Below are 115,343 nucleotides of genomic sequence, written 5' to 3'. Positions count from 1 at the left end.
GCTACTTCACTGGCGATCAGTTTGAAGTCTGGGGCTGGCGCATTCCGTTCCTGCTGTCGATCGTGCTGCTGGGTATTTCCACCTGGATTCGCCTGAGCCTGCACGAGTCGCCGGCGTATCTGAAAATGAAAGAGGAAGGCAAAGCCTCGAAAGCGCCGATCCGCGAGTCCTTCGGCAAATGGGAGAACCTCAAGGTTGTGCTGATCGCGCTGTTCAGCATCAACGCCGGGCAAGCGGTGACCTTTTACGCCGCGCAATTTTACGTGCTGTTCTTTCTCACCCAGTTCCTGAAAATGGACCCGGCAGTTGCCAACAGTCTGCTGATCATCAGCGTGGTGATCGGCGCGCCGTTCTTCATCATTTTCGGCTGGCTGTCGGACAAGGTCGGGCGCAAACCGGTGCTGATGCTCGGGCTGCTGCTGGCCACTGCGCTGTACTTCCCGATCTTCAAATCCCTGGCGCATTACGCCAACCCGGCAATCGATCAGGCCAGCCGTCAGGCGCCGATCACCGTGCTGGCCGATCCGGCGACCTGCACCTTCCAGTTCGACCCGGTGGGCAAGGCCAAATTCGACAGCCCTTGCGACAAGGTCAAGACCTTCCTGGTCAAGCAGGGCCTGCCCTACACCAGCGCCGCCGCGCCCGCCGGCAGCGGCGTGCAGGTGAGTGTCGGCGACGTGAAGATCGACGGTTACGATGAGTCCGCCCTGCGTGGCGCGGTGACCCTCGCCGGCTACCCGCAACAGGCCGACCTGCAACAGATCAACAAACCGATGATCGTCGCCCTGATCGTCGCGCTGATCATCATCTCGGCCATGTGCTACGGCCCGCTGGCGGCGCTGATGGTCGAACTGTTCCCGACGCGCATCCGCTACACCTCGATGTCGCTGCCGTATCACATCGGCAACGGCTGGTTCGGCGGTTTCCTGCCAACGGTGTCGTTCGCGCTGGTGGTGTACACCGGGGATATTTTCTATGGGCTGTGGTACCCGGTGCTGATTACCGGGGTGAGCCTGGTGGTGGGGATGATTTGTCTGCGAGAGACGAAGAATATCGATCTGGACAAGAACTGATTCCAGATCAACTCAGCTTACCTGTGGCGAGGGAGCTTGCTCCCGCTCGGCTGCGAAGCAGTCGCAAAACCTGTAACCGTGGTGTACCTGATGCACTGTAATTGCAGGGTTTAGGGTCGCTTCGCAACCCAGCGGGATGGTGCGACGATTCGACAAGCTCCCTCGCCACAGGTGATTTACTCGGTCACAGACTTGCGTGTCAGGCATCCGCCTTGATCACTTCAAACTTCACCTGATCCGGATAAAACGCCACGTAGTCCTTGATCTGCTCGACCGAGACCTTTGGTTTTTCATACGTCCACACCGCATTCGCCCCCTCATGCCCCGGCACCTGCAGGCTGAAGTAATTGGCATCGCCCTTGTAAGGGCAATAACTGGTGTGGTCGGTGCGGGCGAAGTATTTCTCGTCGATGTCCTCGCGGGGCACGTAGTACACCGGCGGGTAGTTGGCCTCATGGAGGACCAGCACATGCGAGGACGCAGCGACCTGGATGCCGTGGAATTTCACCAGCAGGCAACCGGGGAGTTCTTCGAGGGTGATGACGGGGTTGAGGCCGGTGGTGCTCATTGGGGTTACTCCTGAATACGGCGCAGAGAGACCGGTTCAGGTATAGCCCATAGGTACAGACCAGGGTGATTTTGCAGCCGAACGGCCAAAGCCCCTCGCCCCAGCCCTCTCCCGGAGGTAGAAGGAGCCTGCCGAAGTGTCTTTCGTTCTACACCGACCTGAAAGTGCTTTATCGATTGTGGATTCAGCGAAGTGCTATCAGGTCGGTGCATGTTTTCAGCATCCCCCGATCGGTTCCCTCTCCCACTGGGAGAGGGTTAGGGTGAGGGCTACTCTTCTGGCATCAAACCACGATATCAGTCGCCAGCGCCTGCCCCACCACACCGACGGCAAAGTCAACCTCACCCTGCCCCGTCAGATCAATCAGCAGCCCGGTCTGACCACTCTGCGCGTAATAAGTCAGGATCGCATCGCCCGCATGGCCGGTGAAACTGCTGACGAAGTTCAGCGTGGCCGCACCCGTGGCGAAACCGGCGATGCCCGAGATGTCGATCTTGTCCACGCCGCTTTTGAAATCCATGATCCAGTCCGGCTGGTTGTTGGTCGAATCGCTGGCTGCGCCGAAGACGAAGGTGTCTGCGCCCTCACCGCCCCACAACGTATCACCGCCGCCGCCACCGTAGAGAATGTCGTTGCCGGCACCGCCATGCAGAACGTTGACCGCCGAGTTGCCGATCAGCAGGTCATTGCCCGAACCGCCAACCGCGTTTTCCACGGTCACGCCATAGGCAATCGACACGTTACCGACCAGACCGCCGACGTCAGAGAACGAACCCTCATTGAGGTTGATCTTCTGGTTCTGGGTGAAGCCGGAGAAGTTCAGCGTATCGTTACCGCCACCGTCCCACACTGAGAACACAACTTTCGACGCCGCCGATGTCGCGCTGTAGAAATCGCGGCCGGCGTTGGAGTCGAAACCGTAGATGGTGTCACCGGCGCGCGTCTCATAGTTGGCGCCGTAGAGTTTCTGCACCGCCACGATATCGTCGAGCAACGGCGCCGAGGCGTAGGCGCCGCTGCCGTCCTTGCTGAAGTTCTGGTCGGTATTGGCTTCGCTCCAGTAGCTCATCAGGCTGTAGCCACGGGTGTCTTCCGCATACTTGGCGTCGTTGTAGGTCGGGTTGCCGTTGCCGGCGTTGTAGGCGCCCGGGTGCGACAGGCCGAGGGTATGGCCGATTTCGTGGGTCAGGGTCTGACGCCCGTAGTTGTTGGTGTCCGGGGTCTTGTTGACCTGATATTGATTGTTGATCAGGTACCACGACTGACCGTCGTAGCTGCCGCCGCTCGGCAGATAGGCGAACGCCGCGCCGCCGGTGCTGACGTCGTAGTTGCCGAAGGTCATGTGGCCGTCGCCACCCTTGCCCTCGGTGAAGGTCACCTTGGCCACGTCGCCCCAGGATTGCATGGCCAGCACGGCTTGAGCCTTCTGCTGCGCGCTAAACTGGCTGAAGTTGCCGAGGTTGGGGTTGTAGTTCGCCGGTTTCTCGGTGAGGAAGGTGTAGGTCAGGGAGATTTTGCCGTCACCGTTCTTGTCGTGCCACGACAGGTTTTTGCGCAGGATTTCGTCGGCTGCCTGGTCGGCGGTGAACGACGGTTTGCCGTTCACCAGGCCGACGCCACGGTCATACAGATGGCTGAAGGCGTTCACTTGATCATAGGCGCTGCTGGTTTTCGCTTTGGCTTGAGCCATGGTGGGACTTCCTTGTTTCAGAGTTGGCAGTACGCGTCGAGCACGGCGATCCACTCGAGATCGTCCGCTCACTCGCGTTTCTAAGAAGCCCGGTGAACCTGACACGGGCGTCAACTGCCCTGCCAGTCGATTTCTCGATATCCGCTCGCGACGTCCCGGAAATTCCGGTCATCCCCAGCAACGTTTTTATCTGTATATCCATACAGATAAAAGTTGCTCCGGGGGCCAACTGCGGCCATTCTGTGCACCTCCAGTGAACTGATCGACGACGGTGGTTATGCGGCTGTACCTCTGTGAAAAACCTTCCCAGGCCAAAGACATTGCGGCCGTGCTCGGTGCCAAACGCCGGGGCGACGGCTGTTGGCTGGGAACGGACGTCACGGTGACCTGGTGCATTGGCCATCTGCTGGAAACCGCACCGCCGGATGCCTACGACGCGCGCTACAAGCGCTGGGTTCTTGCGGATCTGCCGATCATTCCCGAAAAGTGGAAAATGACCGTCAAGCCGCGCACCGCCAGCCAGTACAAAGCGGTCAAGCGCCTGCTCGGCGAGGCCAGCGAGCTGATCATCGCCACCGACGCCGACCGTGAGGGCGAGATGATTGCCCGGGAACTGGTCGAGCACTGCCGCTATCGCGGACCGATCCGCCGCTTGTGGCTGTCGGCGCTGGACGAAGCGTCGATTCGCAAGGCTCTGGCCGCGCTGAAGCCGGGGGCGGAAACCTTCAGCCTGTATCACTCGGCGCTGGGGCGCTCGCGGGCCGACTGGCTGATCGGCATGAACATGAGTCGCCTGTTTACGCTATTGGGCCGGCAGTCCGGCTATCAGGGCGTGCTGCCCGTCGGTCGGGTGCAGACGCCGACACTGCGGCTGGTGGTGGATCGCGACCGTAGCATCGCCGATTTTGTGCCGGTGCCATATTGGGCGATCGATGTGCAACTGCTGCACGACGGCACGCCGTTCACTGCGCAATGGCGTGCGCCCTCGGACGTTTGCGACGATCAGGATCGCTGCCTGAATCAAGCACTGGCCCAGCAGGCAGCCGCTGCTCTGAACAGCGCCGCCAGTGCGCGGGTGGTCAAACTGCGCACCGAACGCATGCGTGAAGTGGCACCGCTGCCATTCGATCTGGGCACCCTGCAGGAGGTCTGCTCGAAGAAACTCGGTCTCGGCGCCCAGGAAACCCTCGACATTGCCCAGGCCCTCTACGAAACCTACAAGGTCATCACCTACCCGCGCAGCGATTGCGGCTTTCTGCCGCTGAGCCAGCACAGCGAGGCGCCGGGGATACTGGCGGCATTGCGTCAGGCCGATCCGAGCCTCGACGCGTTGAACGGTCACCTCGACCCGCAGCGCCGCTCGCGGGCGTGGAACGACGCCAAGGTCAGCGCCCACCACGGCATCATCCCCACAGCGGCGGCGAAAAATCTCGAGCGTTTGAGCGGTAAACACCGGGCGGTCTACACCCTGATTCGCGCGCGCTATCTGGCGCAATTTCTGCCCAACCACGAATACGATCGCACCCAGGCCGATTTCGATTGCGCCGGCGAAGCGTTGCGCGCCGTCGGCAAACAGATCATCGAACCGGGCTGGAAGCGCGCCTTGCCCGAAGCCCTCGCCCCGGCCAAGGGCCGTGAAGCGCCAGCCCCGCAAACCTTGCCGACGCTGAACCAGGGTATCGACTGCGCCGTAGCCGGCGTGAACCTCAAGGATCTGTGGACCCAGCCGCCCAAGCCCTACACCGAGGGCGATCTGATCAAGGCGATGAAGAACGTTGCCAAGCTGGTGGAAGATCCGCTGCTCAAACAGAAACTCAAGGACACTACTGGCATCGGCACCGAAGCGACACGCGCCTCGATCATTCAGGGCCTGCTGGACCGTGGTTATCTGGTGAAGAACGGCAAGGCCCTTGCTGCAACTCCGGCGGCCTTCAGCCTGATCGACGCCGTGCCCCGGGCGATTGCCGATCCCGGCACCACCGCCATCTGGGAACAGGCGCTGGACATGGTGCAGAGTGGCGAGATGAGCCTGGAAGAGTTCGTCACCAAACAGGCGGCGTGGATGAGCAAGCAGGTCACCCGCTGTTCTGCGCTGAGCCTGACCATCAGCGGCCCGCCACCGGCCAGCAAGGCTGCTGCGCCGTGGAAGAAGAAACGCAAATCGACCCGAAGCAAAACCGCTGTCACGACCAAACGCGCAGCCAAATAGCACAAGCATTCCCTGTGGCGAGGGAGCTTGCTCCCGCTCGGCTGCGCAGCAGTCGCAAAACCTGCAACTATGGTCTATCTGAAACATCGCGATTGCAGGCTTTAGGGCCGCTTCGCGCCCCAGCGGGAGCAAGCTCCCTCGCCACAGGGTTCTTAAGTCTCCCTTTTGGAGTTCATTGAACATGCCCACCATCGAACTGCACCCCGCCCACCGCGACGAACTGCAAACCATCGAAAACCTCATGCAGTTCTACATGTACGACTTCAGCCAATGGCTACCGCTGAAGCTCGGCGAACACGGTTTCTTCAGCATTCAGCAGAAAGACGATTACTGGCGCAATCCCGCTACCCAACCGTTCCTGATCCGCGTCGACGGTGAACTGGCCGGCTTCGTGACCGTGGATGACGACACCCACATCGACGGCGCCGAACACAACATCGGCTACTTTTTCCTCACCCGACGCTTTCGTGGCCAAGGCGTCGCGCAGTTTGTCGTCTCTGCCCTCTTGAGCCGTCTGCCCGGTCAATGGCAGATTTTCCACATCGACGCCAACCTGCCTGCGCAGCGCTTCTGGGCCAGGTTGATCCCCGAATTGACTGGCGGCGCAGTCACCCGCCAGCAGCGCACCGTGGACGGTTACCCCTGCACCTTCTACGTCCTGCGCGCCCCTGCATCCGTTGCCTGAACGGATCTTTTCTCATTCCAAAACAGCTTTGTCCGACAATATGTAGTGAACAAAAATAATCACTACAAAACCGTTGACGGCACCGTTTTGCTTTTGCATGATGAAGACGTTCCCCGATCGGGAACATCGGTAACACGCTTGAGCAAACTCGTCTGACCGCCGAGTTGTTTTTTCCGGATACACGCTGCCCACAAGGCAGATTGAAGAAGCTGACCTGGCCTGAACGTCCAGTACAAGGACGAGAAGCGCTGGCGAAAATTCTCAAGACGCTTGTGGTCGACCCTGAAAACGTCGTCAAGGAGCCTCCCGGTTTTCGCTGCTTCTCCTCGTTGTGACGCTATTGCGTAGCAGTTATTCAACACGACTACATGCAACAGACGCATGACCCCGTACTTCACACGGGCGACCGCTGACGTCCTGGTTTCGGTGCCAGGGATCAACTAACCGATGGGCTACCTGTATTAGCGAATCAACTTTGAAAGATCACCAGACTGGTCAAGGGGCAAACATCATGAATCTGAACAATCAACCTACTATCGAAGAACTGGCTCGTATGTTCGCTGCGCAAAAAGACAGCCACGACAGCCACATTCTCTGGATCAGCAAGTCGGGTCAGGTGCATATCGACTGCCTGTCGCCCCACGCTGGTGAAGAAGAATTCGACCGCAGCCACCAGAACCTGCTGGCCCGCCTGAAGATGTACCGCCGCGGCCACGGTTATGTCGGCAAGAAAGCTGCGGCCGACAAGGACTTCATTGGCAATGTGCTGCAGACGCTGAAACAGGCGTGGGATTCGATGCAGAACAAGAATGAAGTTCGGGTGATTGACCGGTTCTACTGATTTACAACTTCAATAAATAAAAGGGCCTGCTTCCCATAAGAAGCAGGCCCTTTTTATTGCTCCCTAAAACTCCGTGTAGGAGCTGCCGAAGGCTCGGGCCGCGATCGGACGATCTTTTGATCTTGTTTTTTAAGATCAAGATCAAGATCAAAAGATCGCAGCCTTCGGCAGCTCCTACAGTGAGATGTCAATGGCGTTGCAGTACCAGATTCACAAACGCCACCGCCGCCGCGCTGTGATAATTATTGCGCCGCCGCAACAACGCCGCCCCACGCTGCGGCGCTTCGTTCTCGACGCTCAAGCGACGCAATGCCCGGTCTTCGCTGGCAATCGCTTCGGGCAACATCGTCGCCATTGGCGAATGACGCACCACTTCCAGCAAGGTACTCACCGAGTTCACCTCGATCCGCACCTGTGGCGTGATCCCGTGCTGACGGAAGTATTCATCGATCGATAATCGGGTGATGAAGTCCGGCGCCAGCAAGGCGAAATCCAGTTGCGCAAGATCGCTCGCCGTCAGCACCGCCTGACTCTCGTACAACGGATGCTCGCGCCCGACCATGATCCCCAGGGTTTCGGTAAACGCCGGAATGCATTCGATGTCCGGGTTGCGCACCGGCGTAAAGGCAATCGCAACATCCAGCGAATCGTCAGCCAGCCCCGCCTCGATGTCGTCCATCGACAACTCGAAAATCTGCAGATGAATGCCCGGATAGCGCGCCGTAAAGTCGCGCACCAATGGCCCGACCAGATACGCCATGAACGTCGGGGTCATGGCCAGGCGCAGACTGCCACGGGACAGATCCTTCACGTCATGCAACGCGCGCTTGCCCGCTTCCAGTTCCACCAGCACGCGCCGTGCGCATTCAATGTAGGCCTCGCCGGCATCGGTGGCTCTAACGGTGCGTGAAGTGCGATCAAACAGATTCACCCCGAGGCTTTCTTCCAGTTGGCGGATCTGTTGCGAAAGGGTCGGCTGCGACACATGCAACGCCTCCGCCGCCCGGGTGAAGCCGCCGTGATCGGCCACGGCCAGCAGATATCGCAAATGTCGCAGCAGCATGGGGCTCACCATCTATAGGCAGGACTTATGCGAAGCATTGTATATCGGTCTTGGACGCTATGGATCAATCGGCAGAAGATGGCTCCCACACCGCAAGCCAACCTTGAAAGGAGTGACACCATGCAACAGTCCCACGCCTACAACGATGCCAGCCTGGCCCTGACCACTCGCATTCTCGACATCAAGGCCCGCAAGAATCTGTCATGGCAGGATCTGGCCGATGGCACTGGCCTGAGCCTGGCCTACGTCACCGCTGCCCTGCTCGGCCAGCACCCGTTGCCGCAAGACGCCGCGCAAGTGGTCGGCGACAAACTCGAGCTGGACGCCGACGCCGTCGCCGCCCTGCAGATCATCCCGCTGCGCGGCAGCCTCAGCGGCGTGCCGACTGACCCGACCATCTACCGCTTCCACGAGATGATCCAGATCTACGGCACCACCCTCAAAGCCCTGGTGCACGAGCAGTTCGGCGACGGCATCATCAGCGCCATCAACTTCAAGCTCGACATCAAGAAAGTCGAAGACCCGGAAGGCGGCTCACGCGCCGTGGTCACCCTCGACGGCAAGTTCCTGCCGCTGCGTCCGTTCTGATCCGCCAGGCCCGCACCCCGCGTGCGGGCCGACCGCTCTCTTGTTCAATGAGGACACGCCCATGAAAGCCCTGATCGACGGTTTCCTGAAGTTCCAGAACGAAGCCTTCCCGCAACGCACAGAACTGTTCAAACACCTGGCGACCACTCAACAACCCGGGACCTTGTTCATCACCTGTTCCGACAGCCGTGTGGTACCGGAACTGCTGACCCAGCAAGAACCCGGCGAGCTGTTCGTGATCCGCAACGCCGGCAATATCGTGCCGTCCTACAGCCCGCATCCGGGCGGAGTTTCGGCGACGGTGGAATATGCGGTGGCGGTGCTTGGGGTGACTGACATCGTGATCTGCGGCCATTCGGATTGCGGCGCGATGACCGCGATTGCCCAGTGCAAATGCATGGATCACCTGCCTGCCGTCAGCGGCTGGCTGCAACATGCCGAGTCGGCGAAAGTGGTGAACGAGGCGCGGCCCCATGCCAATGACGCGGCGAAATTAAGTGCGATGGTGCGGGAAAACGTGATCGCGCAACTGGCGAATATTCAGACCCACCCGAGCGTGCGCCTGGCGCAGGAGAAAGGCCTGCTGAACCTGCATGGCTGGGTGTATGACATCGAGACCGGCTCGATCGATGCGCTGGCGGCGGACCGCCGTACGTTTGTACCGCTGGCTGAGCAGCCTGCGACGTGTGCCATTCAGGCAAACACCAGCGCAGCCGCCTGAAGGAGAACAGTGCAACCCTGTGGCGAGGGAGCTTGCTCCCGCTGCGGCGCGCAGCGGCCCTCGCTTTTTTCGGTCCGCTGCGCAGACCAGCGGGAGCAAGCTCCCTCGCCACAAGTTTGGTGTTCAGATCAGCGCTTTACGCTGAGGTCGATCTGGGTCATGCGACTACGCACCGTAAACACCCCATCCCCCGAAAGAATCGCACTGCGCGCAAACAACCGACCGCTCTCCCAGTTCGAAAGCCCCAGCTCCGGCTTGTTCAGCGCGTACTGACCGTCGACCCAGCGGGTAATCCCGTTACCCACAAACGGCGCGTTCACCGCGTTGTAAAAGCGTTCCTGAGCAGCAGCATCCTCGCTGATCAACGACACCGTGAACTGCGGGCTGTAGCGGTTGAACAGCGCGATCGCCTGATCCAGATCGTCGACGATCATCAGGCTGACTTCCGGGGTTTCTTCCCATTCCCACTCGCGGCCCAATTCGGACTCCGCCAGCGCTTCAGCCAGGGCTTCGGTCTGATAACCCTCGGCACGATAGACCTCGACCGTCGCGTTCTGCCACTCGGCCGGCAGGCAGCTTTCGCTGCCGGCGACGATGTGCAATTTGCAGCCCTGCCCGCGTGCGCTGCCCGCCTGCTGCAGTGCATCGAGGAACAGCGGCACCAGTTCGGCGGCACGATCACGTTGAATCAGACAAACGTTCAGCGTGTTGCAGACTTTACGATCCAGCGAATTGCGCACCACGGCGGCGAAACGTGTGGCATCAGCATCACGATCCGCAATCAACCACGCGCCACCGGTGCCATGCAGGCTGACCGCCGTGCCGGCCTGCTGGGCGATGCTGCCCAACTGGCTGACTGCACGCCCCGAACCCCGGGCCACCGCCAGCGACAAACGCCGGTCGGCGAACATCGCCCAACCGGCGGCATGATTGACGCTTTCCACCAGCGACACCGCCCCCGCCGGCAGGCCGGCATCGGCCAGCGCCGGGTTCAGCGCGTGAGTGACGATCGCTTGCGCGGTGCCCAGCGCATCGCTGCCAATGCGCAGCACCGCAGTGTTGCCGGTGCGCAGTACGCCCGCAGCGTCTGCGAACACGTTCGGTCGACCTTCAAACACGAAGGCGACAATGCCCAGCGGCGACACCACTTGTTCGACCTTCCAGCCGTCGTGTTCGACGCTGCTGATGACTTTGCCGCGCGTGGCCGGTGCATCCCGCCAGGCGCGCAGCCCGGCGATCATGTCGCGGCGCATGCGCTCGTCGGCGAGCAGTCGGGTGGTCGAGCGACCACGGGCCTTGGCGCGCTCGATGTCGGTCAGGTTCGCCGCTTCGATCAAGGCCCAGCACTCCGGGGTTTCCAGGCGTTGTGCGAACAGATCGAAGAAATGGCTGATGGCCTCGTCGGACACCGCCGAAAGTGCAGTAAATGCCGCTGCTGCACGCTCGATTGCCACCGCAGCCGCTTGTTGATCGACCACAGGAATCAGCAACAGCTCGCCACTCACCTGCTCGACCAGCAGGTGATCACCGGGCTGAAACCGCGCCGCCAGTTCAGGGCTGACCACGGTCACGCGGTTACCAGCGAAAGGGATCGGCGTGCCAGCGACTAGACGTTCGAGCGCAAGAGACATGAAGCGGATTCACCATAAGAGGGGCGGCCGGAAAATGTAGCGGATTCTGCGCTGAAACACACCTTCTACGAACACCATCAAACCTGTGGGAGCTGGCTTGCCAGCGATGAGGCCGGCAAGCCCAGCATTGATGTTGCTGAACCACCGCTATCGCTGGCAAGCCAGCTCCCACAGGGTTTGGCAGTGTTTGGAAGATTGGGTCAGAACACCGACCAGCCAATCCGCGAACTGAGCATCTCCAGCGCCGCCATCCCCGCCAGCGAGTTGCCGGCAGCGTTGAGTTCCGGCGACCAAACGCACACGCTGAACTGCCCCGGCACTACCGCGACGATCCCGCCGCCGACCCCGCTCTTGCCCGGCAGGCCGACGCGATAGGCGAAGTTGCCGGCCTCGTCGTACAGGCCGCTGGTGGCCATGATCGAGTTGACCTGCTGGGTCTGGCGCCGAGTGAGGATCTGTTCGCCGCTGTGTTTGCAGAAACCGTCGTTGGCAAGGAAGCAGAATGCGCGGGCCAGATCGATGCAGTTCATGCGTAATGCGCAGTGGCTGAAGTAGCTGCGCAGCACCGCTTCGACGTCGTTATGGAAGTTGCCGAACGATTGCATCAGGTACGCCATGGCCGCGTTGCGGGCGCGATGCTGGTACTCGGATTCGGCGACTTTGCCGTCGACGATCACCTGCGGATTGCCCGACAGGCGCCGCACGAAGTCACGCATCGACAAGGCCGGCGCGGCGAAGCGCGATTGATTGATGTCGCAGATCACCAGCGCCCCGGCATTGATGAACGGATTGCGCGGGCGACCGCGTTCGAACTCCAGTTGCACCAGCGAGTTGAACGGCTGGCCGGACGGCTCATGCCCCAGGCGCTCCCAGATCGCCTCACCGGAATGCTCGATCGCCTGCACCAGGCTGAAAACCTTGGAAATACTCTGCACCGAGAACGGCGTCTCGGCGTCGCCGGCGCAATACATTTCGCCGTCGTTGCCATATACGGCGATGCCCAGTTGATTGGCCGGCACGGTGCCGAGGGCGGGAATGTAATCAGCCACTTTGCCCTGCCCGATCAGGGGCCGGACAGCGTCAAGAATCTCGTTCAACAGCGCTTGCATGCCGGGTTCCGAAGTCTCGCCCCATGGGATTGCGGGGACACTGGGGCTAGACGCTGCGCAACCTTGCGGAATCACACAAACCCTGTAGGAGCTGCCGCAGGCTGCGATCTTTTGACCTTGATTTTGAAAGGCAAGATCAAAAGATCGCAGCCTGCGGCAGCTCCTACAGGGTGTCGGTCAGTGGGCGCCGTCGAGGCCGGCGAGCAGTGCGCTGTCGCGGCTGTAGATATCCGGCGCATAACGCACCTGCCCATCCTTGCCGACCTGCGCCGTCCAGTAGGTCATCAGGATCGGCACCGGTGCCGACAGGCGGAATTCGTGGGTGCTGCCGGTGGCGAGCAAGGTGTCGGTGCGCGTACGTTCCGCCGGGGTCAGCAACAGATCGCGCAGTTGCATCGGGTGCTCGACCCGCACGCAGCCGGAGCTGAACGCCCGTGGGCCTTTGTCGAACAGGGCCTTGCTCGGCGTATCGTGCAGGTACACCGCGAACGGGTTGGGAAAGCGGATCACCAGTTGCCCCAGCGGATTACGCGGCCCGGCGTCCTGGCGCAGCATGATGTTGCCGGGGTTGTCCCAGTCGATATCCGCTGCAGCCAATGGTTGGCCATGGGCGTCGAGCACCTGCAGATTCTGCCGGCTGAGGAAGGTCTGGTCCTTGCGGATCGCCGGCAGCTTGTCTTCTTTCCAGATGGTCGGCGGCACGGTCCAGGTCGGGTTCAGCGTCAGACGGGTGACCCGGGATTTCAGCAGCGGGGTTTGCCGTTCGGCGCGACCGACCTGAGTGCGGGTCTGCCAGACCGGCACGCCGCCTTGGTACAGGGTCAGCTCGGCGGCGGCGACGTTGACCAGCAAACCGTCGGGCTCCATGTCCTGGGCCAGCCAGCGGAAGCGTTCGAGATTGACGCGCAATTGTTCGCGGCGCGTCAGCGGGCTGATGTTGAGTTCGGCGATCGTCCCCGGCCCGACAACTCCGTCGGCCTGCAACGAATGGTTGGCCTGGAAGCTCTTCACCGCTTCCACCAGCACACCCTCATAGGCATTGCCGGGCGTGCCGATGGCGTGGGTCAGATAGCCCTCGTTGTACAGGCGCTGGGCCAGTTCCGGCACGCGTTTGTCTTCCATCGCCGGGCGCAGCAACGGGCCGTTGCCCACCGACTGCCAGTGCGGCAAGGCTTGCAGCCGCTGGCTGGCGTAGAGGTGGCGCAGGCTTTGGTACTGCGCCAGACGCGGACGCGCCAGATCGAACGCGGTCTTGATGTCGTGCAGACCGGGTACAGCGATCGCCAGCAATTCAGCCTGACGATCACGCGGGGTGTCATCGGAATGCCACAGCGGCTCGAAATGCGATTGCAGCAGACGACCGTAATGCAGGTCCTGCAGGGCTTGCAGGTAGTAGCGAGTAATGTCGATATCGGCGCACAACTCGCCGTCCTGCGGCGGATTGGCCACCACCGGGTAGCGCTTGGGATTGAGGCCATCATCGGCCAACAGCTGCAACTGCGCGCGCAAGGCCGGCAAACGCCCGGACTCGCTGGCCCACACCGGCAGCCAGTCCTGCTGCTGATAAAACGCCTGCAATTGCGTCAGCGCGGCGCCGCTCAAGTGCGCGGCAATCGCCGGGCACGCCTGGGGCAAACCGATCAGCACCGCTTGCAACGGACTTTGCGGTTCGACCGGCATCTCCGCCGGCGGCGTCGGCAGGGTCTGCAACGGCGGCAACGGCTCATCGGCGCAAGCGACAAACGGCGCAGCGAGCAGACAAATGCTCAAGTAGCATGCGTACTTTTTGAACAACTGCTTTACTCCAATCCGTGGCCGTCTCATTGACGGCAACCTTACATCAGGTGCGCTGAACAGTCAGGCTCGAAACCGGGGTCTGTCGGGTATGACTGGGAGTCAGGAGCCAAAGTGCCAAATAAGTAGCAAGTGAGGACACTTTATAAATGTTGACGTTTTTGCGCCGACTTCTGCTGACCAGCGCGACCCTCGTCGTCGTGAGCAGCCCAGCTTTCGCCGCCGGTAAGCCATCGCCGGTTCTCTTCACCAGCCTCGCCCACGCCGCGCCGGAACTCAATCCCCAAGCGCTGAAAGGTGCCTTGAGCGCCATGCAATGCGCGGTCAACAATGGCGCGAGACCCTCACGCCATCTGGCGATCATCGATTATTCGCAACCCTCCACCGCCCGCCGGCTGTGGATCTTCGACTTGAGCAGACAGAAACTGGTGCTGCGCGATCTGGTCGCCCATGGTTCGAATTCCGGGGAAAACTTCGCCACCCAGTTTTCCAATCGCGAAGGCAGTTACCAGTCCAGCCTCGGTCTGTTCCGCACCCAGGAAAGCTACAAGGGCACCCACGGTTATTCGCTGCGCATGGACGGTCTGGAGCCGGGCTTCAATGACCTGGCCCGCGACCGCGCCATCGTGATCCACGCCGCCGACTACGTGAATCCGTTGTGGAGCAAGCGTCAGGGCCGCATCGGTCGCAGCCAGGGTTGCCCGGCGGTGCGCCCGCAAGTGGCAAAGCAGGTGATCGACAAACTCAAGGACGGCCAGTTCATGTTCTCCTGGTACCCGGACCAGCGCTGGCTGAAATCCTCGCCGTACCTCAACTGCCAGCCACAGCAGGTGGCGAGTATCTTGAGTACCCACGCCAGCTGAGAATCCTGTAGGAGCTGCGGCACGCTGCGATCTTTTGACGTTGCTTTTCAATGGCAAGATCAAAAGATCGCAGCGTGCCGCAGCTCCTACAGGGATTTGTTTCCGTCAGCAGCGCTCTGGCTGGGCTGGCCGCTGCCACGGGTGATCCGGGTTCGGCTGATGATCAGGGCCATGACCATCAGCGCCGCCGCAACCCCGAACGTGCTGTGCAAGCCGCTGCCGATGACTTCGGCCGGGGCTTGCGTCGGGTCGCCCGTAGCGAAGGCAAACACCGCGCCCATGACCGCCGCGCCGGTGATCAGACCGAGATTGCGCGCCAGCCCGAGCAAGGCCGATACCACGCCGCGCTGATCCTGACTGACCGTCGCCATCAACCCGGTATTGTTCGCCGCCTGGAACAACGCGTAACTGCTGGCAACCACAGCCATCGGCAGCAGATACGCCGGCAGACCGAAACTCATCGGCAACAGCGCCAACAAACTGCAACCACCGGCCAACCCGAGCAACGCGCCCGGCACCACTCGCCGTGCGCCGAAGCGGTCCACCAGACGCCCGGCCGGCACCCCGCCGCATGCCGCCAGCAGCGGGCCGACCGACAACGCCAGACCGACCACGGTGCTGCCCAGTCCCAACCCCCGACTCAGGTAAAACGGCCCGACCACCAGCGTGGTCATCATCACCGTCGTCACCAGCAACGTCAGCGCCAGGCTGCTGCTCAGACGCGCGTCGGCAAACAATGACAGACGAATCAGCGGCGCCCTGGCGTTCATCTCGACCGCGACAAACACGCCTGCGCCGCACAGGCTGACCAGCAACAACATCAGGGTGAATCCATCAACTGTCATCGCCAGCGCGTAGGCCGCCAGCGTCAACACCAGTACCCCGCTGCCGAGATAGTCAAACGCGACCCTCGACTTCGCTGGCCGATCCGCCGGCAGATAGCGATAAACCAGCCACGCATTGAGCAGGCCCAATGGCACGTTGAGGACAAAGATCGACGGCCAGCCGACATGCGCGATCAGCAGGCCACCCAGCGACGGCCCGAGGCTGGTGCCGGTGGCCGACATGGTTGCCAGCAAGCCCATCGCACTGCCCGCCCGCGCCTTGGGTACCGCATCCGCCACCAGCGCCACCGTCAAGGCGAACATGATCGCCGCGCCGAGGCCTTGCACTGCGCGTGCGCCGATCAACCAGCCCAACCCCGGAGCCAGCGCACAGCACAGCGACGCACTGGTAAAAATGCCGATGCCGATCAGCAGCAGGCGCCGCCGCCCGAACACATCGCCCAGGCGCCCGACACTGACAATCAACGTGGTGACCGCCAGCAGGTACGCCAGCACGATCCACTGCACCTGTTGAAACGTCGCATTGAACGCTGTGGCCAACGTCGGTAATCCGGCATTGGCGATGCTGGTGTCCAGCGACGGCATCAACATCGACAGCGCCAGACTGGTCAGCGCCCAGCGGGCTTGAGGGGGCAAGGGGGATCCGGGCATCGGGCGCTCCTGGTGCAAAGGTCAGACGGCATAGCCTGCGTCTCGACAAGGCAAGGCGCAAGACGCATGCTTTGCACTTGATACCTGCATGGAACGCCATGTCATGAGCACACCGGATCTGAACCTGTTGATCACCCTCGACGTGTTGTTGCGCGAAGGCAGCGTCGCCCGCGCCGCGCACATTCTGCGGTTGAGCCCGTCAGCGATGAGCCGCGCCCTGGCCCGTCTGCGCGAAACCACTGGCGATCCGTTGCTGGTGCGCGCCGGCCGAGGTCTGGTGCCGACCCCGCGAGCGCTGGAATTGCGCGAACGGGTCAGCGCTCTGGTGCAGGAAGCCGAGGCGCTGTTGCGCCCCGCCGAAGTGCTCGATCCCGGCCAGTTGCAGCGCACCTTCACCCTGCGCAACACCGACGGTTTTGTCGAAACCTTCGCCGCCGCGCTGCTCGCGCGCATCGCTGAAGAAGCACCCGGCGTGCGCCTGCGCTTTGTGCAGAAAGCCGACAAGGACAGTACGCCGCTACGCGAAGGCCGGGTCGATCTGGAGACCGGCGTGGTCGACGACAGCACCGATCCGACGCTGCACAGCCGCATCCTGTTTGAGGATCACTGGATCGGTGTGGTGCGCGAAGGCCATCCGTTGAGCTCGGGCAAGATCAGCAGCAAACGCTTCGCCGGCGGCCAGCACATTCTGATCTCACGGCGCGGGCGCAGCAGTGGCCCGGTCGACGAAGCGTTGCTCGCCACGGGGCTGACGCGAGATATCGTCACGTCATTCGGCGGCTTTTCGGCGGCGTTGACGCTGGTCCGCGAATCGGACCTGATCGCCACGGTTCCGGAGCGTCACACCAGCAAGCTGCGCATGGGCCTGCACAGCTTCGCCCTGCCCTTCAGGATGCCGCCGATCAGCGTGTCGATGCTCTGGCACCCACGGATGGACGCCGACCCGGCGCACCGCTGGCTGCGCAACTGTGTACGGGAAGTCTGCGTCTAACGCGCATCGCCGCCGGCCGGTTTATAGAACAGGAATTTGCCGACCGCGGCGGTCTTTTTGTACTCCTTGGCCCAGCTCGGATGCACCTTGCGATCATGGAAGTACAGTGCGCCATGGGTGCGATCCGGCAACTGGCGGTTGAGGGCCTTGCCGGCGATGTCCTTGGCCAGGGTGTATTCGGCGTCTTCCTTGACCTGATCGGCCTTGCCATCGCACCACCAGGAGAACTGGCAACTCTTGGTTTCCGAACCCTGCTTGACCACTGCACACACGGTGTCGGGGAAGCCGTCATGGCCGAGGCGGTTCATCACCACGTTGGCCACCGCCTCCATTTCCAGCGTGTCGCGGCCCTTGGCTTCCCAGTAGATACTGCGCGCCAGGCAGGTGATCGGATCGTCCAGCGGCGCAGTGCCCGCCGGGTCCACGGCTTGTACTTCAGTGGGGGTGATCGCTTCGGATTTGGGTGCCGGCGCCGCGCTGACCTTGTCGGCGGCCTTCTCTTCCAGCACCTGGGCTTTTTCTTCGGCCTTGGCCTTGATCGGGGCCTGATCGGTGGCCAGTACCACACCGGCCATCAGGGTTAATGCGAAACAGCCAGCCAACCATTTCAATCCCATGTCAGTTCTTCCGGCAGCGCCCGTTCCGGGCAAGGTGTTTCGTGGGGGAGACGCCCGGTTCCCGGGGCCTTCGGAGAGTGTAGACGGCAAATACCGGCGCAACGTTCCGCAGAAAAAGCCGCTCGATGAAGAAAAAGACATTGCACTGACCGGGGGCCTTTCGCGCATCATGAACGCACTCAGCTCAAGGGAGATTTCCATGCGCTTCATGCCATCCGTCTTGCGTTTTGCCACGCTGTCCGTGGGCCTGGCCGTAGCCGCTTCGGCCATGGCTGCCGACGAGTCGCAACTGATCGAGTCGATCAACGCCTACCGTAGCCAACCGCAGCGTTGCGGCAGCCAGGCGTCCAACGAATTGCCACCACTGTCGGCCGATCCGCGGCTGAGACTGCCGGCCAGCGGTGCGGTCGATCTGCAACAGGCCATGGCCAGCGCCAGCTACCCGATGGTCAACGTGCAGGCGATCACCCTCAACGGCCCACGGGATGCAGCGTCGGCGATGAAGGCAATTCAGGAGAGCTTCTGTCAGGTGGTGCTGGATCCGCAGTTCGTCGATGTCGGTGTCAGCCGCGCCGATCGGGACTGGCGCATTGTGCTGGCGCGACCGTTGCTCTCGGCGAAGCTGGGAGATGCGCAGAGCGAAGGCCAGAAGTTGCTCGAACAACTCAACGCCGCCCGCGCCCAGCCGCGCCAATGCGGCGGCCAGGCCTTTGCCGCTGCCGGGCCACTGGCGTGGAACGCGAGCCTGGGCACGATCGCCCAGGATCACAGCCGCGACATGGCCAACAACAACTACTTCGATCACAAGGACCGCGACGGCCGCACACCCGGTGACCGTGCCGAACTGGCCGGCTACAGCGGGCAACTGGTCGGCGAAAACATCGCCGCCGGGCAAGACACTGTGCGCAAGGTCGTCGACGGCTGGCTCGCCAGTCCCGGCCACTGCGCCAACCTGATGAACCCGCAATACAAGGAACTTGGCGCCGCCTACGCGACCGATCCGAAGAGCAGCGCCGGGATCTACTGGACCGCTATGTTTGGTGCACAGTAATCCGCTAGCGGATGCACCACTCCTGCGACAGCGCCTGCAGGCAACAGGCGCTGGTCAGCCCCCGCTGTTGCGACACACACCCGCCACGCTGTACTTGAGCGTATTGAGCTGCCCTCGCGAATCTTCGTAAGTCATGGCCGTAGGCACCACCGAGCACGCTGGCTGCGGCTTCACCACGCTGACGATTTTCACCACATCCAGCTTCATTCCGTATTCGTATTCGGTCACCACCGGCGCCGCTTTGCCGCGTTCAGCCGCGTATTGCTCCATGGCTTTGGCGTTGGCGCTGAACGCACGCTCGAAGGTACGATCACCGCCGCCCTCGGCCAGTGCATTCACGGACATCGCCATGACGCCAGCGAACACCATCGACTTAAGCATTTTCATCTCCATCTCCTTCCCGTCCAGGCTCAAAAAAAGCCCGGCGTCGATGCGCGATGACGGACTTGTTTCAGGTTCAAGCAGCGTTAAAGATCCTGGATTTTCTGCTCTTTCTTTTCATTGACCACCACCGGGTTGGCAGCGGCTTTTTCCTTGGCCACGAACAGCTCCACGGCGCGCTCATTGGCGCTCATCATCCGGTCGAACGTGCGGTCACCACCGCCTTCGGCCATGGCCAGGGACGACAGCATCAGAGCAGTTGCAAAGGCACTCAGTCGGGCGAATTTCATGGTTGATTCCTCGTTTAAGTAACTGACGGAATCAAGGTAACAAGGCGCACCTTTCGTGACGGTGGCGGGGGAATTACAGATTCGTAATGTGCCAGGCGCGGCAGCTACGCCGAGAGTTTCCGGCCAGAGAAATAACCGTGGCGAGGGAGCTTGCTCCCGCCGGGGCGCGCAGCGGCCCTCGCTCTTCCTTTGAAAAAGCGCGGCCTGCTGCGCAGTCCAGCGCGAGCAAGCTCCCTCGCCACAGGGTTTGAGGTTGTTCTATTGGATAGGTGTGTCGTCCTCATCCCGGCGATGGGCGATCTGGTACAGCGCCGGCAAGATCAGCAACGTCATGTCAGGCCCGAGAAATACCTTGTGGCGAGGGAGCTTGCTCCCGCTGGGGCGCGCAGCGGCCCTCGCTCTTCCTTTGAAAAAGCGCGGCCTGCTGCGCAGTCCAGCGCGAGCAAGCTCCCTCGCCACAGGGTTTGGGGTTGTCTATTGGATAGGTGTGACGTCCTCATCCCGGCGATGGGCGATTTGGTACAGCGCCGGCAAGATCAGCAACGTCATGTCAGGCCCGAGAAATACCTTGTGGCGAGGGAGCTTGCTCCCGCCGGGGCGCGCAGCGGCCCTCGCTCTTCCTATGAAAAAGCGCGGCCTGCTGCGCAGTCCAGCGCGAGCAAGCTCCCTCGCCACAGGGTTTGGGGTTGTTCTATCAGGCAGGTGTCGGGTCCTCATCCCGGCGATGGGCGATCTGGTACAGCGCCGGCAAGATCAGCAACGTCATGTCAGGCCCGAGAATACCTTGTGGCGAGGGAGCTTGCTCCCGCTGGGGCGCGCAGCGGCCCTCGCTCTTCTTGAGAAAAAGCGCGGCCTGCTGCGCAGTCCAGCGGGAGCAAGCTCCCTCGCCACAGGGTTTGGGGTTGTTCTATTGGATAGGTGTGATGTCCTCATCCCGGCGATGGGCGATCTGGTACAGCGCCGGCAAGATCAGCAAGGTGAGAATCGTCGAGGACAGAATCCCGCCGATCACCACCGTCGCCAGCGGCCGCTGCACTTCGGCGCCGGTGCCCGTCGCCAGCGCCATCGGAATAAACCCCAGCGACGCCACCAGCGCGGTCATCAACACCGGTCGCAAGCGGGTCAGTGCACCGACGTTGATCGCCTCCGCCAGTGACCGTCCCTCCTCGCGCAAATTGCGAATGAACGCAATCATCACCAACCCATTGAGCACCGCCACCCCGGACAACGCGATAAACCCCACGCCAGCGGAAATCGACAACGGAATGTCCCGCAGCCACAGCGCCATCACCCCGCCGGTCAAGGCAAACGGAATCCCGGTAAACACCAGCAAGCCGTCCTTCAAATTGTTAAACATCATGAACAGCAACCCGAACACCAGCAGCAACGCCACCGGCACCACGATCTGCAAGCGCTTGGCCGCCGATTGCAGTTGCTCGAACTGCCCGCCCCAACTGGTCCAGTAACCGGCCGGCACCTGCACCTCGCGCTCGATCAGCGCACCCGCCTCGCTGACGAACGAACCGATATCGCGCCCGCGCACGTTGGCGCTGACGATCACCAGACGCTTGCCGTTTTCGCGGCTGACCTGGTTCGGCCCGAGCACCAGATCGAGGCTGGCGACGTCCTTCAGTGCGATAAACCCGATCTGGTTCGCCGCGCCACTCAGCGCCGGCACCGGAATCAGCAACGCCGACAAACCGTCGATATCCTTGCGCATGGCATCGGACAAGCGCACCACCATGTCGAAGCGCCGATCACCCTCGTACAAAGTGCCAGCCTGCCGTCCCCCCACTGCGACGGCGATGGTGTCCTGCACATCGCCAACGTTGAGGCCATAACGCGCCGCCTTGTCGCGATCGATATTGATGGTCAGCACCGGCAGCCCGGTGGTCTGCTCGATCTTCACTTCAGAGGCGCCGTTGACCTTCTGCATTGCCGCCGCGATCTTCGCCGCGGTGGCGTTGAGCACGTCCATGTCATCGCCGAACACCTTCACCGCGACATCGCTGCGCACGCCGGAGATCAGTTCGTTGAAGCGCAACTGAATCGGCTGCGACAGTTCATAGTTGCTGCCCGGCAGCGTCGCGGCAGCGGCTTGCAGCTCGGCCATCAGGGTTTCGCGGGACTTGTTCGGGTCCGGCCATTGATCCTTCGGCTTAAGCATCACGTAGCTGTCGGAGATGTTCGGCGGCATCGGATCGGAGGCGATTTCCGCCGTGCCGGTGCGAGCGAACACCCGTTCAACCTCTGGCACTTTGTTGAGTATCAGGGTCTCCAGACGCTGCTGCATGTCCACCGATTGCGTCAGGCTGGTGCCCGGCACGCGCAGTGCTTGCAGGGCAAAATCACCCTCACTGAGGCTCGGCACAAACTCGCTGCCCATACGGCTGGTGAGCACGCCGCTGAATACGATCACAGCCAACGCCGCGCCTACCGCAACCGTGCGATGGGCCATGACCCAGGCCAGCGCCGGCGCATACACCCGACGTGCGCCGCGCATCACCGCGCCCTCTTCTTCCTTGACCTTGCCGGTGACGAACAGCGCAATCGCCGCCGGGACGAAGGTCACCGACAGCAGCATCGCACCGAGCAAAGCGATGACCACAGTGAACGCCATCGGGTGGAACATTTTCCCTTCAACACCGCTCAACGCGAAGATCGGCAGGTACACCACCATGATGATCAACTGGCCGAAAATCAGCGGTCGCCGCGCCTCTTTCGCCGCGGCGAAGACTTCCTTGAAACGCTCGGCACGGGTCAGCAAGCGGCCGTGGTGCTGCTGCGCGTGAGCCAACCGGCGCAGGGTGTTCTCGACGATCACCACCGCGCCGTCGACGATGATCCCGAAGTCCAGCGCGCCGAGGCTCATCAGGTTGGCGCTGACCTTGTTGCTGAACATGCCGGTGAAGGTGAACAGCATCGACAGCGGAATCACCATCGCCGTGATCAACGCGGCGCGGATGTTGCCGAGGAACAGGAACAGAATCGCGATCACCAGAATCGCGCCTTCGATCAGGTTCTTTTTCACCGTGGCGATGGCTTTGTCGACCAGGTGCGTGCGGTCATACACCGGCACGGCGATCACGCCTGGCGGCAGGGATTTGTTGATCTGTTCGAGCTTGCTGGCGACTGCCTGTGAAACGGTGCGGCTGTTCTCGCCAATCAGCATGAACACCGTGCCGAGCACCACTTCACGACCGTTTTCGGTGGCCGCACCGCTGCGCAGTTCGCGGCCGATTTCCACGCTGGCGACGTTCTTCACCCGGATCGGCGTGCCGTCGACATTGGCCATGACGATGTTGGCGATGTCCTCGGTGCTCGCCACTTGCCCCGGCGCGCGGATCAGCAACTGCTCGCCGCTGCGCTCGATGTAGCCGGCGCCGACGTTGGCGTTGTTGCGCTCCAGCGCGGTGATCAGATCGGTGAGGGTGAGCTTGTACGCGGCAAGGCGTTTCGGATCGGGCGCGATCTGATATTCCTTGGCAAACCCGCCGATGGTATTGATCTCCGCCACCCCCGGTACGTTGCGCAATTGCGGCTTGATGATCCAGTCCTGAATCACCCGCAGATCGGTCGGCGTGTAGGCGCTGCCGTCGTCCTTCAACGCGCCCTCCTTCGCCTCGACCGTCCACAGAAAGATCTCGCCGAGACCGGTGGAGATCGGCCCCATCACCGCTTCCGCGCCTTCGGGCAATTGCTCTTTGGCGATCTGCAGACGCTCGTTGACCAGTTGGCGGGCGAAGAACAGGTCGGTGCCGTCCTTGAAGATCACCGTGACCTGCGACAGCCCGGAGCGCGACAGCGAACGGGTCTGCTCCAGCGCCGGCAAGCCGGCCATCGCGGTTTCAATCGGGAAGGTGATGCGCTGCTCGGTTTCCAGCGGCGAGAACCCGGCGGCGCCGGTGTTGATCTGCACCTGGACATTGGTGATGTCGGGCACGGCGTCGATCGGCAGTTTCTGATAACTGGCGATGCCGAGGCCGGCCATGAGCAGAACGGCGAGCAGCACGATGATGCGCTGCTCAATGGCAAACCGGATCAAGCGTTCGAACATGGGGACCTTCCAGAATTAATGACTGTGCTCGGCCGAGGCTTTGCCCAGCTCCGACTTGAGGACGAAGCTGCCGGCGCTGGCGACTTGCACGCCCGGTTCCAGCCCTTGGGTGACTTCGACGTGGCCGGCGGCGCGGCTGCCCAGCTCCACCGCCTGCGCCTTGAAGCCGTCTTCGGTACGCACGAACACCGTGGGTTTGTCCTCGACGGTCTGGATCGCGGTTTCCGGCACGGCGACTTTGGCCAGGCGGCTCTCAGTGGCGACCCGCGCGGTGACGAACAGCCCCGGGCGCCACGAGCCCTGCGGGTTTTCCAGGGTCACGCGTACGGTCGCGGTGCGGGTTTGTTCGCCGAGCAGGCTGCCGACGTACGCCACGCTGCCGGTCACTTCGGCCTTTAACTCAGGCGCGCTGACAGTCACAGGTTTGCCCACCTGCACCTTGGTCAGATCCTTGGGTGAAACGCCGAACGTGACCCACACGCGAGACAAGTCCGAAAGGGTAAACGCCGCCGTGGTTTCATCGACCACCTCGCCCGGCGTCAGGTGTTTTTCCACCACCACGCCGTCGAACGGTGCGCGCAATTCGTAGCGATTGCCGCCGGTGGCGACCACACTGCCGCTGAGCACGCTGATTTTTTGCCGGGCGTTGTTCATGGCGATTTCCGCCTCTTCCAACGCCTGCCTGGCCTGGAGGAAATCCTGCTCGGCGGAGATCTTGTCCTGCCAGAGTTTTTTCTCGCGCTCGTAGGTGGTGCGCGCCAACGCCAAGCGCCGTTGTGCGGCGGCCTGTTCGCTGCGCTGATCGGAAATCTGCTGACTGGCGATCACCGCCAGCAACTGGCCCTTCTTCACCGCTTGCCCGAGGTTGACCGCCACCGACTCGACCACCCCCGGCACACGCGGTACGACGTGCGCCGTGCGGTCCTCGTCGAAGCGTACTTCGCCGGGGAACGACAGGCCCAGACTGATGCTCTGCGCCCGCGCCTCGGCCAGTTGAATGCCCGCTGCCGCGATCTGCTCGGCGTTCAATTCGATGTGGCCTTCTTCGGCATGTTCGCCTTCGGCGCCAGCGCCCTCCTCGGCGTGATCGGCATGTTCGGAAGCCTCATCGGCATGCGCGTCGAGATTTGAATTGGCCGGCCACATCGAACCGATGCCAATGCCCAGCGCCAGGGTCGCCACCGCGACCACCATCAGTTTTTTATCCATGGAAACTCCTCTGCGCCGTGCTTCGCGCAGTTGTCTGAAAATGAAATTCAAGGGCCGACGCTGAGGTCGCCGAAGATCCGTTCGAGGCGCACGCGGGCGTCGGTCGCCTCGCTGACGGCCTGGATGTATTGGCTGCGCGCGGCGATCAGGGTGCGCTGGGCGTCGAGTACGTCGAGGAAGCCGAACTTGCCCATTTCGAAACCACGGGTGGCGCTGTCCACCGCACTTTGCGCAGCCGGCAGGATGGTTTGGTTGAACGCGTTGACCTCGCCGTTGGCGGTCTGCCATTGCTCGAGGCTGGTCTGGACTTCGGTGCGCAAGCGCAGCTCGGTGGCGTTGCGCAGATCCCGCGCCTGATCGGTGCGACGTGCAGCGGCGAGCACGTTGCCCTGATTGCGGTTGAACAGCGGAATCGGCATCGACAGCCCGACCACGTTGACCCGCTCACGCTCGGTTTCGCTGTACTGGCTGCCGATGCTCACGGTCAGGTCGGGAATGCGCTGGGACTTTTCCAGGCCCAACGAGGCTTCGCGCTGATCGATCTGCAGTTTCGCCAGACGCAGTTCGGCGGTCTGGTTCAGACGCTCGAGCAAACGGCCGGGCGGCGGCAGCGTGGCGAGGTTTGGCGTGGCGGCTTGCACGTTGGTCGAGGTCGGCAACGGTGCGCCCATGACTTGCGCCAGTTGCTGATAGGCGTTGGCCTGATCGCGCTCGGCGCGACTCACCTCCAGGCGCACTTCGGAGAGCTGCACCTGTGCTCGCGTGCCTTCGACCGGCGACGATTTACCGGCCTCGATCCGCCCCTGAGCAACGCGCACACCGTGCTCGGCCAGTTGCAGCGACTGACGCGACAACTGCAAGCGCTGCTGCGCGGTTTGCGCACTGTTGAACGCCTGAATCACATCGGCGCGCAAGGCATTGCGCTTGCGCTCCAGTTCGATGCCGGCGGCGTCCTGCGCACGGCTGGCGACATCGATGCGCGCGCCGCGTTTGCCGCCCAGCTCAATCGGCTGGCTGAGCATCAGCGTGGTGGTGCGGGAGTTGCGCCGGGTGTCTTCGGCCTCCCACGACACCTCGGGATTGGGGATCAGTCCAGCCTGTTGGCGGTCGCCCTCGGCAATGCCGATTTCCCACTGCGCGGCGGCGAGATCGGGGTTGCCGGCGAAGGCACTTTGCAGCGCCTGATCAAGGGTCAGGGTCGAGGCGCTCGCAAGGCTGGTGCACGCCAGCAACAAGAGGCCGCTGGCGGTTTTGTTCAGGCGTGATCGCGCCGTCAGTTCAATTACACCGGGCAATGGGGGACTTCCTTTAATTCAGGATTTTTCGATGCCGCCACGTTAGGGTTTTGAACTTATCGACAAGGTGACTGGAACATTACAAATCCGTTATCCACGGTTCAGCAAAGTTGTTTTGTTCTAGGATGCGAAGTGCAAACGGAGTTATCGAAACACATCGAAACAAAAACACGGTAGTTATCTGCTGAACAGCACTTGTCGGAATCAAACTTACGAGAATCCTGTGTTCCGCGCTGCGGCGGACTGTCGCACAGCCCCGGTTTAAAGCATCGGGTTGTTGACCCTGTAGCCGCTACAACCTTTATCGTCACGGACATCCCCTCACCCCAGCCCTCTCCCGGGGGGAGAGGGAGCCGACCGAAGTGTCTCGCGTTATTTATCGACCTGTTACATCAAGTCGATTATGGATTCAGTAAAGTTTTTTCACGTTGGCGTAGCTCTGAAATATCCCGCATTCAGTCCCCTCTCCCTCGGGGAGAGGGTTAGGGTGAGGGGTTGCCTTAATTAAATATCCATTAAATAAAAGTGGTGATAGATCATGCGAATCCTTGTCGTCGAGGACGAGCTTAAAGCTGCCGAATACTTGCATCAGGGTTTGACCGAAAGTGGTTATATCGTTGACCACGCCGCCACCGGTGCCGATGGATTGCATCTGGCGCAACAGCAGGCCTATGACCTGATCATTCTCGACGTGAACTTGCCGGAACTGGACGGCTGGGGCGTGCTGGAACAACTGCGCCGCACCCACTCGACGCGGGTGATGATGCTCACCGCGCGCGGGCGTCTGGCAGACAAGATCCGTGGGCTGGATCTGGGCGCCGATGACTATCTGGTCAAGCCGTTCGAGTTTCCCGAATTGCTGGCGCGGGTCCGCACCTTGATGCGCCGCAGCGAAAACATTCCAGTGCCGCAGGTGTTGAAAGTCGCTGATCTGGAGCTTGATCCGGGCCGGCATCGGGCGTTTCGTGGCGAGCAGCGCATCGACCTGACCACCAAGGAATTCGCCCTGCTGCATTTGCTGATGCGCCAGTCCGGCGAGGTGCTGACCCGTACGCAGATCATCTCGCTGGTATGGGACATGAATTTCGACTGCGACACCAACGTGGTCGAAGTGTCGATCCGGCGCTTGCGGGCGAAAATCGATGACCCGTTCGACAACAAGCTGATCCACACCCTGCGCGGTGTCGGCTACGTGCTGGAGGCGCGGGAATGAAGCCGGCCAGCCTGTCGATGCGCCTCGGTTTGACCGTGAGTATTCTCGGCGCGCTGTTGGTGGTGTTTCTGGCGATCCTCGCCTATTTCGCCCTGACCCATGAGCTGAATGCGCTGTCGCGCGACAGCCTGGAAAAGAAGATGGCGCAGGTGGAACACAGCCTGTCGCTGTACGTCGACGCCAACGAAGTCAGTGGCAAGCCGCACATTCTGCTCGATCAGGTCATGGGCCACGACAACCTGACGCTGACGATTTATGACCGCTCGAACCTGCGTTCGCCGCTGCTCAAATCCGGCTCAGGGCTGAAGGATCCGCGCGCCGAATTGCGTGCGGTGCGAGGCACTACCGAGCAGTTGGCCTATAGCGACAGCAGCGATGACGAGGGCGCGAAGTTCCTTACCGCGTCGAAATTGATTCGGCTCAAGGACGGCAGCAGCGTGCCGGTGCTGCTGTCGATGGACAACGCGCATGATCAAGCCTTGCTCAGCGCCTATCTGCGTTCGACGCTGATCGCCCTGCCGTTGCTGCTGGTATTCATTGGTCTGACAGCGTGGGGCGCAGTGCAGCGCGGACTGGCGCCGCTGCGCGAGTTTCGCAAAGTGGCGGCGAGGGTCTCGACGCAGGATCTGGAGCATCGGCTGTCGGTGGTGAACATGCCGCAGGAGTTGAGCGAACTGGCGCAGGGCATCAACTTCATGCTGCATCGCCTCGATGCCGGGGTGCAGCAGTTGTCGCAGTTCTCCGATGATCTCGCCCATGAGCTGCGCACGCCGATCAACAACCTGATGGGCAAGGCCCAGGTGACGCTGTCTCGCGAACGCACGAGTGAGGAATACCAGGACGTGCTCGTGTCGTGTACCGAGGAGCTGGAACGCGTGGCGCGGATTGTCTCGGACATGCTGTTTCTCGCGCAGGTCAGTCATCCGTCGGCACTGGCGCCGTTTGAAGCGGTGGCGCTGGAGGCGGAAGCGGCGAAGGTCGCGGAGATGTTTTCGCTGGCGGCGCAGGACAAGCAGATTCATTTGAATGTTGTTGGCAGCGCATCGGTGCTGGGCGATCGGCTGATGATTCAGCGGGCGATTTCGAATCTGCTGTCCAACGCGCTGCGCCATTGCCCGAACGGCAAAACCATCACCTTGCTGATCGAGCAAGGCGCAACGCAGGCGTCACTGCTGGTGAGCAATCCCGGCGCCGGCATCGAGGCGCAGCACCTGCCGCACCTGTTCGACCGCTTCTACCGCGTCGACAGCGCCCGTTCGCGCTCGCAGGGCAGCACCGGGCTGGGGCTGGCGATCGTGCGCTCGATCATGAGCCTGCATCAGGGAGTAGCGGAGGTGAAGAGCTTGCCAGGTGTCATGACCGTATTTCGCCTCGGTTTTCCCGCGGCGACACCCATGGCCCCATCGCTTGCAGGCAAGCTCCCACAGTGAATCGCGGTGTACTCGGGCCTGACGCCATGCTTGATACCAAGCATGAAGCTGGCATTGACCGGTGTCCTGTAGGAGCTGCCGCAGGCTGCGATCTTTTGCCTTAGCCTTTGAAGATCAGAATCAAAAGATCGCAGCCTGCGGCAGCTCCTACAGGGATCGGGGTGTTTTTGAGTTTTTTGGACGACACGCAAACTTGTGGGAGCTGGCTTGCCAGCGATGACGGCGGGTCAGTCACATCCTTATTTTTTTGACACACCGCTATCGCTGGCAAGCCAGCTCCCACAGTGGTTCCAGGCGCACTCTGAATTTGTGGACACCACTGAAACCTGTGGGAGCTTGCCTGCAAGCGATTACGGTAGATCAGGCAACAAAAAAAACGGCACCTTTCGGTGCCGTTCGCTTTTCACATTTCAGCTTTTACTTACGCGCATCCGCCCACGATTTCAGCAGTTCGTTGTAGCTCACGGTCTCGCCCTTCGGCTTCTCGTTGGCCAGTTTCGGTTTCGGTGCGCCCGGTTGGTCGAACCAGTATTGCGCGTCGCGTTCCGGGTTCATTTTCGGGGCGCACACCGCTTGGGCCTTGGAGCGTTCGAGGCGGGTCATGATTGCGTCCTGATCCTTGGCCAGGCCGTCCAGCGCCTGTTGCGGAGTCTTCTCGCCGCTGGCCGCTTCGGCGATGTGGCTCCACCACAGCTGCGCCAGGCGCGGATAGTCCGGCACGTTGGTGCCGGTCGGGGTCCATTGTACGCGGGCCGGGCTGCGGTAAAACTCGACCAGACCACCGAGTTTCGGCGCCAGATCGGTCATCGCCTGCGAGTTGATGTCCGACTCGCGGATCGGTGTCAGGCCGACGATGGTTTTCTTCAGCGACACGGTTTTCGAGGTGACGAACTGCGCGTACAGCCACGCCGCGAGCTTCTGTTTCTCAGGCGTGGATTTCATGAACGTCCACGAACCCACATCCTGATAGCCGAGCTTCATGCCCTCCTCCCAATACGGCCCGCGCGGCGACGGCGCCATGCGCCATTTCGGTGTGCCGTCGGCGTTGACCACCGGCAGGCCCGGTTTGGTCATGTCGGCAGTGAACGCGGTGTACCAGAAGATCTGCTGAGCGATGTTGCCCTGCGACGGCACCGGGCCGGACTCGGAGAAGGTCATGCCCGCCGCTTCCGGTGGCGCGTAGGCCTTGAGCCAATCGACGTATTTCTGCGTGGCGAACACTGCCGCCGGGCCGTTGGTGTCGCCGCCGCGGGTCACGCTGGAACCGACCGGATGGCAGTCCTCGACGCGAATCCCCCACTCGTCCACCGGCAAGCCGTTAGGCAAACCCTTGTCGCCGCCCCCGGCCATGGAGAACCAGGCATCGGTGAAACGCCAGCCGAGCGACGGGTCTTTCTTGCCGTAGTCCATGTGGCCGTAGACGCGCTTGCCGTCGATTTCCTTGACGTCTTCGCTGAAGAATTTGGCGATGTCTTCATAGGCCGACCAGTTCACCGGCACGCCCAATTCGTAGCCGTACTTTTCCTTGAACTTGGCTTTCAGATCGGCGCGTTCGAACCAGTCGGCGCGGAACCAGTACAGGTTGGCGAACTGCTGGTCGGGCAACTGATAAATCTTGCCGTCCGGCGCGGTGGTGAACGAGATGCCAATGAAGTCCTTGATGTCGAGGGTCGGTGAGGTAAAGTTCTTGCCTTCGTTGGCCATCAGGTCGGTGATCGATTCGGTCTTGCCGTAGCGAAAGTGCGTGCCGATCAAGTCCGAGTCGTTGACCCAGCCGTCGTAGATGTTCTTGTCCGACTGCATCACCGTCTGCATTTTTTCCACCACGTCGCCTTCTTGCAGCAGGTCGTGGGTGAGCTTGATCCCGGTGATTTCGGTGAAGGCCTTGGCCAGCACTTTCGACTCGTATTCGTGGGTGGTCAGAGTCTCGGAAACCACTTTGATTTCCATGCCACGAAACGGCTCGGCGGCCTTGATGAACCACTTCAGTTCTTCGAGTTGCTGATCGGCCGTCAGGGTCGACGGCTTGAACTCGCTGCCGATCCATTTTTTCGCCGCGTCTTCGTAGGCATCGGCCCAGGCAGATGCGCTCAAACCGCTGAGTGCCAGCATGGCTGCCAATGAAATGCTATGTCGCAGCTTATTGTTTTTGTCGAACATAGAGACCTCCAGTTTGAGTTACGGAGCACGATTGCCGAGCGACTCGACTAGCCCCAGCGCATCACAACCAACAGCCACACCAGAGACAGCGCGGACGCTACCCAGATGCTCCAGTCGGTGACGCCGATTACCAGCAGATGCAGGTAGGCGCTGCCGAGAAGACCGATGAACAAGCGATCGCCACGGGTGGTGGCAATCGGCAGAAAACCGCGCCGCAGGATGCTCGGCGAGCGCAATTCCCAGGTGGTCATGCCCACCAGCAACAGGCCGATGGCGATAAAGAACCCCGCCGTGGGGGTGGTCCAGCTCATCCATTCCATCATGCGTTCCTCAGACCCGACCCAGAGCAAAGCCCTTGGCCACGTGGTTGCGAACAAACCAGATCACCAGCATGCCCGGCAGGATCGTCAACACCCCCGCCGCCGCCAGCACGCCCCAGTCGATGCCCGAAGCGGAAACCGTGCGCGTCATCACCGCGGCAATCGGCTTGGCGTTGACCGAGGTCAGCGTGCGCGCCAGCAGCAGTTCGACCCAGGAAAACATGAAGCAGAAGAACGCCGTGACGCCGATGCCGGAGCCGATCAGCGGGATGAAAATCTTCACGAAGAACTTGGGAAAGCTGTAGCCGTCGATGTAGGCGGTTTCGTCGATTTCCTTGGGCACGCCGGACATGAAGCCTTCAAGAATCCACACCGCCAGCGGCACGTTGAACAGGCAGTGCGCCAGCGCCACGGCGATGTGCGTGTCGAACAGCCCGATCGACGAATAGAGCTGGAAGAACGGCAACAGAAACACCGCCGGCGGCGCCATGCGGTTGGTCAGCAGCCAGAAGAACAGATGCTTGTCGCCGAGGAAGCGATAGCGCGAAAACGCGTACGCCGCCGGCAGCGCCACACTCAGCGAGATCACCGTGTTCAGGCTGACGTAATACAGCGAATTGAGATAACCGGTGTACCAGCTCGGGTCGGTGAAAATCACCTTGTAGTTGTGCCAGGTGAAGTCCTGCGGAAACAGGGTCAGTCCGCCGAGGATTTCGGTGTTGCTCTTGAACGACATGTTCAACAGCCAGTAGATCGGCACCAGCAGGAACAGGATGTACACCAGCAATGGGATAAGCTTTCTTTTGCTCATGGCCGGGCCCTCAGCGGTTGGCGTCGGAATGGGTCATGGCGGTGTAGAACAGCCACGAGACCAGCAGGATGATCAGGAAGTACACCAGCGAGAACGCCGCTGCCGGACCGAGATCGAATTGGCCGACCGCCATCTGGGTCAAGGTCTGACTCAAGAAGGTTGTGGCATTGCCCGGCCCGCCGCCGGTGAGCACGAACGGCTCGGTGTAGATCATGAAACTGTCCATGAAGCGCAACATCACCGCGATCAGCAGCACGCTTTTCAACTTCGGCAACTGGATGTGCCTGAACACTGCCCAGGCCGAGGCGCGGTCGATCCGCGCCGCCTGGTAATACACGTCGGGAATCGCCCGCAGCCCGGAAAAACACAGGAGCGCCACCAGCGAAGTCCAGTGCCAGACGTCCATCACCAGCACCGTCACCCAGGCGTCCATGGTGTTGGCCGCGTAGTTGTAGCTGATGCCCAGCGCATTCAGGCTTGACCCGAGCAGGCCGATATCGGCGCGGCCGAAGATCTGCCAGATGGTGCCGACCACGTTCCACGGGATTAGCAACGGAATCGCAAGAATGATCAGCACCACCGACGACCAGCGGCCCTTGGTCGGCATGGTCAGGGCGACGGCGATACCCAACGGAATTTCGATCAACAGCACGCACGCCGAATAAATGAACTGACGCAGCAACGAGTCATGCAGACGCGGATCGAGCAGCACCTGTTTGTACCAGTCGGCGCCGACGAAGTAGCGGCTGGACTGGTCGAAAATGTCCTGCACCGAATAGTTGACCACGGTCATCATCGGGATCACCGCGCTGAACGCCACCAGCAGAAACACCGGCAACACCAGCCACCAGGCCTTGTTGTTCTGCACCTTGTTCATGGCTGCACCTCATCACCGGCTTCAAGCAGAAACTCATCGGCATAGACCATCAGCCACTGCGCCGGAAAACTGATATACGCCGTGCCCTGCGGCACCGGTTTGTCTTCGGCCAGACGCACCTTCAGCGGCGCGCCGTCGAGGTCGAGGGTGAGGATCTTGTAGGTGCCGAGGTCTTCGACGTGAACCACCCGCGCCTGCATCGCCTCGTCAAACGGCTCGTCCCAGACATGGATGAACTCCGGGCGGATGCCGACCTTCAGATTTTTCCACTGGCCGTGTTCGATATGCCGTTGCAAGGCGTCGGACAGTGGCAGGTGCGTCGAAGCGAAACCGACCCCGCCCGGTTGCGGGACCACGTCGATCAGGTTCATTCCCGGGCTGCCGATGAAGTAGCCGACAAAGGTGTGGCTCGGCCGTTCGAACAGTTCCCGCGGCGTGCCGAACTGCACGATCTGCCCGCCGTACATCACCGCGATCTTGTCGGCGAAGGTCGAGGCTTCGAGCTGATCGTGGGTGACGTAGACCATGGTGATGTTGAACTGCTCGTGGATCTGCTTGAGCTTGCGCCGCAGCTTCCATTTCAGATGCGGGTCGATCACCGTCAGCGGTTCGTCGAAAAGGATCGCCGAGACGTCGTCACGCACCAGACCACGGCCCATGGAGACTTTCTGTTTTTCGTCAGCGGTGAGGTTGCGCGCCTTCTTGCTCAACAGGTTTTGCAGGTCAAGGACTTCAGCGATTTCCTGCACCTTGCTGTGCACTTTCGCCTCGGCCATGCCCTGATTTCTCAAGGGGAAAGCCAGGTTATCGAACACGGTCATGGTGTCGTAGACCACCGGGAACTGGAACACCTGGGCGATGTTGCGCTTCTCCGGGGTCAGGTCGTTGACTGCTTTGCCATCGAACAACACATGCCCTTGCGAAGGGCTGAGCAGGCCGGAAATGATGTTGAGCAAGGTCGATTTGCCGCAGCCTGATGGGCCGAGCAAGGCATAGGCGCCGCCCTGTTCCCAGATGTGGTCCATCTCGCGGATCGCGTAATCGTCAGGCCCGCTCGGGGTTTTGCTGTAGCTGTGGGCGAGGTGCTGCAAACGGATTTCGGCCATCAGGCGACCCTCGCGACACGTTGACCCGGTGCCTGCACCAGACGGCCCTGCGCATCGAACACGAACAGTTTGTGAGTCGGGATGTAGATGCGGATCGGCGCATCGACGTCGTATTCGTGAACCCCCGGCAGGTGCAGCACCAGCAGGAAATGTTCGTTGCGCACGTGCAGGAAGGTTTCCGAGCCGCTGATCTCCGCCACTTCGACGGTGACCGCCAGCTCCAGATCGTCATCGTTGCTCGGCACCAGCGAGATATGGCTGGGGCGCACGCCAAAGCGAAACTCGCCCTCGCCCACCGGGCGCAGATCGACGTTCAGCGGGAAGTGCACGAAATTGGCAAAGCTGACTTCGTTGCCGGCGATGCGCCCCGGCATCAGGTTGATCGGCGGTTCGGAGAACAACTCTGCCGCCAGCACCGTTTGCGGCTGGTGGTAGACCGAGGTCGACGGGCCGCTCTGAATCACCCGGCCCTCGTGCAGAATCGTCGTGGTGCCGCCCAGCGCCAACGCTTCGTTGGGTTCGGTGGTGGCGTAGATCGCGATGGTGTGGCGCAGTTTGAACAGCTCGCGCATTTCCTGACGCAGTTCTTCGCGCAGCTTGTAGTCGAGGTTGACCAGCGGCTCGTCGAACAGGATCAGCTCGGCATCCTTGACCAGCGCCCGGGCCATCGCCGTGCGCTGCTGCTGACCGCCGGAAAGCTCCAGCGGATAGCGCTGCAGGAATTTCTCGATGCGCAGCATCTTCGCGGTTTCCAACACTTTGCTGTGGATGACGTCCTTGGCAACACCGGCCTGCCGCAGCGGCGAGGCGATGTTCTCGAACACGGTCATGGTCGGGTAATTGATGAACTGCTGATAGACCATCGACACGTTGCGCAGGCGCACCGGGCGCTGGGTGACATCGACGCCGTTCATCAGGACGCGGCCGCTGTCGGGCTTGTCCAGACCGGCCATCAGGCGCATCAGGCTGGTCTTGCCGGACAGCGTGCGGCCGAGCAGAACGTTGAAGGATCCGGGTTCGAATGTCAGGCAGGCATCGTCGATCCAGGTCTGGCCCTCGACGGTACGGCTGACGTGCTCCAGGGTGAGTGACATGGCTCGGCCTTTTTTATTATTGGAGTCAAGCGACCTGTGCAGCAGAGCGACATTCGTGCCAGAAATGGCAAGTGGTTGATTTGCCGTGAAAAGGCCTGAAAACGCGAGGAATGAGCGTTCATTGCTGAACACATTTGAACAGTTGGGCGATTGACAATGAACAATAGTGAACAACACTCTATGAACTCATTTCGGTGAACACCGGAGATCCTGTGGGAGCGAGCTTGCTCGCGAATGCGGTGTGTCATTCAGCCGATTCGGTGACTGATACGACGCTTTCGCGAGCAAGCTCGCTCCCACAGTTGATCTGTGTTTTGCTCAGGATTTAGGTCCATAACAACAATAAAAGACGCTGCATCAGAGGCCCACCACCATGGCCGCACCTGCCCCGCCGCTGTCCCACGACGCGATCGTCCAGAATTCCTGGCAACGTTGCCGCGCCTTCGGTCTCAACCATCAGAGCCCCCCGGCCTTCGATCAGTTGCCCGCCGCCGGCATCGCGCAGTTGCTCGACCGGCACCACGCGTTGGTGCAGACCACCCATCAGGAAGTGCTGCCGTATTACGAGAACATCCTGAGCAACTCCAATTGCCTGATCATGCTCGCCGACCATCAGGGCCAGGTGCTGACATCCTGGGGCACCCAGCGTTTTATCGAGCCGAACCTGGCTCGGGGTTTTCGCGCCGGGGCGAGCTGGATGGAACGCTGCAGCGGCACCAATGCGATCGGCACCGCGCTGGCCTGCGAACAAGCGGTGCACATCGAGCACGATGAGCACTTTCTCAAGGCCAACCGCTTCATGACCGGCTCGGCCGCACCGATTTTCGATGCCGAGCGCAAGGTCATCGCGGTGCTCGACGTGTCCAGCGACAGTTACCTGCCGCCCTCGCACACGCTGGGCATGGTCAAGATGATGAGCCAGACCGTGGAGAACCGGCTGATCCTCAACCTGTTCCACGGCCAGCACTTTCAACTGACCTTCAACACCGGGTTGAACAACCTCGACAGTCAGTGGGCGGGGTTGCTGATTTTCGATGAGAGCGGACAAGTGTTGTCGGCCAATCGCCGGGCCGACAATCTGCTCGGCGTGCGCCTGTCGCGGGTCAGTGTCGAAAGCCTGTTCAACGTGTCGTTGCTGGAACTGATGAATCAGCCCGACGGCTTGCCGTTCTCCCTGCAGACCTCGGGGCGCAACCGCTTCCAGTGCTTGTTGAAGCGCCCGCAACAAGCGCCGATTCAGCCAAGGGTATTTGCCGAACCCAAGCCCACCGCAGCGCCGCTCAAAGTGCCGGGTACGATCAGCCTCAACTCCCTGCACTTTGGCGACAGCCGCGTCGAGAAAGCCGTGCGCCAGGCCGAACGCCTGCTGGAAAAAGACATCCCGCTGCTGATCCACGGCGAAACCGGCGTCGGCAAGGAAGTCTTTGTCAAAGCCCTGCATCAGGCCAGTTCGCGCAGCAAACAGGCGTTCATCGCCGTCAACTGCGCGGCGATCCCTGCCGAACTGGTGGAGTCAGAACTGTTCGGCTATGAGAAAGGCGCGTTCACCGGCGCCAACCAGAAAGGCAGCATCGGCCTGATCCGCAAGGCGGACAAAGGCACGCTGTTTCTCGATGAAATCGGCGACATGCCGCTGCCGACTCAGGCGCGGCTGTTGCGGGTGTTGCAGGAGCGCTGTGTGCAACCGGTGGGCAGCAGCGAGTTGTTCCCGGTGGATCTGCGGATCATCTCGGCGACCAACCGCTCTTTACGCGAGCAAGTGCAACTGGGGCGGTTTCGCGAGGATTTGTACTATCGAATTGGAGGGTTGACCCTGGAACTGCCGCCGCTGCGCGAGCGCAGTGACAAAGAAGCGCTGTTCAAACGCCTGTGGGAACAGCATCGCGAACCGACGCAATGGGCCGGGCTCAGCCACGAAGTGCTGGAGCTGTTCGAGCGGCATCCATGGCCGGGAAATCTGCGTCAGGTCAGCAGCGTGATGCAGGTGGCGCTGGCGATGGCCGAGGAACAACCGGTACGGCCGGAGCATTTGCCGGATGATTTTTTTGTCGATCTGGAGATGGAGCCGGTGGAGAGCGTGCAGCCGCTGGGGCTGGATCTGAATGATGTGGAGGCGTTGAACCGGGAGTTGAAAGCAGCCGGGGGCAATATTTCGCATCTGGCGCGGCGGTTGGGGGTTAGCCGAAATACCCTGTACAAGCGCTTGCGCCAGCCTGGCGAATGAGTGCACCGCCTGCCCCTCACCCCAGCCCTCTCCCGAGGGAGAGGGAGCCGACCGTGGTGTCTACCATTGTACTTCGCTCCGATGAACCGAGGCGAATATGGGTTCGGTGACAATCCTTCAGATTGGCGCATTTCCAGAGCATCCCCCGATCAGTCCCCTCTCCCTCCGGGAGAGGGTTAGGGTGAGGGTGAGGGTGAGGGTGCTTTTGCTCTGAGAAACAAAAACCCGCACAAGGCGGGTTTTGTTTTATAGCAAATCAAGCAATCAGTCAGCCAGACGCCAGGTTGTGCCGCCCTTGCCGTCTTCCAGCACCACGCCCATGGCGGTGAGCTGGTCGCGGATGCGGTCGGATTCGGCCCAGTCCTTGCCGGCGCGTGCCGCCAGACGTGCAGCAATCAGCGCATCGACTTCAGCCGCATCGACACGCCCTTCGGCGCCCGCCTGCAGGAAGTCATCGGCTTCCAGCTGCAACACGCCCAGCACGCTTGCCAGTTCTTTCAGACGTGCCGCCAGGCCGGCCGCCGCGTCGAGATCGCTCTCGCGCAGACGGTTGATCTCACGCACCATCTCGAACAGCACCGCGCAGGCTTCCGGCGTGCCGAAGTCGTCGTTCATCACCGTGGTGAAACGCTCGACGAAGGCTTCGCCGCCAGCCGGAGCAACGCTCGGCAGGCCTTTCAACGCATGGTAGAAACGCTCGAGTGCGCCCTTGGCGTCCTTGAGGTTGTCTTCCGAGTAGTTGATCGCGCTGCGGTAGTGACTGGACACCAGCAGGTAACGCACGACTTCCGGGTGGTACTTGTCGAGCACGTCGCGAATGGTGAAGAAGTTGTTCAAGGACTTGGACATCTTCTCGCCATTGATGCGGATCATGCCGCAATGCATCCACGCGTTGGCGTAGGTCTTGCCGGTGGCCGCTTCGCTCTGGGCGATTTCGTTTTCGTGGTGCGGAAACTCGAGGTCGCTGCCGCCGCCATGAATGTCGAAGGTCTCACCGAGGCAGCAGGTGGACATCACCGAGCACTCGATGTGCCAGCCCGGACGCCCGGCGCCCCACGGCGATTCCCAGCTCGGCTCACCCGGTTTGGCGGCTTTCCACAGGACGAAATCCAGCGGGTCTTCTTTCGACTCGTCGACTTCGATGCGTGCACCGATACGCAGGTCTTCGATTTTCTTGCGCGACAGCTTGCCGTAGCCCATGAACTTGGCGACGCGGTAGTACACGTCGCCATTGCCCGGAGCATAAGCGAAGCCCTTGTCGATCAGGGTCTGGATCATCGCGTGCATGCCCGGAATGTGATCCGTGGCACGCGGCTCCATGTCCGGCTTCTTGATGTTCAGGCGCGCTTCGTCTTCGTGCATCGCGGCGATCATGCGCTCGGTCAGCGCTTCGAACGACTCACCGTTCTCGCGCGCACGATTGATGATCTTGTCGTCGATGTCGGTGATGTTGCGCACGTAGGTCAGGTCGTAACCGCTGAACCGCAACCAGCGGGTCACCAGGTCGAACGCGACCATGCTGCGGCCGTGGCCGAGGTGGCAGTAGTCGTACACGGTCATGCCGCACACGTACATGCGCACCTTGTTGCCATCCAGCGGCTTGAAGACTTCTTTGCTCTTGGTGAGCGTGTTGTAGATCGTCAGCACGTTAATTTCCTTGACGCAGAATCACTGGCCCCACGAATCACGCAGGGTCACGGTACGGTTGAATACCGGCTGACCTGGTTTCGAGTCCTTGATGTCGGCAACGAAGTAGCCTTCGCGCTCGAACTGGAAACGGTCTTCCGGATGTGCATTGCCCAACGAAGGCTCAGCACGACAACCGGTCAGCACTTGCAGTGAGTCAGGGTTGATGTTGTCGAGGAAACTCGCGCTGTCTTCGGCCTTCTCCGGGTTCGGAGAACGGAACAGGCGATCGTACAGACGCACTTCGCACTCGATGCTGGCAGCCGCCGTCACCCAGTCGATCACGCCCTTGACCTTGCGGCCTTCAGGGTTCTTGCCCAGGGTGTCCGGGTCGTACGAGCAACGCAGTTCGACGATGTTGCCGTCGGCGTCCTTGATCGCTTCGTCGGCACGGATCACGTAGCTGCCGCGCAGACGCACTTCGCCGTTCGGCTCCAGACGCTTGTAGCCCTTTGGCGGCTCTTCCATGAAGTCATCGCGGTCGATGTAGATTTCACGGGCGAACGGCAGCTGACGCACGCCGAGTTCTTCTTTCTGCGGATGACGCGGCAGTTCGAGGTTCTCGACCTGACCTTCCGGGTAGTTGGTGATCACGACTTTCAACGGACGCAGCACGCACATGGCGCGTGGGGCGTTCGCGTCCAGGTCCTGACGGATGCTGAACTCGAGCATGCCGAAGTCGACCACGCCATCGGAACGGTTGGTGCCGACCATGTCGCAGAAATTGCGGATCGATGCCGGGGTGTAGCCGCGACGGCGGAAACCCGACAGCGTCGACATGCGTGGGTCGTCCCAGCCGTGCACGTGCTTTTCATCCACCAACTGCTTGAGCTTGCGCTTGCTGGTGATGGTGTAGTTCAGGTTCAGGCGGCTGAACTCGTACTGGCGCGGGTTGGCCGGCACCGGCAGGTTGTCCAGGAACCACTCGTACAGCGGACGATGGCTTTCGAATTCCAGGGTGCAGATCGAGTGGGTGATGCCTTCGATGGCGTCCGACTGACCGTGGGTGAAGTCGTAGTTCGGGTAGATGCACCACTTGTCACCGGTCTGGTGGTGATGGGCGTGGCGGATGCGGTACATGATCGGGTCGCGCAGGTTCATGTTCGGCGAAGCCATGTCGATCTTCGCGCGCAGCACGCGGGCGCCGTCCGGGAACTCACCGGCACGCATGCGCGCGAACCAGTCGAGATTCTCTTCCACCGAACGGTCGCGGAACGGGCTGTTCTTGCCCGGCTCGGTCAGACTGCCACGGTATTCCTTGGCCTGCTCCGGGGTCAGGTCGTCGACGTAGGCCTTGCCGGCCTTGATCAGCTCCACCGCCCAGTCGTGCAACTGGTCGAAATACTGCGAGGCGTAGCGCACTTCGCCGGACCACTCGAAGCCCAGCCATTTGACGTCGGATTCGATCGCGTCGATGTATTCCTGGTCTTCCTTGGCCGGGTTGGTGTCGTCGAAACGCAGGTGCGTGACGCCGCCGAACTCCTGGGCCAGGCCGAAGTTCACGCAGATCGACTTGGCGTGGCCGATGTGCAGGTAGCCGTTGGGCTCAGGCGGAAAACGGGTGACGATCTGGGTGTGCTTGCCCGAGTCCAGGTCTGCCTGGATGATCGGCCGCAGGAAATTGACCGGCACGGCAGGGCCGGACTTGGCATTCGAGGTAGGGTCGACAGTGGGCTTGCTCATAGGATCCTTGACTTACATGTGCGCGGCCGCAAAGGGGGCCAGACAAAACAAAGCCGCTATCATAGCCGATGCTGTCAAGGGGCTGACAGAGCACGGCCTATAAAGGAGTGCATTTAATCGAAGGGTTTTGGAAAAACAGCCTCGAAATTCGCGCCTGTCACGCTAAACTGCGCTCCTTGGCCGATGCAGGCTGAACCGGTTTCGGTACTCAGTGTCCGAAAACCACGAATTCCTTATAAAGAGTAGCGATCATGACTCAAGTCAAACTGACCACCAACTACGGCGACATCGTCATCGAACTGGACGCTGAAAAAGCGCCGATCACCGTTGCCAACTTTCTTGAATACGTTAAGGCCGGCCACTACGAAAACGTAGTCTTTCACCGTGTGATCAAGGGCTTCATGATCCAGGGCGGCGGTTTCCAGCCTGGCATGCAAGAAAAGAAAGACAAGCGCGCCAGCATCCAGAACGAAGCCGACAACGGCCTGAAGAACGAGAAGTACACCCTGGCCATGGCCCGCACCATGGACCCGCACTCGGCCTCGGCGCAGTTCTTCATCAACGCCACCAACAACAGCTTCCTCAACCACACCGCCAAGACCGCTCAGGGCTGGGGTTATGCCGTGTTCGGTAAAGTGGTTGCCGGTACCGACGTAGTCGACAAGATCGAAGGCGTGGCCACCACTTCCAAGGCCGGTCACCAGGACGTGCCGAAAGACGACGTGATCATCGAGAAAGCCGAGATCATCGAAGCGTGATATTGCTGATTTCAGACTTGCATCTGGAAGAGGAGCGCCCGGACATTACCCGGGCGTTTCTGGATTTGCTCGCCGGACGCGCCCGCTCGGCGAGTGCGCTCTACATTCTCGGCGACTTCTTCGAGGCGTGGATTGGCGACGATGCCATGACGCCCTTCCAGCGTTCCATCTGCCAGGCCCTGCGCCAATTGAGCGACAGCGGCACGGCGATCTTTCTGATGCACGGCAATCGCGACTTCCTGCTCGGCAAGGCCTTCTGCAAAGAAGCCGGCTGCACGCTGTTGAAGGACCCGAGTGTCGTGCAGTTTTACGGCGAGCCAGTGCTGCTGATGCACGGCGACAGCCTGTGCACCCGCGACGAAGCCTACATGAAGCTGCGCCGCTACCTGCGTAACCCGATCACCCTGTTCATCCTGCGCCACCTGCCGCTGAGCACCCGTCACAAACTGGCGCGCAAGCTGCGCAGTGAAAGCCGCGCGCAGACACGGATGAAGGCCAATGACATCGTCGATGTCACGCCGGAGGAAATTCCGCGGATCATGCAGGAATACGGGGTGAAAACCCTGATTCATGGCCACACCCATCGCCCGGCGATCCATAAGCTGCAGCTCGGTGAGCAGGCGGCGAAGCGGATTGTGCTGGGGGATTGGGATCGTCAGGGTTGGGCGTTGCAGGTGGATGAGAACGGGTTTGCCCTGGCGCCGTTCGACTTTGCTCCGCCACTGGCTTTGCCGCACGGCTGAAGATCGCTACCCCCTCACCCCAGCCCTCTCCCCCAGGGGGGCGAGGGGGAAAGGGAGCCGATCTTCATGCTATTCAAAACCTGAGTTCAACTCGGTGGCTCAGGTCGGCGGACCTCGAAAGAAACCCTCAGTCAGTCCCCTCTCCCTCCGGGAGAGGGTTAGGGTGAGGGGCTTTTGACCTTAGTGTCCTGAAGCAGCAGGCCCGGCCTTCGCCGCAAACGGCGGTTTCGCCAGCCACACAATCAGAATCAGCCCCATGAACCCCCAGCCCAGCAGCGTGAAGTAATCCACCGTGGAGAGCATGTACGCCTGACTGGTGAGGATCTGATCCATCTGCGCATAAGCCGATTGGCTCGCGCCGCCCAAATGATTCAGGGTCTCGCGGGTCGCCGGTTCGAAGGTGCTGATGCTTTCGCTCATGTACGCATGATGCTGATCGGCGCGGCGGATCCAGATCCAAGTGGTCAGCGAGGCGGCGAAGCTGCCGCCCAAGGTGCGCAGGAAGGTCGCAAGGCCTGCGCCGTCGGCAATCTGACTCGGCGGTAAGTCCGACATCAGGATGCTCAGGGTCGGCATGAAGAACAGCGCCACGCCAATCCCCATGAACAGTTGCACCAGGGCGATGTGCTGGAAGTCCACCTCGTTGGTGAACTCGGCGCGCATGAAGCAGCTCAGGCCAATCGCCAGGAACGCCAGCCCTGCCAGCAGGCGCAGATCGAACTTGTTCGCGTACTTGCCGACAAAAGGCGACAGCAGCACCGGCAGGATACCGATCGGCGCCACGGCCAGACCGGCCCAGGTCGCGGTGTAACCCATCTGCGTCTGCAGCCACTGCGGCAGGATCAGGTTGATGCCGAAGAAGCCGGCGTAACCCAATACCAGCACCAGCGTGCCGATGCGGAAGTTGCGGTGGGCAAAAAGCCGCAGGTTGACCACCGGATGCTGGTCGGTCATTTCCCAGATCACAAACACTGCCAGGGCGATCACCGAAATCGCCGCGCCGATGATGATGAAGTTCGATTCGAACCAGTCCAGGTCATTGCCCTTGTCGAGGATCACCTGCAACGCGCCGACGCCGATGATCAACGTGATCAGCCCGACGTAATCCATTGGCTGACGGCTGGTCTCCACCGGACGCTTGGCCAGTTGTGAGCGCACTACCATCACCGCAAAGATGCCGATCGGTACGTTGATGAAGAAGATCCACGGCCAGCTGTAGCTGTCGGTGATCCAGCCACCAAGAATGGGCCCGGCAATCGGCGCGACCACCGTGACCATCGCCAGCAACGCGAGGGCCATGCCGCGCCTCGCGGGGGGATACACGGCAATCAACAGGGTTTGCGTCATCGGGTACAGCGGCCCGGCCACCAGGCCTTGCAGCACGCGGAAGCCGATCAGTTCCGGCATCGACGTGGAGATACCGCAGAGGAACGAGGCCAGCACGAACAGAATGGTCGCCCACAAAAACAGCTTCACCTCGCCGAAACGCCGACTGAGCCAGCCGGTCAGCGGCAGTGCGATGGCGTTGCTCACGGCAAACGAGGTGATCACCCAGGTGCCCTGCTCCGAACTCACCCCGAGGTTGCCGGAAATTGTCGGCAACGCCACGTTGGCGATGGTGGTGTCGAGCACTTGCATGAACGTCGCCAGCGACAGGCCGATGGTGCTGAGCAACAGGCTGGGCGGCGTGAAAGAGGCGTTATTGCTCATTGTGAATCCTATGAAACCGGGTTGACGCTATGGAGCGTGCCTTTGTGGCGAGGGAGCTTGCTCCCGCTCGGCTGCGAAGCAGTCGCAAAGCTATTGGGGCCGCTTCGCGCCCCAGCGGGAGCAAGCTCCCTCGCCACAAAAGCCCGCACCTGAAGAGTGTGATCTCAGCGTTGCGCGGTCTTGCTCACCGCAGCGCTGTTGTCGTGGATCAGCTGCGCAATCATCGCGTCGGCTTCGGCCAGTTGGCGGTCGTAGACGTTGGTGCTGAACGAGGCCTTTTGCGGCGGTTGCTGGGCCAGCACCGGGCCGCTCTGGTCGTGCAGATTCACCTCAACGTTGGTCGACAGACCGACCCGCAGCGGGTGCTTGGCCAGCTCTTCGGCGTTGATGTGAATCCGCACTGGCACACGCTGCACGATCTTGATCCAGTTGCCGGTGGCGTTCTGCGCCGGCAGCAGGGCGAATGCGCTGCCGGTACCGGCGCCGAGGCTGTCGACGGTGCCGCTGTACTTCACGCTGCTGCCGTAGATGTCGGATTCGATGTCCACCGGTTGGCCGATGCGCATGTCACGCAGTTGGGTTTCCTTGAAGTTGGCGTCGATCCACAACTGATCCAGCGGAATCACCGCCATCAGCGCAGTGCCCGGCTGTACGCGCTGACCGAGCTGCACGGTGCGTTTGGCGACGTAACCGGTGACTGGCGCGATAAGGGTGCTACGGGCGTTGGTCAGGTACGCCTGACGCAGATCGGCAGCCGCCGACATCACGTCCGGGTGCGACGACACCACGGTGTCGTCGACCAGCGCGCTGGTGGTTTTCAGTTGCTGCTTGGCGTTGGCCAGGGCGTTTTGCGCCGAGGTCAGATCGTCGCGAGCGTGGGACAGTTCTTCCTGGGAAATCGCCCCGCCAGCGGCGAGGTTTTTCCGGCGATTGTAGTTGTCCTGAGCCTTCTGCACTTCAGCCTGTTGCGCGTTGACCTGGGCTTTCATGCCGTCAACGTTGCTGTACAGGCCGCGCACCTGACGCACAGTGCGCGCGAGTTTCGCCTGGGCACTTTGCAGGCCGACTTCGGCGTCGTTGGGGTCAAAGTTGATCAGCACTTGCCCCTCGTGAACCAGATCGCCATCGTCGGCGCCGATGCTGACCACGGTGCCGGTGACCAACGGGGTGATCTCAACAACGTTGCCGTTGACGTAGGCGTCGTCGGTGCTTTCGTTGAAGCGCCCGATGAATTCGTGATACGCCCAGACGCCGGCACCGGCGAGCAGGACCACGACGGCCAGCACCAGCAGCATGAATTTGCGCTTGCGCGGATTGCCGGTGTCGGGGGTGTTGGCTTGAGTTTGGGTGTTTTCGGCAGTGGCCATGACAAATACCTGAATTAGTTGTGCGGCGTGGCTGGGATGGCGTTGGCTGCGGTCAGGGTTTCACCCTGAAAGCCGCCGCCCAGCGCTTGCATCAGTTGAATCGACAGGTCGATCTGCTCGGCATTGAGGTTGGCCAGCTGACGCTGGGCCTGCAGCAATTGCTGCTCGATGCTGAGCACGTCCAGGTAGTTGCCGATGCCGGAACCGTAACGCTGGACGACGGTGTTGTAAGAATCCTGAGCAATCTCGGTGGCGTGTTGCTGCGCGCCGATCTGCCGGCCGATGTCACGCAACTGGTTGATCGTGTCGCTGACATCGCCCAGTGCCTTCACCAGGTTTTTGTTGTACTGCGCCACCGCCAGATCGTAATCGGCGTCGCGCGCATCGAGGTTGGCGCGCAGGCGCCCGCCGTCGAAGATTGGTACCGAAATGGTCGGGGCGATGCTGAAGAAGCGACTGGCCGACCCGAACATCGCGTCACCCAACAAGGATTCGGCACCGGCCGAGGCCGTGAGGTTCAAGTTGGGATAAAAGCGGGTTTTCGCCGAGTCGATGTCTTTGCTCGCCGCCTCCACGCGCCAGCGCGCCGCGACCAGATCCGGACGCCGACCGAGCAGTTCCGCCGGCAATACCGACGGCACCGCCACGGCACTGGCTTGCAGGACTTTCGGCCGGGCGATTTCGTTGCCGCGATCCGGGCCTTTGCCGAGCAGTACGGCCAGGGCGATTTTCGCGCTGTTCAGACGTTTTTCAGCGTCGATCAGGCTGGCTTCGGAACTGGCCTCAAGGCTTTGGGTTTGCTGGAACTGGTACTGGCTGTCGATCCCGGCACTCAGGCGACGCTGGCTCAAATCGAGCATCTGTTTGGTGCGCTTGAGGTCGTCGTTGGCCAGGTCGTAGACGATGTGCGCCTGACCCAGATCACTGTAGGCCCGGGCCACGTCGGCGGCGAGGGTCAGCTGTGCAGCCTGACGATCGACTTCAGCGGCGCGAGCCTGACCGAGCGCGGCCTCCCAGGCATCACGCTGGCCGCCCCACAGGTCGAAGTTGTAATTGAACCCGGCGCTGACGTTGCGCACGGTGGCGTAGGCATCGCCCTGCCCTCGCGGGTCCTGATCCTTGGCCAGGCGCGAACGGCTGATACCGGCGCTGGCGTCGAGGGTTGGATAACGTTCGGCATCGGCGGCATAGGCTGCGGCGCTGGCCTGATGCGCGCGGGCTTCGGCGATCTGCATGTCCGGGCTGTCGTGCAGCGCTTCGCGGATCAGCCCGTCGAGTTGCGGATCGCCAAGGCTGGTCCACCAGTCGCTCTTCGGCCACGCGGCCGGCGACAGGGTCACGCCGCTGAGGGATTGGCCGACTTTCAGGCTTTTCGCATCGAGATTTTTGCCTTGGGTATCGAGGCCGCTGTAATTGGCGCAACCGGCCAGAATCATCGCCGACAGCACCAGAGTCAGGCTGCTGCGCAAGGTTTTACTGCTCATTGTGTTCACCTAAGCGCTGGATAGTGATCGGGTCACCGGCTGCCAGCAGGATTTTCTTGAGGATGTATTCCAGGGTCTTCAACTCGTCCGTGGTGACGGCACCGGCCAGTTCATTCATGGCATCGGCGCCGATGTGCGGCAGGCGATCGGCCAGTTGCTGGCCCTGCTCGGTGAGCTTGAGCTGCACCTGACGGCGATCGCCTTCGCTGCGTTGGCGAGCCAGGAAACCTTTCTGCTCCAGACGATCGAGCATGCGTGTCATCGAACCGCTGTCCAGCGACAGATGCCGGCACAGCTCAGCCGGGGTGTCGACGCCGTACTGGGCCATGATGATCAACACCTTGAACTGCGCGGCGGTGATGCCGTGGGGTTCCATGTGGGTGTCGATGATCCTGTCCTTGAGCAGCGCAGCACGGCCGAGCAACAGGCCGAGATGGCAATGTTTGAATCCGTCCGGGGTGAAATGCTTCATGTGCTCACCTAATAACTGCCTAGGCAGTGAATGTATGTCGAGATGTTACTGCCTAGGCAGCGAATGTCAACGTAATAGTTAGGTTGCTTTGTAATTAGTTGACCAGTGGACTGGGTTTTGTGTTTGGCGGGCGAACGCTATCGCTGGCAAGCCAGCTCCCACAGGTTTCTATGGCGTACGTGAATTTTGAGTACACCACTGACCCTGTGGGAGCTGGCTTGCCAGCGATTGGGGCAACCCGGTTTAAAGGCGTTCAGACTTCATCGGAAGGACGGGCAGCCGCCGGCGGCTGGAGGGGATGCACTTCGCGCCCGCGCAAGGCCGTGACTGCATAACCGCAGGCGCGTCGGGTCACCGCAAACATGCTGTGCCAGCCCGGCGGTGCCGGCTCGATGGCAGCATGCAGCGCCCGGGCGTAATCGAGCACCAGCCCGGGCGTCCAGGCCATTACTTCGGCGCGCTTGCGCACCTGCGCCGCGACCCAGAATTCGGGGCTGAAGATGATCCGGGCAAAATCGAACATGCTTGAATGCCCGCGATTCATCGAGCCTTCCAGAGCCGCCTCCAGGCTATGGGCCACGGCACTGGAACAGTTGCGGCTGGTGAGGTTGTAGGTGTCGTTCTGTCGATACGCCACCCAGAACGCCTGCAATCGCCGGGCATCATAGTGGGCAAAACTGACCTGAACCGAAGACGGGCACCAGTCCGCCACCTCGCCGGCATAGTCCGGCAGAAACCGCCCGGCGACATCGTTGTTCGGCGTCGCCCGCAGTAACCGCACGAAATCCCCCGCCGAGCGGTCGATGTCGTCCAGCGGGTAATGGCTGATGTAAATATCCGGGCCACATTCCAGTGCCGCGTGGCCGGCGGAAATGACCCCATTGATATCAACCGCCGCGATGTAGCGATTGAGCAGACGGTTGCGCACCAGGGTGTCATCCACAGTGCCGCTGGGGGTCCAGATGTGGATGACCAGAGCGTCGCTGCTGGCCGGCGCACTAACCGCAGCAGGGTCGGTCAGCGGCGGCAGGTGCCTGAAGCGCACGGCTTGGCGCAACAACGCGCAGCCCGAGAGAAACAGGCTCATGCCTATGCAGAACGGCACCGTGCCCTTATACAGTGTCGGATACGGCTCAAGGATAAACACGCCAAAGCCGAGTTCGAACAACCCGGCCAGCAGCGACACTTGCCAGCCGACAAAACGTACCACCACCGCAGCCGCCAGCCTGAAGACCCCATCAACGATGAAAGCCCCGCCAAACAGCACCGCCAGAATCAGCCCGGCAGCATGTTGCCGGTCAACGATCAGAAGCCCCAGCAAGAGAAACGCCAGACCTCGCGCTTTACGCAGGGCCGCAGCGGTCCCGGTTTGCGGGGCTGGCACCAGCAGCAGGATCAGCGCTTCGAGCAACAACAGATAGCCGAAGAGATGCAGCGGAAAATACAGAACGCCATCCAGCGCATCGATGAAGATCGCCACCCCGGCCGCGCCCCAGACAATGCCGGTCAGCGCCAGCGCGGACCAACGCTTGCGGACGAAGTCGTTACCGAGCAGGACCATACTCAAGCGAACCATAGACGCAACCGGCAAGGTTTTCGGGGGTTCGGTGAGTCTAATACATCCTGAAAAAACCGGATCGCAGCGTCACGACCCGGCTATTGGCCACGTTCTCAGAAATCGCGCTTATAGAAGATATCCAGCGAACTGGCGACACCGCTGGCGGCTTCGACATATACCTTCTTGCTCAGCTTGTAACGCAGCGCGATGGTGTTGGCCGGCTCGAACACGCCGACGCCATAACGCAAACTGAGCTTCTCGGAAATGTTGCCGCTGGCGACCACGCTGGTGGTGTTGCCGCTGCCTTGGGTGTCGAGCTGGAAGTCCTGAATCCCCAGGTCCTTGGCCAGGCCGCTGGTGACCCCGGAACTGCCCATCAAGCCCAGACCCAATGCTGCTTGCGCGAGCATGTTGTTGTCTTCGCCGTTGGTGCTCAGCGGACGCCCCAATACCAGGTAGGACAAGGCCTGCTCCTGACTCATGGCCGGTTCGGAGAAGATCTGCGTGGTCGGTTGCTCGGCGCTGCCGCTCAGGCGGATACCGGCGATCACGTCGTCGGTCTGGCGGATCGCTTCGATGTCCAGATACGGCTGATCGATCGGGCCGGCAAACAACAGACGCGCACGGCGCACGTTCAGGCGCTGGCCGTAGGCGCGGTAACGGCCGTCGTTGAGCCACAGCTCGCCACGGGTGTCCATGTTGTCGCCGATGTGCACGTGACCTTGCAGGTTGGCGGTCAGGCCGAACCCGGCGAAGCTCAGTTTGTCTTCGCCGACCACCACGTCGATGTCCATTTTCATCGCCAGCGGTGGTTTGCCCTCTTCGGTCTGCGCCCCGACGATGATCGTGTCGTCGGAAACCTTTACCGTTGACGGCGGCAGTTCACGCACGGTGATTTCGCCTCGCGGCACCTGTACCTTGCCGGCAATTTTCAGCTCATCGCCGGCCATGGAAATCTTCAGGTCTGGCGCCACTTCAAGCTTGGCGTACGGCTCGACGGTGACCGGCAATTGCGTGCCCTTGAGCGCCAGATCGACTATCAGCGCCTGGCCCCAGGCGACATTGCCATTGAGACTACCCTGCCCGGTCTTGCCGCTGTTCCAGCCACCGTCCAGGCGCACCGACTCGCCGGCAATCACCGCTTGCAGCTGCAGGTTCTTGAGTTCCATCGGCAGCTCGGCGCCGGAGATTTCGCCGTCGCTGAGTTTGACCGTACCGTTGACCAGCGGCGCCAGCAGCCCGCCGGAAATCGTCCCGCTACCGTTCAGGCGCCCGGTGAGCTTCTCGACCATCGGCACAAACGGCCGCGCCACCGACAGGTCCAGTCCGCTGAGACGGAACGAACCGCTCAGCGGTTTGTTTTTCGGCAGCGGGTTGAGCTGCGCCTGCACCATCAACTCGCCGAGTTTGCCGCCGACGAAGTTGAGGTCGGTGTCGATGCGCTTGGGTGTGAGTTTGCTGGTGAGCTTCAGGGTCTGGTACGGGAAGTCCAGCCACTGATCTTTTTCTTTCATGCGCAGGGTGCCGCCGCTGGCGTCGATGCTGACCACACCGTTGGGGCCGCTGGCCGGCAGATCCAGTTGCAGGTCGGCGTTGAGCTTGCCTTGCCAGGCAAAGTCTTTCGGCAACCATTGTGCGAGGCTTTCGATCGGGAACTGCTTGAGGTGGTAACGCAGTTTCGGCTCGGGCAGCAGGCGCTGGTCTTCACCGCACAGGCTGGCATTGCCGGACATCCAGCAATGCGCGCCGAAGTTGATCTTGCCGTCGGCGAGGCGTTCGAGTCTGGCCGGGCTCTGCAGTTTCCAGTCCTGACCGCCGGCCTGAATATCGCCGCTGGCCAGACGGCCGCGCCAGTTGCCCTTGTCCAGATTGCCGTCCAGACCGAGGGCCAGTTTCAGCTTCGGCCCGAGCAGGTCGAGGTTGAGTTTCTGGCTCTTGATGTCGCCCTGGGCGCTGGCGGTCAATACGCCGAGGTTGGTGTCGCCGGCCTGAATGCCACTGCCTTTGAGGTCGATCTTCGCCCGTTGCGCACTGTCGAGCGTGGCGTCGAGGTTGAGGCTTTGCAGACGATTGTCCTGGAACGCCAGTTGCGAACCTTGCAGATCAAGTTTGCCTTGCGGTGCTTGCAGCGTGCCGGCAACGTTGACCTGACCCGTGACCTGCCCCCGCAGCTGCGGCCAGAGCTGGGCCAGACGCGTCAGTTTGATGTCGATCTGGCCGGTGAGTTTCTGTTGCAGGCTGCCCTTGCCGCTGATGCTGTTGTCGCCGAGGCGGACTTGCAGGGCGTTGAGGTTCCACTGTTCGCCGGCACCGTCAGCCTTGGCCTGGAGGATCGCCGGTTGGCCGCGCAGTTTGCCCTTGAGGTCGAGGTCGGCGGTGAGGCTCAGGCGTTCGTTCTTCATTTCGCCTTTGCTGCGCAGCGGCCCCGCCAGCGTGCCCGGCAACTCCGCAACCCAGTACGCCGGGTTCAACGCAGAAAGATCCAGCGCCGTGTCCCAGGCGATGCCATCGGCGAACTGCACGTTGACATGCCCTTCAGCCTTGCCCTGCCCCGCTTCCATCTTCAGCTGTGGCAAGGCGATTTGCTTCAGGCTGCCGCTGAACGGACTGCTCAGGCTGAACGCCCCCGCCGGGCCATCGAGGTCGGCGGCGAAGTTACCGAGGTACTGACCGTCGGTGTAGGAGACTTCGCCGGTAAAGGTGCGCAAGGCGACTTGCGGCTCGTCGATCTCGTTATACACCCGATGCCAAGGGAAATCCTGCCAGTTGATGCTGGCCTGAGCCGTGAGGCCCTTGCTCCAGTCAACGCTGCCGGTGAGCTTCAGGCTTTGCTTATCGTTGGCCGTCAGGTCGAGGCCGGCGATCTGCGCGCCGCTGGCATCGACCTTGCCTTTGAGCAGCAGCGCCACCGGGCCTTTATCGGCGGGCAGCGTGGCATTGCCGTTTAACTGGTAACCGTTTTTCAAGTCACCTTCGCCGGTCAACACCAATTGATTGAGTTGCAGAGTGTCCGGCAGATCGGCGCTCGGTTTGAATGCCTCGGAGGTGATACGCACCTTGGCCGGCAGGTTTTCCGCCAGCGGTTGCAGTTCGCCGCTCAACTGGCCGTCGAGGTAGCCACGGCTATCGGCGTGCAGGTTGAGGGTTTTCAGCAGATCGCCGTCGACTTTGAGCGCCAGCGTCCAGGGGCCGGTGCCCGGTGACGGCAAGGTCAGGTCGCCGGCAATGTTCAGCGGCCAGTTGCCGGACGGTTGCAGCAGGCCGGAAAGGTTCAGGCTGAGGTCATCGCGTTGCAGTTTCACGCTGTCGATCTGCATGCCCTGGGCGGTCCAGTGCGCCGCCAGTTGCAGGCCCTTGAGTTGCTCGCTGCCGTTGAACAGCAGGCTGCCGACTTGCACGTCACCGAGTTCGATGGCCACCGGTAGTTGCAGATCCGGCAGTTTGATCGGGCCACTTTCAGTGGTTTCCTCACTCGGCGGGAATTGCAGAATGACCTGATCGGCCTTGAGCTGTTCGATGCACAAAGTCATGCGGGTCAGGCACAACGGCGACCAGGCGAAAATCGGCTTGCTCAGCTCGACCCGGCTGCTGTCCTGTTGCCACAGCAGATGGTCGGCGCTCCATTGGCCGCCGAGGCGACCCTGGAAATTCTCCACGCTCAAACCCGGCACCAGGCTCAGCGCCCAACGGCTGCCGGCCTGCGTCCCGAGTACCGCGCTGATGCTCAGTACAATCAACAGCACCAGCGCCAACAACGCCAGTGCCGTTATTTTCAAACCACGCTTCACAGCTCAGGCCCCATGGAAAAGTGCAGCCGGATGCCGCCGTCGTCGTCCAGCGCGTGGGCCAGGTCGAGGCGGATCGGCCCCACCGGCGAGACCCAGCGCACACCGATACCGACCCCGGTCTTGAGGTTCGGCAGTTCGAGTTTGTTGAAAGAGTTGCCCTGATCGACGAAGGTCGCGATCCGCCATTTCTCGGCAATCGAATATTGGTACTCGACGCTGCCGGCGACCATGTAGCGGCCACCGATGCGGTCGCCCTTGGAGTTTTCCGGGGACAGACTCTGGTAGTCGTAACCGCGCACGCTCTGATCGCCACCGGCGAAGAAACGCAGTGACGGCGGTACCGAATTGTAACCATTGGTGGCGCTGCCGCCGACCTGCACTCGGCCGAGGAAGCGGTGGTTGTCGAATACCGTGGTCAGGCCCTTGATCAACGCCGTGCCATATAAAAGGTTGTTGTCCGAGCCGAGGCCTTCCTTGGCCACTTTGCTTTCGAAGGTCAGGCGATAGCCGTTGTGCGGGTCGATGCGGTTGTCGCTTTTCAGGTACGAGTAACTGATGCCGGGCATCAACAAGGTGCTGAGGCCGGAGTCGTCGCCGAGTTCATATTCTTCGCGCTGCCATTTCAGCGAGATCACTCGCTGCCAGCCGCTGGGCAACTTGCTGTGCCATTCCGGGCCGAAGGTCAGCAGCTTGCTCAGGGTGTCGGAGCCGTCGATGTCTTCATACTGATAACCACCGGCCCAGCGCAGTTTGTCGGTCAGCGGTGGATCGAGCGGGATGTCATAGAACAACCCGACGTTCTGCCGTGGCGCCGACAATTCGGCTTCCCAACCGTAACTGTCGCCCTGCGGGTTGACCCAATGGCGGGTCCAGTTGGCCTTGATCCGCGGGCCGACGTCGGTGGAGTAACCGAGGCCCAGGCCCATGGTGCGTGGTTTGCGCGTGTCGAGTTTGACGTCGACCGGGATCACGTCGTTCTTCGCCGCCGTCGGCGCCGCATCGACGCGCACGCCTTCGAAATAGCCGCTCGATTGTAGGTCGCGGTTGAGTTCGGCGATCAGCTCGGAGTCATACGGATCGCCGGCCTTGAACGGCACCATACGTTGCAGCAGGTCTTCGTCGAACGGCGTATCGCCCTCGAAACTGACTTTGCCCAGCGCATAACGCGGGCCGCTTTCGTAGATCAATTCGACATCGGCCACCCCGGCACGCGGATCGACCAGGAGTTTTTGGCTGGTGAAATGACCACTGAAGAAACCGAAGCGCGAGGCCTGGTTCTGGATCAGGCGTTTGGCGTCTTCATAACGCCCATGGTTGAGCACGGCGCCGGACTTGAGCGTGTCACTGCTCGGCACACGAAAGGATTTGAGGGAGGCGGCAGGCCCGTCGACGCGGATGGTGACGTTGCGCAGACGAATCGGCTCGCCGGGATCGATGTGCAGCACCAGGCGCGGTTTTTCGCCGCCCTTCACGTCACTGTCGATCTGCGGCTGGTAATAACCCAAGGCCTGCGCGGCTTTGCGCGCCTGCTCCTCGGCCCCGCGACTGAAGCGCAGCAAGGCTTGTTCGTCACGATCGCCGAGGCTGCCGATATAACCTTCTATATTGGCCTTGAGTTCGTCGTTGGACGGTTTGATCCGCACGTCCAATTCACTTTGCGCCAGCGCCGCGCAGCTGGTTAACAGCATGAGCACGCCACTGGTAAATCTTCCTGGAAACTTCATAGGCGCGGATGCTATCACGGGCTTGGGAGCGTGATAGAACAGGAAATTTCCGAAGAAGTTCGATCGCTATGCTGTTGCAGTTTGTAACACCTGCGGATTGGCGTGGAAAAACACGTGCTCGCGCACCGGGCCGACGGCCACTTCGCCGATCTCTTCGTAGCCCTGGCGTTTATAGAATTCCAGGTAACGCGGGTTGCCGGTGTCGAGCACCACGCCTTGGGAGGTTTCGTCCACCGCGCACCAGTTGTGCACAGCGGTCAGCAACTGCTCACCGAAGTGTTTGCCCTGAAACTGCGGATGAATCCCCAGCAGCGGCAGCATGTGCACCGAATCACTGGGCACGCAGGCGGCCACGGCATCGTGGTATTCCAGATAGCGCCGGGTGCAGCGAAATCCGGTGCTGAGCACCATGCGCAGACGCCAGGCCCAACTCTCGGTGATGCCCAGGCGACGCTGCGGCGGCGCGATCAGGGCGATGCCGATCAGGCGGTCGTTGACCAACAGGCCGATGGCCGGCTGATCCTGCAGAAAATGCTGTTTGACCAGTTCACGCACCGTGGCCCGCACGCGCTGCTCGTAACCCGGCCGCTCGGCCTCGAACAGGTAACCGAAGGTCGGCTCGTGGCGATAGGCCTGATACAGCAGCGATCGGGCTTCGCGCGAGTAACCGCGGTCGAGCATGTGGATGTCGGCGATGGCGGTCTGGGTTTCAGGCATGACGGTGATTCTCCCCCGGGGCGCGGCTCAAATGACTGCGCTCTTGTTGGTACGAACCTTTTGCGGGTGGCGCAGTTCCCCACAGGTATAGACCAACTCGGGATCTTCATCGACTGGGCGGGCCTCTTCGCGAGCAAGCTCGCTCCCACATTTAAAATGCATACCCCTGTGGGAGCGAGCTTGCTCGCGAAGAGGCCCGCCCGGGCAACCCACATCCCACAGATGAAAATGATTTCTCCCACCCCACACTGGCCCCCATCCCACATGTCAGCTAGCATCGCCCTTTTGCCAGGACTGCCGACCATGAAGATTGTTTCCTTCAACATCAACGGACTGCGCGCCCGTCCGCATCAGCTGGCAGCGCTGATCGAAAAGCATCAGCCGGACGTGATCGGCCTGCAGGAAACCAAGGTCCACGATGACCAGTTCCCGCTCGAAGAAGTGCGTGCGCTGGGCTATCACGTTTATTTCCACGGCCAGAAAGGTCATTACGGCGTCGCCCTGCTCTCGCGCAAAGAACCGATTGCGATTCACAAAGGCTTCGCCAGCGATGAAGAAGACGCCCAGCGTCGCTTCATCTGGGGCACCTTCGCCGACGCCAATGGCGTGCCGGTGACGATAATGAATGGCTACTTCCCACAGGGCGAGAGCCGCGACCACCCGACCAAGTTCCCGGCCAAGCAACGCTTCTACAGCGACCTGCAAACCCTGCTGGAAAGCCAGTTCCACAACGAACAGCCGCTGGTGGTGATGGGCGATGTGAACATTTCCCCGGAAGACTGCGACATCGGCATCGGCCCGGACAACATGAAGCGCTGGCTGAAAACCGGCAAATGCAGCTTCCTGCCGGAAGAACGCGAGTGGATGGCCCGCCTGAAAAACTGGGGCCTGACCGACAGCTATCGTCACCTGAACCCGGACGTGACCGACATGTTCAGCTGGTTCGACTACCGCAGCCGTGGTTTTGAAGACGAACCGAAACGCGGGCTGCGGATCGATGTGATCCTGGCGTCCCATGGTTTGCTGCCGCGGGTGAAGGATGCGGGCGTGGACTATGAGCTGCGCGGGATGGAAAAACCTTCGGATCATGCGCCGATCTGGCTGGAACTGGCCTGATCTAAAAATCGCCTGAAATCCCCCTGTGGGAGCGAGCTTGCTCGCTCCCACATTTGGATCGCTGTCATCTTCAAGTAACTTTTCTGACTTAATCTCCCCGGCAATCCCCTTGGCTTGATTCGGTGCCGGCATGACCCTGCGTGTTCTGTTCGCTTTTCTGTCGAGTGCATGGCTGACGGTCAGTGCCGCCGCCCTGCCCATCCCTGAAAACGGCCCGGCATTGCGCATCCAGGGTTCCAACACCATTGGCGCCGATCTCGGCCCGGCGTTGGTTGAAGGTTTTTTGCAGGATCAGGGGCTGCTGAAGATCCACCGCGAAAACCCCGACACTGCAAACGAACAACACATCGTCGGCCAGACTGCCCAAGGCAAACGGGTGGTGATTGAAGTCGCCGCCCACGGTTCCAGCACCGGTTTCACTGCACTGAAAAGCGCCAGTGCCGACCTCGCCGCCTCCTCCCGCCCGATCAAGGACAGCGAACTGCTCAGCCTGCAAGCGCTCGGCGATCTGAAAAGCGCCGCCGCCGAGCAGGTGATTGCCATCGACGGTCTGGCGATCATCCTTCACCCCGACAACCCACTGCAGCAACTGGACACCGAGCAACTGGCGCGGATCTTCAGCGGTGAGGTGAAAACCTGGGAAGACCTCGGCGGTCGCGGCGGTGCGATTCATTTATATGCGCGGGATGATCAGTCCGGCACGTACGACACGTTCAAGGAATTGGTGCTGGGGCGGCGTGGGAAAAATCTGAGTGCCAGTGCGAAACGTTTCGAATCCAGTGAGCAATTGTCCGACGCGGTGAGCAGCGATCCGCAAGGTATCGGTTTCATCGGTCTGCCGTATGTGCGCCAGGCCAAAGCCGTGGCCATCGCTGACGGCGCGTCGCAATCGATGTTGCCGCTCAACAGCCTGATTGCCACTGAGGACTATCCGCTGTCGCGGCGCCTGTTCTTTTATCTGCCGCCCAATAGCCAGAATCCGTGGGCATTGGCGCTGGTGGCGTTTGCGCAAAGTGCTCAGGGCCAGAAGATTGTCGCGGCCAATGGTTTTATCAGCCAGACCGTTCGCGCCATGACCGTTACGCCGAATGCGCTGATGCCCGAGGGTTATCAATCCCTCAGCCGCCACGCCCAGCGTCTGACGGTGAATTTCCGCTTTGAAGAAGGCAGCGCCAGCCTCGACAACAAGGCGCGGCAGGATCTGGCGCGGGTGCTCGACTATATACAGCGTCACGACAAGACCGAGCGCGCGGTGACGCTGGTGGGGTTTGGTGACGAGAAAGACGATCCGGCCCGCGCCGATCTGCTGTCGAAGCTGCGGGCGATGGCGGTGCGTCGCGAACTGGTGAAGAACGGCGTGGTGATGCGCGAAGTACGCGGGTTTGGCGCGTTGATGCCAGTGGCGACGAACAGTGCGGATGAGGGACGGATCAAGAATCGACGGGTGGAGGTTTGGGTGTACTGAATCATCCAAACTGAACTGCTGTTGTGGCGAGGGAGCTTGCTCCCGCTGGGCTGCGGAGCGGCCCTGAACCAGACAACCCGGTATCGACAGGAATGCCGGGTTGTCTGGGTTTACGACTGCTGCGCAGCCGAGCGGGACGGTGCGACGATTCGACAAGCTCCCTCGCCACAGTCAGCGCTCACAGTAAATCTGTGTGAAATCAGCGCTCGTTACGCAACATTTCCTTCGGCACATACTTGCCGATCTCGAACTTGCCGATCGCCGCGCGGTGCACTTCGTCCGGGCCGTCGGCCAGACGCAGGGTGCGCTGCATGGCGTACATGTAGGCCAACGGGAAATCGTTCGAGACCCCGGCCCCACCGTGAATCTGGATCGCCCGGTCGATCACCCGCAGGGCCACGTTCGGTGCGACGACCTTGATCTGCGCGATCTCGCTCTTGGCCACTTTGTTGCCGACGGTGTCCATCATGTACGCCGCTTTCAGGGTCAGCAGGCGCGCCATGTCAATTTCCATCCGCGAGTCGGCGATCTTGTCGACGTTGCCGCCCAGACGTGCCAGCGGTTTGCCGAACGCGGTACGGCTTACCGAACGTTTGCACATCAATTCCAGTGCGCGTTCAGCCATGCCGATCGAGCGCATGCAGTGGTGAATCCGCCCCGGGCCGAGGCGACCTTGAGCGATTTCGAAGCCGCGACCTTCACCGAGCAGGACGTTTTCGTACGGCACCCGCACGTTGTCGAACAACACTTCGGCATGCCCGTGCGGGGCATCGTCGTAGCCGAACACCGGCAACGGGCGGACGATTTTCACCCCGGGGGTGTCGACCGGCACGAGGATCATCGAGTGCTGCGCATGGCGCGGCGCGTCGGGATTGCTCAGGCCCATGAAGATCAGGATCTTGCAACGCGGATCACAGGCGCCAGAGGTCCACCACTTCTTGCCATTGATCACCCACTCGTCGCCATCACGCACGGCGCGGGCGGCCATGTTGGTGGCGTCGGATGAGGCCACGTCCGGTTCGGTCATGGCGAAGGCCGAGCGGATCTCGCCGCGCAATAGTGGTTCGAGCCAGCGCTGTTTCTGTTCTTCGTTGGCGTAACGCACCAGCACTTCCATGTTGCCGGTGTCCGGCGCCGAGCAGTTGAACGGCTCCGGCCCCAACAGCGAACGGCCCATGATTTCCGCCAATGGCGCGTATTCGAGGTTGGTCAGGCCGGCACCGAGTTCCGATTCCGGCAGGAACAGATTCCACAGGCCTTCGGCTTTGGCCTTGGCCTTGAGCTCTTCCATGATCGCGGTCGGCTGCCAGCGATCACCCTCGGCAACCTGGCGTTCGAACACGGCTTCGGCCGGGTAAACGTAAGCGTCCATGAACGCGGTCACGCGCTCACGCAGTTCTTGCACCTTGGGCGAATAAGCGAAATCCATGAGCAATTACCTTCTTTAGGCAGAGGTTGTTCAGATCATGCAATCGATGCTAGAACAGCGCGGATAATTTACCTAGCCTATTCTCGGCGTGTATAAACATTCATCACCGATATATGATCCGCTGATTGTCAGCCCACAGAACAAGAGAAGCCGCGTTATGAATCTGAGTAAGGTCGACCTCAACCTTTTCATCGTCTTCGACGCGATCTACACCGAAGCCAACCTGACCCGCGCCGGGCAGATTGTCGGGATCACCCAGCCGGCGGTGTCCAACGCGTTGGCGCGGTTGCGCGAGACCTTCAACGATCCGCTGTTCGTGCGCACCGCCCAGGGCATGGTGCCGACACCGATGGCGCAGAACATTATCGGCCCGGTACGCAACGCGCTGTCACTGCTGCGGGTGTCGGTGCAGGAGAGCCGGATCTTCAACCCGGCGCAGGCGGTGAAGACTTACCGCATCAGCATGACCGACCTGACTGAGGCGGTGATCCTGCCGCCGCTGTTCCAGCGTTTGCGGCGTCTGGCGCCGACGGTGATCATCGAAAGCTTTCTGTCCAAACGCCGCGAAACCACCAAGGAGCTGGCCGCCGGACGCCTGGATTTCGCCGTCGATGCACCGCTCAACACCGACCCGCAGGTGCGTCACGTCAAGCTGATGGAAGACCGTTACGTCTGTGCGATGCGCAAGGGTCATCCGCTGGCGGGCAAGGAAAAACTGTCGCTGGATGACTATCTGTCGCTAACCCACATCCATATCTCCAGCCGCCGCAGCGGTCTGGGCTATGTGGATCTGGCGCTGGGCAAAATGGGCATTCAGCGCAAGATCGCCCTGCGCTCGCAGCATTACCTGATGGCATCGCAGGTCATGCAGCAGACCGACATGGTGATGACGGTGCCCGAGCGCTTTGCCCGGCGTAATGACTTGCATGCGTTCAACCTGCCGGTCAGCGACGTGCCGCCGCTGGAGACTCACCTGTATTGGCATGAAAGCACCGATCAGGACCCGGCCAACCGCTGGATGCGCGAGCAGATCATCGAGTTGTGCCAGCAGGTGGCGGCGCAGGAGAAGAAGCTCGATAAGGTGTAAGTCTTTGCATCGAGTCGCTGGCATCGCGAGCAGGCTCACTCCTACATACGACCGCGTTTCAATTGTAGGAGTGAGCCTGCTCGCGATGAGGCCCACAAGAACACCGCAAATCATCCTGCTTGACGTAAACGTCAACTCGCCATTAGCTTAGCGCCAAGACCTTTTTCCGAGCGCTTTCATGAGCAGCCAGACCTACAGCATTTCCGACCTCGCCCGCGAGCTGGACATCACCACCCGGGCGATCCGCTTTTATGAAGAACAAGGCCTGCTCAGCCCCGAGCGCCGTGGCCAGGAACGCATCTACTCGCCGCGCGACAAGGTCAGCCTGAAGCTGATCCTGCGCGGCAAGCGCATCGGTTTCTCGCTGGCCGAATGCCGCGAGTTGATCGAGCTCTATGACCCGTCCAGCGGTAACACCAAACAGCTCAACAGCATGCTGGCGAAAATCAGCGAGCGCCGCGAACAGCTCGAACAGCAGTTGCTCGACATCGAACAGATGAAGCTGGAACTCGACACTGCGGAAGAGCGCTGTGTGCAGGCGTTGGAGCAGACGCTCAAGGGTCAGCAGGCGAGCTAGCAAACAACACCAATCCCTTGTAGGAGTGAGCCTGCTCGCGATAGCGGAGTGTCAGTCGAGCAAATACTATCTGACTCACCGCTATCGCGAGCAGGCTCACTCCTACAAGGGTTCACCTCGAATTCAGAAGAGCAGGTCAATCCCATGTCCCTCCCCTCCCAAGTACGCCTGATCGAAGTCGGCCCGCGCGATGGCCTGCAGAACGAAGCCCAACCGATCAGCGTGGCTGACAAGGTGCGACTGGTCGACGCTCTGAGCGCCGCCGGCCTTGGCTATATCGAAGTCGGCAGTTTCGTCTCACCGAAATGGGTGCCGCAGATGGCCGGTTCCGCCGAGGTGTTCGCGCAGATCCAGCGCAAACCCGGTGTGACCTACGGCGCACTGGCGCCGAACCTGCGCGGCTTTGAAGACGCGCTGGCGGCCGGCGTGAAGGAAGTCGCGGTGTTTGCCGCCGCGTCCGAGGCGTTCTCGCAGCGCAACATCAATTGCTCGATCAGCGAAAGCCTGGCGCGCTTCGCGCCGATCATGGAAGCGGCGAAACAGCATGGCGTTAGCGTGCGTGGCTACGTGTCCTGCGTGCTCGGTTGCCCTTATGAAGGCGAAGTGGCGCCGGAGCAAGTGGCGATGGTCGCGCGTGAGCTGTACGCAATGGGCTGCTACGAAGTGTCCCTCGGCGACACCATCGGCACCGGCACCGCTGGCGCGACCCGGCGGTTGTTCGAAGTGGTGTCGGCGCAAGTGCCACGGGACAAACTCGCCGGGCACTTCCACGACACCTACGGCCAGGCGATGGCCAACATCTATGCCAGCCTGCTGGAAGGCATTGCGGTGTTCGACAGCTCTATTGCCGGCCTCGGCGGCTGTCCGTATGCCAAAGGCGCGAGCGGTAACGTCGCCACCGAAGACGTGGTGTACCTGCTCAATGGCCTGGGTATCGAGACCGGTATCGACCTCGATGCGCTGATTGCCGCCGGCCAGCAGATAAGTGCCGTGCTGGGTCGTCCCACCGGTTCGCGCGTGGCCAAGGCCCGTAACGCCCAGTGAGGGCGAAGGTGTTACCGCTGTGTCCGAAACGTGGGCACAGTCGAGTAACACGGAAACAAATTGTCTGGTTTGCCCTGAAGGAAAAATCCTTCAAAAATTTCAAGCCATTGATTTAAAAGGGTTTTATAAAGTTGGCACGGCTTCTGCTATCTCTATGGCATAACAAGAATAAAAAGCAGCAAACCAATAAAAATAAGACGTACCGACTCTGACATAACAAAAACAACACGGCAGAGACGCAGCTAACAGATTTTTTTGGAGAAGGTGTGCTTTTCAGGGTGCTCTCAGGAGTGACCCGCAACCGGGCAGAGAACAATAAAACTACCTTCAGGTAGCTCCCGAATCGGTTGGATCGTTTAACGAGAAAGCAGATCAGCGCTCAAAAAAATACGTTTGCTCTTGACCCCGGATGGGGGTCGCCAAAAACAGCGGTAAAGGGCCACGGTTGCCAAAAACAACAACAGACCGCCCCTCAATAATAAAAAAGAGCACGCGACGACAAAATTAAAGGGGAGCTTCGGCTCCCCTTTGTGCTTTCTGTGATTCCCGAATTCCCCGCCGATCCCTTGTGGGAGTGAGCCTGCTCGCGATAGCGGTGTGTCAGTCGATGCAAATATAGACTGAGACACCGCTATCGCGAGCAGGCTCACTCCTACATTTGATCGTTGTCAGGCCTGCTTTTCGCGGAGTTCCTCGATACTGATCTCACGCATCCTGAATTTCTGGATCTTGCCCGTCACCGTTATCGGAAACTCTTCGACGAACTTGAAATGCCGCGGCGTCTTGAAATGCGCGATGCGCTCCTTGCACCAAGTTTGCATTTCCAGCTCGGACGCCGTGTGGCCGGGGTGGAATTTGATCCAGGCGACAATCTCCTCGCCATAACGCGAGCACGGGATGCCGATCACCTGCACGTCCGCCACCGCCGGGTGGGTGAAGAAAAACTCTTCCAGCTCGCGGGGGTAAATGTTCTCGCCACCGCGAATGATCATGTCCTTGTTGCGCCCGGCGATGTTCACGTAGCCCTCATCGTTCATGCTCGCCAGGTCGCCAGTGTGCATCCAGCCTGCTTCATCGATGGCTTCGGCAGTGGCTTGCGGGTTGCTCCAGTAACCGAGCATCACGCTGTAACCGCGGGTGCACAGCTCACCGATGGTGCCGCGCGGCACTAGATTGCCCGCCTCGTCGATGATCTTGCTTTCCAGTTGCGGCTGGGTGCGACCGACGGTGGTCACGCGCAGTTCCAGCTCATCATTCGGCCCGGTTTGCAGCGACACCGGGCTGGTTTCGGTCATGCCATAGGCGATCTGCACTTCGCTCATGTGCATCTCGCTGATGACCCGGCGCATGACTTCGATCGGGCAAGTCGCCCCGGCCATGATCCCGGTGCGCAGGCTCGACAGGTCGAACTCGGCGCGCAGTGGTTGGTCGAGCATGGCGATGAACATGGTCGGCACGCCGTACAGGCCGGTGGCTTGTTCTTCGGCGACGGTTTGCAGGGTCAGTAACGGATCGAACGCGTCGTTGGGGTAGATCATGGTGCTGGCGTGGGTGATGCAGCCGAGGTTGCCCATGACCATGCCGAAGCAGTGATACAGCGGCACCGGAATCACCAGCCGGTCGCTCGGGGTCAGGCCGATGCTTTCGCCGACCATGTAACCGTTGTTGAGGATGTTGTAGTGACTGAGGGTCGCGCCCTTGGGGAAACCGGTGGTGCCGGAGGTGTACTGGATGTTCACCGGTTGATCGAAGTGCAGACTGTCGCTGCGTTCACGCAGTTGTTCGGGCGAAACACTGCTCGCCAGATCGGCCAGTTGCGACCACGGCAGGAAGCCCGACGGTGGCTGTGCGTCGAGGCTGATCACTCCGCGCAAATCCGCCAGACGTTCGCTGCACAAATGGCCGATGGATTGCTCTGCGAGCTCCGGTACCAGCCCTTGCAGCATGGCGTGGTAATTGGAGGACTTGAAAGCGCCGGCGCACACCAGCCACTGGCAACCGGACTGCTTGAGCACGTATTCCAGTTCGGAGCTGCGGTAGGCCGGGTTGATGTTGACCAGGATCACGCCGATCTTCGCCGTGGCGATTTGCGTGATGCACCACTGCGCGCAGTTCGGCGCCCAGATGCCGAGCCGATCTCCCGCCTGCAAACCCAGCGCCAGCAAGGCTCTGGCGTGCAGGTCGACGCTATCGGCCAGTTGCTGCCAGGTATAACGCAACTGCTGATGCCTTACGACCAGCGCCTCGCCGTACGGGTGTTGCGCGACAGTCTGATCGAACTTCTGCCCGATGGTCATCGCCAGCAAGGCTTTGTCCTGTGAGCCACGGGTGTAGCTGCGCTGCGGGTTTGCACTGGGTTGATCCATGACGACCCCTATTGTCTTTATTAGTGGGTTTACCGGAGCTCACTTTTTTGCGGATGGCTTTTGTGGTGAGGGGATTCATCCCCTCACCACAAAGGCTACTTCCACAAAAGCCTGTCCGTTTTCAATCCTGAACTGCCCCTACTCTCACCCAAGTTGACGTTAACGTAAAGGGTGATTGACAGCCAACCGTCGCAGGCTTACGTTAACGTAAAGGTGAGAGCCGTTCGACCGCCCTCCCAACCTACAAAAAAGCCAAAAGGTGACCCATGAGCTATCCATCCCTGAACTTCGCCCTCGGTGAAACCATCGACATGCTGCGCGATCAGGTCCAGTCCTTCGTCGCCGATCAGATCGCCCCACGCGCCGCGCAGATCGACCGCGACAACCTGTTCCCGGCCGACATGTGGCGCAAGTTCGGTGACATGGGCCTGCTCGGCATCACCGTGCCAGAAGAGTACGGTGGCGCGGGCCTGGGTTACCTGGCGCACGTGGTGGCGATGGAAGAAATCAGCCGCGGTTCGGCCTCGGTGGCCCTGTCCTACGGCGCGCACTCCAACCTCTGCGTCAACCAGATCAACCGCAACGGCAATCACGAACAGAAAAGCAAATACCTGCCGAAGCTGATCAGCGGCGAACACGTCGGCGCCCTCGCCATGAGCGAACCGAACGCCGGCTCCGACGTGGTTTCGATGAAATTGCGCGCCGACAAACGCGGCGACCGTTTCGTGCTCAACGGCAGCAAGACCTGGATCACCAACGGCCCTGACGCCAACACCTACGTGATCTACGCCAAGACTGATCTGGAAAAAGGCCCGCACGGCATCACCGCGTTCATCGTCGAGCGCGACTGGAAAGGCTTCAGCCGCAGCAACAAGTTCGACAAGCTCGGCATGCGCGGTTCCAACACTTGCGAGCTGTTCTTCGATGACGTCGAAGTGCCGGAAGAAAACATCCTCGGCGTGCTCAACGGCGGCGTGAAAGTGCTGATGAGTGGCCTCGATTACGAGCGCGTCGTACTGTCCGGCGGCCCGACCGGGATCATGCAGTCGTGCATGGACCTGATCGTGCCGTACATCCACGACCGCAAGCAGTTCGGCCAGAGCATCGGCGAATTCCAGCTGATCCAGGGCAAGGTCGCCGACATGTACACCCAGCTCAACGCCAGCCGCGCCTACCTCTACGCCGTGGCCCAGGCCTGCGAGCGCAACGAAACCACGCGCAAGGACGCCGCCGGCGTGATCCTCTACACCGCCGAGCGCGCCACGCAAATGGCCCTCGACGCAATCCAGATTCTTGGCGGTAACGGTTACATCAACGAATTCCCGGCCGGGCGTCTGTTACGTGACGCCAAGCTGTATGAAATCGGCGCGGGTACCAGTGAGATCCGGCGCATGCTGATCGGCCGCGAACTGTTCAACGAAACCCGCTAAACGGAGCTGCACATGGCTATCCTGCATACCCAGCTCAATCCCCGTTCAGCGGAGTTCGCCGCCAACAGCGCGGCGATGCTTGAACAGGTCGACGCCCTGCACACCCTGCTCGCCCAGGTGGCACAGGGTGGCGGCGCGAAAGCCCAGGAACGGCATACCTCGCGCGGCAAACTGCTGCCGCGTGAACGCATCAATCGCCTGCTCGATCCGGGCTCGCCGTTTCTGGAAATCAGTCAGCTCGCCGCCCACGCCGTGTATGGCGAAGAGGTTCCTGCCGCTGGCGTAATTGCCGGGATCGGCCGGGTCGAAGGCGTCGAGTGCATGATCGTCGCCAACGACGCGACGGTGAAGGGCGGCTCGTACTACCCGCTGACCGTGAAAAAACACCTGCGCGCGCAGACCATCGCCCAGCAGAACCGTCTGCCGTGCATCTATCTGGTGGACTCGGGCGGCGCCAACCTGCCGCGTCAGGACGAGGTGTTTCCGGATCGCGAGCACTTCGGCCGGATCTTCTTCAACCAAGCCAACATGAGCGCGATGGGCATCCCGCAGATCGCCGTGGTCATGGGCTCGTGCACCGCGGGCGGCGCCTATGTGCCGGCGATGGCGGACGAAGCGATCATGGTGCGCAATCAGGCGACGATTTTCCTCGCTGGCCCACCGCTGGTGAAAGCCGCGACCGGTGAAGTGGTCAGCGCTGAAGACCTTGGCGGTGCCGATGTGCACTGCAAGATTTCCGGCGTGGCCGACCATTACGCCGAGAGCGATGAACACGCCCTCGCCCTCGCCCGCCGCAGCGTCGCCAACCTCAACTGGCGCAAGCTCGGCGAAGTGCAGCAGCGCACGCCGATTGCGCCGCTGTACGCCAGCGACGAGTTGTATGGCGTGGTGTCGGCCGACGCCAAACAGCCGTTCGACGTGCGCGAAGTGATTGCGCGGCTGGTCGACGGTTCGGTGTTCGATGAGTTCAAGGCGCTGTTCGGCACCACCCTGGTGTGCGGCTTTGCCCATCTGCACGGCTATCCGATCGCGATCCTCGCCAACAACGGCATCCTCTTCGCCGAAGCCGCGCAGAAAGGCGCGCACTTCATCGAGCTGGCCTGCCAGCGCGGCATCCCGCTGCTGTTCCTGCAGAACATCACCGGGTTCATGGTCGGCCAGAAATACGAGGCCGGCGGCATCGCCAAGCACGGCGCGAAACTGGTGACCGCCGTGGCCTGTGCCAAAGTGCCGAAATTCACCGTGATCATCGGTGGCAGTTTCGGCGCCGGTAACTACGGCATGTGTGGCCGCGCCTACGATCCACGTTTCCTGTGGATGTGGCCGAACGCGCGCATCGGCGTGATGGGCGCCGAACAGGCGGCGGGGGTGCTGGTGCAGGTCAAGCGCGAGCAGGCCGAACGCAGCGGCCAGGCCTTCAGCGCCGAGCAGGAAGCCGAGATCAAGCAGCCGATCCTCGACCAGTACGAAGAGCAGGGTCACCCCTACTACTCCAGCGCACGGCTGTGGGACGACGGCGTCATCGACCCGGCGCAGACTCGCGATGTGCTGGCCCTGGCCTTGTCCGCGTCGTTGAACGCGCCTATCGAACCGAGCCGCTTCGGCGTGTTCCGGATGTGATGCTTTTTGTCGGAGCGAGCCTGTGTGGCGAGGGAGCTTGCTCCCGTTCGATTGCGCAGCAATCGTAATCCAGGCCCACAGGCAGCTCCCACAAGAACCGTGGAGACGGAAGAATATGAGCGATTTCAACACCCTCGAACTGCACAACGATCCAAGGGGTTTTGCCACCCTGTGGCTCAATCGTGCAGAAAAGAACAACGCGTTCAACGCCGAAATGATCCGCGAACTGATTCTGGCGCTGGACAAGGTTGCCAGCGACGCCAGCCTGCGTTTCCTGCTGGTGCGCGGGCGCGGCAAACATTTCAGCGCCGGCGCTGACCTGGCGTGGATGCAGCAATCGGCCGAACTCGATTACCACACCAATCTGGACGACGCCCGCGAGCTGGCGGAGCTGATGTACAACCTCGCCAAGCTGAAAATCCCGACCGTGGCCGTGGTGCAAGGCGCGGCGTTCGGCGGCGCGCTGGGGCTGATCAGTTGCTGCGACATGGCGATTGGCGCCGATGATGCGCAGTTCTGTCTGTCGGAAGTGCGCATCGGTTTGGCGCCGGCGGTGATCAGTCCGTTCGTGGTCCAGGCCATCGGCGAACGTGCGGCGCGTCGTTATGCGCTGACTGCCGAGCGCTTCGGCGGGCAGCGGGCGCGGGAAATCGGTTTGTTGTCCGAGAGCTACCCGGCCGCCGAGCTTGATCAAGCCGTCGAGCAATGGATCGACAACCTGCTGCTCAACAGCCCTGCCGCGATGCGCGCCAGCAAAGATTTGTTGCGCGAAGTCGGCAACGGCGCGCTGACCCCAGCGCTGCGCCGCTACACCGAAAACGCCATCGCCCGGATCCGCGTCAGCCCTGAAGGCCAGGAAGGCTTGCGCGCCTTTCTGCAAAAACGTCCGCCGAACTGGCAAGCCGCAACCACCACCAAGGAGCCGCGTTGATGAACGCACCTGTCCTCACCACCCTGCTGGTGGCCAACCGTGGCGAAATCGCTTGCCGGGTCATGCGTACCGCAAAGGCCTTGGGCCTGACCACCGTCGCCGTGCACAGCGCCACCGACCGCGAAGCTCGGCACAGCCGCGAAGCGGATATCCGCGTTGATCTGGGCGGCAGCAAAGCCGCTGACAGTTATCTGCAAATCGACAAGCTGATCGCAGCGGCCAGGGCCAGCGGCGCGCAGGCGATTCACCCGGGTTACGGCTTTCTGTCGGAGAACGCCGGCTTCGCCCGTGCCATTGAACAGGCCGGGCTGATTTTCCTCGGTCCGCCGGCCTCGGCCATCGACGCGATGGGCAGCAAATCTGCAGCCAAGGCCTTGATGGAAACCGCCGGTGTGCCGCTGGTGCCGGGTTATCACGGCGAGGCGCAGGATCTCGAAACCTTCCGCGATGCCTGCGAACGCATCGGCTATCCGGTGCTGCTCAAGGCCACGGCCGGTGGCGGCGGCAAAGGCATGAAGGTGGTCGAGGACGTCAGCCAACTGGCCGAAGCCCTGGCCTCGGCCCAGCGCGAAGCGCAGTCGTCGTTCGGCGATTCGCGGATGCTGGTGGAGAAATACCTGCTCAAACCGCGTCACGTGGAAATACAGGTATTCGCCGACCAGCACGGCAACTGCCTGTACCTCAACGAACGTGATTGCTCGATTCAGCGCCGGCACCAGAAAGTCGTCGAAGAAGCCCCGGCCCCGGGCCTGACCCCGGAACTGCGCCGCGCCATGGGCGAAGCGGCGGTGCGCTCGGCGCAGGCGATCGGTTACGTCGGTGCCGGCACCGTGGAGTTTCTGCTCGATGCGCGCGGCGGATTCTTCTTCATGGAGATGAACACGCGTCTGCAGGTCGAGCATCCGGTCACCGAAGCGATCACCGGCCTCGATCTGGTGGCGTGGCAGATTCGTGTGGCGCGCGGTGAAGCGTTGCCGATCACCCAGGATCAGGTGCCGCTCAATGGCCATGCGATTGAAGTGCGGCTGTATGCCGAAGATCCGTCGAATGATTTCCTGCCCGCCACCGGACGTCTGGAGCTTTACCGTGAATCGGCCGCCGGACCGGGGCGTCGGGTGGATAGCGGGGTGGCTGAAGGCGATGAAATTTCGCCGTTCTATGACCCGATGCTCGGCAAGCTGATCGCCTGGGGCGAGGATCGCGAGCAGGCGCGCCTGCGGCTGTTGAGCATGCTCGATGAGTTCGCGATTGGCGGCTTGAAGACCAACATCAACTTCCTGCGGCGGATCATTGCACATCCGGCGTTTGCCGCCGCGGAGCTGGATACCGGGTTTATTCCGCGTTATCAGGAAACGCTGCTGCCCGCTCCGGGTGAGCTGAGCGATGAGTTCTGGCAGACCGCAGCACAGGCTTTCGCGCAGAGTTTGCCGGGCGCTGTTCGGGCGGATGACCTGGGTTCGCCGTGGGCGTTGAACAGCGGGTTGCGCGCAGGGTTGCCGGCGGAAATTAGCCTGCATTTGAGCTGCGAAGGCCAGGATCGGGCGCTGACCTTGAGCGCCACCGACAACGCCAGGCTGTCGGGCGAAGCGCTGGTGGTCGAGCACGATGGCGTACGCCGTACCTTGCGCGCCATTCGTCAGGGCGATTCGCTGTACCTGCAATGGGACGGCGAGTTGCGGCGCATTCAGACGTACGACCCGATCAGCGCCGTTGACGCCAGCCACAGTCATCAGGGCGGTCTGACTGCCCCCATGAACGGCAGCATCGTGCGGGTATTGGTGGAGGCCGGGCAATCGGTCGAGGCCGGCGCGCAACTGGTGGTGCTCGAAGCAATGAAGATGGAGCACAGCATTCGCGCGCCCCATTCGGGAGTGATCAAAGCGCTGTATTGCCAGGAAGGGGAAATGGTCGGCGAAGGCAGCGCTTTGGTGGAATTGGAAGCCGTGTGAATGGGAGATCGATCCTGCGCCGAGCGAGGATCGATCTGACTAGAAACGCGCCGTCGCCTGAACCACCACGCCGATGATTCGACACTCATCGGTGAACAGGGCTTTGGGCCAGGTCGGATTGAGCGGTACCAGATAACGCTGGCCGCCCTCTTCGTCGAGCTTGCGAAAGATCGCTTCATCGCAGCCCTGCCACTGGGCGATCACCAGTTTGCCGGGCAGCGCTTCCACCTCCGGATCCACCAGGATCAGCATGCCTTCGGCGATGCTCTGGCCGGAAGGTGCGGTCATCGAGTTTCCCGTCACGGTCAGCCAGAACGCTGCGCCACGGGCGTGATAGTCCGTCAGTTCGAAGCGCTGCTTGTCATGCGTCGGGGCGTAAGCGTTGGTTGCACTCTCGCGCGATTCGCACGGCGTGTGCCAGTCGCTGACCGGATAGCGGAAGTACGGGTTGTACTTCTGCGCCAGCGGCATCTCCTCATCGTCGATCTCCTGCGGCTCGCGAATCACCAGCACCACTTCCAGGAAGTCCATCCCGAGTGCCTGCAATACGCGGTTCATTTCCGTGATGCCCGGTTCGCGACGTTTGTTCAGCCAATGGCCGATCCCGCCCTGGGACATGCCGACGCGCTCTCCGAGCTCTGTTTGAGTGATTTTGAGTTCACTCATCTTGGCCTTGACCAACTCAATCCATTTATCCATGTGCGGCACCTTACTTGCCCCGCCTTCGGCCGGCAAAACACATATTGTAGTATTTAAATTCTGGTCACAACTACGCATCGTACTATGCTGGCAGCACGGACTTTCAATCGAACAAGGAGTGACCCTTCACCATGAATATCAGCAGCAAAGACTTGCCCGATCTGCAAATGGACACCACATTCACCTCCCCTCAGGGCAACGCGGCAGCGCAGCGAGCACTGGACTATTACTTGAAACCAGCTGTTTCAGAACCTGAGGTGGATGAACGTTTTTTCGATGTGAAACGCCATCTCAGCGGCGAAGAAGCGCTCGTGCACGCGTCGGATCTGCTGCGTTGTGCAGCCGCCACTGCCTTCAAGGCAGCGGAAAACCTGCAGGGCGCGAGCCGCGACCTGGCATTTTCGGTGGTGCATATGGTGGATATGGCGCGAGCGATGGTCGACCATTCAATTGATGGCGAGCAGCTCTGACAGACACGGGAAGCGGACGGACAGGAAAGAATTTTCCAATCGCGCAGATAAAAACATTTGACTTGCAAATGATAATGATTATTATTGCAAGCAACTGGTCGCGAGATCAGTCGATGGACCAGAGACCTTAGGTCGGTCTTCTGGACTATCTCCTCATCAGGCTAATCACGGTTTTTGACCCGGCTTTTTGCCGGGTCTTTTTTTTGCCCGTTTTTCGGGCTTATGGCTTCAGGCTAATGAAGTCTTTGGGTGCTGCAAATTCGATGGCGCGGATAATATCAAAAGAATATCGCTTGGCAAGCAAAGCCCGGCCCGATTGGAGCAAACTAATGGCAATTAGCACTTGAGAATCAATCGCACAGTCTCTAAGCTGCTTGCGCGTCACGGAAGACGCCCCCCACCGCAAGCCGCAATTTCCCTCGGTTTCACCCCAGTCTTGCGTGTAAAGTAGCTGCCATAAAAATCATATTCAGGAACCGATATGACCGTGGCCAAATCTTCGTTCGACATCAGCGCCAACTTCGACAGCGGCAATATTCAAGTCATCGACATCTCCAATCCGCTCAACCCGGTTCTGGCCATTCGCCCGGATACCCGGAGCGCTCACTTCCAGTGGTTCCACTTCAAGGCCAGCGGCCTGCATGTTCATCAGGAACACTGGTTTCGTCTGGTCAACGCCAGCCAATCTTCCTACAACAAAGCCTGGACCGGCTATCAGGCGGTCGCTTCCTACGACCACGTCAACTGGTTCCGCATTCCCACCAGTTTTGAAGGCGACAGCCTGCGCTTTTGCCTCGAAGCCGAGCAGACTCACGCCTGGTTCGCCTACTTCGAACCCTACAGCCGCGGTCGTCACGACTGGCTGATCGAGCAAGCGCTGAGCAAGGCCGGTACCGAGCTGCTGGCCACCGGCAAAAGCGTCGAGGGTCGTGACATTCAACTGCTGCGCAAGGGCAGCGGCGCCGAAGGCCAGTGTAAAATCTGGATCATCGCGCAACAGCACCCGGGCGAGCACATGGCCGAATGGTTCATGGAAGGCGTGATCGAACGCCTGGAGCGCCACGACGACCCGGTGCTGAGCAAGCTGCTGGCCAGCGCCGATCTGTATCTGGTGCCGAACATGAACCCGGACGGCGCCTTCCACGGCCATCTGCGTACCAACGCCATGGGCCAGGACCTGAACCGCGCCTGGCAGAGCGCCAGTCAGGACATCAGCCCTGAAGTCCTTTTCGTACAACAGCAGATGGAAAAGTACGGCGTCGATCTGTTCCTCGACGTACACGGTGATGAAGAAATCCCCCACGTATTCACCGCCGGTTGTGAAGGCAACCCGGGTTACACGCCGCGCATCGAGAAGCTCGAAGAGCATTTCCGCACGCACCTCAAGCACACCACGAAAGACTTCCAGACCAAATATGGCTACACCCGCGACGAACCGGGTCAGGCCAACATGACCCTGGCCTGCAACGCGGTCGGCCAGAAATACGACTGCCTGTCGCTGACCCTGGAAATGCCGTTCAAGGATCACGATGACCATCCGAACAAAGAAACGGGCTGGTCGGGCAAGCGCTCGAAACAGTTGGGCAAGGATGTGCTGACCACGATCGCAGACATGGTCGACACTCTGCGCTGATCCCTCCCCCGCTCTACCCAAAGATCGCAGCTATGCCTGCGATCTTTTTTTTGCGCATTCAAACGCCATAACCAACAAGGTTGCAAATTAAAACCAGAATGCTTACCGTGATTCTGGTTTTAATTTGAAACCCAAAAAGGAATCAGGGCATGCAATCTCAACCCCTCAAAAGCAGCGTTGTGCTGCTGTTCGCCATTGCCTGCGGTCTGGCTGTAGGCAATGTGTATTACGCGCAGCCGCTGCTGGACGCCATGGCCGAGGCCTTCGCCATGTCGCCGGCAACCATCGGCATCGTCATCACCTTGACGCAGATCGGCTACGGCATCGGCCTGGTGTTGCTGGTGCCACTCGGCGACCTGCTCAACCGACGCCGGTTGATCGTCACCCAGACCCTGCTCTCGGCCGCCGCGCTGCTGATGATCGCGCTGGCACCCAATAGCGTGTGGTTGCTGCTCGGCATGACCCTGACCGGCCTGCTCGCCGTGGTGACGCAAGTGCTGGTGGCGTATGCCGCGACACTGGCCATCCCGGCGCAACGCGGGCGCGTGGTCGGCGTGGTCACCAGCGGCATCGTCGTCGGTATTCTGCTCGCGCGCACCGTTGCCGGGGCCATGGCTGATCTGGCCGGTTGGCGGGCAATTTATCTGCTGTCGGCGGGGCTGACGCTGCTGATGGCGCTGCTGCTGTTACGCGTATTGCCCAAGAATGAAGCCGCGCAGCCGGCGAGCCGTTACGGCGCGCTGATCGCTTCGGTGTTCAGACTGTTCAGGCAAGAGCCGGTGCTGCGACAACGGGCGATTCTCGCGCTGCTGACCTTCGCCAGCGCCATGGTCCTGTGGACGCCGATGGTGCTGCCGCTGGCTGCCCCACCACTGTCGCTGTCACACAGTGAAATCGGCCTGTTCGGGTTGGCAGGTGCCGCCGGTGCACTCGCCGCCGCGCGCGCCGGACATCTGGCTGATCGCGGCCTCGGCCAATGGGTCAGTGGCTTGTCGCTGCTGCTGATGCTCGCCTCGTGGCTGCCGATCGCCCTGACCCAGTCCTCGTTGTGGGCGCTGTTGCTGGGGGTGATCACCCTGGATCTGGGCTTGCAGGCCGTGCACGTCACCAGCCAGAGCATGATCTACAGCGTGCGCCCCGAAGCGCAAAGCCGCCTCACCGCCGGCTACATGCTGTTCTATTCGATCGGCAGCGCATTGGGTTCGATAACCTCGACGGCGATGTACGCCTGGGCCGGCTGGACCGGCGTGTGTCTGCTTGGCGCCGCTATCAATGCAGTGGCGCTGGGTTATTGGTGGCTGACCGTGAAAAGTGGCGCACCCCAGCGATGCGCCACACAGACGAGTTAATCGCGATCGCGACCGCGCAGCATGCTGTCGAGCACCTCGTCGCGGCGCACCCAACCATGGAACAGCGCCGCCGCCAGGTGCAACAGCACGGTCAGGAACAACAGGTACGCCAGGTAGCCATGCGCCTTGCGCAGCAGGGCAAATACTTGCGCATCGGCCGGCAGGATCGATGGCAACTGCAAGGTATTGCTGAGCATCACCGGCTCCCCCGAGGCACTGATCATCGCCCAACCGAGCAGCGGCAACACCAGCATCAAGGCGTACAACAACACATGCGAAGCCTTGGCCGCCATCACCTGCCAGCCCGGCAGATCGGCGGGCAGCGGCGGCTGTCGGGTGGAAAACCGCACCAACAGACGCACGATCACCAGCAGCAGAATCGCGATCCCCAGCGGTTTGTGCAGATGAATCAGCCATTCATGCCGCTGTGAAACCGAAGTGACCATGCCGGCGCCAATGAACAACATGGCGATGATCATCAGCGCCATCAGCCAGTGCAGCAGCCGCGCCAACAGCGCGAAATGAGTCGGTTGCGTGCTCATGGGCGAGCCTCCTGACGGGCGGCGGGCAATTGGCTGACTTCACTGGTACGCCGCAGATAAGAATCGGCGTAACCGGCTGAACGCGCGGCGAGCAGCGGGTCGTCGGAGCCTTCGATACCGGCCGGCAGTACCAGCGGATCGTAGTTGATGTCGCGGCATTCGCCGCTGAGCTGCGGCTGAGTCTTCTCCAGCACCAGCGTGCCGGCGTTGATCACCTTGCGACCCTCGGGCCAGGTTTTGCTCGCATCGTTCACTGGATCACCGGGGTTGGCCAGGGTGATATTCAGCTGCCAGCGCAACGGCCCCTCGGCCAGGCGCTGCACCAGATCCTTCTCGAGAAAATCCGCACCCTCCGGCGCCGCGGCTCCGGCGGCATCACGCGCCAGTGGCGTGACACTCCAGCGCACCGCCTGCTTCTGCCCGCTGGCGTTGACCAGATAGAACGCATTCACGCTGTTGTAGGTTTCGGTGGCATAGCTGGCCGACGGTTTGGCGGTTTTCACCCACGTCAGAAACGGCACGGCTTCCGGGTGCGCGGCGAAGAACGCCGGGACTTTCGACGGATCCGGTTTACCTGTGGCCGGATCCGGCGACTGCGCCTGCTGCAATTGATAGAACGCCTCGGGAGTGCCAACCGGGAACACCGGCATGCTGTTCATCCCGGTGCGCCATTGCTGACCGTTGGCCTGGGTAAAACGCAGCGCCAGACTGCGGATCGGCACACTGCTGTCCGGGGCGTAGGGATTACCCGCCGGCAATGCGAAACGCCCGACCACCGGCGTCTGCGCCTCGTTGAACACCTGCGCGGAAGAGAACGCCCGCGCCTCGCCACTGCTCTCGAAATGTCCGATCACGCACACGCCCTTGGCGTGGTTGCGCCGGAACCCGGGATGCACGCCGTTGTTTTTCTCCAGCACATCGACCAGCGCCTTGGGCGTCAGGCGTTGTGGGTCAAGGTTACCGTGCACGTAGGCAAACGCCCCGGCGACAGCAGCGACGACCACGGCAATCGCCGTCAGGCGCAACACTGTGCTCGCGGCACTCAAGGGCGGACGCGGCGGCCTGCCCGGCGGTGAAGTGCGATCAACCATGAATAACTCCAGGGCCATCGGCCACAAGTAGGAAGAATCAGCAAGACGCACCCCATCAGGATTTATTCCATGGCCCGGTATTTATTTTTCCGAACGTGGAATAACCTCGAACGGCAGACGTCTCCCTAGTCCACAGCGTAGTGACTAGCAGAAATTCATGAGCGAATTCGACGAACAGTTGAGAGAAATCATTCCCAGATTGCGCCGCTTTGCCGTGTCACTGACCCGCAACAGCAGCAGCGCCGACGATCTGGTGCAGGCCAGCCTCGAGCGAGCCCTGTCCGGCTGGGGTGCGAAACGCGCCGAGGGTGACGTGCGCGCGTGGCTGTTCGCGATCCTCTATCGGCAGTTTCTCGACGGCCACCGACGCTCCCGTCGTTATGCGCGGATGCTCGAATTCTTCACCGGTCGCGACGACGCCGAACCCTCGACCGAGCGCACCGTGATCGCCCAATCGACCCTGCAAGCCTTCGATCGCCTGCCTACCGAGCAGCGTGCGTTGCTGTTAATGGTCTCGGTCGAAGGCTTGAGCTACAAGGAGATCGCGGACATCCTCGACGTCCCCACCGGCACGGTGATGTCGCGCCTGTCCCGCGCCCGCCAGGCCTTGCGCCAGCTCAGCGACGGCGAAATCAGCAGCCCTTCTTTGCGGATACTCAAATGATCAGCATGCCCCCCAGCGAGCGCGACCTGCACGCGTACGTCGATCACCAACTCAACGAAGCCGACCGGCGTCTGGTCGACACCTGGCTGACCGCTCACCCGGAAGCCGCCGCGCAGGTGCGCGCCTGGCAGCACGACGCCCAGCTGTTGCGCGCAGCCCTGGGCGGCGCCTTGCAACAACCGGCCAATCCGGCGCTCGATCCGGCGCTGATTCGCCAGCGCCTCAAGCGTCAGTCGCGGCGGCACCTGGCCAGCGCGGCGGTGTTGCTGATCGCGGTCGGCATCGGCGGCTTCAGTGGCTGGCAGGCACGGGAGATGACCTTGGTGCGGTCTTCGATGCTGCCGATGACCGACGCCTTGCAGGCCTATCGTTTGATTGCCCAGCAAGGGATTTTGCCGGCGGACTACAAGGTCGACACTGACGGCGATATGCAGCGTTGGCTCGACCGCTATTTCACTCAGGCCAGTCGCTTGCCGGACCTGAAATCCGCCGGGTTCGAACCGGTCAGCGGCCGCCTGCTCAGCACCGACGAAGGCCCGGCAGCGATGGTCATGTACGAGGATCGCAGCGGCCACAAGGTCAGTTTCTATGTGCGACCTCCGGGGCCGAAGAACACCTTCCTGCCACGCGGCAGCCGCAGCGACGGCGATCTGCAGGCGGATTACTGGTCCGGTGGCGGGTACAACTATGCAATGGTCAGCCCGACGGATTCGCCGGCAGCGAAGCAGCTGAAGCAATCAATGCAATTCTGAAAGCCCCACTGTAGGAGCTGCGGCACGCTGCGATCTCTTGATTTTTAACATCAAGATCAAAAGATCGCAGCGTGCCGCAGCTCCTACAGGGGACTGTGTTGGGTCAGAAACCTACGTCGAGCACCACATTGTCCAGATAAGTGCCCGCCGGCGGCGTGGTCTGGTCGGTGTAGATCTTCGCGTTGTAATTGAAGATCTGGCTCCCCGTACCCAAACCGTTCCCCGGATTGACCTCGGCGTCAGTGCTGCTACGACGGGCACTGCCAACGCTGCCCCAACGAGTGGTGCCGGCGCTCTTGAAGATGTCGTAGGCCAGATAATTACTCCCGGAAATCATCCGCCGCCGACCGCCGACACTGACCGGGTTCTGCCCGTCGCTCAAACCGACGGTGTAGGCGCTGCCCTTGGTACAGGCCAGATTGATCGTCTGCCCGGTCACCGGGGTAAAAGCGCTGATCACCGGTGCGCTACCAAAGGCAATGTTCGGCGCGGTAATCGTGCAGTCGTTGGACACGGTCAGGTTCACCGTCAACGTCGCGGTACCGCTATTGATGTCGCGCCCCAGACAGACACTGCCGATACCGATCCCGGAGCAGTAATTCCAGTTCCAGAAAATGCTCAGGGTTTCCGTATAGACACCGGCGGCAACGTTGCTGCCAATGGTCGTGCCCAGATACAGCGGCACGGTTTTCGGGGTGGTGCCGTTGAGCAGTCCCAAGGCATCGATGATGCCGTTGCGCGCGAAGTCATAGGCGGTGCCGCGAGTCACCGGGTAGCTGGTGCTGTTGTTGGCGTAGATCGTGTAACCGATGACGTCGCCAGTCGGCCCGAGCAAGCCGCTCTGGGTCGAGGTGATGGTGGCGTAGAAATGATCGTTGCTGGTCAGCAATGACAGCAGCGAACCAGTACAACTCAACCCGGCGTTGAGCGTGGAACTGGGCTGCGTCGTGGTGCGCACGGCAATCGAGCTGATCGAGCCGAACGCCGCCGGCGTGGTGCTGACCACCGAACACAAGGCCTGCGCCATCCCCGGCAGCAGCAAAGCCAGACACAGGCAGATCCGCGCCGCATTCACTGGCACACCAACGGGCCGATCAGCGGCACCTGGCTTTGCTGCATATCCACAGCGAATTGCGTCTTGCAGGTCTTGCCGTCGGCCAGCGTCACCAACAACGAGTTCTGCGCCTGCAGGTTTTCCAGGTAGACCAGCCCGTCCCAGCCGACCACCGTCTGTGTACCACTCTGCTCGTGCAGCACGCCCGCGCCCAGTGGCAGTTCACGTTGCTGCGCATCCACCAGCACGATGCTCGCGGCGATCACCCGGGTCAGTGGAAACTCCAGCAAATAGCCGCTGCCACGGCGTACGGCGATGCGTTGTTCGACGTTGGGGCTGCGCACGTTGGCCGGCAGATTCAGCGGATCGATTTCGTATTTGCCGCGGTAGTACGCGCTGCTCCACGGCACCAGCAAGTGACCGTTTTTATCGGTCTGCCCGACCTGCTGGTTTTCGTAGCGCACCGGAATGTCGGCGAAACCCTCGGTGCTGACCACCACAAACGCGTCGTCGATGCGATTGGCGGCGAACACCTGGCGGTCCATCCACACCAGCGAGCCACTGGCATCGGCCCAACGGGTCTCGGCCTCGGACGTGCCGTAGACCCCGGCCTGCAACTGCACCGATTGCATACGCCAGGTCACGTCGGCCTGGCGATAGTCGGGACCGTCACCCTTGGCATACCCCAGATTGAAACCGACCCCGCCCTCGGTCGGCACCGAGCGGCTGTAATTGACCCGCTGCTGACTCTGCCCGGTTTTGCTGCGTTCACTGCTGATCGCCAGGCTGCCGCGCAGATCGAACGGGATCACCAGTTGCGCCTGCACTGCCCAGTTGCTGTCGCCGATCTCGCGGTTGGCCGACAGATAGAAGCTGCTGTTGCGCCACAGCGGTTTGCTCCAGCTCAGGTTGAGCAGACGCGTGCGCGAATCGTCCGCCGCGCGCACGTCGAAATAACCGGCACCGAGGCTGCCCCAGCGTTCAAGGTTGACACTCAGGGTCGCCTGCTCGCTGCGCCGGCTGAGGCTGATGTAGGGGCTGTCGATCACGCTCAGGTCGGCGTACTGATCGCGGCGTTGCAGGCGCTGCCAGGAAAAACTGTAGCGTTGGCTGCTGTACTGATAACCGAGACTCAACTGCTCGCCGCCGTCGCCCTCGAACCGGCTCTGACTGATGGCGCTATTGAGTACGCCGAAATTGCCCAGACGCCAATTGCCGCCGAGGCCGCCGAGGGTCAGCGAGTCAGCCGCTTCGGCGTGGCTTTCCAGGGTGAAGCTGTCGCTGACACCGTAGCGCAGGCTGCCGGAAGTCACGCCAGGGCCATAGCTGAAGTCCTTCAAGCCGTAATCACGGCGCAACGTACCGGCCGCCAGCGAGAAATCACTCAGGCCTTTTTGCAGCAGACTGCTGGTGACATAGAACGGCACCGTGGTCGACACCTGCCGCCCCAGCGCATCGGTGGTCACCACCACCGCCTCCCCGGCGCCGTTGATGAAGGGAATATTGGTCAGGGTATACGGCCCCGGTTGCAGGTCGGTGCTACTCGACTTGTAGCCGTTGATGAACAGATCCACCGACGACGGCACCGCGGCCTCGCCGGCGAACTGCGGCAACGGATAAGTCACCAGATCCGGACGCACGGCAAAATCCCGTGAAAATTGCACGCCGCCCAGACGCACCGAGTTGCTCCACGGCAAGGCGCCGCTGATCACGTCCCCGCCTTCGTAGGTGAGCATTCGCTCGTCATCGGAGTAACGCCAGGTGGTGTCGTAGCGCAGGTAACCGTTGTCCAGCGTGCTGACCGAATCCCCGGACAAGGTGCGCCGGTACTGCCCGGTGTTGGACAACGTGCCCCAGCTGTCGAACAGCCGCAGCTCATTCCAGGCCGCCAGATAAGTGCCGGCATCGTCAGTGTCGTTGAGGTACAAGTCGTAGTTGAACAACGCGCCGAAACTGCTCAGCGCCGGGGTGCGTGGATAGTTCTCGCGGTTGCCGATGAACTGGTCCGGCAACCACTGCGGTGGCACGTCCAGCAGCAGGCGCTGGCCGACACTGTCGTATTCGCTGTGCAGTCCCGGCAAACCGTCGAGATCGACTTCGTCAGCGCTGCCCTCGGGCAATTTCATCCCGGTTTCGCGCAGTGCACTGGCCGGCAGAAACAGATGCCCGTTACGCTGCTGCACCGCCACCACCCGCCCGGTGTTCATCTGATTGACCACCAGTTCCAGAAACAACTGTGCATCACTCACAGCCTCCATGCCGCTGGGCGGCGGCGGCAGTTCGCCGGCCTCAGATGGTTGCACGAACATCAGGCACCACGCGCCGGTCATGAGCCACAACGGACGCTGAATACGACGAGCCCATCCCGGGCTCATACACGCTTTACGTCCGTCAATGGACTTGATCCTCCTGATGCCACTCTTGCCAAAGCCAGTTATCTTTCTCTGGAATTTTGACGACACGATGTAATCATTGTGGCGAGGGAGCTTGCTCCCGCTCGGCGGCGCAGCCGTCGTTAGATCTGTTTAAGCGGGCTACCTGACACTGCGTGCTCGCCTGACTTGGGGCTGCTTCGCAACCCGGCGGGAGCAATCTCCCTCGCCACAGTAATCCACTCAACACAGGGTCTTGGTTCAGCGTCCCGGCGCAATGTTCTGCACCTGCGCCCCGCCATTGACCCGCACCTGCAACGCCGACTCACTGGCCAACGGCCCCGGTGCCGGCCAGCGCATCACCGCCCCCGGCAACACGTAACCCAGCAAGCCTTCGGCCAATGGTTTGTTTTGTCCGCCCTGTTTGATCGCCACGTCGGTGAGCCGCGCATGCACCGCGCCCTGATTGCGCACCTCGACATACGGCCGGCCGTCCACCGTCACCGTGCGCCAGCTCAGTTGCGGCACACCGATACCTTTGGGATCACGCGGGCGGCTGCTGTCTTCCTTGCTCCACAGCCCCGCGCCGTAAGCAAACAACGGCACCGAATAGCGCATCTGGAAGCGGATCGCGGCGGCGGTCTTGCCGCCCTCGGCAGCCGGCGGCTGGGCGGAAGGGATTTCGTCGATGATGATCCGGTAGGCCAGCTCCTGCCCCGGCGGCACATCCTTGGTCCGGGTCAGACGCACCAGTTGCTTTTGCCCTGGCTCGATCTTCGCTACCGGCGGGCTGCCGATCACGTCGCGCTGATTCTGGTATTGCTCTGCAAAACCGCTCTGGCTCCAGCCGAACACACGGATCTGCAGGTTGGCGGTTTCCGTGCCACGGTTTTCCAGCCACAGCGCACTGGCCTGTTGATCGGCCTCCAGCACCGGATCGATCGGCCAGATCAGCACCGAGCTGGCGGCCTGCGCATGGCCGGCCCCGAGCATGACCAGCGCCAGCAACGCGCCCTGCAACAACGAATGTCCAGACGTAACTGCCCCCATGAACCTGCTCCTTGTCGGCCATTCAAATGTCGCTTTACCACGACAGCTGCACCTGCAACACGTCGCTGTACGTCCCCCCGGGCTGATTGCCCGGCAATTGCACCTGACCGTAAATCGGCAGGCTGATGTTGTTCGCATCGCTGTAGGCCACCGCCACGCTCTGACCGATGCCCAGGCTCTGGCTGTACGCCGCATCGCGAAACAGCGCATACGCCACCCGCGCACTGCCGCTGTTGATCTGCATATGCCGACCGCTGCTGTTGTACTGGCCGCCATCGACGCTCATGTTCAAGGTCACCCCGGGGGTGCATTGCAGTTGCACGCCGCCGGTCAATGCCACTTGCACCGTTCCCGTCGCGAGGGCCGAGCGCGAGCCGAAATTCAGCCCGCCGTAATTCGACACCCCGCCAACTACCAGACACCCCGGCGTGACGGTCGCGCTGACCTGAAAGCTCTGGCTGGTCGCCGCCCCCAGCGGCAGCGGCACACTGCCCGCACAGAGCAGGAGCAGCGCGGCACAGCCCTGGCGGCGCATGGCATCAGAACGTCAGTTCGACAGCGACGGTGTCGGTGTAAGTCCCGGCCGGCAGTCCAGCCTTGCCCACCGCCTGACCGTAGATATTCACCGTCTGCGCCACGCCAGTGCTGGTCGCCAGGTTGATCGTGCCGTCGATCGGCAGCAGCTGTGAATGCCCGGCATCGGTGTAGAAATCGTACGGCACGTAGTTGGCGACACCGTCGTACAGCGCACGAGCACCGCCCGGCGACTGCCCGTCGTGAGCACCGGCGCGCACTTTGACCACCGGGGTCGTGCCGCTGGAACAGAGAATCGACAACGCCCCGCCGCCACCGCCGAGCACTTGCCCGCTGGCGGTGGTGAACAGACTGTTGGCGGTACCAAAGTTCAGCGCACCGAAGTTCAGGCCCGTGGAGCCGCCGGCGCCATTGACCTGACAGCTGCTGATCAGAGTCAGACTGGCGGTGATCTGGCCGGTGACCGTGGTGGCGGCGTGAGCACTGGAAACCAGCGTCAGGCCGAGCAACGACAAACCTATCCTTGATGCATACGTACGCATGGTGTCCGTCCTCTACGGGGTTACCAGTCGAGCGTCACCGTCAGCGTGTCGGTATAGACACCTGCCGGTACCGCGCGGGTATTCGCCACCACCGTGCCAAACACCGGAATCGGTATTTGCGCACCGCTGGTGACAGCGAAATTGTGTTGTTGACCAATGCTGTAGCGCTGGCTGCCGGAGGCATCCAGAAAGAGTTGGTAAGGCAGGGTCTGACGCCCGTTGCTCAGGCGGCGGGTGGTGCCGTCACCGTGGCTGCCGCCATCGATGGTGACGGTGAAACCAGTGACCGAAGGATTGCAGGCGACATTCAGCTTGCCGCTGCTGTCGCCGTCGAGGCTGGCCTTGATCGGCGCGTTCCAGGTCGGCCCCTGCTGACCGAAATCGAGGGTACCCAGATCGCTCACCGGGATCGCCGGGGTGGCGCTGTTGGTGACTTCGCACCCGGCGATCAGGATCAGCCGCGCATTGATCTGCCCGCTGATTGCCGCCTGTGCGTCGTCAGCGAGCAACAGCAGCGTACCCGTGGCGATGACCATCCAGTGCTTGCCTGTCATTGCGTCCGTCCCTGCTCCTTGAGGATGTCTGCGTACCTTGCGCTCGTCATCGAACGCCCCTTCCCTGCGCAATCCGCCTCCAGCGAATCGCCTGAAAATCCGCACTTACCAGGTCACGGTGACCTTGACCAGATCCGAATAGCGGCTGACTTGCGGCACCTGCGCCAGACGCTCGATCCGTGCATACAGCGGCAGCTCCACCGTGCCGGTGTCCGGCACCCGGCCGCTGACCGGCACGTCCACCACCAGCGGCACCCGGCGCGCCGCGTCCTGATACAGCCGATAGGGAATCGGCTGGCTTCCCGCAGCCCCCGCCATGTAGCGAACCTCACCAACGCCGCCATGCAGGCCACCGTCGACCCGCAGCTGATACGGCGTGTCGGGGTTGCACTCCAGGCGCGGCAAGCGCTGATTGGTCAGTGCCGCACCCAGTGGTCCGGCCGGATCATCGAGGCGCGCAGTACTGCCGAAATCCAGCACACCCAGTTGTTCGATACCCGCCTCGCGCTGCTGGCCGATCAGTTGGCAGCCACGCTGCACGTCAACGCGGACTTCGACCTGAAAATCCGCCGCATGCACCGAGGCCCCCAGCACCCCGAGCAGGCCCATCACCACACGTACAATCACTGTCCCATTCCTTGTGAGGGAACATCCTGGATGACGTTACTGTGTTTCAGGTTAGCAACGGTCGACGATTCCGCCAGTCGATTGGATCCATGGATCTGCCGGGATATGTTTCGAAAGTTTGGCAACACAGCGAATTACATCGCTGAAAATAGCTGTACGCTCCGCACAAATCTGTTCAGTGATCGCCCACAGTCGACCAGCCGCGATAGAAGCCGGGCGCAGCCTCTGGTTACACTACGGCGCCGCGCCTCCGGGCGCCGGTCTGATGAACACGGAGTGACTGCACTGTGCCCTCTCGAGCGCCCAAACGATCGCCACTGACCCTGCGCTGGTCGGCGCTGCGCCGCTGGTTCGCCAAGGGTCGGCCAGCGCATGCCGGGCATGACGCGAATGCCCAGTCGATCCGCGACTATTTCCGGCACAAGGCCCACGGCCAGGGTTACACCCTCAGCCACAGCCAGCAGCGGGTGATCGATTGCATGGCGCAGCAGGCCAGCCTGTTGTTCGGCGCCAGGCCGCAAACGCCGCCGAGCCTGTACCTGCATGGTGCGGTCGGACGTGGCAAGAGCTGGCTGCTCGATGGTTTTTTCCAGGCGCTGCCGACCGCGCAGAAACAGCGCGCGCATTTCCATGAATTCTTTGCCCGGTTGCATCAGGGCATGTTCAACCATCACGAACAGGACGACGCTCTCGGCGTGACCCTCGACGAGCTGTTAGACGATTGCCGGGTACTGTGCTTCGACGAATTCCATGTGCATGACATCGGCGATGCGATGCTCATCACCCGTCTGTTCAAGGCCTTGTTCCAGCGCGGCATCCTGTTGCTGGTGACCTCCAACTATCCGCCGGAAGGCTTGCTGCCCAACCCGCTCTATCACGCGCGCTTCAAACCGGTGATCGAATTGATCAACGCCCGCATGCAAGTGATGGAGGTCGGCGGCCCGCACGATTACCGCAGCCAGGCGAGCAACCATGCGCATCAGTTATTCACCCAGGGCCACTATGTGTGGCCGGCCACCGCGACCCAGCGCCAGGCCTTGAACCTGCCCGCGCAGGACGCGCCGGCGATTGCCTTGCCGGTGGGCATCCGGCACTTGCAGGCACGGCTGTGCGAAGGCCGCACCGTCGGTTTCACCTTCAACGATGTGTGTGAGCAACCAACGGCGGTCATGGATTATCTGGAGCTGTGTCGACGTTTCGATCACTGGATCATCGATGATCTGCCGGAACTGGGCGAATGCCCGATCGCCGCGCAACAGCGCTTCATCAACCTGATCGACGTGCTCTACGACCAGGACAAACACCTGATCCTGCTCAGCCGCTTGCCACTGCGCGATGCGCTTGGCGGCAATGCCATCGACCTGGCCCGCACCCGCAGCCGTTTGGGGCAGCTGCAGGAAATCCACTGATCCCATTGATCACCACCGATTACCACTGTGAGAGCGAGCTTGCTCGCGAAAGCGGAGTGTCAGTGACGAATCACTGACTGACAGGACGCCTTCGCGAGCAAGCACGCTCCCACAGGGTTTCCGGTGTTATCGAGGGTCGGGTCAATGCAAATCCAGCCATTGCCGTTATCATGTCGCCCATTCCGAGCGCCCGGCGCTTCTTTCCCTTGATAGTGAACATCCCCATGCACACCCTTGCTCAATTGCGCGCCGGCGAGTTGTCGGGCATTACCCGGCTGGATCTGTCCTGCGGCCTGACCGAGTTTCCCCGGGAGATTTTCGAACTGGCCGATACGCTGGAGGTGCTCAACCTCAGCGGCAACGCCCTGAGCAGTCTGCCCGATGATCTGCATCGCCTGACCCGGATGCGCATTCTGTTCTGCTCGGACAACCGCTTCACCGAAGTGCCGGAATGCGTCGGAAAATGCGCGGCGCTGACGATGATCGGCTTTAAGGCCAACCGCATCAGCCACGTGCCGGGCGCAGCACTGCCGCCGCTGCTGCGCTGGTTGATCCTGACCGACAACTGCATCGAAAGCCTGCCCACCGAACTGGGTGAGCGCCCGTATCTGCAAAAACTGCTGCTGGCCGGCAATCGCCTGCAAGCGCTGCCAGTCTCCATGAGCCAGTGCCATCGCCTGGAGCTGATCCGCATCGCCGCCAACCAGATGCGTGAACTGCCGCAGTGGCTGCTGACCCTGCCGAGCCTGACCTGGCTGGCGTACGCCGGTAATCCGCTGGAAACCGAGGCCGATGCCGCCGCGCTGGAATCCACGCCGCTGATCGACTGGTCGGCGCTGCGTCTGGAACAACGCCTGGGCGAAGGCGCCTCGGGGGTGATTTCCCGGGCGCAGTGGCAGCGCGCCGACGGCTCGCAAGTGCCGGTCGCGGTGAAACTGTATAAAGGTGAAATGACCAGCGACGGCTCGCCGCTGCACGAGATGAACGCCTGCATCACCGCCGGCCTGCACCCGAACCTGATCCGCGTGGAGGGCCGTATTCACGGGCATCCTGATGGCCAACAGGGACTGGTAATGCAACTGATCGACCCAAGCTTTCGCAACCTGGCGGCGTTGCCGAGCCTGGCGAGCTGCTCACGGGATGTCTACGCAGAGGATTGCCGTTTCAGTACCGAGGTGGCCTTGAATATTGCCAAGGGCATCGCTTCGGCTGCCGAACACCTGCATCAACAGGGCATCACCCACGGCGACCTCTACGGCCATAACATTCTGTTGAACGATCAGGGCGATTGCTTGCTCGGGGATTTCGGCGCGGCGTCGTTCCATGCCACCACCGACAACCTGGAAACCCGGGCACTGCAACGCATCGAAGTGCGGGCGTTCGGGGTTCTGCTCGGGGAATTGCTGGCGCGCGTCGACTCGGGGTTGAGCGATGAACGACGCGAGGTGCTGCAAGCGCTGGAGCAGCATTGCTGTCAGCCGGATGTGCTGGCGCGGCCGGGGTTCAGTGAAGTGATTGAGGTGCTGGAAAAGCTCTAACTGACCCAAATCCTGTGGCGAGGCAGCTTGCTCCCGCTGGACGGCGAAGCCGTCCCAAAAACAACGACTGCTATGCAGCCGAGCGGGAGCAAGCTCCCTCGCCACAGTTTATCTTTGCAGCAAATCAGCCCGCCAGACCGACAAACATGTCCTGCACGTCGTCGTGGTTGTCGAGGCCTTCGAGGAACGCTTCGACTTCAGCCATCTGCTCGGCACTCAGGCCGCTGACCGGGTTCTTCGGCTGGTAGCCGAGTTTGGCCGACAGCACGGTGAAGCCTTGCTCAGGCAGGGCTTTCTGCACGGCGTCGAGGTCGGTCGGATCGGTCAGGAACAGGGTCGCGCCCTCTTCACCCGGCTCGAAGTCCTGGGCACCGGCCTCGATCGCGGCCATTTCCGGATCGGCGTCCGGGGTGTCCGGCGAGGCTTCGATCATGCCGACGTGGTTGAAGTCCCACGCCACCGAACCGGAAGCACCCAGCTGCCCCTTGCGGAACGCCACGCGGATTTCCGCAACGGTGCGGTTGATGTTGTCGGTGACGCACTCGACGATCAACGGAACCTGGTGCGGTGCGAAACCTTCGTACGTCACACGGTGGTATTGCACGGTTTCGCCCAGCAGGCCGGCGCCTTTCTTGATGGCGCGGTCCAGGGTTTCCTTGGGCATCGAGGCTTTCTTGGCCTGTTCGACCACCAGACGCAGGTGTGCGTTGGTGGCGGTATCGGCACCGTTGCGGGCAGCGATGGTGATTTCTTTCACCAGTTTGCCGAAGATCTTGCCCTTGGCGTTGGCTGCCGCTTCTTTGTGTTTAACCTTCCACTGTGCGCCCATTACTCACTCTCTTGATCTGTGGCGCCGAGACATCTATTGGCCGACGCGTGGCGCCAAGTTTATACGGCCTAAAGTCGGCAATCGACCAAAAAAATCATTGTTGGATCGACATCTTCACCACGACTTGTAGGGCGATTCTGAAAAGCCCACCAGCCATGACCATTCGTGCTCGCGTTTTCGTACCCTCTGCCGTCCGTATTGCCCACAGAGCCCGTACGAATGCTCAATGACAAGGATAGCCCGTTCACCCTGACCCTGACCGACGGCCCGCTGTGCCTGCCGGTCTTGCGTTTCAGCGGCACGGAAGCACTCAATCAGCCGTTTCGCTTCGAGATTGAAGTGATCGGTCTGGCGCCGGCGTTGCCCCCCGGCAGCCTGCTGCGCCAACCCGCGTTCCTGCGCCTGGGTACCGATCACGGGATTCACGGCCTGATCCACAGCGTCAGTTGCGAGCATCGCGCCAGCCACCGCATCGGCTACCGGCTGATTCTCGTCCCGATGCTGTTGAATCTGCAGCAGTCGCCGCGGCGCCGGGTCTTCGTGCAAACAAGCGTGCCGGCGATCCTTGCGCAACTGCTCGAAGAACATCAGCTGCCAACGGACAGTTACCGGATCGAGATGAGCGTCGGCCAATACCCGCCACGGGAATTTTGCCTGCAATACGAGGAGAGCGACCTGGCCTTCGTGCAACGGCTGTGTGAGGAGGAAGGTATTCACTATCACTTCGAACATCACCCGAACGGGCATGTGCTGGTGTTTGCCGATGACAACCTGAGCCTGCCGCAGGAGCCGCTGCCAGTGCCTTTTGCCGTTGCCGACGACACGCCGTCACCACGCATCAGCACGCTGTTACAGCGTAATGACGCGACACCGGTCATGGCCGCGCCCGGCATTCGCAACCGGGGCCAGGCGGTCATTACCGCAGACGCGGCCAACCACCCCGTGCCCGCGCTCACACCGCTGAACCTGTCGAGCGACCAGCGTCACTCCGAACAACGCAGCCGTCGCCATCTGCAGAGTCAGCGCTGCCAGTCGCGCACGATCCGCGGCTCCGGCGACTGCAGCGCGTTGCGCAGCGGGCATCTGTTGCAGATCAGCGAACACCCGATCAATGCTTTCAACGAGCAATGGCTGATCACCGAGCTGCACCATCAGGGCCAGCACCCCTCGATCCTCGATCCGACAACCGACGTGCATCGCTACCGAAACGACTTCAGCGCCCTGCCCTGGTCGAGCGATTTTCGCCCGCCCCTGGCACAGCCGCGCCCGAACATCGGCGGCTATCACCTGGCACGAGTGCTGGGATCGCCCGGCCAGTCAGCAGCACTGGATGATCGCGGGCGCATCGGCGTCAGTCTCTGGCCTGCGCAGACAGCCGAGTCCGCGTGCCTGTGGCTGCCAATCGCGCTGACCGGCACCGGCCGGCTCGACGCCCACCAGCTGCCCCGCGCCGGCAGTGAGGTGTGGGTGAGCTTCCTCGACAGCGACCCGGATCGACCGATCCTCTGCCTCGCCAACCCGCGTTCCGCACCACCGAACGAAACGCCGCCACCGCGCGACAGCAGCCTGTTGCTCGATTGGCTGCTGCATGGGGCCGATCCGTAAGCGTCGCAGACATTGGAATTGGGTACAGCGGCCGGCAACGGGTTGGCTGGGAGGGCGCTATCGCGAGCAGGCTCACTCCTACAGTTGGATTGGGTGCGGGCAGTTGGAGATTGGTCGGCTCGCAGGCCGCCATCGCTGGCAAGCCAGCTCCCACAATTGGATTGGGTGTATTCAGCATGAGATTGGCCGGCTGTCGAGCCAACTCCCACAGAAGAGCTAAAGCCAAGCGCATGCTTTTCACCACTCAATGGCCGAGTGTCAGCTCGCCGAAAGCTCTTGATCTTGGCGTGCCGGCCCCTTCGGCAGGCTGAGTGAAGGGGTTTATCCGGGGGTGGGAGCGCAGCGACCGTTTGGCGAAGCCAAACACATCGAGAGGAGGTGCAGCGAAGCAAACCGTAGGCGATGCCCCCGGATCAACCCCGTAACGAAGGAACCCGAGCCTAAGCGAGGGCCGTACGCCGGGGCCCAGCCTTTTGGTTACTTTTCGGCGTCTGGAAAAGTGACCCGCCGTAAGGGCGGAACCCTAAGCAGCCGTTACCGCAGCAACGGATATGCCCCCATAAATCAAAGCCCCCATTCACCCCTTGTCAGCCTTCCCCGCCGCCGCCGCAAACTTCGCCAACCGCACATCCAGATGCCGCGGCCGCCGCCCATGATCCTCAGCCCGCTCCTTGCGGCGAATCGCATTACGCACCATCAACGACCCCAGATACCGAATCGGCTCCGGCGGAAAATACCCCAGCGGCCCGTTCACCAACGGCGAACGTGTCCAAGGGTTATCAAGCCCCTGCACCAACGAGGCAAGAATCTGCCCGCCCATGTGACACGGCCCGACGCCACTGCCGGAATAACCAAAACCATAAAACACATTGCCACTGGCACTCATCTGCCCAAAAAACGGCAACCCGGTCACCGAACGATCCGACGGTCCATTCCAGGTCGCATCCACCTTGACCCCGGCAAACGCCGGAAAAAACTCCCCAAGGCTGCGCTTGAGCACATCCGCATAAGGCGATGGCTGATCGAACACCGGCAACATCCGCCCACCAAACGCGAACGTATTGCCACCCTTGCCAAGCATGATCCGCCCGTCCGGCGTGTTGTGGTAGTAGTGCACGAAAATCCGCGAATCGAGCACCGTGACGCCGCTGGTCAAGCCGATTTGCTGCAGCAGATCCGGGCGCGGCTCGGTGATCAGCATGTCGCTGGAGACAATCGCCACGCTGCGTTCGAACTGCGGAAACGCCCGGGCCATCCATGCGTTCATCGCCAACACCACATGATCGGCGATCACGCAGCCATTGGCCGTGTGAATGCGCGCCGGACGGCCCTCCTCCAGGCCGGTCATCGCCGTGTTTTCGTGGATCTTCACGCCCAGTTGCAACGCCACCCGACGCAAGCCGCGCACCAGTTTGCCCGGTTGCACACTGGCCGCCGCCGGCGAAAACCAGCCCTCCAGATGCTTGCTGGAACCCGCCATGCGCTGCACATCGGCCACCGGGCGTTGGGTAAAGGAGTTGATGCCATTGCGCTCCAGCGCCGCGATCACCGCGTCGGTCGAACCGACCTGCGCCTGGTTGGTGGCGGTGTACAGTGTGCCGTCGAGGCGGTAATCGGCATCGACGTCGTACTGCTCGCAGAACTCGCCGATGGCGTGGATGCTGCGCTCGGACTCCTTGACCAGACGCACCGCCTCCTCGACACCGAACAGCCGCTCAAGAGTGAAATACTTGGCCGACCACGACAACGCGCAACCACCATTGCGCCCACTGGCACCGGCACCGCAGATATCGGCTTCGATCAGCAACACGTCGAGTTCCGAGTTCTGCTGCTTGAGCATGATCGCTGTCCACAATCCGGTGTAGCCACCACCGACGATGCACACGTCGGTGCGCATTTCGCCTTGCAGCGGCGGGCAAGTCGGGGATGGGTCGGCCTGCAAGGCTTGCTCTAGCCAAAACGGTCGCATGGGATTCTCCAGTCAGATGGCCACGACACAGCCTGCCGCGAACGCCGCAGCAGGCCGCGAGGCAAGGGTTTTCAGTTACGCAGGGGTTTGATGGTCAGCGGGCAATTGGGAATGGACGCACGCGGCTCCATCACTCCGGTCGGGCGGCTGTTCCAATGCGGAATCAGTACCAGCGCCGAGAACAATGCGCAGCCGGCGAAGACGATGAACACCGTCACCGAATCGAAGTAACCCGGCAGCAATCCGCCGAGCACTGCGCCGACCGAGCCGCAGCCGTTGACGAAGCCGGCCGCCGTGGCGCCGGCCTTGGCCTTGCCGAAGTCGATGGCGGCCGCGCCGCTGATCATCGAGTCCGGCCCGTACAGGGTCAGGCCCATGACAAACAGCAGCGCCACCACCAGCATCACGCTGCCGGTGTGCAACGCGCCCATGAACAATGCCAGAGTCACGGTCAGCGCCAGCAGGCTGAGGACGCAGGCCGGCATGCGCCGGGCGCCGAACAGTTTGTCCGAGGCCAGGCCGATCATGATCGGCCCGAGCAGACCGGCCAGTTCGAACGAGGTGGGAATGATCGCCGCGCCGACCTTGCCGACACTTGGCATCTGCTCGAAGACGATCACCGGGCCCCACAACAGAATCGCGTAACGCGCCGGTTTCAACATGAAATACGCCAGGCCCAGCACCAGCACCGTGCGGTTGCGCAGGATTTCCTTCAACGGCTCCCAGACGCTGAGCTTGCTGTTGGCTTCGGTTTCTGCGGCACTGAGTTCCGGCTCCGGTTCAACCGCTGGCAAACCGACGTCTTCCGGTTTGTTGCGCTGAAAGATGAAGAACAACAGCGCCACCACCGCAACCACCACCGCGCTGGAAATGAACGCCGCGTGCCAGGTGCCCATCAGCGTATACGCCCACCAGCCGGCGAACGGCGAGGCCACCAGACCGCCAAACGCATAGCAGGAACTCCACAAACCGAGCACGCGCCCACGCTGTTCGGCGGGGAAGAAACTGCCGAGGTTTTTGCACAATCCCGACCAGCCGGTGGATTGCGCCAGCCCTTGGATCAGCATGCAGGTGGCGAAGATCGGCAGCGTGGCGAAACTGCCCATCACCAACGCAGCGCCAGCGGAAATCAACAAGCCGCCGAGCACCACGACCCTAGGACCAAAGCGGTCGGCGAGCATGCCCCAGGTGAATTGGCCGATGGCGTAGGCCGCCAGATAGATCGCATCGAGGTTGGCCATGGCCATCTTGTCGAGCATGAAGGTCGGGTCTTCGGCGATGCCCAGTTTGGCCACCGAAAACGCTTTGCGGGTGAAATAGAAAGCGGCGTACGCGAGCCAGGTGACAGCGAAAATCTGCATGCGCCAACGCGCAATGGTGCCGATGTGCTTGTTCATTGTGGTTCTGACCTCAGGGTGTGAGTGTGCCGGCAGAATCGTTAAGTAAACGCCTGTGTTTTTTATTGTTGAGCACTGCGCCAGCGCCCCATCCCTATGGCGATAGCGGTCAGATGAGTCCTGTTGTTGCACGCACAGGCTCATCGCCAACCCTGCGGCCCGAGCGGACAGTCAGTGATGGCGTGAGCGGATCAAAGCAATTACTGTTTAATAAATAAAATCGATTTATCGTATTTCACACATAAGCACAGCTTGTTACCGGAGGCTGCATGTCGGTGTCCCACGCCCAACTCAAAGCCTTCCACGCCGTGGCCGTGCATGGAAGCTTCACCAAAGCCGCCGAACGGCTTTTTCTCACGCAACCGGCGATTTCCGACCAGGTGCGCAAACTCGAAGAACGCTTCGGTGTGTTGCTGTTTCATCGCAACAAGCGTTCGGTGCGCCTGACCGATCTGGGCGAGCGCCTGCTGGCGATCACCCAGCGGCTGTTTGTGATCGAGGCTGAAGCTCAGGAACTGCTGCAGGAATCCCAGGCGTTGCAGACCGGCAGCCTGATCCTCGCTGTGGACGCCCCGGTGCACGTGCTGCCGCAGATCGCGCGGTTCTGCGAGCGCTACCCGGGGATCAACGTGAAGATCGAGACCGGCAACACCGATGAATCGCTGTTTCGCCTGTTCAACTATCAGGCCGATCTGGCGCTGCTCGGGCGGGATGTCACTGATGAACGCCTGCTGTGCGTGCCGCTGCGCAACGACCCGATGGTGGCGTTCGTCTCGCGCCATCACCCGTGGGCCGAGCGCGAGTCGATCTGCCTGGCTGATCTCGATGACACGCCGCTGGTGCTGCGCGAACACGGCTCGGTGACCCGCCAGACCCTGGAAGAAGAAATGGCCCGCGCCGGTTTTCGCATTCGTCCGGCGATTCAGGTCGAGGGTCGGGAGGCGGCGCGTGAAGCGGTGGTGGTGGGGATTGGCGTAGGTGTGGTGTCGGCAGCGGAGTTTGGCGCGGATTCACGGGTGTGCGCGCTGCCGATCACCGATTGCACCCGGCGGTTGACCGAGACGCTGGTGTGCTTGCGTGAACAGAGTTCGCGGCGGGTGGTGGCGACGTTTCTCGATATGGTGCGCGAGAGTCTTGCTTAGACAGTCACGGCCTCATCGCTGGCAAGCCAGCTCCCACAGGTATGGCGTCGCACACAAATTTGGGGGCCAACACAAATTCTGTGGGAGCTGGCTTGCCAGCGATGAAGGCACCACGGTGTATCAGACTGGCGCCAGGCCGAAGAACGCCTGAATCAGGCGCAACTCCCGCCGCCGCTCCATACAGCCGATCATGTGCCGATTGACCAGCCCGTCGCCGACAATCGGAATCGCCACCACCCGCGGGTCATGGCTGACTTCTACCGACGACACCACACCCACCCCCAATTCCGCTGCCACCGCCTCGGTCACCGCCTCGCGGCTGTCCAGCTCCAGCAACACTCGCGGATGCACCGCCGCCTGCATGCAGGCCTGATCAAAGGTGCGCCGGGTAATCGAACTCGGCTCGCGCAGCACCATGATCACCTGATCCAGCTCCTTGAGCCGCACCTCGCCGGTACGCTGCGCCCACGCATGCGCCGCCGGTACCAGCGCGCAGATCCGCGATTCGCTCAACGCTTGCAAATGCAGGCCCTTGCGCGGTTCGACCTCGGTCAGCACCGCCACGTCGGCATGCTCGGACAACAGCGCGGCGAGGGTTTCCTGCGCATTGCCCAGACGCAAATTCACCGTGATCCCCGGATAGCGCGCACGCAGGCTGGCGAGCATCGGCATGACCATGTGCGGGCCGTCCGCCGCCACTTCCAGGCGCCCGGTGAGCAACTGACGGTTGGCTTCGAGCAGGGTCTGCGCTTCTTCGGCCAGACCGAACATGGCGCGGGTGATAGCTGCCAGTTTGGTGCCCTCCTCGGTCAGTTCGACCCGACGCGCGGTGCGCCGTAACAGGGTGATCTGGTAATGCTCCTCCAGCGCCTTGATGTGTCCGGTGACCGCCGGCTGGCTGATGAACAGGCGCGCGGCGGCACGGGTGAAGCTGCCTTCCCGGGCCACGGCATCGAAGGCGCGTAGCTGGAACAGATTCATGGATAACCCTCGCTGATGGCTGGCATAACAACAAACAATTTGATTGATAGACCGCCGAATTGCAACGTATGCCCCGTAGCTTCATCCCACAGCGCTATCGCGAGGACACACGAATGAGTACTGCCGCACCCATCCTGCTCACTCCCGGCCCGTTGACCACCTCGGCCCGCACCCGCCAGGCAATGATGGTCGACTGGGGGTCATGGGATGACCGCTTCAATCAACTGACCGCCAGGCTCTGCGAGCAACTGCTGGCGATCCTCAACGGCGCTGCCACTCACCACTGCGTACCGTTGCAGGGCAGCGGCACCTTCGCCGTCGAAGCGGCCATCGGTACTTTGGTGCCGCGCGACGGCAAGGTGCTGGTGCTGATCAACGGCGCCTACGGCAAGCGTCTGGCGAAGATCTGCGAAGTGCTCGGGCGCTCGTTCAGCACCTTCGAAACCGCCGAAGACGAACCGACCACCGCTGCCGACGTCGACCGCCTGCTGCGCGCCGATGGCGACATCAGCCACGTCGCGCTGATTCATTGCGAAACCAGCACCGGCATCCTCAACCCTTTGCCGGAAATCGCCGAGGTCGTTGCGCAACACGGCAAACGCCTGATCATCGATGCCATGAGCTCGTTCGGCGCACTGCCGGTGGATGCGCGAAAAGTCCCGTTCGATGCGCTGATCGCCGCCTCGGGCAAGTGCCTGGAAGGCGTGCCGGGGATGGGGTTTGTCTTCGCGCGCAAGGAATCGCTGGCAGCAGCGGCCGGCAACTCGCATTCGCTGGCGATGGATCTGTACGACCAGCACAGCTACATGCAAAAGACCGGTCAGTGGCGTTTCACCCCGCCGACCCACGTAGTCGCCGCGCTGCACGAAGCGTTGCTGCAATACAACGAAGAAGGTGGCCTGCCGGCGCGCCATGCGCGTTACGCCGCCAACTGTCAGGCGCTGATGGAAGAGATGAGCAAACTCGGCCTGCGCAGCTTCCTGCCGGCAGCGATCCAGGCGCCGATCATCGCCACCTTCCATGCCCCGAAAGATCCGCGCTACCAGTTCAAGGACTTCTACGAACGGGTCAAGGCCAAGGGTTACATCCTCTACCCCGGCAAACTGACCCAGGTCGAAACCTTCCGCGTCGGCTGCATCGGCCACGTCAGCCCGGACCAGATGCGCCAGGCCGTGGCGGCCGTGGGTGAGGTGCTGCGCGAGATGGAAGTGCTCGATATTTGAATCACCACGATACCTGTGAGAGCGGGCTTGCCCGCGATAGAGGTCTGACCATCAGCATAGATGTCGACTGAAAGGGCCCCATCGCGGGCAAGCCCGCTCCCACAGGATCGCCAAACCTTTTGAATTGCATTGCCAACACAGGATTCTTATTGCCATGAACTACGTAAACCCAAGCAAACTGCAAGCCGCCATCCTCGACTGGGCCGGCACCGTGGTCGATTTCGGCTCGTTCGCGCCGACGCAGATTTTCGTCGAAGCCTTCGCCGAATTCGACGTTCAGGTGTCCATCGAAGAAGCCCGTGGCCCGATGGGCATGGGCAAGTGGGACCACATCCGCACGCTGTGCGATCAGCCGCAAGTCGCCGAGCGTTATCGCAAAGCCTTCGGCCGCACCCCGACCGATGACGACGTGACCGCGATCTACAACCGCTTCATGCCGCTGCAGATCGAGAAGATCGCCGAACACTCGGCGCTGATTCCCGGTGCATTGGAAACCATCGCGAACCTGCGTCAGCAAGGGATCAAGATCGGTTCCTGCTCCGGCTACCCGAAACAGGTGATGGACAAGGTCGTGGCCCTCGCTGCCACTAACGGCTACGTTGCCGACCACGTGGTCGCCACCGACGAAGTGCCGAACGGTCGCCCATGGCCGGCTCAGGCACTGGCCAACGTGATTGCGTTGGGCATCGACGACGTAGGCGCCTGCGTGAAGATCGATGACACCGTGCCGGGCATCCTCGAAGGCCGTCGCGCCGGGATGTGGACCGTGGCGCTGATCTGCTCGGGCAACGCGCTGGGCCTGGACTACGCCGGCTACCGGGCGCTGGGCAGCGATGAACTGGCCAGCGAACGCAAACGCATCCATGCGCTGTTCGCCGACTCGCGCCCGCACTACATGATCGACACCATCAGCGATCTGCCGGAAGTGATTGCCGACATCAACAAGCGTCTGGCCAACGGTGAGATGCCGCAATCGAGCTGATCGCGCCCTTTCGTCAAAACAATAGAAAACGCCAGGGTCTTCGCGACACTGGCGTTTTTTTTTGGCTAAAGCCCTGACTCAGCGCAGTGAAACTCCGATCAGCCTCAGGCAAATCCGCCAAAGCGGATTACAGTTAAAGCATGCCGTCGCGCAAGAACGGCACGTGGCGACCCTGATCTGTGAGGAAATACCGTATGCCGTGGACAAGTTCCGAATCCCGCTACAGCACCGTGTCCGTGCTGTTGCACTGGCTGATGCTGCTTCTGTTGATCCTGGTGTACGCCAGCATGGAGCTTCGGGGGATCTTTCCAAAGGGCAGTGGCGGCCGCACGCTGATCCGTGAAGTGCATTACATGCTCGGCCTGACCGTGTTCGTGCTGGTGTGGTTTCGCCTGGTAGCGCGCAGCATCGGCCCGGCACCGAAAATCTTCCCGGCCTCGCCGCAATGGCAAACCCTGCTGGCGCGGGTGATGCACTGGCTGTTGTACCTGTTCATGATCAGCATGCCGATCCTTGGCTGGCTGATCACCAGCGCCGAAGGGCATCAGGTGATGTTCTACGGCTTCGATCTGCCGCTACTGGTGCATGAAGACAAGGCATTGGCCAAGCAGGTGGAGCATTGGCACGTGTTGATCGGCAACATCGGCTACTGGCTGATCGGCCTGCATGCGCTGGCGGGGCTGTATCACCATTATGTGGTGGGCGATAACACCTTGTTGCGGATGATGCCCAAGCGCGGTTGAACATCGCCTCGGTGCAATTCCCCTGTGGCGAGGGAGCTTGCTCCCGCTGGGCTGCGCAGCAGTCCTGAATGCAGAAAATGTGGTCTGTCAGGCGAAACTGTATTCGCTGAATTGACGACGGCTGCGCCGCCGAGCGGGAGCAAGCTCCCTCGCCACAGAAGCTCAACTGCAGGAGATGAATCCTCGCCGCCCCTGCAAACCGCCCGTGTGCACAAAGATCAGCCGGGTGTCTGACTCGAATCCGCCCGCTTCGATCCGCTCCTTGAGCGCCAACAACGCCTTGCCGGTATACAACGGCTCCAGCGGTATGCCGCTCCCGCGTTCAGTAATCTCGATGAATTCAAGCAACTGCTCATCAACCTTGGCGAAGCCACCGCGGCTGGCGTCGAGCCGCTCGTAGCCGGCAGCAGCGACACCGGCCTCCTGCATAATCGCCGCCACCTGCGGCGCCACGCCATGATCCTCCGGCACCGCCAGAGCGCCGTACACCGGATGCGCACCCGCCTCGGCGAGCACCAACCCTGCCAGGGTCGTCCCGGTGCCGCACGCCAGCCACCAGCCGTGGTAATCGCTCCAGCCCAGCGTGCTCAGTTGCGAACTCACCTGTTGCTTTAGCACCTTGCAGCCCAGCGCACCGGCCAATCCGCCGCCACCCTCTGGCACTGCGTGCAGATTCGGGAACTGCGCCTGCCAAGGCTCCCAGAACCCGGGCTCATGCCGCGCCCGATAGCCGCCGTAACCGAGCCAGTGCAGTTGCATGCCGAACGCCTGCAGGTCCTCAACCGTGGGCGTCTGCTGTGGATGGCCACGCAACAGCCCAACGGTTTCGAAACCCAGACGCTTGCCAGCCGCAGCCAGCGCATGCAGATGATTGGAATGCGCGCCACCCAGGCTGATGATGCCCTGCGCGCCGGCACGGTCGGCGGCCTTGAGATGCTCGACGAGCTTGAACCATTTGTTGCCGCTGATCAGCGGGTCGATCCGGTCCAGACGCAGGATCGCGACCTCGATTCCGGCGTTGGTGAGCCAGTCGAGTTGAAGCAATTCGAGGGGGGCTTGGGGTAGCCAGTTGGCGGGAGGAAGAAGCATGGGCGACTGATCATTCGAGGCAGAGCCGGCATTCTAGTCGCTCACAGGACGCCATCGCGAGCCGGCTCACTCCTGCATTGGCTCGATGGTGCTCACCGAATCAGTGAACAACACAAACACTGTGGGAGCGAGCTTGCTCGCGAAAGCGGAGTGTCAGCCAATACATATGTCGACTGACACCACGCTTTCGCGAGCAAGCTCGCTCCCACAGGTTAAGCGGCGTAGCTTAAAGTTCAGCGGCGAGACGCGAGCCCTGGTTGATCGCGCGCTTGGCATCCAGCTCCGCCGCCACATCGGCGCCGCCGATCAGGTGCACGTTCTGTCCCGCTGCCACCAGACCTTCCTGCAGCTCGCGCAGTGGATCCTGTCCGGCGCAGATCACGATGTTGTCCACCGCCAGCACTTGCGGCTCGCCGGTCTCGCCGATGCGGATGTGCAGGCCTTCATCGTCGATTTTCAGGTATTCGACGCTGTTGAGCATCTGCACCTGCTTGTTCTTCAGACCGGTGCGGTGAATCCAGCCAGTGGTCTTGCCCAGACCATCGCCGACCTTGGTTTTCTTGCGCTGCAACAGGAACACTTCGCGAGCCGGTGCGTGCGGCGCGGCTTTGATCCCGGCCACGCCCCCACGGGCTTCCAGATTCGTGTCGATGCCCCACTCTTTCCAGAACGCGGTGCGATCGAGACTGGTGGCCACGCCTTGGTGCACGAGGAACTCGGAAACGTCGAAACCGATACCGCCGGCGCCGATCACGGCAACGCGCTTGCCCACCGGCTTGCGCTCGAGGATCACGTCCAGGTAGCTCAGCACTTTGGCGTTGTCTACGCCCGGAATCGCCGGCACTCGCGGCGCGATGCCGGTGGCGAGGATGATTTCGTCGTAGCCGCCCTCGACCAGTTTCGCCACATCGACACGAGTGTTCAGGCACACCTCGACACTCGTGGTCTGCAGCTTGCGCTTGAAGTAGCGCAGGGTTTCGAAGAATTCTTCCTTGCCCGGCACACGCTTGGCGATGTTGAACTGGCCACCAATCTCGCTGGCCGAATCGAACAACGTCACCTGATGACCGCGCTCGGCGGCCACGGTCGCGGCGGACAGACCGGCAGGACCGGCACCGACCACAGCGATTTTCTTGATCTGCTGCACCGGCAAATAGTTGAGCTCGGTTTCATGGCAGGCACGCGGGTTGACCAGGCAACTGGTGAGCTTGCCGCCGAAGGTGTGATCGAGGCACGCCTGGTTGCAACCGATGCAGGTGTTGATTTCGTCGGCACGGCCTTCAGCGGCCTTGTTGACGAAATCCGGGTCGGCGAGGAACGGCCGCGCCATCGAGACCATGTCGGCATCGCCTTCGGCAAGGATCTGCTCGGCGATTTCCGGGGTGTTGATGCGGTTGGTGGTGATCAGCGGAATGTTCACCGAACCACGCAGCTTGGCGGTGACCTTGCTGAACGCCGCGCGCGGCACCTTGGTGGCGATGGTCGGAATCCGCGCTTCGTGCCAGCCGATACCGGTGTTGATAATGGTCGCGCCGGCCTGCTCGATGGCTTTGGCCAGGGTCACGATCTCTTCCCAACTGCTGCCGCCCTCGACCAGATCGAGCATCGACAAACGGAAAATGATGATGAAGTTCGGGCCGACCGCTTCGCGTACGCGGCGGACGATTTCCACCGGCAGGCGCATACGGTTTTCGTAACTGCCACCCCAGCGGTCGGTGCGGTGGTTGGTGTGCGCGGCGAGGAACTGGTTAATGAAATAGCCTTCCGAACCCATGATCTCCACGCCATCGTACTCGGCGGTCTGCGCCAGTACCGAGCAGGTGACGAAGTCGCTGATCTGCTTCTCGATGCCTTCCTCGTCCAGCTCCTTGGGCTTGAACGGGTTGATCGGCGCCTGAATCGCACTCGGCGCGACTTGTTTCGGGCTGTAGGCATAACGCCCGGCGTGGAGGATCTGCATGCAGATCTTGCCGCCAGCCTCGTGCACTGCGCGTGTGACGATGCGGTGCTTGAGCGCTTCTTCCTCGGTGGTCAGCTTGGCTGCGCCGGAGTACACGCCGCCCTCGTCGTTCGGGCCGATACCGCCGGTGACCATCAGGCCGACACCGCCACGGGCACGCTCGGCGAAGTACGCCGCCATGCGTTCAAAGCCGCCCGGTTTCTCTTCAAGGCCAGTGTGCATCGAGCCCATCAGGGTGCGGTTGCGCAGCGTGGTGAATCCCAGGTCCAGCGGGGCCAACAGGTGCGGGTAATGAGCGGCGGTCATCGGTAACTCCACAGCGAGCGATCACGGAAATTGCGGGAGCTCTGCGTCCCCCGTCAGTCATGTTCGACAGACTAAGAGTCGCACTGCTGTCACTCAATGACCGAAACTGACAACTTATTGATCCAAATGCGCAGCGCCCCTTGGCAAGCGCCGGCATGCGCCCTACCCTAGTCGCCACACCCTGTACCCGGCTGTTGTTGGTTTTCATGCGCAAACTTCTGTATCTGTTTTTCTCCATGGCCATCGTTGCCGCCTTGACCACCTACGCCATGTGGGCGGCGGACCGGCCGGCGGGGCATTACCTGTCGGACCTGCGCATCAAACTGGCGGTCGATCAGGGCACACCCGCCGACCGTGGCAATCTGCTGGGCATCCAGCCAGAACTGTTCCCTACCGACTACCAGAGCCCCGAGCGCCTGCACCGCAAACTCGCGGCCTATCTGCAGCAGGCCCAGGATCAGGGGCTGCTCAATGAAAAAACCGTGGTGGTGCTGCCCGAGCATGTCGGTACCTGGCTGATGATCAGCGGCGAGAAAGACGAGCTGTACCAGGCGCCGACCCTGGTCGAAGCGATGAACTGGCTGGCGGCGAGCAATCCGTTGCTGTTCGCCCGCGCCTGGCTCACTGCCAAGGGCGAAAATCGCCTCGACGACGCGCACCTGCGCATGAAGTCCAACGCCATGGCCAAGGATTACCAGGCGCTGTTCGGTGGCCTGGCCAAGGAATTCCACGTGACCCTGGTGGCCGGCTCCATCGTCCTGCCCGAACCGAGTATTCGTGATGGACAGCTCAAGCCCGGCAGCGGTGCGCTGTTCAACAGCAGCGTGGTGTTCGGCCGTGATGGCGTGCCGCTGGGCCAGCCCCAGCGGCAGATGCACCCGATCTTCGAACAACGTGACGTGATCGGAAGCGAAGACGAGCACGCGATCAACGTGGTCGAGACCCCGGCCGGGCGTCTGGGTGTGCTGATCGGCAGCGACAGCTGGTACCCGGACAACTATCGCCGACTCGACGAGCAAGGCGCGCAACTGGTGGCGGTGCCCGCCTTCGTCGTCGGTCACGACACCTGGAATCAGCCGTGGGCAGGTTACAAGGGTTCGAGTACACCGGGGTCGGTCAGCCTCAAGCCTGGGGAAATCAGTGAAGGTCAGGCCTGGCATCGCCTGACACTGACCGCGCAACCGCCGAGCAGTCGTGCGATCGCCGGCATGAGCGTATTCCTGCGCGGCCAGTTCTGGGACAAGCCCGGTTCAGGGCAAAGCTTCCTCAGCAACAACGGCCAGCAATTCGCCGATGGCGAAGCCCGTGGCGCGCGTTTGCTGAACATCTGGTTGTAAGCCATGAAGCCGCTGCCGATGCGTCTGGGGGATCTGTCGGTAGGTTTCGTGCACAGCCTCGCTGATGCCGTGCGCAGCCATGGTGCCGATCCGCAACCGCTGCTCGAACAATACGGCCTGGATGCCGCGCGACTGGCCGAGGCCGGCGCGCGGCTGTCGATCCCGCGTTACATGCGTCTGGGGCACAGCGCGATTCAGTTGACCGGCGATGCGGCGCTGGGCCTGCGCATGGGCCAGCTCAGCCGCTTGAGTCAGGCCGGGCTCGCCGGGGTCACCGCCGCACAAGCGCCGACCGTGCGTGAGGCCGCCCGTTGCCTGATTCGCTTCGAGCCGCTGTACGGCTCCAACTATCGCGGGCAGTCGAGCTTTCACGAAGATGCCCATGGCGCGTGGCTGCGCTTTTATTCGATCAGCCCGTACAACGCCTATAACCGCTTTGTGGTGGACTCGATCATCGCCGGCTGGCTGCATCAGCTGTCCAGCGTCGGTCGCGAGCCCCTGCGCGCCGAGCGCATCGAAATCGAGTTCGATGAGCCGGACTATCGCGACGCCTACAGCGTGCTGGGCGACTGCCCGATACAGTTCGGCGCCGAACGCAATCAATTGCGCCTGAACCTGAACAGCCTCGCACAGCGTAATCCCGAGCACTGCCCGAGTACTTGGCGGCATCTGCTGCATTTGTGTGAAAGAGAACTGGAGCAATTGACCCGCACCCGCAGCCTGCGTGAACGCATCACTCAGCTGTTGGGGCCGTTGCTCAACGGTGGCCGGGAACCCGACCTGGAAGAAGTGGCGGCGCGCCTGAAGCTGCCGACCTGGACCTTGCGCCGCAAACTAGCGGAAGAAGGCACGCAGTTTCGCGCGATCCTCAACGACACCCGCCGTGATCTGGCAATGACCTACATCCGCGACACCGAACTGGCGTTCGGCGAGATCGCCTACCTGCTGGGCTTTGCTTCAGCCGAAGCGTTTCAACGCGCCTTCAAGCGCTGGAGCGGACAGACCCCCGGCGAGTTTCGCCGCAGTCACCGCAAAACCGCCTGACGCCTTAAAGCTCGGTGGCGTCTTCGGCCGGCTCCGGCTGATCCAGTTCATACGCCTGGTATTCGAGCAGTTCTTCTTGATAGTCATCCATCGTGTGATCCCCCTGCTGCCCGCTTGAAAAATAGCCCGGTCAAATGACCAGTGCCTCGAGCCTAGCGTGCCCGTATGAAGGAAAAGTGACATCCCGCCTTCATGAATAAAACGTAGCAGTTGGTCAGGAATTTATCGCGGGATTTTTGTCAGGGGAATGTAACGAGCTTTCACGCGCCGCAGAAACAACTGTGGGAGCAGATTTGCTCCCACAGGGTTTCGCACCGGGCTTACTGCATTGCCGGAATCGGCTCGGACGGTGGCGGGATATTGCTCGGGTTGGCCGGCGGCGTGATCGTTTCGCTGGCCGGTGCTGGTTCAGCACTCGGTGCCGGGGTGATCGGCGCAGACTCCGCAGGCGGCACCACGGGTTCGGAGCCCGTTGGCGTCGGTGCAACCGGGGCCGGCGCCGGGGTCGCTGCCGGGGCTGCCGGCGTCGTGGTCTGGGCTGGCTCGACAATCCCGGCTGGCGGCGGCGCAGGCGTTGCCTCTACCGCCGGCGCAGGAGTTGCCGGCGCTACAGCGGCAGGCTTCGGCTCCGGCACCCCGAGATCGGTCTTGGGTTTTTCTTCGATGTGCGCAGCTTTCTTCGCATCGGCTGGCAGAAACAGTTCAACCAGGGTGAAGAAACGCTCGTAGAACTTCTGCGAGGTCACGGTCTCACTGGCCACCTTGACCATCGAATCGTCGGAAGAGCCGATCGGCATCGACACCGAACCCAATACGCCGACCCCGAGGCTGGCGGAGTTGTTGGTCTTCTTCAGCGCATAGCGATCCTGCAAGGCGTTGGCGAACACCGTGGCATGGTGCTTGGAGCTGCCGTCTTCGGTACACACCACATTGAAGCTGATCTCCATGTGGGTTTCACCGGTTTGCTGGAAGCTTTTGTGGCCACTGATGAGTTTCGGGTCACTGCTGGTGATGATGTAGCCCTGGCTGAGCAACGCACGACGGGCCGCCTCGCAACTCGCGGTGTCAGCCACCGGATAATTGCGCGAGAACGTGCCGGAATCATCGAAGTTCTCATGCTCATAGATCGGCTTGTCCTTCGAACAGCCAGCAACAGCGGTCAACAACAGCGCCAACCCAACGACACGCATGGGAGTTGAAATCAACATTGAACATCCTGAGGGAAAACAGTCCGGGGCGTATTGTGCAACAGAACTTGGCCCTGCGGCGCGTGGATTGTGTCTTAAAGCCGTTACAACCCTATTGACCATTGTTTGCCGGAAAAAGTCGCAGCGACAAGTGATCGATGAAGACGCGCAATTTGGCGGTGGCATGGCGGCTGGAGGGCCACAACACCCAGAACTGACCGGTGTGTTTCATATGCGCATCCAGCACACGCTGCAAGCGCCCGTGCGCTACGTCCTCGTGGGTCATGAAATCCGGCAGGCAGGCGATACCCATCCCTGCCAGCGCCGCATGATGGACGGCTTCGATAGAAGTGGTAACCAGCCGCGTCGGCAAGCTCGGCTCCGGCGCGCCCTCCTCGCCAGTCAATGGCCATGGCTCCAGCTTGCCAGTGGCATGAAAGGTGTGCCGCAAGCAGGCGTGCTCCGCCAGATCGGCGGGAATTTGCGGCACGCCGTGCTGTTGCAGATACAGCGGGCTCGCCACCAGCACCATGTGAAACTCGCCCAAGGGCCGCGCCATCAGCCGTGAATCACGTGGTTGACCGGTACGAATCACCGCATCGAAGCCCTCCTCCACCACGTCGACCATGCGATCGGTCAGGTCCAGATCCAGTTCGATCTGCGGGTACAGCGCCATGAACTCATTCATCACCGGCATCACCAGGCCATGTACTTGAGGCAGGCTGATGCGCAGTTTGCCATGGGGCTGCGAGGCGGAATTGCAGAGTTCGAACTCGGCGGCTTCCACCTCGGCAAGAATCTTGCGACAGCGTGCGAGGAACAGCGCGCCCTCGCTGGTCAGGGTGATGCTGCGGGTGGTGCGATGAAACAGCCGCACGCCGAGTCGCGCCTCCAGCCGGGCAATGCTTTTGCCCACCGCCGATGACGAAACGCCCTGCAACCGCCCCGCCTCGGTAAAACTGCGAGTCTCGGCGACCTGAACAAACACCGAAATACTGCCCAGACTGTCCATTTCACCTCTCCGACTTACGACATCCGTGTCCGATATGTTCGGAACCGTAAACCATTTTTCTCCAATGCGCAGCGCCCTAGCCTATGGCCTTCACCCACTTCGGCACATGGACGCTGACTCATGAACGATACACAACTGACCTCGGCCCTCACCCAGCCAGTCGACACCCACCACCGATTACCCCTCGGCGCCTTGCTGGCCCTGGCCACCGCTGGCTTCATCACGGTGCTGACCGAAGCCATGCCCGCCGGCCTGCTGCCACAAATGAGCGCAGGGCTGAATGTCTCCCAGGCACTGATCGGGCAACTGGTAACGCTGTACGCGATTGGCTCGATGCTCGCCGCCATCCCGCTGACCATCGTCACCCGCAGCTGGCGTCGCCGGCCATTGCTGCTATCAGCCATCGGCGGCTTCGCCATCGCCAACAGCATCACCGCCCTGTCGGAGTGGTACTGGCTGACCTTGATCGCACGCTTGCTCGCCGGGATATTTGCCGGGCTGCTGTGGGCGTTGCTGGCAGGCTACGCCAGCCGCATGGTCGCGCCACACCTGCAAGGCCGCGCGATCACCGTCGCCATGCTCGGCGCACCGCTCGCCCTGTCGCTGGGCATCCCGGCCGGCACGTTACTCGGCACCCTGGTGGGCTGGCGCCTGAGCTTCGCGGTCATGACCGCACTGACACTGCTGCTGGTGATCTGGGTGCGCTGGCAAGTACCGGACTTTGCCGGAGAACACGCAGGAAAGCGCCTGCCCCTGCGTCAGGTCTTTACCCTGCCCGGGGTGCGATCGGTGCTGTTCGTGACCCTGTCCTACGTGGTCGCCCACAATCTGCTGTACACCTACATCGCCCCGTTCCTGCAACCGTCTGGACTTGGCGGCGATATCGACCGAGTGCTGCTGGTGTTCGGCCTGGCCTCGGTGCTGAGCCTGTGGATCGTCGGCAGCCTGATCGACCGCTGGCTGCGCGAGCTGGTGCTGATCAGCACCCTGCTGTTCATGCTTGCGGCCGTCGCCCTCGGCCTGTGGCGAGAATCGCCGGCCGTGGTGTATACCGCTGTCGCCGTGTGGGGCCTGGCGTTCGGCGCAATGCCCTCGCTGCTGCAAACCGCCTCAGCGAAAACCGCCGCAGAAGCTGCCGATACTGCGCAGTCGATGCTGGTGACCCTGTGGAATGTCGGGATTGCCGGGGGCGGCTTGGCGGGTGGTTTGCTGCTGGGGAATCCGGGAGTTGGGGCCTTTCCGTGGATTGTTGTGGGGTTGCTGGTTCTGACTTTATATACGGCGCTCAGGGCGCGGGGTCATGGGTTTGCGGGGGTGAGGTGATGGGTTTGTCTGTCGCGGATTGGTTGACTGATCGACCGTCTTCGCGAGCAGGCTCGCTTGTATGTTTAGACTTGAAGGGGTGGGCAGTCAGAGATGGGGCGGCCGACAGGCCGCCATCGCTGGCAAGCCAGCTCCCACAAGATCAAGATCAAGATCAAAAGATCGTCCGAACGCGGCCCGAGCCTTCGGCAGCTCCTACACAGGCCGAGTGTCAGCTCGCCGAAAGCTCTTGATCTTGCCGTGCCGGCCCCATCGGCAGGCTGAGTGGAGGGGTTTATCCGGGGGTGGGAGCGCAGCGACCGTTCGACGAAGTCGAACACATCGAGAGGAGGTGCAGCGAAGCAAACCGTAGGCGATGCCCCCGGATGAATCCCGTAACGAAGGAACCCGAGCCACGGCGAGGGCCGAACGCCGGGGCCAAGCCTTTTGGGTTACCTTTTCGGCGTCTGGAAAAGGTGACTCGCTGTAAGAGCGAAACCGCCAGAAGCCACACCCGAAGCAACGGATATTCACCCAATCCACAAGAGCATGGTCGGCCCGAAGGCCGCCAAGCGCAAAAAACCAACCATAAAAAAAGCCCCGACCATAAGATCGGGGCTTTCCAGTTACCACTCAGTCAACCATCAATACCGCTTGATGTCCGCCTGACTCTCCAACTGTTTACGGAACGCCGCAAAATCCTGCTGGCCTTCACGCGAAGCCAGGAAACGACGGTATTGCGCCTTCTCCTCATCAGTCGGCGCTACCGCTTCATTCACACCGTCCAGACGCACAATCATCAGACTTCCGTCCTGCAAGGTCACGCTGCTGAACGTCGGCTTGCCCTTGGCTGCCGGTTTCGGCATGCGGAACAACGCCTGCAGCACAGTCGGGTCAACCCCTTCCTGAGCACGGGTCGCCGCGGTCACAACCTTCCAGTTCTGGCCATCAACCGCCTTGTCCAGCGGAGTCTTGCCATCGCGCAGACTGGCGATCAACTGGTCAGCCTTGGTCTTGGCCGCAGCGCTGGCATGCTCTTTGGTCAACTGCGCACGAATCGCCGTGTTGACGGCTTCCAGCGGCAGTTGCTCAGGCTTCAGATGCTCCTTGGCGCGCAGCACCACCACGGTTTCCGGATCCAGCTCGATGCCGGTGCTGTTGGCGTTTTCTTCCAGCACTTCCTGGCTGAACGCAGCCGTCACCACAGCGCGGTTGGCGGCGATGCCTTCGCCACCTTCACGGCCGAATGGCTTGGAGGTGTGCACAGTCAGTTTCAGATCTGCTGCAGGCTGGGCCAGGTCAGACGCTTCGAACGCCGAATCTTCCAGTTGCTTGGTCGCCTCGACAAAACGCTGCTCGACCTGTTGAGTCTTCAGCTCGCGGGTCAGCTTGTCTTTCAGGCTGGCCAGGGTCGGAACTTCCGGTGCTTCAACACCCAGCAGCTTGATCAGGTGATAGCCGAAATCGGTACGCACCGGCTCGGACACCTGGTCCTTGTTCAACGAGTACAGGGCTTTTTCGAAGGCCGGGTCATAGACGCCAGGACCGGCGAAACCGAGGTCACCGCCATTGTTGGCCGAACCCGGATCCTGCGAAAACTCCTTGGCCAGCGCTTCGAATTTCTCGCCCTTGGCCAGACGCGCCTGGACTTCTTCGATCTTCGCCTTGGCCTGAGCATCGGTGGTCTTGTCGTTGACTTCGATCAGGATATGCGCGGCACGGCGCTGTTCGGACAGGTTGGCGATCTCTTTCTGATACGCCGCCTGCAGGTCTTCATCCTTGACCGCAACCTGGTCGAAGAACGAGGACTTCTTCAGCTCGACGTAATCGACAACCACCTGCTCAGGGGTCATGAACTCCTTGGCGTGCTCGTCGTAGTAAGCCTTGACCTCATCGTCGGTCAGCTTGACCGCGGCCGGGTCGGCCTTGACGTTCAGCGAAGCGAAGTCGCGGGTCTGTTTTTCCAGACGGGCGAATGCCAACACTTCGGCGTCGGTGACGAAGCCGCTACCGGCAACACCGGCGCGCAACTGACCGATCAGCATTTCCTGAGCCAGCATCTGGCGGAATTGCATACGGGTGTAGCCCAGTTGACGGATCACCTGGTCGAAGCGCTCGGAACTGAACTTGCCGTCCACCTGGAATTCAGGGGTCTGCAGGATCACCTGATCCAGCGCACCTTCGGAGAAAGCGAATTTCGATTGTTCTGCGCCTTGCAGCAGCAGCTTGCGATCGATCAGACCCTTGAGGGCCGATTCGCGGAGCATTTTTTCGTCAAGCAAGGAAGCATCGAAGTCCTTGCCCAGCTGTTGCATCAGCTGACGGCGTTGCATGTCAACGGCCTGGCTCAGCTCGTTCTGGCTGATTTCTTCACCATTGACCTTGGCCGCATCGTTGGTGTGCGTCGTGGCCTTGAAAATGGCATCGAAACCGGTCAGGGCCATCAGTGCAACGATGACCCCGATAATGGTCTTGGCAATCCAGCCTTGTGAATTGTCCCTGATATTCTGCAGCATGCGTCCCCCAGAAACGGTTGAACTTCAAAAATTAGGCAACCGTGGAGCGTGGGTAGAATCCGGATAGAAGAAAGGCGCATCCGAGGATGCGCCTTCTCGTAACTGGCGGAGCGGACAGGGCTCGAACCCTCGATCCCGGCGTTACAGGCGGCTGTTCCAGCGACCTGCTCTACCGCTCCGCTGCCAAGTCAGGCATGACCCCGACCCGGATGGGTAAAAACCTGAAACAAACTTGCTTAGTTGACAGCTTCTTTCAGTGCTTTACCGGCTTTGAAACCTGGCTTTTTAGCAGCAGCGATTTCCAGCGTCTTGCCAGTCTGTGGGTTACGACCGATACGAGCTGGACGATCAGTCACGGAGAACGTGCCGAAACCTACCAGAACAACGGAGTCGCCAGCCTTGAGAGCGCCAGTGACGGATTCGATTACAGCGTCCAGCGCACGGCCAGCAGCAGCTTTCGGGATATCAGCGGATGCAGCGATAGCATCAATCAGTTCCGACTTGTTCACTCTAAGTCCCCTTATATCTATTTTGAGATGATTCTAAGTTTTTTGGTGAAAGCAAAAACAGTGCTGAATGGCCTACAGACACTTAAGAGCCGCTTTATAACAAGGGCTCTAAAAAGCTGTCAAGGAAGCCCCCCAGGCAAAAACGTATTAATGCGTGCTAATTCTTTCCTTTGAATCAGACTCACGTTTTTCGTCCTTGGAAACTATCTCCGGAGCCACATCCGGCAAGGGCTCCGGCGCGTATTGCAGCGCAATTTGCAGGACCTCGTCAATCCATTTAACCGGTTTAATCTGCAGATCCTGCTTGATATTGTCAGGAATCTCCTTCAGATCGCGCACGTTTTCTTCCGGAATAATCACAATCTTGATTCCGCCGCGATGAGCCGCGAGCAGTTTTTCCTTCAGACCGCCAATTGCCAGCACTTGGCCCCGCAGAGTGATTTCACCCGTCATGGCGACATCGGCGCGCACCGGGATCCCGGTCAAGGCCGACACCAGAGCCGTGCACATGCCCACACCCGCGCTAGGACCGTCCTTCGGGGTCGCCCCTTCCGGCATGTGAATGTGGGTATCGCGCTTCTCGTGGAAGTCCAGAGGAATGCCCAGGCTTTTGGCACGGCTGCGGACAACCGTCAGCGCGGCAGTGATCGATTCGACCATTACATCGCCCAGCGAACCGGTCTTGATCAACTGACCTTTGCCCGGCACCACAGCCGCTTCGATGGTCAGCAGTTCACCGCCCACCTGCGTCCACGCCAGGCCAGTCACCTGACCGATCTGATCCTGTTGCTCTGCCAGACCGTAGCGGAATTTGCGCACGCCGAGGAAGTGCTCCAGCAGATCAGCTGTCACTTTCACCGAGAAACGTTTTTCCAGCGCGTGCTCTTTGACAGCCTTGCGGCAGACCTTGGCGATCTGACGCTCAAGACCACGCACACCGGCTTCACGGGTGTAGTAACGGATGATGTCGCGGATCGCTTCTTCATCGAATTCCAGCTCGCCTTTCTTCAGACCGTTGGCGGCGATCTGCTTGGGCGACAGGTACTTGACGGCGATGTTGATCTTTTCGTCTTCGGTGTAGCCCGGCAGACGAATGACTTCCATCCGGTCCAGCAGTGCCGGCGGGATGTTCATCGAGTTCGAGGTGCACAGGAACATCACATCGGACAGGTCGTAATCGACTTCCAGATAGTGATCGTTGAAGTTGTGGTTCTGCTCCGGATCGAGCACTTCCAGCAACGCCGACGCCGGGTCGCCACGCATGTCGCTGCCCATTTTGTCGATTTCATCGAGCAGGAACAGCGGGTTGCGTACGCCCACTTTTGTCATCTTTTGAATCAATCTTCCTGGCATCGAACCGATGTAAGTCCGACGGTGACCACGAATTTCCGCTTCATCACGCACGCCGCCGAGGGCCATACGCACGAATTTTCGGTTGGTCGCATGGGCAATCGACTCCGCCAGCGAAGTTTTACCCACGCCAGGAGGACCGACCAGGCACAACACCGGGCCACGAATCTTTTTCACGCGCTTCTGTACGGCGAGGTATTCAAGGATACGTTCCTTGACCTCTTCGAGGCCGTAGTGATCGGCATCGAGAATGTCTTCAGCACGCGCCAGGTCGAGACGTACCTTGCTTTGTGCCTTCCACGGCACCTGCACCAGCCAGTCGATGTAGGAACGCACCACGGTGGCTTCAGCGGACATCGGCGACATTTGCTTGAGCTTGTTCAGCTCGGCGGTCGCTTTGGCCAGGGCATCTTTCGGCAGGCCGGCAGCATCGATGCGCTTTTTCAGCTCTTCGATTTCGTTGTGACCTTCGTCACCGTCGCCCAGCTCTTTCTGAATGGCCTTCATCTGCTCATTCAGGTAGTACTCGCGCTGGCTGCGCTCCATTTGCTTTTTGACGCGGCCGCGAATGCGTTTTTCGACTTGCAGCAGATCGATTTCGGCATCCAGCAAGGCGAGCACGTGCTCGACCCGGGCCGACAGATCGATGATTTCGAGGATTTCCTGCTTCTGTTCGATCTTCAGCGCCATGTGCGCGGCCATGGTGTCGACCAGACGACCCGGCTCATCGATGCTGTTGAGCGACGACAGGACTTCAGCCGGGACTTTTTTGCCCAGCTGCACATATTGTTCGAACTGCGACAGCAGGCTGCGCACGAACACTTCGGATTCGCGCTCGGCGGCGTCGACTTCATCAATCAGCGAGACCTCGGCGCGACAATGCCCGTCGACTTCGCTGAAGCGCTCTACAGCGCCACGCTGCTCACCTTCGACCAGAACCTTGACGGTGCCGTCCGGCAGCTTCAGCAGCTGCAGCACAGTCGCAATCGTACCTACGCGATAGAGAGCTTCTTCACCGGGATCATCGTCAGCCGGGTTTCTCTGGGCCAGCAGCAGGATCTGCTTGTCGCCCGTCATCGCTGCCTCGAGGGCTTCGATGGATTTCTCGCGCCCCACGAACAGCGGGATAACCATGTGCGGATAAACCACGACATCACGCAATGGCAGGAGAGGCAATTCGATGGTTGTCTTCATGATTTCGCCTCTACGGCGGCCATATGGCCGTAATCAGATGGAATTAAGCTTGAAGCCAAGATGGGGGCTGCCTTGAAAAAAAACAAGCGCAAAGCGGATGTAAAAAACGACATAAAAAAAAAGAGGCCCGAAGGCCCCTTCTTTGTTCCGGCAGTGTGGACGCTTACGCGTCCGGCGCTGCCTTGGCCGTCGGCTCACTGTTTTCGTAGATATACAGTGGCTTGGACTTGCCTTCGATCACGCTTTCGTCGATGACGACTTTGCTCACCTCGGACTGCGAGGGGATTTCGTACATCGTGTCGAGCAGCACACCTTCGAGAATCGAGCGCAGGCCACGGGCACCGGTTTTACGTTCCAGGGCACGCTTGGCGACCGATTTCAGTGCGTCGGTCCGGAATTCCAGATCCACGCCTTCCATCTCGAACAGCTTGGCATACTGTTTGGTCAGAGCATTTTTCGGCTCGGTAAGGATCTGCATCAGCGCAGCCTCGTCGAGCTCGTCCAGCGTCGCCAGGACCGGCAGACGACCGACGAATTCCGGGATCAGACCGAACTTGACCAAATCGTCAGGCTCGACTTCACGCAGGGATTCACCGACTTTCTTGCCTTCTTCCTTGCTGCGCACTTCTGCGTTGAAACCGATGCCGCCCTTGGTGGAACGGTTTTGAATAACCTTTTCCAGACCGGAGAACGCACCACCGCAGATGAACAGGATGTTACGGGTGTCGACCTGCAGGAATTCCTGCTGCGGATGCTTGCGGCCACCTTGCGGCGGAACGGAAGCGACCGTGCCTTCGATCAACTTGAGCAAGGCCTGCTGCACGCCTTCACCGGAAACATCGCGGGTGATCGACGGGTTGTCGGACTTGCGGGAAATCTTGTCGATTTCGTCGATGTAGACAATGCCCATCTGGGCCTTTTCCACGTCGTAATCGCACTTTTGCAGCAGTTTCTGAATGATGTTCTCGACATCTTCACCTACGTAGCCAGCCTCGGTGAGGGTGGTGGCGTCGGCGATGGTGAACGGAACGTTCAGCAAGCGGGCCAGTGTTTCGGCCAGCAGGGTTTTACCGGAGCCTGTCGGGCCGATCAGCAGGATGTTGCTCTTGCCGAGTTCGACGTCGTCAGCCTTCTTGTCACGCTGATTCAGGCGCTTGTAGTGGTTGTACACCGCTACGGCCAGAACCTTTTTCGCACGCTCCTGACCGATTACATACTGGTCAAGGATGCCGCTGATTTCTTTAGGCGAAGGCAATTTATGCGCGCTGCTTTCGGCCTGTGCTTCCTGCACCTCCTCGCGGATGATGTCATTGCACAGGTCGTCGCAGTCGTCGCAGATAAAGACCGTGGGGCCGGCAATCAATTTGCGCACTTCATGCTGGCTTTTGCCACAGAAGGAGCAATAGAGCAGCTTGCCGTTGTCCTCGCCGTTGCGGGTGTCAGTCATTCGTTCGATCCAAATCCGATAGGCTTGCAACACAAGATGAAGGCTATTGCGGGCTTTTTCAAGCCCGCTGGTGGTCGGACCTGCCGACCCACCTTATTTTGAGCTGCTTATTTTACGCAGGACGCTGGTTGATGACTTCGTCGATCAGACCGTATTCCTTCGCAGCTTCTGCACTCATGAAGTTGTCGCGGTTGGTGTCGCGCTCGATTTCTTCAAGCGTACGACCGCTGTGCTTGGCCATCAGCGTGTTCAGACGCTCGCGAATGAACAGGATTTCCTTGGCATGGATTTCGATATCCGAAGCCTGGCCCTGGAAACCGCCCAGTGGCTGGTGAATCATCACACGCGAGTTCGGCAGGCAGAAACGCTTGCCTGGAGCACCGGCCGTCAGCAGGAATGCACCCATGCTGCACGCCTGACCAATGCAGGTCGTCGATACGTTTGGCTTGATGAACTGCATGGTGTCGTAGATCGACATGCCCGCTGTCACCGAACCGCCCGGGGAGTTGATATAGAGATGGATGTCCTTGTCCGGGTTTTCCGCTTCAAGGAACAGCAATTGCGCACAGATCAGGTTGGCCATGTAGTCCTCTACAGGACCCACCAGAAAGATTACGCGCTCCTTCAGAAGGCGCGAGTAGATGTCATAGGCGCGCTCGCCACGAGCAGATTGCTCGACAACCATCGGGACCAGGCCGCCGGCGGCCTGGATATCAGAGTTCTGCTGAATATACGAATTACGGAACATGCTCTGCAGTCACTCCCAAATAGTTATGTCTTGAATACGCATAAGCCAGCTCGAAGGCTGGCTTATGTGTGTACTTCTTAACGCAAAAACAATCAGTCGGCTTTTGGAGCTTCTACCGGCTTGACCGCTTCTTCGTAAGAGACCGATTTGTCGGTCACGCTAGCTTTCTGCAGAACAGTATCCACAACTTGTTCTTCCAGCACAACCGAACGAACTTCGTTCAGTTGCTGCTCGTTCTTGTAGTACCAGGACACGACCTGCTCAGGTTCCTGGTAAGCCGAAGCCATTTCCTGAATCATTTCACGAACGCGAGCTTCGTCAGGCTTCAGGTCGAACTGCTTGACCACTTCAGCCACGATCAGACCCAGCACAACGCGGCGCTTGGCTTGCTCTTCGAACAGCACGGCCGGCACTTCGACAGGCATGATGA

At 61.3% G+C, this 115,343-nt stretch carries 92 protein-coding genes and 1 pseudogene (1 of these 93 cut by a window edge); 38 read left to right on the top strand and 55 right to left on the bottom strand.

What is annotated here, in order from left to right:
* A protein-coding gene (locus ACIP8I_RS04225; RefSeq protein WP_400758919.1) for an MFS transporter crosses the window boundary here: on the top strand, positions 1 to 1,073 show its 3' portion. Its footprint begins 550 nt before the window's first position; only the last 1,073 of its 1,623 coding nucleotides appear in the window; its start codon lies beyond the left edge, outside the window; the stop codon is at positions 1,071 to 1,073.
* A gap of 199 nt (positions 1,074 to 1,272) precedes the next feature.
* On the opposite strand, the gene ACIP8I_RS04220 is transcribed toward ACIP8I_RS04225, so the two are convergent.
* Positions 1,273 to 1,641 carry a DUF427 domain-containing protein gene (locus ACIP8I_RS04220; RefSeq protein WP_400758918.1) on the bottom strand — a complete coding sequence of 123 codons (369 nt, stop codon included), beginning with the start codon at positions 1,639 to 1,641 and terminating at the stop codon, positions 1,273 to 1,275.
* A 283-nt stretch (positions 1,642 to 1,924) separates the two neighbouring features.
* Positions 1,925 to 3,331: a serralysin family metalloprotease gene (locus ACIP8I_RS04215; protein ID WP_400758915.1), complete on the bottom strand. Its 1,407-nt coding sequence runs from the start codon at positions 3,329 to 3,331 to the stop codon at positions 1,925 to 1,927.
* A 277-nt stretch (positions 3,332 to 3,608) separates the two neighbouring features.
* Here ACIP8I_RS04215 and ACIP8I_RS04210 point away from each other — a divergent pair, with 277 nt between their 5' ends.
* From ACIP8I_RS04210 to ACIP8I_RS04200, 3 genes are all read left to right on the top strand, one after another.
* Complete coding sequence (locus tag ACIP8I_RS04210; RefSeq protein ID WP_400758912.1) at positions 3,609 to 5,540, top strand: DNA topoisomerase III; 1,932 nt, start codon at positions 3,609 to 3,611, stop codon at positions 5,538 to 5,540.
* Positions 5,541 to 5,721: 181 nt separating this feature from the next.
* Positions 5,722 to 6,225 (top strand): GNAT family N-acetyltransferase, encoded by a 504-nt coding sequence (locus ACIP8I_RS04205; protein WP_202369847.1) that lies wholly within the window; start codon positions 5,722 to 5,724, stop codon positions 6,223 to 6,225.
* 511 nt (positions 6,226 to 6,736) lie between these two features.
* On the top strand, positions 6,737 to 7,066 hold the full coding sequence (locus ACIP8I_RS04200) for a hypothetical protein (RefSeq protein ID WP_003226040.1): 330 nt from the start codon (positions 6,737 to 6,739) through the stop codon (positions 7,064 to 7,066).
* A gap of 187 nt (positions 7,067 to 7,253) precedes the next feature.
* Here ACIP8I_RS04200 and cynR read toward each other — a convergent pair whose 3' ends face one another.
* Positions 7,254 to 8,129 (bottom strand): transcriptional regulator CynR, encoded by an 876-nt coding sequence (cynR, locus tag ACIP8I_RS04195; protein ID WP_400758908.1) that lies wholly within the window; start codon positions 8,127 to 8,129, stop codon positions 7,254 to 7,256.
* 120 nt (positions 8,130 to 8,249) lie between these two features.
* Here cynR and cynS point away from each other — a divergent pair, with 120 nt between their 5' ends.
* Both cynS and ACIP8I_RS04185 read left to right on the top strand, forming a co-directional pair.
* Positions 8,250 to 8,717, top strand: coding sequence for a cyanase (gene cynS, locus ACIP8I_RS04190; protein WP_097090280.1), 468 nt, complete (start codon positions 8,250 to 8,252; stop codon positions 8,715 to 8,717).
* Between the two features lie 61 nt (positions 8,718 to 8,778).
* Positions 8,779 to 9,438: a carbonic anhydrase gene (locus tag ACIP8I_RS04185; protein WP_400758905.1), complete on the top strand. Its 660-nt coding sequence runs from the start codon at positions 8,779 to 8,781 to the stop codon at positions 9,436 to 9,438.
* 128 nt (positions 9,439 to 9,566) lie between these two features.
* On the opposite strand, the gene ACIP8I_RS04180 is transcribed toward ACIP8I_RS04185, so the two are convergent.
* From ACIP8I_RS04180 to ACIP8I_RS04170, 3 genes are all read right to left on the bottom strand, one after another.
* Positions 9,567 to 11,069, bottom strand: coding sequence for an aldehyde dehydrogenase family protein (locus tag ACIP8I_RS04180; protein WP_400758903.1), 1,503 nt, complete (start codon positions 11,067 to 11,069; stop codon positions 9,567 to 9,569).
* A gap of 200 nt (positions 11,070 to 11,269) precedes the next feature.
* Entirely contained in the window at positions 11,270 to 12,178 is a 909-nt protein-coding gene (glsB, locus tag ACIP8I_RS04175) for a glutaminase B (RefSeq protein ID WP_027611723.1), read from the bottom strand.
* A 177-nt stretch (positions 12,179 to 12,355) separates the two neighbouring features.
* Positions 12,356 to 13,972, bottom strand: a complete 1,617-nt coding sequence (locus tag ACIP8I_RS04170) for a murein L,D-transpeptidase (RefSeq protein WP_400758900.1) — start codon at positions 13,970 to 13,972, stop codon at positions 12,356 to 12,358.
* Between the two features lie 149 nt (positions 13,973 to 14,121).
* Between ACIP8I_RS04170 and ACIP8I_RS04165 the strand changes: the two genes are divergently transcribed.
* The gene (locus tag ACIP8I_RS04165; RefSeq protein ID WP_400758897.1) at positions 14,122 to 14,835 is read left to right on the top strand and encodes a murein L,D-transpeptidase catalytic domain family protein; all 714 of its coding nucleotides are present in this window, start codon (positions 14,122 to 14,124) and stop codon (positions 14,833 to 14,835) included.
* Between the two features lie 86 nt (positions 14,836 to 14,921).
* Here ACIP8I_RS04165 and ACIP8I_RS04160 read toward each other — a convergent pair whose 3' ends face one another.
* Complete coding sequence (locus tag ACIP8I_RS04160; protein ID WP_400758895.1) at positions 14,922 to 16,331, bottom strand: MFS transporter; 1,410 nt, start codon at positions 16,329 to 16,331, stop codon at positions 14,922 to 14,924.
* 103 nt (positions 16,332 to 16,434) lie between these two features.
* On the opposite strand from ACIP8I_RS04160, the gene ACIP8I_RS04155 reads away from it, so the two are divergent.
* Positions 16,435 to 17,322 (top strand): LysR family transcriptional regulator, encoded by an 888-nt coding sequence (locus ACIP8I_RS04155; protein WP_400758893.1) that lies wholly within the window; start codon positions 16,435 to 16,437, stop codon positions 17,320 to 17,322.
* On the opposite strand, the gene ACIP8I_RS04150 is transcribed toward ACIP8I_RS04155, so the two are convergent.
* Entirely contained in the window at positions 17,319 to 17,939 is a 621-nt protein-coding gene (locus ACIP8I_RS04150) for a cell wall hydrolase (protein WP_400758891.1), read from the bottom strand. The two genes, ACIP8I_RS04155 and ACIP8I_RS04150, sit on opposite strands and share 4 nt — an antisense overlap.
* A 199-nt stretch (positions 17,940 to 18,138) precedes the next feature.
* On the opposite strand from ACIP8I_RS04150, the gene ACIP8I_RS04145 reads away from it, so the two are divergent.
* Entirely contained in the window at positions 18,139 to 18,990 is an 852-nt protein-coding gene (locus ACIP8I_RS04145) for a CAP domain-containing protein (protein WP_400758888.1), read from the top strand.
* Positions 18,991 to 19,044: 54 nt separating this feature from the next.
* On the opposite strand, the gene ACIP8I_RS04140 is transcribed toward ACIP8I_RS04145, so the two are convergent.
* The 5 genes from ACIP8I_RS04140 to ACIP8I_RS04120 form a co-directional block, all read right to left on the bottom strand.
* Positions 19,045 to 19,377, bottom strand: coding sequence for a DUF2790 domain-containing protein (locus ACIP8I_RS04140; protein ID WP_400758885.1), 333 nt, complete (start codon positions 19,375 to 19,377; stop codon positions 19,045 to 19,047).
* Between the two features lie 80 nt (positions 19,378 to 19,457).
* Positions 19,458 to 19,661 carry a co-regulatory protein PtrA N-terminal domain-containing protein gene (locus ACIP8I_RS04135; RefSeq protein ID WP_400758883.1) on the bottom strand — a complete coding sequence of 68 codons (204 nt, stop codon included), beginning with the start codon at positions 19,659 to 19,661 and terminating at the stop codon, positions 19,458 to 19,460.
* 907 nt (positions 19,662 to 20,568) lie between these two features.
* Positions 20,569 to 23,718 (bottom strand): CusA/CzcA family heavy metal efflux RND transporter, encoded by a 3,150-nt coding sequence (locus ACIP8I_RS04130; RefSeq protein ID WP_400758881.1) that lies wholly within the window; start codon positions 23,716 to 23,718, stop codon positions 20,569 to 20,571.
* Positions 23,719 to 23,733: 15 nt separating this feature from the next.
* Positions 23,734 to 24,927, bottom strand: coding sequence for an efflux RND transporter periplasmic adaptor subunit (locus ACIP8I_RS04125; RefSeq protein ID WP_400758880.1), 1,194 nt, complete (start codon positions 24,925 to 24,927; stop codon positions 23,734 to 23,736).
* 47 nt (positions 24,928 to 24,974) lie between these two features.
* Positions 24,975 to 26,222, bottom strand: a complete 1,248-nt coding sequence (locus ACIP8I_RS04120) for a TolC family protein (protein ID WP_400758878.1) — start codon at positions 26,220 to 26,222, stop codon at positions 24,975 to 24,977.
* Positions 26,223 to 26,760: 538 nt separating this feature from the next.
* On the opposite strand from ACIP8I_RS04120, the gene ACIP8I_RS04115 reads away from it, so the two are divergent.
* Entirely contained in the window at positions 26,761 to 27,435 is a 675-nt protein-coding gene (locus tag ACIP8I_RS04115; protein WP_003223767.1) for a heavy metal response regulator transcription factor, read from the top strand.
* Positions 27,432 to 28,865 (top strand): heavy metal sensor histidine kinase, encoded by a 1,434-nt coding sequence (locus ACIP8I_RS04110; RefSeq protein ID WP_400758875.1) that lies wholly within the window; start codon positions 27,432 to 27,434, stop codon positions 28,863 to 28,865. The genes ACIP8I_RS04115 and ACIP8I_RS04110 overlap by 4 nt, the downstream gene beginning before the upstream one ends.
* A 417-nt stretch (positions 28,866 to 29,282) precedes the next feature.
* Here the strand turns inward: ACIP8I_RS04110 and ACIP8I_RS04105 are convergent, their stop codons facing one another.
* From ACIP8I_RS04105 to ACIP8I_RS04080, 6 genes are read right to left on the bottom strand one after another with little or no spacing between them, the layout of a single operon-like run.
* Positions 29,283 to 31,025, bottom strand: a complete 1,743-nt coding sequence (locus ACIP8I_RS04105) for an ABC transporter substrate-binding protein (RefSeq protein ID WP_025108977.1) — start codon at positions 31,023 to 31,025, stop codon at positions 29,283 to 29,285.
* Positions 31,026 to 31,072: 47 nt separating this feature from the next.
* The gene (locus tag ACIP8I_RS04100; RefSeq protein WP_027614647.1) at positions 31,073 to 31,345 is read right to left on the bottom strand and encodes a DUF2160 domain-containing protein; all 273 of its coding nucleotides are present in this window, start codon (positions 31,343 to 31,345) and stop codon (positions 31,073 to 31,075) included.
* A gap of 10 nt (positions 31,346 to 31,355) precedes the next feature.
* Positions 31,356 to 32,156 (bottom strand): carbohydrate ABC transporter permease, encoded by an 801-nt coding sequence (locus tag ACIP8I_RS04095; RefSeq protein ID WP_027614646.1) that lies wholly within the window; start codon positions 32,154 to 32,156, stop codon positions 31,356 to 31,358.
* A 10-nt stretch (positions 32,157 to 32,166) separates the two neighbouring features.
* The gene (locus ACIP8I_RS04090; RefSeq protein ID WP_007961995.1) at positions 32,167 to 33,033 is read right to left on the bottom strand and encodes a carbohydrate ABC transporter permease; all 867 of its coding nucleotides are present in this window, start codon (positions 33,031 to 33,033) and stop codon (positions 32,167 to 32,169) included.
* Complete coding sequence (locus ACIP8I_RS04085) at positions 33,030 to 34,139, bottom strand: ABC transporter ATP-binding protein (RefSeq protein ID WP_400758871.1); 1,110 nt, start codon at positions 34,137 to 34,139, stop codon at positions 33,030 to 33,032. The genes ACIP8I_RS04090 and ACIP8I_RS04085 overlap by 4 nt, the downstream gene beginning before the upstream one ends.
* Complete coding sequence (locus tag ACIP8I_RS04080; RefSeq protein WP_400758868.1) at positions 34,139 to 35,233, bottom strand: ABC transporter ATP-binding protein; 1,095 nt, start codon at positions 35,231 to 35,233, stop codon at positions 34,139 to 34,141. The genes ACIP8I_RS04085 and ACIP8I_RS04080 overlap by 1 nt, the downstream gene beginning before the upstream one ends.
* Positions 35,234 to 35,606: 373 nt before the next feature.
* On the opposite strand from ACIP8I_RS04080, the gene ACIP8I_RS04075 reads away from it, so the two are divergent.
* Entirely contained in the window at positions 35,607 to 37,457 is a 1,851-nt protein-coding gene (locus tag ACIP8I_RS04075; RefSeq protein ID WP_400758865.1) for a sigma-54-dependent Fis family transcriptional regulator, read from the top strand.
* A gap of 264 nt (positions 37,458 to 37,721) precedes the next feature.
* On the opposite strand, the gene cysS is transcribed toward ACIP8I_RS04075, so the two are convergent.
* Both cysS and ACIP8I_RS04065 read right to left on the bottom strand, forming a co-directional pair.
* Positions 37,722 to 39,104, bottom strand: coding sequence for a cysteine--tRNA ligase (gene cysS / locus ACIP8I_RS04070; RefSeq protein WP_047291685.1), 1,383 nt, complete (start codon positions 39,102 to 39,104; stop codon positions 37,722 to 37,724).
* 21 nt (positions 39,105 to 39,125) lie between these two features.
* Positions 39,126 to 40,826 (bottom strand): glutamine--tRNA ligase/YqeY domain fusion protein, encoded by a 1,701-nt coding sequence (locus ACIP8I_RS04065; RefSeq protein WP_400758862.1) that lies wholly within the window; start codon positions 40,824 to 40,826, stop codon positions 39,126 to 39,128.
* A gap of 251 nt (positions 40,827 to 41,077) precedes the next feature.
* On the opposite strand from ACIP8I_RS04065, the gene ACIP8I_RS04060 reads away from it, so the two are divergent.
* The gene (locus tag ACIP8I_RS04060; protein ID WP_134785991.1) at positions 41,078 to 41,584 is read left to right on the top strand and encodes a peptidylprolyl isomerase; all 507 of its coding nucleotides are present in this window, start codon (positions 41,078 to 41,080) and stop codon (positions 41,582 to 41,584) included.
* Entirely contained in the window at positions 41,581 to 42,327 is a 747-nt protein-coding gene (lpxH, locus tag ACIP8I_RS04055; RefSeq protein ID WP_400758860.1) for a UDP-2,3-diacylglucosamine diphosphatase, read from the top strand. The genes ACIP8I_RS04060 and lpxH overlap by 4 nt, the downstream gene beginning before the upstream one ends.
* A gap of 180 nt (positions 42,328 to 42,507) precedes the next feature.
* Here lpxH and ACIP8I_RS04050 read toward each other — a convergent pair whose 3' ends face one another.
* From ACIP8I_RS04050 to ACIP8I_RS04015, 8 genes are all read right to left on the bottom strand, one after another.
* Complete coding sequence (locus ACIP8I_RS04050; protein ID WP_027614637.1) at positions 42,508 to 44,037, bottom strand: DHA2 family efflux MFS transporter permease subunit; 1,530 nt, start codon at positions 44,035 to 44,037, stop codon at positions 42,508 to 42,510.
* A gap of 164 nt (positions 44,038 to 44,201) precedes the next feature.
* Complete coding sequence (locus ACIP8I_RS04045; protein ID WP_400758857.1) at positions 44,202 to 45,404, bottom strand: efflux RND transporter periplasmic adaptor subunit; 1,203 nt, start codon at positions 45,402 to 45,404, stop codon at positions 44,202 to 44,204.
* Positions 45,405 to 45,418: 14 nt separating this feature from the next.
* Entirely contained in the window at positions 45,419 to 46,888 is a 1,470-nt protein-coding gene (locus ACIP8I_RS04040) for an efflux transporter outer membrane subunit (protein WP_400758854.1), read from the bottom strand.
* Positions 46,878 to 47,360, bottom strand: a complete 483-nt coding sequence (locus ACIP8I_RS04035) for a MarR family winged helix-turn-helix transcriptional regulator (protein ID WP_007961084.1) — start codon at positions 47,358 to 47,360, stop codon at positions 46,878 to 46,880. The genes ACIP8I_RS04040 and ACIP8I_RS04035 overlap by 11 nt, the downstream gene beginning before the upstream one ends.
* Positions 47,361 to 47,613: 253 nt before the next feature.
* On the bottom strand, positions 47,614 to 48,936 hold the full coding sequence (locus tag ACIP8I_RS04030) for a hypothetical protein (RefSeq protein ID WP_400758852.1): 1,323 nt from the start codon (positions 48,934 to 48,936) through the stop codon (positions 47,614 to 47,616).
* Between the two features lie 95 nt (positions 48,937 to 49,031).
* A complete protein-coding gene (locus ACIP8I_RS04025; RefSeq protein ID WP_400758849.1) occupies positions 49,032 to 52,706 on the bottom strand; it encodes a translocation/assembly module TamB domain-containing protein in 3,675 nt (1,224 codons plus the stop codon).
* On the bottom strand, positions 52,703 to 54,430 hold the full coding sequence (locus ACIP8I_RS04020; protein WP_400758846.1) for an autotransporter assembly complex family protein: 1,728 nt from the start codon (positions 54,428 to 54,430) through the stop codon (positions 52,703 to 52,705). Before ACIP8I_RS04020 ends, ACIP8I_RS04025 begins: the two co-directional genes overlap by 4 nt.
* A gap of 66 nt (positions 54,431 to 54,496) precedes the next feature.
* Positions 54,497 to 55,147 (bottom strand): N-acetyltransferase, encoded by a 651-nt coding sequence (locus tag ACIP8I_RS04015; RefSeq protein ID WP_007961094.1) that lies wholly within the window; start codon positions 55,145 to 55,147, stop codon positions 54,497 to 54,499.
* 303 nt (positions 55,148 to 55,450) lie between these two features.
* On the opposite strand from ACIP8I_RS04015, the gene xthA reads away from it, so the two are divergent.
* The gene (gene xthA, locus ACIP8I_RS04010; RefSeq protein ID WP_095138861.1) at positions 55,451 to 56,263 is read left to right on the top strand and encodes an exodeoxyribonuclease III; all 813 of its coding nucleotides are present in this window, start codon (positions 55,451 to 55,453) and stop codon (positions 56,261 to 56,263) included.
* 130 nt (positions 56,264 to 56,393) lie between these two features.
* On the top strand, positions 56,394 to 57,728 hold the full coding sequence (locus tag ACIP8I_RS04005) for a substrate-binding domain-containing protein (protein ID WP_400758842.1): 1,335 nt from the start codon (positions 56,394 to 56,396) through the stop codon (positions 57,726 to 57,728).
* Positions 57,729 to 57,927: 199 nt separating this feature from the next.
* Here ACIP8I_RS04005 and ACIP8I_RS04000 read toward each other — a convergent pair whose 3' ends face one another.
* The gene (locus tag ACIP8I_RS04000; RefSeq protein WP_367084113.1) at positions 57,928 to 59,157 is read right to left on the bottom strand and encodes an acyl-CoA dehydrogenase; all 1,230 of its coding nucleotides are present in this window, start codon (positions 59,155 to 59,157) and stop codon (positions 57,928 to 57,930) included.
* Between the two features lie 157 nt (positions 59,158 to 59,314).
* Here ACIP8I_RS04000 and ACIP8I_RS03995 point away from each other — a divergent pair, with 157 nt between their 5' ends.
* From ACIP8I_RS03995 to ACIP8I_RS03985, 3 genes are all read left to right on the top strand, one after another.
* Entirely contained in the window at positions 59,315 to 60,244 is a 930-nt protein-coding gene (locus tag ACIP8I_RS03995) for a LysR family transcriptional regulator (protein WP_007961107.1), read from the top strand.
* A 178-nt stretch (positions 60,245 to 60,422) separates the two neighbouring features.
* On the top strand, positions 60,423 to 60,821 hold the full coding sequence (locus ACIP8I_RS03990) for a MerR family DNA-binding transcriptional regulator (RefSeq protein ID WP_098968123.1): 399 nt from the start codon (positions 60,423 to 60,425) through the stop codon (positions 60,819 to 60,821).
* 144 nt (positions 60,822 to 60,965) lie between these two features.
* Positions 60,966 to 61,865, top strand: a complete 900-nt coding sequence (locus tag ACIP8I_RS03985; protein WP_400758840.1) for a hydroxymethylglutaryl-CoA lyase — start codon at positions 60,966 to 60,968, stop codon at positions 61,863 to 61,865.
* A gap of 668 nt (positions 61,866 to 62,533) precedes the next feature.
* On the opposite strand, the gene ACIP8I_RS03980 is transcribed toward ACIP8I_RS03985, so the two are convergent.
* Entirely contained in the window at positions 62,534 to 64,231 is a 1,698-nt protein-coding gene (locus ACIP8I_RS03980; protein ID WP_400758837.1) for an AMP-binding protein, read from the bottom strand.
* A gap of 266 nt (positions 64,232 to 64,497) precedes the next feature.
* Here ACIP8I_RS03980 and ACIP8I_RS03975 point away from each other — a divergent pair, with 266 nt between their 5' ends.
* The 4 genes from ACIP8I_RS03975 to ACIP8I_RS03960 all read left to right on the top strand — a co-directional run bounded on the left by ACIP8I_RS03975 (position 64,498) and on the right by ACIP8I_RS03960 (position 70,161).
* Entirely contained in the window at positions 64,498 to 65,661 is a 1,164-nt protein-coding gene (locus ACIP8I_RS03975) for an isovaleryl-CoA dehydrogenase (RefSeq protein ID WP_400758836.1), read from the top strand.
* 12 nt (positions 65,662 to 65,673) lie between these two features.
* The gene (locus tag ACIP8I_RS03970) at positions 65,674 to 67,281 is read left to right on the top strand and encodes a carboxyl transferase domain-containing protein (RefSeq protein ID WP_400758833.1); all 1,608 of its coding nucleotides are present in this window, start codon (positions 65,674 to 65,676) and stop codon (positions 67,279 to 67,281) included.
* A gap of 115 nt (positions 67,282 to 67,396) precedes the next feature.
* Positions 67,397 to 68,212 carry a gamma-carboxygeranoyl-CoA hydratase gene (locus ACIP8I_RS03965; protein WP_095138853.1) on the top strand — a complete coding sequence of 272 codons (816 nt, stop codon included), beginning with the start codon at positions 67,397 to 67,399 and terminating at the stop codon, positions 68,210 to 68,212.
* Positions 68,212 to 70,161, top strand: a complete 1,950-nt coding sequence (locus ACIP8I_RS03960) for an acetyl/propionyl/methylcrotonyl-CoA carboxylase subunit alpha (RefSeq protein ID WP_400758830.1) — start codon at positions 68,212 to 68,214, stop codon at positions 70,159 to 70,161. The genes ACIP8I_RS03965 and ACIP8I_RS03960 overlap by 1 nt, the downstream gene beginning before the upstream one ends.
* Before the next feature lie 39 nt (positions 70,162 to 70,200).
* On the opposite strand, the gene ACIP8I_RS03955 is transcribed toward ACIP8I_RS03960, so the two are convergent.
* Positions 70,201 to 70,860, bottom strand: a complete 660-nt coding sequence (locus ACIP8I_RS03955) for a LexA family protein (RefSeq protein ID WP_400758828.1) — start codon at positions 70,858 to 70,860, stop codon at positions 70,201 to 70,203.
* Positions 70,861 to 70,991: 131 nt separating this feature from the next.
* On the opposite strand from ACIP8I_RS03955, the gene ACIP8I_RS03950 reads away from it, so the two are divergent.
* The 3 genes from ACIP8I_RS03950 to ACIP8I_RS03940 all read left to right on the top strand — a co-directional run bounded on the left by ACIP8I_RS03950 (position 70,992) and on the right by ACIP8I_RS03940 (position 74,312).
* A complete protein-coding gene (locus ACIP8I_RS03950) occupies positions 70,992 to 71,330 on the top strand; it encodes a DUF6124 family protein (RefSeq protein WP_003223691.1) in 339 nt (112 codons plus the stop codon).
* 481 nt (positions 71,331 to 71,811) lie between these two features.
* A complete protein-coding gene (locus ACIP8I_RS03945; RefSeq protein ID WP_400758825.1) occupies positions 71,812 to 72,963 on the top strand; it encodes a M14-type cytosolic carboxypeptidase in 1,152 nt (383 codons plus the stop codon).
* Between the two features lie 149 nt (positions 72,964 to 73,112).
* Positions 73,113 to 74,312 (top strand): MFS transporter, encoded by a 1,200-nt coding sequence (locus tag ACIP8I_RS03940; protein WP_400758823.1) that lies wholly within the window; start codon positions 73,113 to 73,115, stop codon positions 74,310 to 74,312.
* Here ACIP8I_RS03940 and ACIP8I_RS03935 read toward each other — a convergent pair.
* Complete coding sequence (locus tag ACIP8I_RS03935; RefSeq protein WP_400758821.1) at positions 74,309 to 74,854, bottom strand: cytochrome b; 546 nt, start codon at positions 74,852 to 74,854, stop codon at positions 74,309 to 74,311. The two genes, ACIP8I_RS03940 and ACIP8I_RS03935, sit on opposite strands and share 4 nt — an antisense overlap.
* On the bottom strand, positions 74,851 to 75,945 hold the full coding sequence (locus ACIP8I_RS03930; RefSeq protein WP_400758819.1) for a catalase family peroxidase: 1,095 nt from the start codon (positions 75,943 to 75,945) through the stop codon (positions 74,851 to 74,853). Before ACIP8I_RS03930 ends, ACIP8I_RS03935 begins: the two co-directional genes overlap by 4 nt.
* A gap of 157 nt (positions 75,946 to 76,102) precedes the next feature.
* Here ACIP8I_RS03930 and ACIP8I_RS03925 point away from each other — a divergent pair, with 157 nt between their 5' ends.
* The gene (locus ACIP8I_RS03925; protein ID WP_400758817.1) at positions 76,103 to 76,609 is read left to right on the top strand and encodes an RNA polymerase sigma factor; all 507 of its coding nucleotides are present in this window, start codon (positions 76,103 to 76,105) and stop codon (positions 76,607 to 76,609) included.
* Positions 76,606 to 77,361 (top strand): anti-sigma factor family protein, encoded by a 756-nt coding sequence (locus ACIP8I_RS03920; protein WP_400758814.1) that lies wholly within the window; start codon positions 76,606 to 76,608, stop codon positions 77,359 to 77,361. The genes ACIP8I_RS03925 and ACIP8I_RS03920 overlap by 4 nt, the downstream gene beginning before the upstream one ends.
* Positions 77,362 to 77,464: 103 nt before the next feature.
* Here the strand turns inward: ACIP8I_RS03920 and ACIP8I_RS03915 are convergent, their stop codons facing one another.
* From ACIP8I_RS03915 to ACIP8I_RS03885, 7 genes are all read right to left on the bottom strand, one after another.
* Positions 77,465 to 78,388 carry a spore coat protein U domain-containing protein gene (locus ACIP8I_RS03915; RefSeq protein WP_400759160.1) on the bottom strand — a complete coding sequence of 308 codons (924 nt, stop codon included), beginning with the start codon at positions 78,386 to 78,388 and terminating at the stop codon, positions 77,465 to 77,467.
* Between the two features lie 44 nt (positions 78,389 to 78,432).
* Complete coding sequence (locus tag ACIP8I_RS03910) at positions 78,433 to 80,790, bottom strand: fimbria/pilus outer membrane usher protein (RefSeq protein WP_400758812.1); 2,358 nt, start codon at positions 80,788 to 80,790, stop codon at positions 78,433 to 78,435.
* Positions 80,791 to 81,048: 258 nt separating this feature from the next.
* A complete protein-coding gene (locus ACIP8I_RS03905) occupies positions 81,049 to 81,837 on the bottom strand; it encodes a molecular chaperone (protein ID WP_367084101.1) in 789 nt (262 codons plus the stop codon).
* A gap of 34 nt (positions 81,838 to 81,871) precedes the next feature.
* Complete coding sequence (locus ACIP8I_RS03900; protein WP_400758810.1) at positions 81,872 to 82,372, bottom strand: spore coat U domain-containing protein; 501 nt, start codon at positions 82,370 to 82,372, stop codon at positions 81,872 to 81,874.
* A 4-nt stretch (positions 82,373 to 82,376) separates the two neighbouring features.
* Positions 82,377 to 82,913, bottom strand: a complete 537-nt coding sequence (locus tag ACIP8I_RS03895) for a spore coat U domain-containing protein (RefSeq protein WP_367084100.1) — start codon at positions 82,911 to 82,913, stop codon at positions 82,377 to 82,379.
* Positions 82,914 to 82,933: 20 nt separating this feature from the next.
* On the bottom strand, positions 82,934 to 83,467 hold the full coding sequence (locus tag ACIP8I_RS03890; protein WP_400758808.1) for a spore coat U domain-containing protein: 534 nt from the start codon (positions 83,465 to 83,467) through the stop codon (positions 82,934 to 82,936).
* A gap of 105 nt (positions 83,468 to 83,572) precedes the next feature.
* Complete coding sequence (locus ACIP8I_RS03885; protein ID WP_400759158.1) at positions 83,573 to 84,076, bottom strand: spore coat U domain-containing protein; 504 nt, start codon at positions 84,074 to 84,076, stop codon at positions 83,573 to 83,575.
* A gap of 305 nt (positions 84,077 to 84,381) precedes the next feature.
* Here ACIP8I_RS03885 and zapE point away from each other — a divergent pair, with 305 nt between their 5' ends.
* The gene (gene zapE / locus ACIP8I_RS03880) at positions 84,382 to 85,503 is read left to right on the top strand and encodes a cell division protein ZapE (protein ID WP_400758805.1); all 1,122 of its coding nucleotides are present in this window, start codon (positions 84,382 to 84,384) and stop codon (positions 85,501 to 85,503) included.
* Positions 85,504 to 85,727: 224 nt separating this feature from the next.
* Positions 85,728 to 87,041 (top strand): leucine-rich repeat-containing protein kinase family protein, encoded by a 1,314-nt coding sequence (locus tag ACIP8I_RS03875; protein WP_400758804.1) that lies wholly within the window; start codon positions 85,728 to 85,730, stop codon positions 87,039 to 87,041.
* Between the two features lie 124 nt (positions 87,042 to 87,165).
* On the opposite strand, the gene ACIP8I_RS03870 is transcribed toward ACIP8I_RS03875, so the two are convergent.
* Positions 87,166 to 87,870 (bottom strand): YebC/PmpR family DNA-binding transcriptional regulator, encoded by a 705-nt coding sequence (locus tag ACIP8I_RS03870; protein WP_027614601.1) that lies wholly within the window; start codon positions 87,868 to 87,870, stop codon positions 87,166 to 87,168.
* 219 nt (positions 87,871 to 88,089) lie between these two features.
* Here ACIP8I_RS03870 and ACIP8I_RS03865 point away from each other — a divergent pair, with 219 nt between their 5' ends.
* The gene (locus tag ACIP8I_RS03865; RefSeq protein WP_400758802.1) at positions 88,090 to 89,475 is read left to right on the top strand and encodes a type VI secretion system Vgr family protein; all 1,386 of its coding nucleotides are present in this window, start codon (positions 88,090 to 88,092) and stop codon (positions 89,473 to 89,475) included.
* A 577-nt stretch (positions 89,476 to 90,052) separates the two neighbouring features.
* On the opposite strand, the gene ACIP8I_RS03860 is transcribed toward ACIP8I_RS03865, so the two are convergent.
* Together ACIP8I_RS03860 and ACIP8I_RS03855 are read right to left on the bottom strand one after the other, a co-directional pair.
* Entirely contained in the window at positions 90,053 to 91,444 is a 1,392-nt protein-coding gene (locus ACIP8I_RS03860; RefSeq protein WP_400758800.1) for an FAD-dependent oxidoreductase, read from the bottom strand.
* Positions 91,445 to 91,515: 71 nt separating this feature from the next.
* Positions 91,516 to 92,841: an MFS transporter gene (locus ACIP8I_RS03855; protein WP_400758797.1), complete on the bottom strand. Its 1,326-nt coding sequence runs from the start codon at positions 92,839 to 92,841 to the stop codon at positions 91,516 to 91,518.
* 269 nt (positions 92,842 to 93,110) lie between these two features.
* Here ACIP8I_RS03855 and ACIP8I_RS03850 point away from each other — a divergent pair, with 269 nt between their 5' ends.
* Positions 93,111 to 93,983, top strand: a complete 873-nt coding sequence (locus tag ACIP8I_RS03850; protein ID WP_400758795.1) for a LysR family transcriptional regulator — start codon at positions 93,111 to 93,113, stop codon at positions 93,981 to 93,983.
* Positions 93,984 to 94,103: 120 nt separating this feature from the next.
* On the opposite strand, the gene ACIP8I_RS03845 is transcribed toward ACIP8I_RS03850, so the two are convergent.
* Positions 94,104 to 94,964 carry a LysR substrate-binding domain-containing protein gene (locus ACIP8I_RS03845; RefSeq protein WP_400758793.1) on the bottom strand — a complete coding sequence of 287 codons (861 nt, stop codon included), beginning with the start codon at positions 94,962 to 94,964 and terminating at the stop codon, positions 94,104 to 94,106.
* Positions 94,965 to 95,077: 113 nt separating this feature from the next.
* Between ACIP8I_RS03845 and ACIP8I_RS03840 the strand changes: the two genes are divergently transcribed.
* From ACIP8I_RS03840 to ACIP8I_RS03830, 3 genes are all read left to right on the top strand, one after another.
* Positions 95,078 to 96,187, top strand: coding sequence for a 2-aminoethylphosphonate--pyruvate transaminase (locus ACIP8I_RS03840; protein ID WP_400758791.1), 1,110 nt, complete (start codon positions 95,078 to 95,080; stop codon positions 96,185 to 96,187).
* A gap of 154 nt (positions 96,188 to 96,341) precedes the next feature.
* Positions 96,342 to 97,169: a phosphonoacetaldehyde hydrolase gene (gene phnX, locus ACIP8I_RS03835; protein WP_367084090.1), complete on the top strand. Its 828-nt coding sequence runs from the start codon at positions 96,342 to 96,344 to the stop codon at positions 97,167 to 97,169.
* Positions 97,170 to 97,363: 194 nt separating this feature from the next.
* A complete protein-coding gene (locus ACIP8I_RS03830) occupies positions 97,364 to 97,912 on the top strand; it encodes a cytochrome b (protein ID WP_400758788.1) in 549 nt (182 codons plus the stop codon).
* A 162-nt stretch (positions 97,913 to 98,074) separates the two neighbouring features.
* Here the strand turns inward: ACIP8I_RS03830 and ACIP8I_RS03825 are convergent, their stop codons facing one another.
* Complete coding sequence (locus ACIP8I_RS03825) at positions 98,075 to 99,001, bottom strand: 1-aminocyclopropane-1-carboxylate deaminase/D-cysteine desulfhydrase (RefSeq protein WP_400758785.1); 927 nt, start codon at positions 98,999 to 99,001, stop codon at positions 98,075 to 98,077.
* A 226-nt stretch (positions 99,002 to 99,227) separates the two neighbouring features.
* On the bottom strand, positions 99,228 to 101,267 hold the full coding sequence (locus ACIP8I_RS03820) for an FAD-dependent oxidoreductase (protein ID WP_400758783.1): 2,040 nt from the start codon (positions 101,265 to 101,267) through the stop codon (positions 99,228 to 99,230).
* Between the two features lie 206 nt (positions 101,268 to 101,473).
* On the opposite strand from ACIP8I_RS03820, the gene ACIP8I_RS03815 reads away from it, so the two are divergent.
* Positions 101,474 to 102,604: a nitrilase-related carbon-nitrogen hydrolase gene (locus ACIP8I_RS03815; protein WP_400758780.1), complete on the top strand. Its 1,131-nt coding sequence runs from the start codon at positions 101,474 to 101,476 to the stop codon at positions 102,602 to 102,604.
* 3 nt (positions 102,605 to 102,607) lie between these two features.
* Positions 102,608 to 103,648, top strand: coding sequence for an AraC family transcriptional regulator (locus tag ACIP8I_RS03810; protein WP_400758778.1), 1,041 nt, complete (start codon positions 102,608 to 102,610; stop codon positions 103,646 to 103,648).
* A 320-nt stretch (positions 103,649 to 103,968) separates the two neighbouring features.
* Here ACIP8I_RS03810 and ACIP8I_RS03805 read toward each other — a convergent pair whose 3' ends face one another.
* Together ACIP8I_RS03805 and ACIP8I_RS03800 are read right to left on the bottom strand one after the other, a co-directional pair.
* On the bottom strand, positions 103,969 to 104,856 hold the full coding sequence (locus ACIP8I_RS03805) for a DUF2242 domain-containing protein (protein WP_400758776.1): 888 nt from the start codon (positions 104,854 to 104,856) through the stop codon (positions 103,969 to 103,971).
* 91 nt (positions 104,857 to 104,947) lie between these two features.
* Positions 104,948 to 105,847 (bottom strand): LysR family transcriptional regulator, encoded by a 900-nt coding sequence (locus ACIP8I_RS03800; protein WP_400758774.1) that lies wholly within the window; start codon positions 105,845 to 105,847, stop codon positions 104,948 to 104,950.
* A 120-nt stretch (positions 105,848 to 105,967) separates the two neighbouring features.
* Here ACIP8I_RS03800 and ACIP8I_RS03795 point away from each other — a divergent pair, with 120 nt between their 5' ends.
* On the top strand, positions 105,968 to 107,170 hold the full coding sequence (locus tag ACIP8I_RS03795; RefSeq protein WP_400758772.1) for an MFS transporter: 1,203 nt from the start codon (positions 105,968 to 105,970) through the stop codon (positions 107,168 to 107,170).
* Positions 107,171 to 107,793: 623 nt separating this feature from the next.
* Here the strand turns inward: ACIP8I_RS03795 and ACIP8I_RS03790 are convergent.
* The 6 genes and pseudogenes from ACIP8I_RS03790 to ACIP8I_RS03765 form a co-directional block, all read right to left on the bottom strand.
* Complete coding sequence (locus ACIP8I_RS03790; protein WP_367084082.1) at positions 107,794 to 109,665, bottom strand: SurA N-terminal domain-containing protein; 1,872 nt, start codon at positions 109,663 to 109,665, stop codon at positions 107,794 to 107,796.
* 236 nt (positions 109,666 to 109,901) lie between these two features.
* Positions 109,902 to 110,174, bottom strand: a complete 273-nt coding sequence (locus ACIP8I_RS03785) for an HU family DNA-binding protein (protein WP_002552737.1) — start codon at positions 110,172 to 110,174, stop codon at positions 109,902 to 109,904.
* Between the two features lie 147 nt (positions 110,175 to 110,321).
* Positions 110,322 to 112,718 (bottom strand): endopeptidase La, encoded by a 2,397-nt coding sequence (gene lon, locus ACIP8I_RS03780; RefSeq protein WP_027614583.1) that lies wholly within the window; start codon positions 112,716 to 112,718, stop codon positions 110,322 to 110,324.
* A 163-nt stretch (positions 112,719 to 112,881) separates the two neighbouring features.
* On the bottom strand, positions 112,882 to 114,165 hold the full coding sequence (clpX, locus tag ACIP8I_RS03775) for an ATP-dependent Clp protease ATP-binding subunit ClpX (RefSeq protein ID WP_400758769.1): 1,284 nt from the start codon (positions 114,163 to 114,165) through the stop codon (positions 112,882 to 112,884).
* A 112-nt stretch (positions 114,166 to 114,277) separates the two neighbouring features.
* Positions 114,278 to 114,913 (bottom strand): ATP-dependent Clp endopeptidase proteolytic subunit ClpP, encoded by a 636-nt coding sequence (gene clpP, locus ACIP8I_RS03770; RefSeq protein WP_007951559.1) that lies wholly within the window; start codon positions 114,911 to 114,913, stop codon positions 114,278 to 114,280.
* 92 nt (positions 114,914 to 115,005) lie between these two features.
* A pseudogene (locus ACIP8I_RS03765) lies at positions 115,006 to 115,343 on the bottom strand (trigger factor); the annotation flags it as partial.

This window comes from Pseudomonas sp. NPDC088414, assembly GCF_044753325.1.
Taxonomy (GTDB): Bacteria; Pseudomonadota; Gammaproteobacteria; order Pseudomonadales; family Pseudomonadaceae; genus Aquipseudomonas.
Note: the sequence above shows the minus strand (reverse complement) of the source record. Positions and strands in the feature narration are given on the sequence as shown.

Excerpts from the sequence above, each read along its gene's own strand:
- ACIP8I_RS04220 (WP_400758918.1), bottom strand. The coding sequence starts at position 1,641 with ATGAGCACCACCGGCCTCAACCCCGTCATCACCCTCGAAGAACTCCCC.
- ACIP8I_RS04215 (WP_400758915.1), bottom strand. The coding sequence starts at position 3,331 with ATGGCTCAAGCCAAAGCGAAAACCAGCAGCGCCTATGATCAAGTGAAC.
- ACIP8I_RS04210 (WP_400758912.1), top strand. The coding sequence starts at position 3,609 with ATGCGGCTGTACCTCTGTGAAAAACCTTCCCAGGCCAAAGACATTGCG.
- ACIP8I_RS04205 (WP_202369847.1), top strand. The coding sequence starts at position 5,722 with ATGCCCACCATCGAACTGCACCCCGCCCACCGCGACGAACTGCAAACC.
- ACIP8I_RS04200 (WP_003226040.1), top strand. The coding sequence starts at position 6,737 with ATGAATCTGAACAATCAACCTACTATCGAAGAACTGGCTCGTATGTTC.
- cynR (WP_400758908.1), bottom strand. The coding sequence starts at position 8,129 with ATGCTGCTGCGACATTTGCGATATCTGCTGGCCGTGGCCGATCACGGC.
- cynS (WP_097090280.1), top strand. The coding sequence starts at position 8,250 with ATGCAACAGTCCCACGCCTACAACGATGCCAGCCTGGCCCTGACCACT.
- ACIP8I_RS04185 (WP_400758905.1), top strand. The coding sequence starts at position 8,779 with ATGAAAGCCCTGATCGACGGTTTCCTGAAGTTCCAGAACGAAGCCTTC.
- ACIP8I_RS04180 (WP_400758903.1), bottom strand. The coding sequence starts at position 11,069 with ATGTCTCTTGCGCTCGAACGTCTAGTCGCTGGCACGCCGATCCCTTTC.
- glsB (WP_027611723.1), bottom strand. The coding sequence starts at position 12,178 with ATGCAAGCGCTGTTGAACGAGATTCTTGACGCTGTCCGGCCCCTGATC.
- ACIP8I_RS04165 (WP_400758897.1), top strand. The coding sequence starts at position 14,122 with ATGTTGACGTTTTTGCGCCGACTTCTGCTGACCAGCGCGACCCTCGTC.
- ACIP8I_RS04160 (WP_400758895.1), bottom strand. The coding sequence starts at position 16,331 with ATGCCCGGATCCCCCTTGCCCCCTCAAGCCCGCTGGGCGCTGACCAGT.
- ACIP8I_RS04155 (WP_400758893.1), top strand. The coding sequence starts at position 16,435 with ATGAGCACACCGGATCTGAACCTGTTGATCACCCTCGACGTGTTGTTG.
- ACIP8I_RS04150 (WP_400758891.1), bottom strand. The coding sequence starts at position 17,939 with ATGGGATTGAAATGGTTGGCTGGCTGTTTCGCATTAACCCTGATGGCC.
- ACIP8I_RS04145 (WP_400758888.1), top strand. The coding sequence starts at position 18,139 with ATGCGCTTCATGCCATCCGTCTTGCGTTTTGCCACGCTGTCCGTGGGC.
- ACIP8I_RS04140 (WP_400758885.1), bottom strand. The coding sequence starts at position 19,377 with ATGAAAATGCTTAAGTCGATGGTGTTCGCTGGCGTCATGGCGATGTCC.
- ACIP8I_RS04135 (WP_400758883.1), bottom strand. The coding sequence starts at position 19,661 with ATGAAATTCGCCCGACTGAGTGCCTTTGCAACTGCTCTGATGCTGTCG.
- ACIP8I_RS04130 (WP_400758881.1), bottom strand. The coding sequence starts at position 23,718 with ATGTTCGAACGCTTGATCCGGTTTGCCATTGAGCAGCGCATCATCGTG.
- ACIP8I_RS04125 (WP_400758880.1), bottom strand. The coding sequence starts at position 24,927 with ATGGATAAAAAACTGATGGTGGTCGCGGTGGCGACCCTGGCGCTGGGC.
- ACIP8I_RS04115 (WP_003223767.1), top strand. The coding sequence starts at position 26,761 with ATGCGAATCCTTGTCGTCGAGGACGAGCTTAAAGCTGCCGAATACTTG.
- ACIP8I_RS04110 (WP_400758875.1), top strand. The coding sequence starts at position 27,432 with ATGAAGCCGGCCAGCCTGTCGATGCGCCTCGGTTTGACCGTGAGTATT.
- ACIP8I_RS04105 (WP_025108977.1), bottom strand. The coding sequence starts at position 31,025 with ATGTTCGACAAAAACAATAAGCTGCGACATAGCATTTCATTGGCAGCC.
- ACIP8I_RS04100 (WP_027614647.1), bottom strand. The coding sequence starts at position 31,345 with ATGGAATGGATGAGCTGGACCACCCCCACGGCGGGGTTCTTTATCGCC.
- ACIP8I_RS04095 (WP_027614646.1), bottom strand. The coding sequence starts at position 32,156 with ATGAGCAAAAGAAAGCTTATCCCATTGCTGGTGTACATCCTGTTCCTG.
- ACIP8I_RS04090 (WP_007961995.1), bottom strand. The coding sequence starts at position 33,033 with ATGAACAAGGTGCAGAACAACAAGGCCTGGTGGCTGGTGTTGCCGGTG.
- ACIP8I_RS04085 (WP_400758871.1), bottom strand. The coding sequence starts at position 34,139 with ATGGCCGAAATCCGTTTGCAGCACCTCGCCCACAGCTACAGCAAAACC.
- ACIP8I_RS04080 (WP_400758868.1), bottom strand. The coding sequence starts at position 35,233 with ATGTCACTCACCCTGGAGCACGTCAGCCGTACCGTCGAGGGCCAGACC.
- ACIP8I_RS04075 (WP_400758865.1), top strand. The coding sequence starts at position 35,607 with ATGGCCGCACCTGCCCCGCCGCTGTCCCACGACGCGATCGTCCAGAAT.
- ACIP8I_RS04065 (WP_400758862.1), bottom strand. The coding sequence starts at position 40,826 with ATGAGCAAGCCCACTGTCGACCCTACCTCGAATGCCAAGTCCGGCCCT.
- ACIP8I_RS04060 (WP_134785991.1), top strand. The coding sequence starts at position 41,078 with ATGACTCAAGTCAAACTGACCACCAACTACGGCGACATCGTCATCGAA.
- ACIP8I_RS04050 (WP_027614637.1), bottom strand. The coding sequence starts at position 44,037 with ATGAGCAATAACGCCTCTTTCACGCCGCCCAGCCTGTTGCTCAGCACC.
- ACIP8I_RS04045 (WP_400758857.1), bottom strand. The coding sequence starts at position 45,404 with ATGGCCACTGCCGAAAACACCCAAACTCAAGCCAACACCCCCGACACC.
- ACIP8I_RS04040 (WP_400758854.1), bottom strand. The coding sequence starts at position 46,888 with ATGAGCAGTAAAACCTTGCGCAGCAGCCTGACTCTGGTGCTGTCGGCG.
- ACIP8I_RS04035 (WP_007961084.1), bottom strand. The coding sequence starts at position 47,360 with ATGAAGCATTTCACCCCGGACGGATTCAAACATTGCCATCTCGGCCTG.
- ACIP8I_RS04030 (WP_400758852.1), bottom strand. The coding sequence starts at position 48,936 with ATGGTTCGCTTGAGTATGGTCCTGCTCGGTAACGACTTCGTCCGCAAG.
- ACIP8I_RS04020 (WP_400758846.1), bottom strand. The coding sequence starts at position 54,430 with ATGAAGTTTCCAGGAAGATTTACCAGTGGCGTGCTCATGCTGTTAACC.
- ACIP8I_RS04015 (WP_007961094.1), bottom strand. The coding sequence starts at position 55,147 with ATGCCTGAAACCCAGACCGCCATCGCCGACATCCACATGCTCGACCGC.
- xthA (WP_095138861.1), top strand. The coding sequence starts at position 55,451 with ATGAAGATTGTTTCCTTCAACATCAACGGACTGCGCGCCCGTCCGCAT.
- ACIP8I_RS04005 (WP_400758842.1), top strand. The coding sequence starts at position 56,394 with ATGACCCTGCGTGTTCTGTTCGCTTTTCTGTCGAGTGCATGGCTGACG.
- ACIP8I_RS04000 (WP_367084113.1), bottom strand. The coding sequence starts at position 59,157 with ATGGATTTCGCTTATTCGCCCAAGGTGCAAGAACTGCGTGAGCGCGTG.
- ACIP8I_RS03995 (WP_007961107.1), top strand. The coding sequence starts at position 59,315 with ATGAATCTGAGTAAGGTCGACCTCAACCTTTTCATCGTCTTCGACGCG.
- ACIP8I_RS03990 (WP_098968123.1), top strand. The coding sequence starts at position 60,423 with ATGAGCAGCCAGACCTACAGCATTTCCGACCTCGCCCGCGAGCTGGAC.
- ACIP8I_RS03985 (WP_400758840.1), top strand. The coding sequence starts at position 60,966 with ATGTCCCTCCCCTCCCAAGTACGCCTGATCGAAGTCGGCCCGCGCGAT.
- ACIP8I_RS03980 (WP_400758837.1), bottom strand. The coding sequence starts at position 64,231 with ATGGATCAACCCAGTGCAAACCCGCAGCGCAGCTACACCCGTGGCTCA.
- ACIP8I_RS03975 (WP_400758836.1), top strand. The coding sequence starts at position 64,498 with ATGAGCTATCCATCCCTGAACTTCGCCCTCGGTGAAACCATCGACATG.
- ACIP8I_RS03970 (WP_400758833.1), top strand. The coding sequence starts at position 65,674 with ATGGCTATCCTGCATACCCAGCTCAATCCCCGTTCAGCGGAGTTCGCC.
- ACIP8I_RS03965 (WP_095138853.1), top strand. The coding sequence starts at position 67,397 with ATGAGCGATTTCAACACCCTCGAACTGCACAACGATCCAAGGGGTTTT.
- ACIP8I_RS03960 (WP_400758830.1), top strand. The coding sequence starts at position 68,212 with ATGAACGCACCTGTCCTCACCACCCTGCTGGTGGCCAACCGTGGCGAA.
- ACIP8I_RS03955 (WP_400758828.1), bottom strand. The coding sequence starts at position 70,860 with ATGGATAAATGGATTGAGTTGGTCAAGGCCAAGATGAGTGAACTCAAA.
- ACIP8I_RS03950 (WP_003223691.1), top strand. The coding sequence starts at position 70,992 with ATGAATATCAGCAGCAAAGACTTGCCCGATCTGCAAATGGACACCACA.
- ACIP8I_RS03945 (WP_400758825.1), top strand. The coding sequence starts at position 71,812 with ATGACCGTGGCCAAATCTTCGTTCGACATCAGCGCCAACTTCGACAGC.
- ACIP8I_RS03940 (WP_400758823.1), top strand. The coding sequence starts at position 73,113 with ATGCAATCTCAACCCCTCAAAAGCAGCGTTGTGCTGCTGTTCGCCATT.
- ACIP8I_RS03935 (WP_400758821.1), bottom strand. The coding sequence starts at position 74,854 with ATGAGCACGCAACCGACTCATTTCGCGCTGTTGGCGCGGCTGCTGCAC.
- ACIP8I_RS03930 (WP_400758819.1), bottom strand. The coding sequence starts at position 75,945 with ATGGTTGATCGCACTTCACCGCCGGGCAGGCCGCCGCGTCCGCCCTTG.
- ACIP8I_RS03925 (WP_400758817.1), top strand. The coding sequence starts at position 76,103 with ATGAGCGAATTCGACGAACAGTTGAGAGAAATCATTCCCAGATTGCGC.
- ACIP8I_RS03920 (WP_400758814.1), top strand. The coding sequence starts at position 76,606 with ATGATCAGCATGCCCCCCAGCGAGCGCGACCTGCACGCGTACGTCGAT.
- ACIP8I_RS03915 (WP_400759160.1), bottom strand. The coding sequence starts at position 78,388 with ATGGCGCAGGCCTTGTGTTCGGTGGTCAGCACCACGCCGGCGGCGTTC.
- ACIP8I_RS03910 (WP_400758812.1), bottom strand. The coding sequence starts at position 80,790 with ATGAGCCCGGGATGGGCTCGTCGTATTCAGCGTCCGTTGTGGCTCATG.
- ACIP8I_RS03905 (WP_367084101.1), bottom strand. The coding sequence starts at position 81,837 with ATGGGGGCAGTTACGTCTGGACATTCGTTGTTGCAGGGCGCGTTGCTG.
- ACIP8I_RS03900 (WP_400758810.1), bottom strand. The coding sequence starts at position 82,372 with ATGCGCCGCCAGGGCTGTGCCGCGCTGCTCCTGCTCTGTGCGGGCAGT.
- ACIP8I_RS03895 (WP_367084100.1), bottom strand. The coding sequence starts at position 82,913 with ATGCGTACGTATGCATCAAGGATAGGTTTGTCGTTGCTCGGCCTGACG.
- ACIP8I_RS03890 (WP_400758808.1), bottom strand. The coding sequence starts at position 83,467 with ATGACAGGCAAGCACTGGATGGTCATCGCCACGGGTACGCTGCTGTTG.
- ACIP8I_RS03885 (WP_400759158.1), bottom strand. The coding sequence starts at position 84,076 with ATGGGCCTGCTCGGGGTGCTGGGGGCCTCGGTGCATGCGGCGGATTTT.
- ACIP8I_RS03875 (WP_400758804.1), top strand. The coding sequence starts at position 85,728 with ATGCACACCCTTGCTCAATTGCGCGCCGGCGAGTTGTCGGGCATTACC.
- ACIP8I_RS03870 (WP_027614601.1), bottom strand. The coding sequence starts at position 87,870 with ATGGGCGCACAGTGGAAGGTTAAACACAAAGAAGCGGCAGCCAACGCC.
- ACIP8I_RS03865 (WP_400758802.1), top strand. The coding sequence starts at position 88,090 with ATGCTCAATGACAAGGATAGCCCGTTCACCCTGACCCTGACCGACGGC.
- ACIP8I_RS03860 (WP_400758800.1), bottom strand. The coding sequence starts at position 91,444 with ATGCGACCGTTTTGGCTAGAGCAAGCCTTGCAGGCCGACCCATCCCCG.
- ACIP8I_RS03855 (WP_400758797.1), bottom strand. The coding sequence starts at position 92,841 with ATGAACAAGCACATCGGCACCATTGCGCGTTGGCGCATGCAGATTTTC.
- ACIP8I_RS03850 (WP_400758795.1), top strand. The coding sequence starts at position 93,111 with ATGTCGGTGTCCCACGCCCAACTCAAAGCCTTCCACGCCGTGGCCGTG.
- ACIP8I_RS03845 (WP_400758793.1), bottom strand. The coding sequence starts at position 94,964 with ATGAATCTGTTCCAGCTACGCGCCTTCGATGCCGTGGCCCGGGAAGGC.
- ACIP8I_RS03840 (WP_400758791.1), top strand. The coding sequence starts at position 95,078 with ATGAGTACTGCCGCACCCATCCTGCTCACTCCCGGCCCGTTGACCACC.
- phnX (WP_367084090.1), top strand. The coding sequence starts at position 96,342 with ATGAACTACGTAAACCCAAGCAAACTGCAAGCCGCCATCCTCGACTGG.
- ACIP8I_RS03830 (WP_400758788.1), top strand. The coding sequence starts at position 97,364 with ATGCCGTGGACAAGTTCCGAATCCCGCTACAGCACCGTGTCCGTGCTG.
- ACIP8I_RS03825 (WP_400758785.1), bottom strand. The coding sequence starts at position 99,001 with ATGCTTCTTCCTCCCGCCAACTGGCTACCCCAAGCCCCCCTCGAATTG.
- ACIP8I_RS03820 (WP_400758783.1), bottom strand. The coding sequence starts at position 101,267 with ATGACCGCCGCTCATTACCCGCACCTGTTGGCCCCGCTGGACCTGGGA.
- ACIP8I_RS03815 (WP_400758780.1), top strand. The coding sequence starts at position 101,474 with ATGCGCAAACTTCTGTATCTGTTTTTCTCCATGGCCATCGTTGCCGCC.
- ACIP8I_RS03810 (WP_400758778.1), top strand. The coding sequence starts at position 102,608 with ATGAAGCCGCTGCCGATGCGTCTGGGGGATCTGTCGGTAGGTTTCGTG.
- ACIP8I_RS03805 (WP_400758776.1), bottom strand. The coding sequence starts at position 104,856 with ATGTTGATTTCAACTCCCATGCGTGTCGTTGGGTTGGCGCTGTTGTTG.
- ACIP8I_RS03800 (WP_400758774.1), bottom strand. The coding sequence starts at position 105,847 with ATGGACAGTCTGGGCAGTATTTCGGTGTTTGTTCAGGTCGCCGAGACT.
- ACIP8I_RS03795 (WP_400758772.1), top strand. The coding sequence starts at position 105,968 with ATGAACGATACACAACTGACCTCGGCCCTCACCCAGCCAGTCGACACC.
- ACIP8I_RS03790 (WP_367084082.1), bottom strand. The coding sequence starts at position 109,665 with ATGCTGCAGAATATCAGGGACAATTCACAAGGCTGGATTGCCAAGACC.
- lon (WP_027614583.1), bottom strand. The coding sequence starts at position 112,718 with ATGAAGACAACCATCGAATTGCCTCTCCTGCCATTGCGTGATGTCGTG.
- clpX (WP_400758769.1), bottom strand. The coding sequence starts at position 114,165 with ATGACTGACACCCGCAACGGCGAGGACAACGGCAAGCTGCTCTATTGC.
- clpP (WP_007951559.1), bottom strand. The coding sequence starts at position 114,913 with ATGTTCCGTAATTCGTATATTCAGCAGAACTCTGATATCCAGGCCGCC.